We start from the raw sequence: 115,343 nt of genomic DNA on the forward strand, positions 1-115,343 counted from the left end.
GGATGGAATGAACAACCTTATGGAGACAACGTCTGACGGTCTTTCTGAGATTGCGCGGGTTCTGAGTGCCATGTCCAGAGGCGACCTGACTGAACGCATAGAGAAAGACTTTGATGGTATGTTCGGTCAGTTAAAAGATGATGCTAATGCTACAGTGGATCAATTAGCGGTTATCGTCACCCAGATTAAAGAAGCATCTGATGCCATTAATACCGCTGCCAGTGAGATCTCTGCGGGCAATAATGATCTGTCTCAGCGTACGGAAGAGCAAGCATCGAGCCTGGAAGAAACGGCAGCGTCAATGGAAGAGCTAACCTCAACCGTCCAGCAAAATGCTGAGAATGCTTCCCAGGCGAATAATCTGGCACAGGGTGCCAGTCGAATTGCTCAGAAAGGTGGTGATGTTGTCAATCAGGTTGTCACGACGATGCGAACCATCAGTGATAACTCCAAGCAGGTTGAAGAGATCATCAGCGTTATTGACAGTATTGCCTTTCAGACAAATATTCTTGCGCTTAATGCTGCGGTGGAAGCTGCTCGAGCCGGTGAGCAGGGGCGTGGTTTTGCGGTTGTGGCGACAGAAGTCCGTAATTTAGCGAAACGTAGTGCCGGTGCCGCAAAAGAGATTAAAGAGCTTATCGTGACTTCAGTTGATACTGTAGAAGAGGGATCTCAGTTAGTTGATGATGCGGGAGCAACCATGAAAGATATCGTGGATGCGATCGGCCAGGTAACAAGCATTATGACTGAGATCTCAGCTGCGTCAGCTGAGCAGAGATCTGGTATTGAGCAGGTCAATACTGCGATCACACAGATAGATGATGTTACGCAACAGAACGCTGCTCTGGTTGAGGAAGCCGCCGCAGCGGCGGAGTCTACGGAGGAGCAGGCACGATCCCTGGTTGGTTCGGTTAGTTTGTTTAAACTTGATGCTGGCAGCCAGGATATAATGGCCTTACCCTCGTCAGATGCTCCTTTCAGCACTGAACGGAAGGCTCCTGAGGTAGTGACCTCCCGGGTTAAAAGCTCTGATAGACTGATCTCTCAGCCCTCAAGATCTGACACCGATGGCGATTGGGAAGAGTTCTGATAGAGTCGCTTGCCGTAAGAATTATAGGCTGCCGGATGGCAGCCTATTTTTTAGGATTGGAAGATGCAAACATCCCGTTCTGACCGCGAATTTCACTTTACAGACAGTAACTTTGCGACGATTAAGGCGCTCATATACGATCGGGCTGGTATTAATCTGGCCGAAACAAAAAAGGATATGGTTTATAGCCGGTTATCCCGGCGCCTGAGGGCTAATGGCTTAAACAGCTTTCAGCAGTATCTTGAACTGTTGGCCGATCCGGCCTGTGATGAGCAGCAGGAGTTTGTGAACTCACTGACGACGAACCTGACCTCTTTTTTCAGGGAGGCGCACCATTTTGATGCCCTTAAGGCGTATTTCTCCGAGCACCCGGATAAGAAAAAATTCCGAATCTGGTGTTGTGCCGCTTCGACAGGTGAAGAGCCATACTCAATTGCAATGGCTGCTATTGAATACTTTGGTTGTTATAACCCTCCTGTAGAGATTCTGGCATCCGATCTGGATACTAAAGTACTCGAAAAAGCACGACAAGGCGTCTATTCTTTTGAAAGAGTTGAAAGTCTTTCTGATCAAAGGCTTAAAACATTCTTTTTTCGTGGTAAGGGTAATAATTCAGGTTTGGTTAAAGTAAAATCTGAATTACAGGATCTTGTTTTTTTCCTTAATCTGAACTTACTTAATAATAACTGGCCGTTTGATGATCCATTCGACATTATTTTTTGCCGTAATGTCATGATCTACTTTGATAAGCCGACGCAATATAAAGTACTGAAAAATTTTGTTCCATATCTGAAGGAGGATGGTCTGCTATTTGCGGGACACTCAGAGAGCTTCCCTCACGCATCTGATCTGTTCAGGTTACGAAAGCACACTGTCTATGTTAAGGCTACAAAATAAGCTAAATGGTAGGTAAGGCCATGGATATTTTGCATGAAGCTTCGCAGCCGAAGATCTACTTCGACAGGAAGTTTAACTGTCAGGTCGCGAAGATATTACCTGGTGAGTTTTACGTAGCCTCCACTGATATGGCAATCAGTACGGTACTGGGCTCCTGCATATCGGCTTGTATTCGGGATACCAAATTGAATATTGGGGGGATGAATCATTTTATGCTGCCAGGTAACTCAGATGTTTTTAATCCCCTTAGTGCTTCCGCCCGTTATGGCAGCTATGCAATGGAGATGCTGATTAATGAGATTCTTAAACGAGGAGCAAAAAGAGAAAATCTGGAAGCGAAAATATTTGGTGGGGGTAATGTTGTTGCATCGATGACAAGCAGTAATGTCGGGAAACGTAATGCACAGTTCGTTATTGATTACCTGGGTTTTGAATCCATACCGATTACCGCTAAAGATCTGCTCGACACTTGCCCACGTAAAGTTGTGTTCTTCCCCGGAACAGGCAGAGTCCTTATGAAACGTCTTCGCAGCGATGGTGCTGATAGGGAAGTGCTCGAGATTGAGAACCAGTACAGTCAGTCTCTTGGTCAGGCGCCTGTATCGAATGATATTGAACTCTTCGATTAACAATGATGATTAAAGGATATGCGTTGTGATTGAGGTTGTTATTGTCGATGATTCAGCACTGATCCGTAATCTTCTGAAAGAGATCATCAGTGAGCAGGATGATATGACGGTTACTGGCCTGGCTCGAGACCCTTATGAAGCCAGAGAAGTGATCCGGCAGGTAAACCCTGACGTTATTACTCTGGACGTAGAAATGCCCAGAATGCATGGGCTGGATTTTCTTGAAAAGCTAATGCGCCTGCGGCCAACCCCCGTTGTTATGATCTCAACAATGACGACAGTGGGTTCAGATACAACGATTCGTGCGTTGGAGCTGGGTGCCTTAGATTTTATCGCTAAGCCTAAGGTTGGAGTATCCAGCGAGTTGAAGCAATACAGTGACATTATCTGTGACAAGATACGTATAGCGGCCCAGGCTGGCCCGCATCTGAAGAATATCCGTAAGAACAAAAATAATCAGCTGATTGCTGATAAGCCGATCCTTTTCTCGCCGAATGCACTGAGTAAAATTATTGCTATTGGGGCATCAACAGGTGGTACAGAAGCGATTAAAAATCTCTTAATGTCATTGCCTGTTCATTCCCCTGCTATTGTTGTAACTCAACATATGCCCCCAGGGTTTACTCATACATTCGCCGAACGAATGAATAGCCTAACCCGCCTCAATGTTAAGGAAGCCGAGGATGGCGATATACTAGCGTCCGGCCATGTTTTTATAGCCCCTGGTGATCGCCACCTTAAAGTTGAAGAGGAAGAGGGACGTTTTATTGTTAAGCTTGACTCGGGGCCGGCGGTTAATCGTCACAAACCTTCAGTTGATGTCCTGTTTGATTCCTTGGTTCGTCATGGCCGCAATGTGGCCGCTGTGATACTGACGGGTATGGGGGCTGATGGAGCGCAGGGGCTTAAGCGCCTCCGTGATGCAGGTGCCAGAACTTTTGGGCAGGATGAAGCAAGCTGTGTGGTCTATGGCATGCCGAAAGCAGCGGAAAGGCTCGGTGCTGTCGAATTTGTTTACCCTTTGGAATTAATGCCTGTACAGCTTGCCCGAACCATGAATAAATAACTGATATATTTTGAACTGACAACCGTTTTGGGAGCTACCATGAATATTCAAACAACAACTAATGATTCTCAAAGTACCATGCGTCTTAGTGGTCGCTTTGATTTTAACTCACACAAAGTCTTTCGTGAGACGTACCAGCAGCTGCTTGACGCTAAAGCTGAGCTTATTGCGCTTGAGATGAGTCAGGTCGATTATCTGGATAGCTCCGCACTTGGGATGCTGCTTCAGTTCAAGGAAAAAGCAGATATGCAAAGTACCAAAATCACCTTGCAGAACTGTTCTCAGTTGGCAAAAGATGTCCTTGCTATTGCCAATTTCGATAAGTTATTTGAAATCTCCTGAGTGGTATTCTGACTATGCGTATTCTTGCGGTAGATGACACCCGGGCAAACTTAGTATTGCTTCAGGCGATGTTGAAACGGTCCGGTCATGAGGTTGTAACGGCTGAAAATGGTGAGGACGCACTTGAGGTTTTTTCGGAACAACAGCCTGATCTTGTTCTGATGGATGTCATGATGCCGGGAATGGATGGCTTCGAAACAGCTCAAAAACTTCAGGATATGTCAGCGCCGCGTTGGGTGCCTATCATATTTATTTCGGCTGCCGCCACAGAAGAATATTATATTAAAGGTCACCAGTCAGGTGGGGCTGATTATCTGTTTAAACCGATTAACCAGGTGATCCTGAATACTAAAATTGAGTCGATTAAGCGTATTGTGGATATGCAGAATACGCTTCATAGTCAGAATACTGCATTGCAGGAATATGTAGAAAAAGATGAGGCTGAGCGCCGCATATCCCGACATATTATGGAGCATATGGCAGAGAGCAAAGGCCTTGAAGATCCACTTATCAGCTCCATGATTACTCCGGCTGAGCAGTTTAGCGGTGATGTATTGTGTGCCGCACGCTCGCCAAGCAATCGTCTTTACCTGTTAATTGGTGATGCTGTTGGTCATGGCCTTGCGGCTGCAATTAATACGCTGCCTATTTCAGGCACGTTCTATTCCATGGTTTATAAAGGTTTCGAGCTTCAGACCATTGCAAAGGAGTTGAATCGCCGTATTAAAGAAGCGATGCCAACAGGTTGTTTTGTTGCTTGCGGTATCGTTATGATCGACCCCGGAGAGTCTTATGCCGAGGTCTGGAATGCTGGTCTGCCCACTTTTTATTGTGTCGACTCCCATGGACATGTATCCGATACCTTTGAGTCCACGCAGTTACCTTTAGGTGTTCTGACCGCTGATCAGTATGAAGTTACCAGTGAGATTATCCCTTATCGACCGGGGCATCAGCTTATCCTGTTTTCTGACGGCCTTATTGAGGCTGAAAGTGGTGATGGTGATTTTTTTGGCATCGAGAGACTACTTGGTTGCCTGCATAACCCTGAAAATCGGTTGGATGATATCCGTTGTGCCTTGCAAAGCTTCTTAGGTGACCAGCACCCGCACGATGATGTTACATTGGCTTTGGTTGATATGCCTGCGCAGGATGTCAGTGGTTTTGATATTTTTAATGATCAGCAGCAGACAGAAATTTTAACGGCAGTTCCACCTGCAGATAGTGTCGATTGGCGGGTCAGCTTTCATCTTGGTGTGTCAGAAGTTAAGGCACTGGATCTTACCCCTATGATTCTTGGTGCTCTTGGCCAATTTAAAGGCCTTGAAAAGCACAATCAGAAGCTATTTCTGATTATGGCAGAGTTGCTCAATAACGCACTGGATCATGGCTTGCTTGAGTTGGACTCCAGTCTTAAGTCTGGCCCTGATGCTTTCGAAAAATATCTTGCCGAGCGGCAGCAGCAGCTTGAAGATCTTAGCTCAGGCTGTATTGAAATTACGGCCAGTAAACTGTGTCTGCATGACGAGTCTTTTCTGCGCATTACCGTTGAGGATAGCGGGAATGGCTTTAACTACGAGCATTTTAATCAGCCGCTACCTTCCGGGCAGGTGATGATGCATGGCCGAGGTATCAAGCTTGTTAAGCAGCTTTGTCGTGCGGTGGTTTATGAAGATCGTGGCAACAAAGTTACAGTTGATTATGACCTGGGCACGCCGGACAGGCCCTAGCTGTCTCGCGCATTGCAGACTGACTTTAGCAGGGCTGCGCCCAAGCCGTTGAGTATGGCAATGTGTTGGGAGTGAAGCGCATTAACGTTTTGGCTGGCAGCCTAAGTCATGCGGACGATTATGATGCATGCATCGCAATGTATATTGAAAATATCCGTTATGCGGCAGAGTATCAGGTTTCAGGTGACGACAACCTGGATTACGAGTAGCTAAGGGTGCCGGAGTAAGCTTTACAGCCGATCCAGAGCTACAAGAGCTATTTTTGGCTCTCATTCTTATCTGAAAGAAGATTCACCAGCTTAGCTATGATCTTATCTTTGATCTTTTCCCGGGTCATAGGGGGGAGGGAGTTCATCACTTTTTTATCAAAACGGAATAAAATGCAGGTCTCATCAGCAACCACATTACTTGTTCTGGGGGTGTTGGTCAGAAATGAAACCTCACCAAAAAAGTCACCCGGCTCCAGTGCTGCCAGTATTTTCTGGTTCTCCTCGAGCTCTACATGAGCTTTCCCGTGCAGAAGTATATAGAATGCAGAATCCCGTTCACCCTGGACAATAATATTTTCTCCTTCATCTGCAGCAACAAACCGACTTCGGGTGTCAACGATCATATTTTTCTCACCTGGGTTAAAGGCGCTGAAAAAATCAATCTTATTCAGAATATTCAGTATCTTAACCCGATTAAGCAGACGTATACCTTTCATCTTGATAACCTTAGAATCTTTTGATAGTTGTTTAACTTTATCATTTCTTGGCCGTAGTTTAACGCTATCTTAGAAGGGGACACAAACCCCGTAGGAGCATAAATAGCATTAAGGATAATACAATTCTGCACTGCGTCACTTTTCATTGGTGTATTGTTACACGGATTCAAGCTAACATAATGAGATATAATGATTTTTGTCTCAGGAGGAGCGCTGCACATGCAAGGGATATTTCTTGAAAAAGGTTAAACACTATGGCATTGAACGATAAAGGCGATCTGATAAAAGTTTCGGCAGCAGACCTTATGATTGGGGATACATTGCCATGGACTGTTTATGATGCTACCGGACGGTTACTGATGGAGTCGGGTCATGTCATTTCAACCCAGTCGCGACTTAATTCAATTATTTCGTCTGGTTATCGTTTGGATGAATTGCCGACAGAGACTGAAGAAGTTGCCTCTGACCCTGTTACCCCTGATCTCCCGTCACCCATTGTCTATTCTAAAGATACTAACCCTTTCAACGAACTTGAAGAGATGTGTCTTGAGCTGGAGCAGGCTTTTGGCGGTATTATCGGTGATGGCAGCTTTAAAGAGGGGCGCCTGGAGCGTCGTTTGTATGAATCTTCATCTCAGATCCAAGGGCTGATCCAGCTTAATGGTGATGCTCTTCTCGGGTCAATTCATCTGTCTAGCAAGTTTAACTATTCCATTAAGCACCCGCTTCATGTTGCGATTATCTCTTCAATTATCGCGGATGCGCTCGAGCTGCCTCAGGATGTCCAGCTTGCAATGATTGGTGCTGCTATTACGGCTAATATTGCAATGAGCTCCTATCAGGATAGCCTGCAGGAGCATAAGGGTCCACTGACTGATGAACAGGAGGCCCGCGTTAAAGAACATCCCAAAGAAAGTTATAAACTGCTGAAAAAAGCAGGGATTACTAATACGCTTTGGCTCGATATTGTCCTTCAGCATCATGAAAAAATTGATGGCAGTGGCTACCCGGAAGGTCTTAGAGGTGATCAGATCTGCCTTGAGGCGAAAATTGTTGGTTTGGCAGATATTTATTCTGCGATGATTTCCGGTCGTGCATATCGTCCAGCACTGACGCCCCAGAGAAGTCTTAAGCAACTGCTCATGCAGCGTGGCAGTTTCTTTGATGAATCTCTGACAAATATTTTTCTTTCTGAACTGGGTATACATCCTCCCGGATCAACTGTTGAGCTGGCAAATGGTGAGATGGGTGTTGTTATCAAACGAAAAGCAGCAGAGAGCAGTAAACCGCTCGTTTCATCTATCCGGGATCGTTTTGGTACACGCTTCATGCACCCGATTATGCGTGATACCGGGGATAAGCGCTATAGCATCAAAAGCGGTGTAAAAGCCGAGCAGCTTGGGAATATTAATCCTTCAATCTTGTGGGGACTGAAGCTGATGCGTGTCAGCTAACCTGCCTGTACTCTTTTGGGTGATAAGTGGTTTTTTTAGGGGTAGTTGGTTATGAATAGGTTGTTTGCGTTAATTCTCGGCCTTTTTTGGGTGGGGAGTGTCAGTGCTGCAGATTATACAGATCCGAATGTTGCCACACAGGCGCGACAGGATCAGTTTGAAGATATCAAAGCAAGCTTCAAACAGCTTCGTTTTATTCTGATTCAAAAAGAGTTTGATGCCGGTTCTGCTCGTGCTGAGGCGGATAAGTTGGCGGCCCTAAGTCAGCCGTTGCTGGAAATGTTTCGTGTCAGGTCTGATCATGGGGATACAAAAGCACTTGGACGGATTTGGGATAGCTGGCCACGCTTTGAAGCTCAGATGCTGAAATTTATTGAGCTAACGGAAAAAACGGCCGAGAGCCTCGAGTACGCTAATCAAGAGGATGCCCGTATGTATATTGACCAGGCTGCGAAGAGCTGTAAAAGCTGTCACCGTTTCTTTAAGAAGCGTTGAGTCCTGTTTTACCGGGTTTTGTCGCACTTACCCCTCCGGGTTCTCTTATTTTCTCCTTGCCGACAGCAGCCGATGACTCGGCTGCTGTCTTATCTTTTGTGATCACTCACCCTAAATATGAGTATACCCTTCCAGAGCTGTGATCAGTGTTTGCATCTCTTCACGGGTACCTATGCTGATACGTAAGTAACTTTCAAGGCCCGGTTTAGTAAAATGGCGTACTAGAATATTTTGATTACGCAGGTAGGTCATCAGATCGTCCCCGGCAGCACTTTTGTGGCGGGCAAAAACAAAATTAGTACTCGATGGTAGCACTTCGAAACCGAGAGATTTTAGCTGTTCCGTGGTCCAGTTTCTGTCTTTTATGATCTGTTGTACGGTTTGGGCAAAGTAGTCTGTATCTTCAATTGCCGCTGTAGCGGATGCCAGTGCCAACATATCCAGCGGATAAGAGTTGAAGGAGTTTTTGACCCGCTCCAGTCCTGCTATTAAGTCCGGATGACCTAGAGCAAAACCTACACGCATGCCTGCAAGGCTGCGCGATTTTGAAAGCGTTTGTACCACCAGAAGGTTGGGGTATTTGGCTATCAATGAGCAAGCACTTTCTGCGCCGAAATCCACATAAGCCTCGTCAACGAGAACCAGTGTATTTGTATTTCTTTGTAGTAACTCTTCAATCTCACCAAGGCTTACCGCAATGCCGGTAGGGGCATTTGGGTTGGCAAAGATAATGCCTCCATTATCCTGATGGTACTGACTAAGGTCGATACAGAAATCATCTGCCAATGGAATGTGCTCAGCCTCAATGTTGTAGAGGTTGCAGTAAACATCGTAGAAACTGTATGTCATTGTCGGCATTAAAAGCGGCTTTTTCTGGCGGAAAAATGCCATAAATGCATGTGCCAGAACTTCATCAGAACCATTTCCGACAAAGACATGATCTATAGGAAGTTCAAAGTAATTACTTAGAGCTTCTTTAAGGACTGAGCCATCAGGGTCCGGGTAGAGGCGGAGCTTTTCTACTGGGAAATGGTCAAGAGCCTCAGTTACTTTAGGTGATGGCGGGTATGGATTTTCATTGGTATTCAACTTGATGATATTACTGGTTTTAGGCTGCTCACCCGGGACATAGGGTTGAAGGGAGTTTAGCGCGTCACTCCAGAATTTACTCATGTGTTAACTCTTCTGTTTTCTGTAGGGGGTATTTTGCAGTACATCGCTAAATGCGTGATTGGCTGGCAATCTAATAAACTGTAAAACAAAGCGGAACAAGTCTGACGCATCGCAATAAAGACCAGTGTAAGACTAGCATTGCCTATGATAATTCTCACCTGTCATGGTTGCTTTTTTCAGGCATCCGGCATCTCTATTCTTGTGCTGTAAATAAAATGTTACGCACCCTGATTGAGACTTTACACCTGACTGGTGCTGAAAAGTCCCTTTTTTAGGGCCGACAGGTATAATCTTTAGCCTATAACATCTCAGTTTTTCTTTTGTCCACGTCAAAACCCATTTCTCCAACAACAATAAATGTCAGGGTGACGATGGCTTCTGCGTTGGTTGTCCGCGGGCATGTATTGTCTTTGTGCGGATTCCTTTCGTGATGCATCTTGTTTTGGAGAATCTAATGAAAGTTTATGCTACTCAGTGGTTGGCTATTGTCGAGGCCTGCTTGCTGGTTGCACTTGGTGTGCAGCTGATAAATGCATCGGAACTTTTGGTTGGTGGTACAGCCGGTTTAACATTAATTGCGCTTCAATTTTTACCTGATATGACCTTCGGTCAGGTTTTCTTCCTGGTTAATCTGCCCTTTTATCTGATCGCTCTCCGCTATTTGGGGATTGGTTTTACACTGCGGACATTCGGTGCCGTGTCTTTATTGTCTGTATTTTCAGATCTTATCTCACAGTATGTCAGTCTTGAACTGGCACACCCTCTGATTGCGTCTGTTTTGGGTGGTCTTCTGATTGGCTTAGGGCTTACCTTCCTGATCCGGGCGCAGGCTTCATTGGGTGGAATTACGATTCTTGCTGTATTTCTTGAGCGTCGTTTATCCATTAATGCAGCACGAACTACATTGGCAACAGATATGAGTATTCTGATGTTTGGTCTTGTCTTCTTTGACACCTTAACAGTTGTGTATTCTATTGCTGCCTTCATCGCTGTCGGCTCTGTAATGGGGCGTTATCGCAAACCTGCTTTTGTCCCACCTGAACAGCTGGCACCTGAGGTCAAGGTGTCGCTTCAGCAGAGGACTGCTAAAGCTTAATTTTTCGACTCTATTTTGATAGGCTTCCAAAAACGGCAGATGATTCTGCCGTTTTTTTTGTGCGGTATTTAATGTGCTGGCTCTGCTTGGGCGCTGTAGAATTTAGTGCCGATATGATGTGATAGCGTTATAATATGCAGGCATTTGGGGTGAACCAGCCCTAAACATCATGTTAAGCCAGCAGTATTTTTCAGAGAAAAAGGGTCGCCATTGAATAGCCATAAGCATGTTGTAGCAACCACTCAACAAAACCAGTCTGAGGCGTCAGTCAGCTTGTTAAGTCGCAGGAGTTTTCTGCGAATGAGTACTTTTGGGGTGGCGGCAGCGGCGATGCCGCGCTGGAGTTTGGCTCAGGTTGATTCCGGTATCATGTATCACTACCGGCTGACAGCTGAGCCCGCTGAGACTGAATTGGTTCCGGGCTTCCAGAGTAGCGTTCTGGCGTTTAATGGTGATATTCCGGCACCGGTTATCCGGGCAAAGCAGGGACAGCCGGTTCGTATCGAATTTACCAATAAACTGGATGAGCCGACGACAATTCATTGGCACGGCCTTCGTATCCCGATTGCAATGGATGGCGTGCCTTTTCTGAGCCAGAAGCCGATTATGCCGGGTGAAACCTTTGTTTATGAGTTTACACCGCCGGATGCCGGAACATTCTGGTATCATCCGCACATGAATAGTGTCGTGCAATTAGGTAAGGGGCTTGTTGGTGCCCTGATTGTTGAAGAGGCGATAAAACCAGACTTTGACATTGATGAGGTATTGATTCTTAAACACTGGCACTTGGATAAACAGGGCCAATGGAAAGCTCTCACCCGACCTCGTTACGCCGCCCGAATGGGAACCCCCGGAGAATGGGGAACGGCTAATGGCATCAACAACCCGACACTGAGTTATCGGGCAGGAAGCCGGGTTCGGCTGCGGTTAGCTAATGTCGATAATACTATGACGTATAACCTGCGCTTGAAGGGGGTGTCAGCCCAGGTTATCGCTATTGATGGAAATCCGGTATCAGTGCCTTTTATTTTTGAGCAGCATAAAATCGGCCCCGGCATGCGTCTGGACCTGGGATTTATAATGCCAGAAACCACACCCGATAGTGGTGGCGTTGTTTTGGAGTATCTGCGGGGTAAATTTGGCTTTCCTTTGGTAAGCTTTATAGCGTCTTCTGCACCTTTATTAAAGACCCGATCAATCCCACGGCTGGCGATGAATCCGGTTCCTGTGCCGGATCTGCAGGCCGCTGAGACAATTCCTTTTGCTTTTGAGTGGGAAGGAGCAATAAGCCCTGTTGGCAAAGATGGTAAAACCCACGATACATTCTGGTTGATTAACCGTAGGCCCTGGCAGGGTATGGGGCCGGGTAGTATTCCTGAGCCAGTGGCAGATCTGAAGCTAGGTAAAAGCTATATTTTTGATCTGAAAAATAACACCCAATATCATCACCCTATTCATCTTCATGGCCATACTTTTCTGGTTTTCGAAATGGATGGCAAGGCTGTGACACCTTTCTATACAGATACGGTATTACTCGGTAAAAATGGTCGGGCTAAGGCGGCATTTGTTGCCGATAACCCTGGCAGCTGGATGTATCATTGTCATGTTATTGAGCATATGAAAACCGGCCTGATGGGTTATGTCAGAGTGAGTTAATATTTTGTTTTTATAAGGTAAATCAATAATGGATCGTGTTGCCCTTGGGCGCGTTTTTATGAATGGCGGAGGCCTTTTGTTGGTTTCGACCGCTTTAGTTAATTGGGCTGAGATTATTGGTGTCAATAATGGTTATCTGGCCATTGGGGGAACGGTGGCCATGGTGATCGGTTATGGTTTGGGCCGAAATCAGCTATAGTTCCACTGTAAAAACTACTGATGTCAACATCGTTGAATATGATTGCTATCAGCTCTGGTATAGCATGTAGCGGGTTACTACTGCTGTACGCATATCATTAATGCCCTTCAAGTTTCTCCGGGCATCGCTATAATCGAATATTGGAATGTATAGATGTCTGTCCCGGTCTCTCAGCCTATCGTACCTGTTCTTCGTTCTGTTCTGAATCAATATAGAATACTTATATTAGCTTCTGTTTTATTAGCTTTTGTTGCTATTATAGGTGTTTATTATAGTATTAAGGCCACTGAAGAGACTTTCTATCTCTCTTTAGAGCGGGACTCTGAGGTTCTGGAAAAAAGTTTTAATAGCCTGTTAGAACGTACATATAAAAATATGGAAATGATTGCGACGTTTGTCAGTAACAATCATGATGTTCAGCAATTGTTTTATAAAGGGATGTTAGCTGTTCAGGCTGAAGGCGGCGGTGCCGGTGCGGAGTCTGCTGCGTTTTATCGTCATGCCCTTTACGATGCTGTTGCCCCTAGCTGGAAAAAAATTCAGCAACGATTTGATGCCCGTCAGCTTCATTTTCATCTGGCCCCCGGTTCTCTGAGTTTTTTACGTGTTCATCGGCCGGAGAAATATGGCGACCGGATGGATAATATCCGACATACCGTTGTAGACGTGAATGCTTCGCTGGAGCCTGTTCTTGGTTTTGAAACTGGCCGTGTTTACTCCGGTTTGCGTGGCGTTGTGCCTGTGTTTTCAGAAGATAGTGAAACTCAGCAGCAGGTGCATGTGGGCGCTCTGGAGGTAGGGACCTCTTTCAATACCGTGTTGAAAATATTTGATGAAACGCAGAATGTTGGAGCTGGTATTTTATTGCGTCGCGATCATATTACCGCGACGATGTGGCCTGAATATATCGAGGAGCGTTTTGGTGACGTAATTCACTCCTGTGGCTGTTACTTGGAAGCGGAGTCCCGAAAAGGTGAGCTGCGCAGAATGATGGATCTGCAGGCAGAGGATAACGAGAACCATCACCGCGTGGGATTGTATCCGCTTGGTGAGCGCTATTATGGCTTCTCACTGATCCCTTTGTTTGATTATAAAAAGAGCTTATCGAACAAAGACCCCCAGAATCGCATTGGGTATATTGCATTCTGGTTTGACCAGACAGAAAAGTATCAACACCTGCAAAGTACTCAGAAGCGTTATTTGGTGCTGGGCGTTGTCGGCTTTTTGTTTGTTTTGTCCATGATGATTTTGCTGGTTCGTTTTTACATACGTCACCTCAGCATACAGGTTGAACAGAAAACACTGGCACTGCAGGAGAGTACAGACCAGCTGAACCAGGCGCAGAAAATTGCCCATCTGGGGTATTGGCAGCTGCAGGTCGAAGCAAATCAGCTGGTATTTTCTGATGAGGTTTACCGAATTGTAGGGTTGCCTCAGGGTACAGATATAAGCCTTGAGCAGTTTCTCTCCTGTGTTTATGAGGAAGACCAGGAAGAGGTCAGGCAAACGTTTCTAAGCGCGAAAAAAGGGATCTCCGGCGATCTGACCCATAGAGTTGAAAGCAAGAATGGTCATCTGATCTATGTCCGTAACCATATGGAAGTTATTTTCAACGATGCCGGTGCTGTGGATCGCATCTTGGGTACCCTTCAGGATATCTCACACCAGATTGAACTACAAAAAGCGATAGAAGCAAAAGAACAGCTCTATCGACAAATTTTTGAACGTAGTCGAGCCGTCAAGCTGCTTGTGAATCCTGAGCAAGGGCAAATTATTGATGCCAATGAAGCGGCTCAAAGGTACTACGGATACAGCCATAAGCAGCTGACCAGTATGGGGATTGAGGAGATCAATACTTTGTCACTGGAGGCGTTGAGGGCTGAGTTTTATCGGACACAGACTGAAAACTGTGATTATGGTAGCTACAAGCATCGCCTGGCGAATGGTGAAATACGTGATGTTGAAGTATACACCAGTGATGTGGAGTTTGATGGTAAACACTACTATCACTCAATTATCTTTGATGTCACTGAGCGTAATCAGGTTTTGGCTCAGTTGGAAAAAGCGGCCATGCACGATAGCCTGACAGGTTTGTTTAACCGGCGAAGTATCAATTATCGTGCTGAGCCGGAAATTGCCCGTTATCTGAGAACAGAAGAGCCGTTCTCCGTCATCATGATGGATATTGATTACTTTAAACGCTTCAATGACATTTATGGTCATGATGTGGGGGATCTTGTGCTCAAGCATGTTGCTCAATTATTTGAGTCAGAAGTTCGGGCAACAGATCTGGTGGGACGTTTTGGTGGTGAAGAGTTTATTGTTCTGGCGCCGCAAACGAATAAAGAAGATGCTATCGTGCTTGCCGAGCGTATTGTGAGTTCCGTTCGGGCATTTGAAATGGAATATGGTGATGAACGCCTTAAAATAACGCTTTCTGCGGGAGTAGCAACTCTGGGTGAGAGTCTCTGCCTAAACCAGACCTTTGATCTGAAAGATTGCTTTGCGCAGTTGGTGAAACATGCTGATGAACAGCTTTATAATGCCAAGTCCAAGGGGCGTGACCAGGTTTGTAGTTTCTGAATATTTTATCAATACCCGGCGTCAGTTTGGCAGGTGAACCAGCCTCTGGCAGCCTGTTTTTTTGTAAGAGTTTATCTGTAAAAATTGGAGTGAGGTGTGGTTTTAAATGGATTGCCTGCGGGGCTGAGATGGCTGGGTTTATGGCTTGTTTTTCTTCTGGTTAGCGGGTGTAGCGTTACGTCACCACAGCCTCCTGAAACTGGATCAGCTACCCCTGAACAGCCTTTGCCCGATAGCCTGACCTCTGAGAGTGTGCCGGATACAGAGCAGGAACCTGTGCAAAAATCTATGCAGGAGACGCTTCCGGCGGGTGTTGTTTCCGGGCAGGTGTCCTACCGTGAGAGAATCGCACTTTTACCCGGTGCCTTTGTCCGCGTTGTATTGATCCGGGAAGGAGAGAAGGCAGAGCCTCCGGTCGAGATTGCTGAACAGATTTTTCATCCTTTAGGTCAGGTGCCTTTTACCTATCATCTGAAATTTAAACCGGAAGATATTCGTAGCGGTTTCCGTTATGCGATTAAAGGTCAGATTTTCTCCGGAGACGAGCGCCTTTTATTTGCCAGCAAGACTCCTGTTGCTTTGGAGCCTTTAGGGCCCAATCGGGAGATCAACCTGCCGCTGATTCGTGTTCCGGTAACCCAGCAATCCCATATGAAGCCTATGACCGCTGCGGTGAGTCGGGTTTTTCAGTGTGGAGACTTTGCTTTTGGCACTCGGACGGGAATCGGTGAAATTGCCCTGTATCTTCCTGATGGGGTTCTGGTGCTCTCACAGGTTCGCTCAGCCTCAGGGGTTCGCTATGAGGAGGGTGATACCCTGTTCTGGATGAAGGGTGAGCGGGCAATGTTGTCACATAAGAGCACATTATACAGCCAGTGCGTGCATAACACTGCCCGTGATGCCCGTGACCCCCATGAGAGACGTCCGGTGGATTTTCGGGCAGTGGGCCAAGAGCCACCTTGGTTGTTAGAGGTGGTTTCTCAGCACAATCTCAACCTGATTACAGAATACGGACAGAAGCGAGTACAGCTGCCGGAACCAAAGGTCATCTACAAGCCGGGTAGTGTTACATATCGGGCCATGAGTGGCGCTGACAGAGTTTCTGCGACAGTGCGCAGCAGTGCTTGTCAGGATTCCATGGCAGACAAAATATGGCCGCAAAGTGTGAGTGTCTGGTGGAACGGCCGGCGCTATCAAGGCTGCGGAGAATTTCTGCAGCCTTAGTTCCTAACTGTTACCGGGAGAATGAACCCTCTTGCCCCGGCACAGGTCTAGCCTACGTTGGCGTTCAGTATCAGGCTGCCCGATTAAGGCCCAGCTCCATGGCCAGCATTTGTAGTGATAAGTCTGGTATCTCTTCCGGTTCTACGGTGCGGGTGATATTTACTTTCCTTAAACCATCATCAGCAAGATCCAGCTCTTGGTGCTTAGGTAGTGGTTTCCCGTTATGATCAAACAAACAGCGAACCTTCGGCCTTGACCGGGCTGACCGGGTAATATCGGTCACCATGCCGATCTGTTGCCGGTTGAGTTCAACCAGTGTGCCTATAGGGTAGATGCCAACAGACTGAATAAATCGCTCAACCAACTTGCCATCAAAGTTATGATTACGCAGACGGTAGAGATTGCGCAGAGCCTGTGTTGGTGTTCCTTTATTGCTGAAGTGCCGGTTACGGGTCATCGCTTCAAACGTTGTGATAATCGCAAGAATCCGTGCTTCAAGCGGAATTCTTCGACCAGATATACCTGCAGGGTATCCCGTTCCGTCAAAGCGTTCATGGTGATAGGCGACGATGCTGTTTAAGGGTCGTAGGGCCTGTGACTGATGCAAAATGTCACAGCTATGATCAACATGCTTTTGGATACTGATTCGCTGGCCGATACTCAAAACCTCTTTTTGCTTCAGTAGCTCTTCAGGAATCCTGATCATACCGATATCGTGCAATAGAGCGCTCATGCAGAGTCTGTGAAGTTGAGCCTTTGACATACCAAGGCTTCGGCCGAAGCTGAGGCTAAGAACCGCCACATCAAGGGATTTACGTTCCAAAGAGCTGTCTTTTTCTTCCAGTTGGCTTAGCAGCGTTAGTGTGCCGGGGCGTGCCAATGTAGAAACCAGAAGTTTTTTAGACGACACCTCAAGCGCGCTGGCATCCAGGCTCAGCCCACTTCGGGCCCTTTCGAAATTAGTACTTAAAATATCCAGACAGCTGTGAAAGCTATCGATAACAAACTTCTTGGAAACTCTGCTGCTGAGATCTGCCTTTGCCTGGGAGGGGGCTGTAGAGCTCTTGTTTTCTGCTTGTTTGTGGGCCGCTGAGTTTGAGGCCTCTGTGGCCGGAGCCTGCTTCTGATCAGTAGATACCGGCCGGGGATGTTTCTGAGATTCAGAAACAGGTGGTTTTTCTTCTTCGGGTGAGTCTGTTTCAATCGTTACAATATTGCAGTGCTGAAGCAATAGCGCCAGGTCTTCACTGGTGTTTAAAACAAAAGATTGAGTCCACTTAGGACTTTTATCCCAGCCAATGTCCAGTGCAATGATTTTCATGCCAGGAGTTAACTGTTGAACAGGGATATTTTGTCGCATTTAATAATCCTGAAAGCAGAAAGCGCTGGCAGGCTGATCCATCTTTCAGGCCATTGCTCTAAAAAGTAAAAGCACTCTGTGTTTCAGGCACTTTTTTGCATTGTATTTCGGCCTATCTTAGAGGATTGCCCAATGGGGTGAAAGTGATAAAAAAATAATGTTTGAATTGGTAAGATTACTGTTCAGTAATGCATGCGGAACATTCAGGAAGCCGAATTAATATTCGGCTCCTGGTGTTTTGCTATTGGTTAGCCCAGTAGGTTTTTAATCAGTTGAGTCACTTCATCCTGTGAGACATCGTTGGCAAATGAGAAGGACCGGTAAGTATCACCACCAAAATTGCGGTCCAGCTCAAAGAGAATATGAGTCTGATCGGCTGTGCTGACAAAAGAGATCTCCACTTCATTCAGGCCGAATAGTGCGAATTTATTAGGGCGATATTCCAGTTCCTGATAGCAGCCCAGCGAGGACTGGAAGTTCTGGCCACGAATAACACCCTTTTCCACATCGGCTTTCACCAGGTTGTAGCCGCAGCTATCCATAGCCTGAAGAACTTTGTTTTGGGTTGAGGTTGCAATAACTTCAATGGGGTCCTTATCACTGGCATCCAGTGCCATATCGATATTCAAGCCTGTTGCCAGCCAAACTTTACTCTGATTATGTCGGGCACCATTGTTTGTGATGGGCGTTTCATAGGGTAGCTGCGCCTGGAAAGGAATCTCCCGGGTTTCTCCAGGGCCAATGGAGAAGCGATCTGCAACATGCCAGTGGGTCAGCGTTTTATTGACGACCATCTCAGTATCATCACGTTCAACTTTGACGCGGGTGACCAGAGCCAGATCCAGCCCGGATATCTCCTGTTCTGTTTCTCCACCTTTAACCACGATGGTTGCCTTGAAGTTTTCACCAGGGCAAAGCAGCTCTGTATGCAGCAAAGTGTCAACTTTGGTGCCACCGATACCGATACTGGCAAGAATTTTCTTAAACATTGGAGACCCTTTTTCTGAAAATAGAATGGCGTATGTGTTTTTTATGGGTATTACTCTAAGAGATGGGATGCAGAGAAGGTTTTTTCAATGCCAGCCTGATGCCAAATTTTAAGTCAGAAATTGCAGAGCACCAGAGAGGCGTATCGGGAAGCCTTTAGCGATTCAAGGAAGATTTTATGATTTTTGGATGAGAATATTTCATTTACCTAAAGTTCATATCTGCCGATGAAGGTATGGATGTATAACCCGATTTATGTATCGACCTGTTTGTAAATAACCAGCTTCCGGTAATTAGCCGGACTTGAGGTGTTTTATGAAGATTCAACAAGGACAGTTTAATCTGCGATCCAGTCATGAGGCTATTCAGCGACTGACAAAGGAAGAGTCTCTGCAGATTGTGAAGCGTACAGACGGCAAAGATCAGGTTCTGACGTACCAAAATAAAACAGATGCTACCCAGGTTTCACTGAGCTACTACGGATCGGCTAACACGGCTTCTCAGGGGGCTGACGGAGATGATACCTATGGTCGTTTTCCGGTGCCGGGCCGCCAGACTGATGCTCAGGAACAGGTGCCGTCTGACCGTCTGGGAACGGATACGTCCGGTGTGTCAGCGGATCCTCTTGATAATGGGTTGGCACTGGATGCTGACGCGATATCAGATCTTCGTATGTTGGCCTTTGTTCAGCTAATGGAGCAGATGTTTGGCCTCAGAATCTCGCTGGATGACTCTCATTTGTCAGAAGAAGATCTGAAGGATATACAGAAGCTGCGTGGGCTTGGAGAGCAGATGGATGCGATGAAGCCTGCTAATCAACGTGCGGCAGCCGGTGATCAGCCTCCGCCAAGTAATGGCCAGCAGATAACCTATAGCGCGACAACCTTCTACCATGAGGAAGAGCATACGCATATGGAGGCAAAGGGCAAGGTGATTACGGAAGATGGCCGTGAACTTGAACTGTCCCTTGATCTCAATATGAGCCGTAGCTTTCAGTCTGAAAGTTTTGTTCAGTTTTCAGAAGGAAATCTGAAAGATCCGCTGGTCATTAATTTTGACCGACCCAGTGTTGGACTGAGCGATAAGTTGCACTTCCAGTTTGATCTGGATGCCGATGGTGAAGACGAAGCGCTGCCAGAGCTGTTAGCCGGTTCCGGCTATCTGGCGCTGGATCTCAATGATGATGGTGTTATCAATTCTGGTAATGAGTTATTTGGCGCCAAAAGTGGTGATGGTTTTGAAGAGCTGGCGCAATACGACGATGATGGTAACGGTTTTATTGATGAAAATGATGCCGTCTTCAGTCAGCTGAAAATATGGGTGCCCAAAGGTGAGGGCGAGAGTGAGTTATACGCACTGCTGGATAAGGATGTTGGTGCCATCTACCTGAAGTCGGAGCAGACCCCTTTTGCTCTGAAAACTGAAACAGGCAACAGAACTCAGGGCTATGTCAGGGAGTCCGGTGTACTCCTGAAGGAGTCCGGAGGTATCGCCTCAGTTCAGCAGATTGATCTGAAGGTTTAATCTGACCCAGTACAGAGAAAAACACCGCTGGCGGCAGCAGAGCCTCAGCGGTGTTTTTGTTGATACAGCTATATCTGATTGTCCGGTGATCAGTCGATCAGTCCGTATTGATCCCGCAGAATGCTGATGATTTCGCCCTTAGGGTTATCGGAAAGCCGTAGTTTTTCTCCGGTCACTTTCTCTGCGATATCGATGTAAGTTCGGGATACATTCATCAGTGCTTCCAGTGGCAGGGCATTGTCACGGGCCAATGCTTCACGCTCACTCATGCGGTCTTTGTTCAGCAGAATATCCGGTTCCGGGAAGTGGTTCAGCAGCATCTGACGAAAACCCTCTTTGGATTTTTCGACCACCTGGCCTTCACGATAAGCCGGGCCATCCCAGATGCGGGAAGAATCCGGTGTACCCACTTCATCCATGTAGATCAGTTTGTCATTACCCTCGGCATCTGTGACGTAGCCAAATTCAAACTTGGTATCGACAAAGACCTGATCCAACGCTGCCAGTGCATCGCTGATTACGGAAAAACCCTCCTTCAGCAGCTTTTCATACTGAGCAATATCTTCCTGGCCTTGGAAGTTAAAGGCAGCAAAGTTATCGATGATGTTGTCACGGGTAATATTTACATCATCTGCCTCAGGAACCCCCGGAATGCCTTTAAGCACACCCTTGGTAGATGGGGTGATCAGCAGCTCCGGCAGCTTTTGATCCTTCTGTAAGCCTTCCGGCAGCTCTATACCGCAGAAGTTACGTTCGCCCTTACTGTATGCCCGCCACATGGAGCCGGTGATGTATTGGCGGCAGATCGCTTCGATCATGACGGGTCTGGCTTTTTGTACGATCCAGACAAAAGGGTGCGGGATATCCAGAATATGACTGTCTGCCAGACCGTTTTCACGGAATAACTTAAACCAGTGATTTGAGATGGCATTCAGCGCGGCCCCTTTGCCGGGAACACCCTGCATGCCCCCTTCGCCGTGCCAGATACAGTCGAATGCTGAGATACGATCACTGATCACCATAATCGCCAGGGGAGCATCAGGCTGGACGTTATAGCCTTTTTCCTGAATCAGACGGCGGCTGTCCTCTTCCGTTAGCCAGTATACAGAACGGACTTTGCCGCTATGAACCGGCTGATGGGTACGGATTGGCAGATCGTTGTTTACTGCTAATACTTGATTGGCAATGGAAGGGTTTGCAGGGTTCATGGCATCAGTTCCTGTAAGAAACGGTCAAAATTAAGAAGCCTCTCAGCATAGTCGATATCTGGGGATACCGACCCGGCTGAAAGGCTTTAAATCAGATCTGTAGCAAGCGGTTTTAATCAGAGGTTAATCAACATAGAAACCAGAATTACAGGTTTTTAAACGCATCCGGATCATTGGTGATATCAACATCAACACTGGGTGATGGGATGATGTAATCGTACACCCGCTCCCAGCCATCTTCGGCAGCCCCCGGTGGGCGCTCCCAGACAGTACCGGCGTTATAATCCATCAGATCCGTGATGGTCGGGTCCGCTTTACACATGGCTTCAACCGGCGCTGTCATCATATTATTCAGCTCATCTGCCAGATATTCTTCAGACTCATACCCGCTGTACATACGCCACCCGGTGTCATTGAGGTGGTCAGGGACGGTTTTGTACATAAAGCGAATGGGCATACGTTCTTCGATAACCATGCGGGAAACCAGGCATAAAAAACCGTTTTTGGTTTGATTGGTTTCCAGTTCAGGGGTTTTAGGGGCGTCGATATCAGGCGTACGCATAGGCTGCTCGCTTTATTTCGGTGAAAAGGTTGCGGTGTAAAAGGTGTTGTATCCAAATAAGGCGGGTATTCTAATACAGACGGAAGCAGAACGGAATTTCCGGCGGCCCGGAAATCAAAATGCCGCAGGTCAGAAGACCCCGCGGCATTCAAGTAAAGCCAGGTGGTTTGAATTGCCCGACGGAAAGTAGACCACTGCCGGTGACCTCCCGTCAGAGTGACTCAGCGCATTAGTACATCATTGATCGTCAGTTGACCATTTTCCATCTGTGCGTGAATCAGCATATCCTCTTCATCTTCCTGATAGGCTCCCATCTGATTCAATTGCATCGCCATCATAGAAAAGACCGGCATAGAGTTGAACAGAGATTTGTTCACCGATGCGTTACTTTCCAGTTTCACATATTGCGCCAGAATCGGAGGAAAACTCAGAGCCTTGATCAGCTCCTGCTGACTGGTGTCCAAACTGAGGTTCATATCGCCATTGATACGCCCTTCAGTGGTTACCACATTAACATCGTGCAAACTAAACGTTGCAGCGTTTACCACATCGGCGAAAATCGGCAGAATCTCCTGTGCATCCTGTGGCGTCATCTGCTCGCTGTCCATCTCCTGGGCAACTTTCATCAGAGCTTCAGTCTGTTTTACCGTTGGGCCACTCAGCGTGTAGGAGAAACCGCTAGGCTCAAAGTCGTACAGCGTTTGGCCGAATTGGGCGATATGCAGCTTATCCAGCGACCAGTTACCGGAATAATGTATGGTTTCATCCGCAGCTTGCTGTTTCTGGATATTCAGCTTGTCATTCAGGTTTAAAGAGGCGGACTGAATCTCGATCCGGTCATTGCTCAACCCCAGATGGCTGACATTGATATCATTACTATAGGACCAGATAAATTCGGTTTGCTGTTGGCCGGAACCTTTAATACTGGTTTCGCCAACCGTCAGCTGGTTTCCTTCGGCATTTAGCTTAAGGCCATTCCAGATGCCGTTAAGGTCGTAGGTCGCATCACCGGCATCATAGTTCAGACGAATAATTCCGGGCTTCATTTTGATGACGCCGTTGTCCGGTGTCAGAGTGAAGCCTTCAATGTAAGTGTTCAGGACGGACTTGTCAGCCGAGATCTCGCCATCAAAATGCAGAGGTACTTTGTCGTCAAAATCTTTCAGGCTTTCTTTCATCTCCTCGGTGACAACGACCTCGGAAATAAACTCCGCCCCTGTGAATCCGTGACTGATCTGATGTCTGATATCAACGTAGGGAGCAGTGCCGTCAGCCTGAATAACCGATGGTTCGTTAAGCAGGATGCGGGTTATCAGTGAGCTGTCGTAGGCATTTTTCTGGTAATCCATAACCTGAATCTCAAGGCCGGAGGAACCTTGTTGCGCATTGGCTGAGGCTACAGCAAGCGTAATCTGTTGCTGTACCGTGTCCCCAACTTTTACCGGGATATAAGCCGCAGTGGCCGCGCCAACGGCTCCAGCACCGATCAAAATCCCTGCTGTAATTTTGTTCATTCAAGATAATCCTGTTTCTTTTAGGTAGGGCTAATTTTTACTGATAAAGTAGTCAAGGATGGCTTTTAATTGGCAACAATTTTTGTTGTCATACCACGCTTTCCGGTCAGTGCTAGTATTACGATGCTGATCAGTAAAGACAAGCTGGCGCAATGGTCTAACATTTCAAAGTGTTTACCTGATTTTTTCAACTGCTATTTCCAACGAGTTTTGTGAGTAAATGAAATTTCTGCTCTCTGGGTTACGCACCCTGATTATCGCTGTAACTGTTTTTATTCTATTCATTCTGATCGCCCTGAGTCAGGGTTGGCACACCCGGCTGGTCAACCATTTTGCTGAACCGTATAAGATTCAGGTGGGCCATACCCAGATAGACTGGTTCCCACTTTCTCTGATTGTTGAGAAGTTGTCTGTGGGGGAGGGCGCGTCGGCTTTTACCCTGGACTCATTGGAAATCCAGACCCGATATAGCGTACTGGCGGGAGAGCCCCTGCAGCTGTTTGTTAAGCTGGAGGGCGGTCAGGTAGGCTATCGGCAGTTACCGGCAGAAACGGAAGCGGGCTGGCAGGTTGCAGGTTTGAGTATCGGCCAATGGCAGCAGGTGTTTACTTCTGAGGCGCAGGGCCCGGAGAATAACAGCGAAGATCTGGCCGGTAATGATCCTGCTGAGGCCTCTGCATCCGAGTTTGTGGTGCATCTTAATAGCCTTGAAATCAGTGACCTGAACGTTAACAGCGAAAAAAACGGCCTGCCTGATCTGCAGCTGAAGCGTCTTCTTTTCAACCCTTTCTATACAGATCAACCGGAGACACTGTCATCTCTACAGATGGAGCTGGTAACTGCCGGGGGCGAAATCAACATAACCGGCACATTATCGCCTTTATCTGCAGAGCCTTCCGCAGACTTTATGCTGAAGATAACGGATTTTGCACCGGATCAGCAGTGGCTGGCGCAGATACCCGAAGCATTACAGGTTGCTCTTGATACGGAACTTGATATTTCTGTTCGTCAGCTTGTATCGGAAATGCCAAATGAGGCCGGTGTAACAGAGAAGGCCGCCTTATCATCTCTCAAAGCACAGGTGACAGGTGATCTTCAGCTGAATAATCTGATTTGGCAGGCAGCCAACAAGGCTTCCCCTCAAGCTGCTGAAACACAACCTGAGCCGGAAGCTGAAGATGTACCCTCTGATAAATACGCACTGAAGCACTTTGCTCTGAATGGGCTTGATATTCAGGTAGATATTGCCGATCTGCAGCATGCTGACCCTAAGGCTGTTGTAGGGGTAGAGCAGGTGATGCTTGAAACGCTTTCGGTGAACCAGCCGGGGTTGGACTTTCTGCTGCAAAGCATCGACCTGAAGATGCTCAGTATCCATGCTGATACCGAGTCAGCAGAGATTCAGACCGGTGTTCTTGAACTGGCCAACGGCGACCTTAAATTTGAACTGGCGAAGGCAAAAGAGTCCACCACACAAGCCTCTTCTGCAAAAGTGCCGCCTGAAGCTGGTCAGCCCTCTCACTCTGATGATTCAGGTGTTATCGCTGAGGCTCAGCCTGATCAGGCTCCGACAGCCTATGAGGTACGCTACACAGGGCAAGCGATTCAACTGTTAAACCAGAAAATTGACTTTCGTGACCTGAATCTTACGGATGCACCTCTGACTCAGCTTGAACTCACCTCGTTACAGCTGGATCAGCCCCGATACCCGGCAAAAACCCCGTTTCCCTGGGCTGCGGAGCTATGGCTGAATGGCCAGAGTCACTGGCTGATGAATGGCGACCTGCAAACGGCACCGCTTAAAGTAAACCTGAATATTGATCAGTCCGGTCTGAACCTCCCGGATATCAGTCCTTACAGTGAGTACTACGCTGAGATCGTATTTGATGAAGGGGTCATGGATAATAAAATTCAGTTTGAGATCACCCCTGATAGCCTGAAAGGTGAACTGGGCTTTGGTTTTAATAAGCTGGATATGGAGATGAAAGGCGGTCTGGCTAATCTCAACTTACCGGTAAAAACAGCATTTTCAATGCTGGAGGATGCCAGTGACCGGATCGAGCTGGAGCTGAAGCTGGATAAAAAAGGTGAAGAGCTGAACGTGGGAGCTTCTGCCATTGTTAAAGAGCTGCTTCTGGCCGCCAGCCAGAAAGGAACCTTTGCCTATCTTAAGTATACGCTACAGCCCTACGGCGCACTGCTGACGCTGAAAGACGTTGGCACCAGTCTGATGAAAAGTGGTGATATTCCTCTTGAGCCTGTCGTTCTGGAGCCGCTGCAGGCTGAACTGACGGCTAATCAGAAAGGCTATGCACTGAAAATAAGTCAGATTCTGCAGGATAAAAAGGATCTGAGGCTGAATTATTGCTACTTTGCCTCAGAAGAAGAGCGCATGGCTTTGCTTGAGCAACAGGGAGATAGCGTCCTGGCGGCATCCGCATTTAAAAGTTTGAATCAGAATCGGTTAACGGAATGGCGTAAGCTGTTTGCGGCTCAGGGATTGTCAGGTCGTATGAGCCAGTGCTCACCGGAGCAGCAGAAGGCCCGACAGCTTGAAGAGTCATCCAGCCAAAGCCAATTTACGATCTTGTTAACGCCCTGATCCGTTGAAACTCTGACGGGCATAAGTTGAAATTCTGACCGGAATAAAAAGAGATCAAAAAACGCGTTGCTGATTTTTGCTACCTGATATAAAAAAGATGACGAGAATGATTAAGGAGATACTGATGAAACTGCGGGTAGGAAAACGGTTACCCCTGGCTTTGATATTTGCAATTCTTGCAGGTTGTGCCAGCGATAATATTCAGGAGATCGAAGCGGGCTATGATGAGGATGGCGGTGCCGGGCCTGTGGCTATGTCCTATATTGATGATGTGGCAACCGATATACGGGGGCAGCAGGGCTTATTGGCAATTGCACGCTCTGATGCTGAGCTTATTCATACTCATGCCTCCCTTGCCATGCAGCGTGCCCAGGACTCTGACTGGGTCAAAATGCATGCGATACATATCCGCCATACTCTGGCACCGGCAAGTGCAGAGAGTGGAGCCGTTAGCAGTTACGGCCTGCTGAAAGCGGTTAACCATGTTAAGGATCGGGTAGAGCTTGCCATGGAGCAGAATGATGCCTCCGATGCGATTGAGTTTCATGGGGAGCAGATTACCCTGAGCGCCGATTCAGTGCTGGAGCGCGGCCAACAGTTGCTGGCACTGGCAGATCAGATTATTCATACGCCCCGTTACAGCGACCTGTCCGGTGAGGCACCCAAACTGGTTTTACTTGCGGAACAGATCCTGTCAGGTGAAGACCTGAACGGTGATGGTGAGATCAGCTGGGAGGATAATGAGCCTGGGCTTGATCAGGCAATGAAGTATCTGGATTATCTGAAGGAGAAAGAGCGTGCTTATGGTCAGTGATGGCACCAGAGAACGTGTTTGCTGACCAATGTCGTGACATATCAACCATTAATATTGATCAAGGATGATCGGGTAGTTTATTACTTTAGTGCGTATTAATGTATATGTGTGGTAATATTGAGTAACTCCTGTTTTTTCTGTACAGAGTCCTTCCCGGTTTGAGAATTTCTTATGTTTCTAAATACCTTACGTAATAAAGCGCTATTTTTTACTATTATCTCTATTACTTTCCTGATAGCTCAGGTGGTTATGCTACGTAGCGAAGCCCGTCACGTTATTGCACAGGTTGAACACTTAGAGCAGAAACGTATTCCTCAGTTGAATAAAGCACATGATATGCAGGTGGCGGTCATTCAGGTGCAGCAGTGGCTAACGGATATCAGTGCGACACGGGCTCAGGATGGGCTGAATGATGGCTTTGAGGTTGCGGAGGAGAATGCACAGATTTTCCGTCAGCGTCTGAATGAGATGCTGCAACTTGATGAAGAACACGTGACATCCTACCGGGAGTTGCTGCCGGTTTTTGAAGCTTATTATGCTACAGGTAAGAGGATGGCTCAGGGGTATATTGACGGTGGCCCCTCCCAGGGTAACCTGTTAATGGCTGAGTTTGATGAGGCTGCCAGTGCTATTTATGGACGTATCGGCGAACTGATGACCCGTCAGGATGAGGCTACCCAGGCCGCGCTGACGGTAGCGGTGCAGAAAGCAAAACAATCCCAATACACCAGTATGTTGTTTTCACTGCTTCTGGCGTTGCTGATTCTTGTCCTTCTGGGTGGCCTGCGTTCATTTGTGCTCAAGCCGATTAACGCCATGTACCGGCTGGTGGAGGATTTGGGCAACGGAGAGGGTGACCTCTCGCAGCGGCTGCCGGAAAGCCGCAAAGATGAGATCGGTGATCTGGCTCGCTCCTTTAACCATTTTCTGGCTAAAACCGATCAGGCAGTGGCTAATGTGATGAGAACCGTGGTTCGTCTTATCCCTATGGCGAATGAACTCTCCCAGACCAGTGAAGAGGCGAAAGGGCGTACTCTGAAACAGAGCGAGCAGAGTCAGAAGGTTCATAGTGGTATGCTGGCGACCCAGGAGGCTTCGCAATCGGTATCCTGTGCGGTAGAGCGTATCGCTGCTGCCAGTGATCAGGGTTATAATCGGGTTGCTAACGGACTGACAGTGGTGCAGGAGTCCACGGCTCATATGGAGCAGCTGGTGGAACAGGTCTCTGGTGCAGAGGAAACTATCAAGCGGTTGCAGGAGAGCAGTGATCGCATTGAAGGGGTGATCGATGTGATCGGCACCATTGCAGAGCAGACCAACTTGTTGGCTCTGAATGCTGCGATTGAAGCGGCACGTGCCGGTGAGGCGGGGCGGGGTTTTGCAGTGGTGGCTGATGAGGTGCGTTCCCTGGCGGGTAAAACCCATGACTCCACGCTGGAGGTCCAAACAATGGTGGAAGCGATCCGTAATGGAACCGCCAGTGTGGTCAGCGTGATGCGTCAGAGTGTGGAGGCTGCCAAAGACAGTAAAGCATTGGTGGAGGCAAGTAGTACCCGACTGGAGGAGATCAACGAGTCGATTGTCCATATCCGTCACTGCTCGGAAGAGATTCTCTCTGCAGTACAGACCCAGAATACAAACTTTACTGAGGTCAGCGATAATATCGGTGTGATGAATGAACGCTTCAAGGAGGCCCTAGCGAGTGGGCAGCAAACCTTCAGCCTGGCTGATGATCTGAATACGATGAGTAATCAGCTGCAGGAGGTGATGGGTAGCTTTAAAGTAACCGATAACGTCAAAGCCCATTAAGGGTACTCGTAGATCATTGATGGTGCCAGCCCTTGAGGCCGGAACCAACGGAAGTCCGGGAGGGGAAGAGTGTTTTTATCACGCTTCCTCTCCGGGTTCACCCTCGGTTGCCAGCAGCTCCTGAGCTAACTCCCCAAGACAACGCACGGCATTATCCACTTGTTCATCCCAGATAATGGCGCAGTTAACCCGCAGAAAGTTCTGATAATGATCCCGGGCGGAAAACAGCTTGCCCGGCATAATGCCGATACCTTGCTCCAGTGCCCTGTGGTGTAACTGAAAGGTATCAACTTTTCCGGGCAGCCCTACCCAGAGAATATAACCTCCCATGGGGCGGGTCAGTGTGGTGCCTTCCGGGAACCAACGGCTCACCGCTTCACCCATCAATTGTACCTGCCGGGCATAGGCCGCCTGAATACGGCGCAGATGCCGGTCATAACCCCCGTTAGCCATAAACTCCGCTACTGCCATCTGACTCAGTGTTGACGTGCCGACACTGCTGAACGACTTCAGAAACTCAATATGCTGCTGGTAGCGTCCACCGGACACCCAACCCACCCGCAAGCCGGAGGCGATGGATTTTGAAACCGATGAGCAGTACAGCACCAGTCCGTCTTCATCATAGGCTTTAATGGCCGGTGTCCGGTTGCCGGAGTAATCCAGGTCACCAAACAGATCATCTTCTATCACCGGAATGCTCAAAGGCTTTAGTAATGTCAGTAACTTACGGCGGTGCTCAACCGGCATAGTAAAGCCCAGAGGGTTATTATAGGTGGGTACAAGGGCGACGGCTTTAACCGGCCACTGCTGCAGCGCCAGTTGCAGCGCTTCCAGGCTGATCCCTTTTTGTGGGTGTGTTGGAATTTCCAGCGCTTTCATACCCAGGGATTCAATGGTTTGCAGCAAACCGACAAATGCCGGGCTTTCGATGGCAATAACATCACCGGGTTGAGCTACGGCGCGCAGACAGAGGGTCAGAGCCTCCTGACAACCGTTGGTGATCACAATCTCATTTGCCGCCACATGGCAGCCGGATTCTGCCATGCGCTTGGCAATCTGGTTGCGTAACTCCTCGAGCCCTGGCGGGAAAACTGACACCACCACCTCATCCATGCGTTTACGTACCAGACTACCCATAATGCGTTGCAACTGTTTTACCGGCAGAAAGTCGGGGCTGGGAATCGCTGTGCCCAGATTGATCAACTCCGGCTGCTGGCAGCGGCGCAGCACCTCACTGGCGGATTGTTTGATACTCACCGCCGTGGGCAGGCTCAGATCGGTATGCTGATCCGGCGTTGGTAGTTCGCAGGACTGGCCAGCTTCCGAGCCAAAAGGTGGCAGCATACGGCTGATGCCGGACTTCTCCGAAAGTGTACCGCCATAGGTGGGTGTTACGGGCTGGCGCACATAAAAACCGGACTGGGGCCGGGATTCAATCAGGTGTTGTAGCTCCAGCTGCTCGTAGGCGCTTTGTATGGTTGCGATGCTTACGGAGCGCTGCTGGCTAAGCTTACGGATTGAGGGCAGTTTATCACCCGGTTGGAAAATGCCTTCAGTTATCTGGCGAGCCAGTTCATCGGCGATTTGCTGATACAGGGTCTGGTTGTGCGAAGCGGGTTGTGTCATAAGCAGGGCGCAGTCTTCTTTTTTATTGTTTTCCCCGGAAGGGGTAGCTTTACACCGGTCAGATATTTGGACGTCTCTGAACAGGTGTTATGGGTTGCAGAATTATTGCTACTGGGTAACAGCGTTAAAGTGTTACTGATATTTAACCTCATCCTAACGTATTTGTAACACTTTGGATCATTACAGTTTACGTCAGAATGATCGGTACAGTTGGTTTTTTTTGCAACTGTACTGCTTAAATGAGCAGAAACTAGCTCTGCAAGCTCCCGCTGTAATTGACCAGAATAGTCTTATCAAAATTATAAAGGCAGACACACTGCATCAGTCACCGTGATTGTGGGTTTGAAAACACCCCAGACTGAGATCTGCATTTTGACCCTTTCGACTGTGTTATCCGGCTCAGGTCTTTCAATGGCTCAGGTCATAGAAGGGTAGCCCAGTCCAGAACAATGATAAGGCAAGGTCATGACGTATAAAATTCTGAACGGTAACGAACTGATTATTCAGGGTGGTATTGAGGCGGGCTTCTCGCTTTATACCGGTTATCCGGGCTCTCCATTAGCGGACTACTTTAATATTCTGCACGCCCGTAAAAACGAGCTGAAAGAGAAAGGTATCCGTGTCGCGCTGGGTAATACCGAAGCCAATGCTGCTGCTATGGCCGGTGGTGCCAAACAGGCTGGTCGTAATGTGATGGTGGGCATGAAGTCCATGGGATTGCATGTGGCCTCTGATGCCCTTTCTGTCGGTAACTTTGCTAACCCCGGTCAGCCTTATATTGACCCTGAAACCGGTGAATCGATTCACTCCGGTGTTGTCGTGGTTGTGGGTGATGACCCCTGGTCGATGTCCACTGCAACCGCTGCAGATTCCCGTTATCTGTTTAAGCATCTGCATATGCCCTTCCTTGAGCCATCCAGCCCTCAGGAGCTGAAAGACTGGATCGCCCACGCCCTGACACTCTCTCAGCGCTCTTCTCTGTACGCCGGTGTACTGGTCACTACCTTTATTGCAGAAGGCGGTGGTCGTGTGGAGATGGGAGAAGAGTCTGAAGTCCCTAACGCGCTGACCGACTTTGATCCGAGCACCTTTGATCTGGCTGCCAGTGTTATGGTGCCGCCTAACTCCCTGGGTGCTGACCAGCGCCTGATTCGTGAGCGTTTCCCGAGGGCGAAAAAAGTGCTGAAGGATCTGGCACTGGATCGTCAGTACGGTAACAGCGACAGCAAAATCGGCTTTATCTCCTCCGGTGTCGTCTTTGAAACCCTGCGCCAGATTATGCAGGAAGAACACTATCTGGATGATTTTTCACTGTACAAAGTGGCCTGCTCCTATCCGCTGGTGGATGACCTGCTGGTGCCTTGGTTGCAGAAGTTGGACACTCTGGTGGTGGTTGAGGAGAAGCGTGGCTTCCTGGAGAACGAACTGATCCATCTGTGCCAGGAACACGGCGTTAAGGTTCATATTTACGGTAAAGAGTTTGCTGATCGCGTTGTCGGTGGTGAGCTTGGCAGTGAAAAAGTGATTGAAGGCTTCCCGGCGGACGGAGGCATCTCCTACGAGATTTTGCGTAGCAAACTGGACGAACTGATGGGTGTTCTGGGGCTGCGTCCTTGTCAGCAGAAACAGCCAGAGCTTATCAAGCTGGATCAGGCGCTGCCGATGCGTCTGCCAACCTTCTGTCCGGGCTGTCCGCACCGTGAAACCCTGAGCCTGCTGAAAGAGCTGCGCAAGGTGTTTAAAGAGGAAGACGGTATCAACCTGATCTCCCACGGTGATGTAGGCTGTTACTCCCTGTCGTTCCTGGAACCGTTCAAGGAGATGCATGACATCTCCGCCATGGGGCAGGGTGGTGCCTTCGGTGCCGGTATGGATCTGTTCTCCACCAATCCGTCCGTGGTTCTGATGGGCGACTCAACCTTCTTCCACTCTGGATTGAGCGCCATCTCTAACTCGGTACAGCTGGGTCATAATATCACCTATATCGTGCTGGATAATGACTTCACCGCCATGACCGGTCACCAGATGTCACCCAGCACCGGTGAGTCTGTGGAAGGGCGCAAGCGCCCGGAACAGGATATGCTGAATCTGGTACGGGGTATGGGCGTTGATGAAGCGATTGAGGTCAACCCGTCTGACCGTTACTTCTACCGCAATATGCTGAAGCAGCTGGTGAAGAAACAGGGCACCAAAGTAATTGTTTCTGACAAAGAGTGCGGTCTGACCTTTGCCGCACGTAAGAAACGTGAAGACCGTAAAATCTTTGGCGCTGGCGAAACCAAGCCGGTTCAGACCTTCTTCCAGATCAATACGTCTGCCTGTGAAGATTGCCGTGCCTGCGTTGAGATGACCGGTTGTCCGGGGCTGTCTCAGACCGAAGATGCCTACGGGCCGAAAATGTTTATTGACCCTCAGATCTGCGTATCGGACGGTTACTGCTCCAAAATTCTGGCCTGCCCGAGTTTTGAGCAGGTGAATGTGATCAACTATCACCCGACACGCTACGCCCGGGAAAGTGGTGCAAATCAGCCCATAACACGGGCTGCTTCAGACGCACTGCCGGAACCGGATCGTAGTAAAGCCTTCGAAGATATTCTGGAAGGTCAGGACTGGCGTGTCGTGATTACCGGTGTCGGCGGTTCCGGTGTCACCACCATCTCCCGTGTACTGGCAGAAGCTGCTGAAGAGATGAACGGCCTTGATGGACTCGACTTTAAGTTTATGGACCAGAAAGGTTTGGCTCAGCGTAATGGTCGCGTAACCGGTCACCTGAGCATCTTTAACCGCGAGAAATCCGCCAGCGCCATCACTCCTTTAGGCACAGCGGATCTGGTACTGTCACCGGATCTGTTGGATGGTAGCGCCGCGCTGAACTTCCTGGCGCCCTATGGACTAGCGCTACTGGATGAAGAGTTCCAGATTCCCCTGTCAATTCTACTGGATTACGGCGAAGAACAGGATGTGTTAAAAGCCGAAAAACTGCGGGAAGTGATCGACAATAAGCTGAAAGAACGGGCTTTATTCAGTCCCATGAAAGCGGTAGCGCACCGTCAGCTGGGTAAAAGCGTTTATGCATCTGCTGTATTGTTGGGCGTGGCGTACCAGAAAGGTATGTTGCCGTTCACGGAAGAGAATATGCGTGGTGCCTTCCGTCGTGGTGTACCTAAAGCGGAATTTGACAACAACTGGAAAGCCTTTGAACTGGGCCGCCGTGTTGTTGAAATGGGTGTTGAAGCCTTCCGTAATGAATTTCTGCCGCACAGTGGTGACACTGATGGCCAGATGGTTAGCGCCTTCCGTAACAGCGTGGCCGACAGCGCCGGTCTGTTTGAGAACAAAGACCAACTGATCAAACTGTACGATAACGGCCTGACACGTTTACAGGGTCTCTTCCCGGAGATCGAGGGTGATCATCTGGCAAACTACATCCATGATGTTGTGGTCTATGACCGTGCCGCCTCTCTGGATGCTTTTATTGCTGATGCTGAAAAAGTGGCAACGCTTTATTCCGATGTGGCCCTGCAGCGTATCGCCCTGCGTGCTCTGTGTAAGACTTACTGGATCAAAGATGAAGTCTTTACCGCACACCTTATGGTGTCACCGGTTAAGAAAGCCCGTGACGAAGCTGCCTACAGACACCTGGGCACCGGTTTTGAGATTAAGCACCTGAACCGCCCTGAGTTTGACCTGTTCAATCGTCGCATCGCGTTTGAGTTTTCACCGAAAAACTGGATGCTGAAAACCTTCCGTCATCAGCGATGGTTGCGTAAAGCCCAGGCTAAAGTTCATGCCCGCGAGCATGAGATTGCACACCGTGTCCGTCGTGAACTGCTGGAGGTTATTCCCGGAATGACTGGCGACCAGCGCAAAGCACTGGTACGACTGGATAACATCAAAGGATATCGCCAGGTGCGGTATGAGAAGGCAGAGAAGGTGTTCTCTGATCTGTCCTCGTCCAGCAAAGGTCAGGGTGGTAAGAAAGCCCCGGCTGTTGATGGACAACAGATTCCAGCTGTGCAGGTCCATCAGCCATAAACTGGTGGGTCTAACCGGTGGCTTTGCCTTTGGGGCGCGCCACCGGTGGAGTCTGCCTTCCCTGAGCTGGTCGAAGGGAAGGAATCGTTCGTTGTTAGGAACGGCAGTTCTCCTGTTCTGCCGGATACGGGGTTTAGCACACACCGTATCAACTCAGCTCTCTTGCTGAACTCTGCATATTTACCCCGCCATATGGCGGGGTTTTTTTATGGCTGTTGGTTGAGGTTCGTCTTAAACCGAGGGTGTTTCAGATGTATATTTAGACTGGATCGGTTTCTGTGTCTATATACAGTATATTTGCGGTCTTTCATAAAATCGTGCTCGATTTGTCCGACTTAATGCTCGGTTTACCGGTGCGGCGAAATTGGATAAGCTGCAAAATTAATACATTATGGCAATCGTAGCAGCCTATTGTTTTTAATAGCATAGGCGCACGGTTATTAGCGCAGATGCGCATGCGCTTTTGCAGGGAAGCAGTCAGATCAGAAAACGGATTTTTTCTTTCTAATCAAACCCTTTCCTCAATTTTTGACGGTATATTGAAATCGTTAAAACGCGTGTGTTGGCAGCATATAGGTAATATGGAGATATAAGTGGGCAGTTCATTTTTTTTTATAATCGTAACTATCCTGTTGATCGTTGTTCTATGTGTCTTTAAATTTAAGGCGCGCAACTCTCAATCGAGCACCACTCCATGGTCAGAGCAAGAACCTCAACTTGATGTGACCCAACAGATAGTTGCTTCTTCTGCTCAGCGTCTCGTTGAGATAATTAACGAGTCTCTTAATATTGCAAATGACTCAAAAAACGCTGATACAAAGGCTTCACGGCTAGATTTAGCAAAAGAAAAACTGGATGAATTAAAGGCGTTAGCAAAAGAAAATTCGTGGATCAAAATCGACCGTCTTTCGGATGTTGAGGAGTCAATTAGTGTGTTGGAGCGGGAGTGCGAAGAAGTCAACTACCGAGTTGAAGCGAACAAAAATTTTGATGATGACGATGATCTTGCTACTTTCAATATTTTATATGGCTATGATGATAAAGAAAAAAGTTACAACAAGGCTCCGGGAGAATGGATAAAACCTGGTGAGACCATCACCATAAAAGGGCAAAAATTTACTGGCGGCAATTTTTATTTTGGTGGAAAGCTCAGTTCATTCGATGGGTACGGAACAGAAGCGTCACTGGTTGATGATTCGTTAACCGTTGAAAATATGCCATCAAGTTATGAAGATGAAAGTTTAGGATATTGGCCTAAATTTATCTCGCTCACACCTAAAGGGCGTGGTGCTTTCCTTAATTGGCTATCCGGCAATAGAAGTGATCCGGATACACCTTTGGGTTATGTGTTTATTTATTTCTATGGCCTTGAAAGGCGCATTACTGTTGATTCAATTAAACAGGCGGTTGATGACACAGAATTCAAATCGTTGTTTGACGAAATTTTACGATTAAAAGGCATTTACGGCAATAGCCGTTCATTTTCAAATTATTCCACTCGTCTTCTAGAAATAATGTGTCTATTACGACCTCACGTAGTTTCACATCTGGAACTTGAAAAAACACCTCAAAGAGATTCAATGTTATTCAGACATCGCCTTGCCACTACGGTAAATGAAGGAAAGCCGGTTTCAGCTGAATTGGCATTGGCATGGATTCGGTTTTATCCGGATTATAATCTGAAGAAACCAGCGCGGCGTTGCGGCTATGAATTCAGCCAGATGTTTATACGCCTCTATAGCAAAAAATACGGGGATGGGCTTATAGTCAAGCCCAATAAAACACGATTAAAGGTTGAATATCACCCTGCCAGCTCTTCCTTGCGAGGAATATCATTTCCTCAACAGGACCTTCCTGACCCCAGTAAATTGAAAGGCCCTGTAAATAAACTTATTGTTATTGCAGATGAATGTATTACTGAACTAGATGCGTATAGCCGCTATCTTGCTAAACCCAATACGTCCCGCACCGATATTGAAGCTATATTGTTACTGCCGGACGACCTTAGCGATGCGGGCACTACGTTAGGGTTAGGAGAGTTTAAGAAATGGGCGGATGATGCCATTTCAACGAAAAATGGTCTGGTAAGTGTCGAGGAATTCTGGACATATACCAAATCACCTTTACCTGCGAAGATCAACAAAAAAGAAGCTGAATTAATTCAGAATCTTGCACAAAAAGCCGGTTATGGCATAGCACCCGATACACGTTACCACCATGCCAAGACAAGCGCAGATGGAAAATTGGTTCTATTTCCTGAAGGACATGGCAAATACTTTGAACCCTCCAAAGCATTTAGTGAAATGGGAATGGCACTACGCCTAGGTGCTATGGTTGCCACCATTGATTCACATGTGGATCAGGCGGAATTACATTTATTAACTCAGCTCATTGACCACGATACTAATTTATCTCCTACAGAGAAACGATCATTACATGCCTATCTGGTGTGGAGACTTAATACACCTTCAAACGTCACGGGCTTAAAAGCCAGAGTGGAATTACTTGGTAAAACAGAAAAAGCTGCTATCAGTCGCATATTGGTTGGTGTTGCGATGGCCGATGGAAAAATTGATCCGGATGAAATCAAACAGCTTGAAAAACTCTATACCTTGCTAGGTCTGGATAAAGCTTTAGTCACTGGAGACATTCATGGAATGTCATCCAGCAAAGCGGGAGTGCGGCCTGCCAGCACTCAATCAGAAAGTATCACTCCTGCTTCCTCGTCATTCCAGCTCGACGAAAGCATTCTTGCAATACATGAATCGGAAACCAAAGATGTACAAAGCATGTTGGGCGCAATATTTGTGGAGGACGAACCCTTTAGTGACTCCGATGACTCAGCCACAGATAGCACTGTTGTAGAGGAAGAAACCGGAATTGATAAACCGCATTATGCGTTGTATGAAAGCCTTATACGAAAAGATAAATGGACTCGTGAAGAGGTGGAAGCATTGTGCTGTGATTCGGGTTTGATGGTTAGTGGAGCTTTGGAAACTATTAATGACTGGTCATTTGATAAAGTTGATGCTGCTGTACTTGAAGAGGATGGTGACGCAATTTATGTCGATCAGGAAATCGTAGAAGAGATAGAAGGTTAAATTTATGGAAAAACGTATCCGATTAAAAGAACGTGATGCAATCATTCAATCACTGAAATCTGGTGTAACTCCCAAAATTGGGATTCAGCATATTCAGGTAGGACGAAGTAATGAAGTCAAAGCGTTGTATAAGGACATTGAAAGAATCTCTCAAGGCGGCGCAGCATTCAGGCTTATCATTGGTGATTATGGCTCAGGGAAAACTTTTTTTCTGAGCGTGGTACGGTCCATTGCTCTTGAAAAGAAGCTGGTTACGGTCAATGCGGATCTTTCACCGGATCGGCGTGTCCACGCTTCTTCAGGACAGGCACGGAATCTTTATTCCGAGCTCATGAGGAATCTGGCAACCCGCAATAAACCGGATGGAAATGCATTAGCCAGTGTTGTAGAGCGATTTGTAACTCAGGCCCGTAAAGAAGCAGCTGAAAAAAAAACTGATGTTTCGACAGTAATTCATCAAAAATTAGCATCCTTGTCAGAATTGGTTGGCGGATATGATTTTGCAAACGTTATTGATGCCTACTGGAATGGTCACGAGCAGGATAATGAGGAGTTAAAATCAAATGCCATTCGCTGGTTACGTGCTGAATACACTACTAAGACAGATGCAAGAAGAGATCTTGATGTAAGAACGATTATTTCAGATAACTCGTTTTATGATGCGTTAAAACTTATGAGCCTGTTTGTACGTCAGGCGGGCTATGAAGGCTTACTCGTTAACCTGGATGAAATGGTTAATCTTTATAAATTAAGTAGTACACAAGCACGTACATCTAACTATGAGCAGATTCTTCGAATACTCAATGATTGCCTTCAGGGTTCAGCTGAATATCTTGGGTTTTTATTGGGCGGAACGCCAGAGTTTTTATTAGATCCCCGCAGAGGATTATATAGCTATGAAGCATTGCAATCCCGATTAGCTGAAAATAGCTTTGCGCAACGTGCGGGGGTTATTGATTACTCCTCACCTGCACTACATCTGGCGAGCTTAACACCGGAGGAACTTTATATTCTCCTGAAGAATCTTCGTCATGTCTTTGCTGAAGGTGATACGTCTAAATATCTAGTACCTGATGATGCTCTCAAAGCTTTTCTACATCATTGTAGTCAGACTATTGGTGATGCCTATTTCCGCACACCGAGAAATACCATCAAAGCATTTTTAGATATGTTGGCTGTGTTGGAACAAAACCCTTCTATGCAATGGTCGCAGTTAGTTCAATCAATTGCAATTGAGGATGATCGTCCAAGTGATACAGATGAAATTATGGTGTATGAAAAGACAGGCGAAATTTTGAATAGTGATGGGCTAGCTGATTTCAAATTATGATAGAGGAATATCAACGCCTTGATAAGCGTGTACAAAAATGGTTGTTTAATCAGGGATGGCCTGATTTAAGGGAAATACAAAAACGGGCAATTGCACCGATTCTGTCAGGTGATAGAGATGTGCTGATTAGTGCATCGACGGCAGCAGGTAAAACAGAAGCTTTTTTTCTACCCGCATGTAGCGCAATTGCCGACGATGGAAATGGCTTTGGTATTCTCTATATCAGTCCTTTGAAAGCATTGATAAACGATCAGTACCGCAGGCTAGATAGTTTAAGTGAAATGCTGGATATGCAGGTTACACCTTGGCATGGTGATAGCCTTCAATCCAAAAAGAAAAAAGCCAGAAACAATCCTTCAGGTGTTCTGTTAATCACTCCTGAATCTTTGGAATCACTGCTAGTCAGGGAGCCGGGATGGATTAAGCAATCCTTCACCTCACTCAAATTTATTGTCATTGATGAATTTCATGCGTTCATCGGAACCGAGCGAGGACAGCAATTACTTTCTCTGCTTATCCGCCTTGAACATATAACTGGCCGAATCTCTAATCCTATTCCACGGGTTGCGCTAAGTGCGACACTCGGAGAGCTTGAAAAAGTACCACTTTCTCTTAGGCCAAATAAAAGTCTGCCTTGCGAAACCATTACCAGTAGTCAGCACCAAAGCACTATTAGGGTTCAGGTTAAAGGATATTTAGAGCCGGTAGACATCATGATGGATGAAACACGTACTTCTGCTGAACAGCAGATTTGTCAGGAAATATTTAGGCTCTGTAGAGGTGACTCACATCTGGTATTTGCAAATAGCCGCAGCCGGACAGAAAGCATCGCTGCGCAGTTAAGTGATTTATGCGAACAACACGCTGTACCCAATGAGTTTTTCCCTCATCACGGTTCATTAGCTAAAGAACTTCGGGAATATTTAGAATCCAGGTTGCAGAAAGAAACCCTGCCAACAACAGCTATTTGTACCATGACCTTAGAGCTAGGCATTGACATCGGGAAAGTGAGTTCTGTTATACAGGTTACTGCTCCACACTCAGTATCAAGTTTACGTCAGCGGTTAGGCCGGTCTGGCAGAAGGAATTCACCTTCCATATTGCGTACGTTAATCGCAGAAAATGAACTGAATGATAAATCCAATATTGTAGATGGTCTTAGATTGGAGTTGGTTCAATCACTAGCAATGATTCGATTGCTCATTGTAGAGAACTGGTTTGAACCAGCAGATACAGAGCAAATGCATCTTTCTACCTTTTTACACCAGATACTTGCCGTAATTGCGCAATGGGGAAGCATCAGGGCTGACCAGCTTTATTCTTTATTATGTGAGCAAGGATCGTTCAAAGAAATATCAGTTCAGCATTTTAAAAAATTGTTGTCCCATATGGGTAAAGTCCAATTAGTACAGCAAATCAATAGCGGTGAATTGGTTTTGGGAATTGAGGGGGAGCGTCTTACCAATTCCTATACTTTCTATGCTGTGTTTAAAACACCGGAAGAATTCCGTATTGTTGCCGGAAGCAAAACGCTCGGTACGCTACCTGTCGACTCCCTAATTCTTAAAGATCAGCACATTATATTTGGTGGCCGTAGATGGAAGGTCACGGATATTGATGATGAAAAGAAAGTCATCTATGTCACTTCTACAAAGGGTGGTAAACCTCCAAAATTTAACGGCAGTGGCATGTCGATTCATGACAGGGTTCGAAAAGAGATGCTAAGTATCTACCGCAATGGTGACTATCGCATTGAGGTTGGAAATCAAAAAATAGATTTTGTAGATAATCTTGGAAGACGGCTTTTTCAAGAGGGTGCATACCTTTTTAAAGAGGCTTACATTGAAAAAAAACCTGTCTATCAAAGCGGTAAGCATAGTTATATTTTCTCATGGATGGGCGATAAAGTTGTTAACACGCTTACCGTTTTACTAATTAGAAGTGGTTATGTATGTAGTAATTTTTCTGGTGTTATTGAGGTACAAAATTCTAATGCAGATGATATAAAGAACTGTTTAATAGACATAGCAAATGATGTGCTACCAGATGAAACTGAGCTTGCTGAAACACTTTCGATACAGCAAAAGCTTGTTGAAAAATATGATGAGTATCTGCCAGAAGATTTGTTAACCGAAGGGTATGGGAGAAAAGCTTTTAATTCTTCGGCTGCCAAACAGTGGATATTAGGAAACCTTGCTTAAGATGTCTATCCTAATGCCGTATAACAAGTTGCTGCACGCGGATAAATTACTCGCTGTACTCCTAATTTACCGGTAAGCAAAGCGTTATGTTCCTACCTGCAAGCTAACATCCATACTCTTATGAAGAATACGGATAATCCTGATTTGCTGGTAGAAGATCACATGACTTCCCTGCGGGAATTTCCGATATCCCGCTCGGATCTCATCTCAGGTTCTGCCAATATCCGGGTTTTCCGCTACCAACCAAAATGAATCATTAAATTGCTTCAGGTAGTCATTCCGTTGCTCTTTGCCCCAGCGGCGCTGGGTAAAAAGGGCGATTTCCCGTAAGTCCGTTTTCGCTGCGACCGTCAGTGTGAAGGGTTTCATTGAAGCTCTTCGTTATCCAGCTCTTTGATAAAGCTATCTAGGTCATAATCCGCATCGCCGCTTTGTTCGCCCTGTTGCAGCAGCTGTCGCAGGGTTTCCATCTTAGCTTCCTGATTTTCCAGCAGGCGCAGGGCAGAGCGGATCACTTCACTGGCGGAACCATACCGGCCGCTCTGCACCTGTTCAGAGATAAACCCCTCGAAGTGATCCCCCAAGGTAATACTGGTGTTCTTAGCCATGTTGTTTGCTCCGAAATACCTATATATACCCAATTATGGTATCAGTACCAGCTAAGAGCAATGCGCGATCATGGCTTCATCCTGAACTAACCTTTATCATTTCATCGGCCAGTGAAAACTGGCAGGCGGAGCAGCGAATCAATCTTTCCGAGCTGCAACCGCTGAAATTCCTGTCTGCTTAAGCAGCCAAAACCTAAGCAAACTCTATGACCGATATAAAACTCTCCAAGGACGATACCGCCCGTATCGTCGCTAAGATCAAAGATTACTTTGCTGATGAACTGGATCAGGATATTGGCGGTTTTGAAGCCGAGTTCCTGATCGATTTCTTCGCGAAGGAGATCGGGCCGCACTTTTACAATCAGGGGCTGGCTGATGCCCAGACCCTGTTTCATGAAAAAACCGAAGAACTGACTTATCAGATTCAGGAGCTGGAAAAGCCGACAAGCTAATTGAAGTGATCCCCAATAGGTGGTTACACTGTGTAACGCAAAGCAGAAAGGCCGTATCTCTACAACGGTTAAATGGCAAACGATTAACGGCCACAGAGCAATTTTATGAACAGAAACACCGAAGCGGCTGCCGCTTTAGTCGAAACCGGGTACTGGGCCAGCCAATATTTTCTCTGGAGTGTCATTCTGATTGTGGTGGTTCTGTTTCTGTCGGGAGCCTGGTGTTTTTTCTATCACCGCCGCGCCATGGCGGCTCAGCGTCTGTTAGTGCAGAATCTACGTGAGAGCGCAGATACTTTTCGTTACCTTGTAGAGACGGCACATGAAGGTATTGCCGTAGTGCAAAATAAACGGCTGGTTTATCTGAATCCGCGCATGTGTGAAATGAGTGGATATCATGAAACTGAGCTCAAGGCTTTGCCGTCTTTTATCCCCTTGATTCATCCATCGTCACGGGATGAGATGATGGCGAATTATCAGCGCCGTGTGGCTGGAGAGACAGCTCCGCAGCGGTATGAAAGTCTTTTGTTACGCAAGGATGGCTCCAGTTACCCGATTGAGCTTAGCGGTGTTGCCATTGTTTGGGGCGGGCAGCCGGCAACACTTAATATGCTTACGGATATCTCCGATCGTAAAGCGGCAGAAAAAAAGATTCTGCATCTGGCCCATCATGATAGCCTCACCGGTCTTGTTAATCGCACGGTGCTGCATGAGCGTATACAGCAAACCATCGCTTTGGCGAACCGCAGTCATACGCCATTCGCTGTATTATTTGTTGACCTGAATGCTTTCAAGCAGGTGAATGATACCTACGGACATGAGGTGGGCGACGTGTTACTGCAGCAAGTAACCCTGCGTATTAAACAACAGCTAAAGGATACAGACACTCTGGCGCGTGTAGGCGGGGATGAATTTGTCGTTCTGTTGACTGAAATAACCGATAATCGGGATGTAACCCAGGTTATGTCCCGTATTAAAGAGGGGATGGCTGAGGCGTTTCAGATTAAACGTCATCAGCTGCACTGCCAGGTGAGCCAGGGCGCAGCGTTATATCCTGAAGATGGCGCATCGGTACAGGCACTATTAAGTCAGGCAGACAAAAATATGTATGCTGACAAATGCCGCTACTATGCGGACCTCAATGCTAACGACTCAGATCATCACCCTAACGATGCCCGTCATAGCCCCAACCCGCAATAAATCCCCATGTTTCCTTCCCTCTGATAACGAACAACTTTGACCTCTCTGGACACAGACATACCTTACGTTAGGCGCGTCCTAAAGGGTGTGAGTGATAAGAAGCAAACGGGCAAAATATAGCGGCTGCAAAACTCCGAACACCCTTACTCAGACTGTTTAGCTCGCTGCCAGGTGCTGATATTTTCTTACGGAGCTGAAAATAACAGAAAACCGAATCAGAAAACTGCGGTCATAGAGGGTGAGCAACCGGGAGAGGCCGACGGATAATGCATTGTTGGTTGCAATGAGAATTATTGAATATAGAGTCGTAAGATAAAAGATCCCACGGAAGGCAGCATATGTACTAAAAAAACTGATAATAACCTCAGATTAATAGCTTATATCGTTAATTAAGGGTGTTATTTTAAAATATTGACTCAACTTGGATTGACTATGAATCAGATGATGTCAGGTAGTTGTTGCTGTGGCGACGTTGAATTTACACTTAAAGATGATTTCAGAAATTTTTTCTTTTGCCATTGTGAACAGTGCCGAAAACTGACGGGCACGGCGCACGCATCAAATCTGTTTACGGCACCGGATAATATTACCTGGATTAAAGGGGAGAATAAGATAAGGCGCTACGATCACCCTGAGCGTTCTTTTTCCAAAGCCTTTTGCGAGAACTGTGCCTCTGGCCTGCCGTATATATCGCAAAGCGGTAAGTCTTTAATTGTTCCGGCGGGTAGTTTAAATGGAGAGCCATCCATAACACCTGATGCTCAGATATTTTGCTCTGAGCAGCCTGAATGGTATAAAAATGGTCTTCAGGTTACTAAAGTTCCTCATTTTCCGGGTTAGAGCATAGTTATAAGCCAGATCAGAGTCGTCTGCCAACGTGCGGCGATTCTTTGATTTTTTTGATAACGATTTTTATATGCATTTCAGTAAAATAATACAGGAGGTATCGTCATGAAAAAAATAATATCACTTGGAGCTGTTCTTTTATCGGCATCATTTTCAGTGTCTGCATCTGAAGGTTTAGTGAAATATGAAAGCCGCTTTTCTGTTAAAGAGACGGCAGACCGCTTTGAAGAGATTGCAAAAAGTAAAGGGCTGACCTTATTTGCCCGGATCGATCACCGCAAAAATGCCCGCGGTGTGAATTTAGAGCTCCGGCCCACTGAGGTCATTATGTTTGGTAACCCCAAGGTGGGAACCCCTCTGATGCAGTGTGCTCAGAATGTGGCCATTGATCTGCCACAAAAAGTTATGGTTAGCGAAGATGCTAATAACAAAGTCTGGCTCAGTTACAATAGCCCGAATTATTTGATGAAGCGTCACGACATAAAAGGGTGTGATGAGGTCATTAATAAAATTTCACGTGTGCTAAGTACCTTGTCAAAGGCTGCTGTCGCCCAGTAGTTATCACCTGCCACGTAATGCAGTCAGCCATTCATGCCTTATGAGACTCTGGCTGTTTTGCGTGGGTACGTTGTTTTAGGTCGATTGTTGGTGGTTGCCCGCTAAGCTATGAATAGATGTCATAAAAGTGAAATAAATGTATGACCTGGATCAGGTGTTCGCTACTTTGACCTATATTTTTGATTAACTCTGTTAAAGTCTTGGGTGGTTAATTGCAAGGGAGTGTAATTTATTGTCAATTCATTCCGGTGTATCTACCAATAAACCCACTCTTTTTTGCCGTGCCCTAAGTGTTGATACCTATCCTTTAGCCTTGTCGGGTAAGGGGTCTGACCATTGCTGCAGTACAATATTAGTTTGCATAAACATCCCTATAGGTTGGTAGAGCTGCTTTGTAGCTTCTTTAATTCCACTTGATTGTTTTCTTTTGTTAGTGAACTATTCGCTTCTTCGGAATATGTTTATAATTAAAGAATATTAATAATAAAATTCAAGTATCTAACAACAGGTGGCTCGTAGTGGAATCTTTATTTCGGCAATTCAGAATTCAATTCCGTATCTGGTTTATGCAAATTCTCCCCTTCTTAGCGATGGCGGTTCTCTTGCTGTTTATGATGTTGCAGGAAAGGGACAGTTTCAGAGAGCAGAAAAAAGCTGAGCTGTACAATATGCTCCATACGGTGATAGAAGTACTGGAGGGTCTGGACAACGAGGTCCAGAACGGCGTTTTAACCCTTGAGCAGGCCCAAAGCCAGGCGCTGAATATCATCAAAAATATGCGCTATGGTGCAAATGATAAAGATTATTTCTGGGTTATGGATATGAAGGGTGTCTATCTGATGCACCCGGCGGTGTCTTCTTTGACCGGTAAGAATGGATCGTTACTGAAAGACAAGCAGGGCAAACGTATCTTTGATGATCTTCCCGGCGATCTGGAGCGTGATGGTCTTACCTATGCTGAGTTCTTCTGGCCAAAAGCAGGGGGCGATGTGCCGTTAGAGAAAATGGGGATGATTCTTGCCTATAAGAACTGGAACTGGTCGGTAGGTTCTGGTTTTTATATTGATGATATTGAAACTATTTTCTGGAAAAAGGTCACCACGAACCTGAGCATCACCGCCGTTATTATTGTCGTTATGTTGACGATTGCCTGGATGTTGATAAAAAGTATTACCCGGCCTCTGGGGGAAACTTTATCTGCCCTAAAAGATATCAATGAAGGCGATGGCGACCTGACCAAGCGGCTGGCGGTTGCAGGGAATGATGAAATTACCCTTTTGACCCGTTACTTCAACGGATTCGTTGAAAAAGTACACGGTGTTATTGGTCAGGTTAATGTTGCATCGTCTTCGGTTTCAGGTTCGGCAGAAGGTTTATCAGGCATAACCACAGGCGTGCACAGGAATACTGAGCAGCAGGCCAAGGAGATTGACCAGGTGGCAACGGCCGTTCATGAGATGTCGACGACGGTACATGAAGTCGCAAAGAGCGCCGGTCAGGCTGCTGAAGGTGCTAATCGTGCTGATCAGGAGGCCCGCTGTGGTAAAGAACAGGTTGAAAAGACCATTACGGCCATCAACCAACTCAGCGAGCAGGTATCTGGCTCTGCTCAGGTGATCCAGCGCCTGCATGCGGATAGTGAGAATATTGGCTCTGTGCTGGAAGTGATTCGTGGTGTTGCGGAACAGACCAACTTGTTGGCTCTGAATGCGGCTATTGAGGCTGCTCGGGCCGGTGAGCAAGGCCGGGGTTTTGCTGTGGTTGCTGATGAGGTGCGCACGCTAGCTCAGCGAACTCAGGAGAGCACCGATGAAATTGAAGGGATGATCGAGAAGCTACAAAGTGCTGCGCAGGATGCCGTTCTCTCTATGGATGCCAGTATGAAGTCCACAGAAGAGACCATCGCAATTGCAGAACAGGCCGGCGTATCACTCGACTCTATTCTGCAGGCCGTTGAGTTCATAAAAGATATGAATGATATGATCGCCAGTGCAGCCGAAGAGCAGTCCCTGGTTGCAGAAGAGATCAACAAGAATGTGGTTAATATTGTTGATCTGTCGCAAACCTCTGCTGAATCTGTTCAGCAGATAAACCAGTCCAGCGATGAACTGGCAAGTCAGGCGGATAAACTCCACGGAATGGTGGGACAGTTCCGTATCTGAGCCATCTTCAGACGGGTTCTGTCGATGCCGGAGCAGAAGCTCTGCCCATAGGGCAGAGTTTCTTAGCAGCTTTTAAAGCGAAGAACTTCTGTCACTCCTTCGGAGCCGGATAGCTGCTTTTCAATCTTTTGGGCTGTAGGTGTTTGTGACAGTCCTCCCAGGGCGGTGCAACACAGCTCATGGGGAATAGCTTTACCTACCTTAGCCATGGCAATAATAACCTCATCAATAGGCACCACCTGATCAAAGCCCGCCAAAGCCATATTGGCACAGGATAGTGCGTTACTGGCTGCCATCACATTCTTACCTAAACAAGGGGCTTCAACCCGGTTGGCAATAGGATCGCATGTCATTCCGAATGAATTTTGTAATGCCATTGATGCAGCGGTTAAGCACTGCTCTGTATCGCCGTTGTGCAGCGCTACTAATGCCGCTGCAGCCATACTGGAGCCAGATCCGCATTCGGCCATGCACCCTGCTTCTTCTGCTGCAAATGTCGCATCTTTTGTGATCAGTACGCCGATTAGGCCCGCCACAAACAGGGCTTCACAAACCTGTTCGTCACTGCTACCCATGACTTTAGCGGCACCAAGTACCGCCCCAGCCATTGCGCCGCATGAGCCTGCAGTCGGCGCTGCGACAATGGTGTGCATAGCGCTTTTGGCTTCCATGATCGCACTGACGTGCATGACGGTCTCATTCAGAATACTGCTGGGCAGAAGTTCATTGGACAGATGTTTTGCCCTGAAAGCAGGTGACTGAGAGGGTAGGATGCGATCCGCAAACTGAGTTCCCTGAAGCCCGGTATTGACGGCGCTACTCATTACCTGGTGGATCCCGCTCATTTTAGCCATTAACTGCTGGTGGTTAAGGCCGCTGCGCGCTGATTCATACTCCAGTGCAATGAGGGGTAAGGGCTTTGCATTGTGGCTCTGGATATAGTCGAGTAGCTGCCGGGCATCCATAAAGGGTAGGGTCATATCCGGGTTACTGAGAACCGGCATGACAGGGTTCAGAAGACGGTAGTCCTGAGTTTGACACTGCTGACAGATTCGCTGAATCAGGGTATCGCCGAACTCCTGTGCAGACTCAATAAGGATGACGGGTTTAATGCCCTGGCTCAGTTCAGCCTGCAGGTGTTTGTTCTCTGCTTCTAGTTGGCTGTTAAGGCTGTTGGTAAGTGTTTCCAGCGCCAGAGGGTCTGTGAATTGCGGATATACCACAAGCACATAGCTATCGCCCATAAAATGTACCGGGGCCTGGTCAATGGCGATCACTTCGATCATGCCACCACCCGTGGATAGTGCGGTGAACTCATGGCTGATGTTGTTGTTACTCAGACTTAATTTATAAGTATTAGGGTGTGTTGCCCCTATGCTGCGATACTGGATCTCCGTGGTGATACCTGCCTGCTCCAGGTGAGATTCATAGTTCACCAGCTGCTCTTCATCGGCATCCCAGCCAAGGAAACCACCGAATAAGCCCATATCGGAACCCTGGGATTTGTGAGTGGTGACCAGGGAGCCATTGGGGTCATATTCGATCAGGGCCTGTTTTATGTCTCCCTGCATCAGATCCCTCGCCAGACGACCAATGCGAAGTGCTCCTGCACAGTGAGAGCTTGAAGGGCCGCGCATGACAGGGCCAAGAACATCATTGAAAATACTGGGTGCACTCATAGCTGGGGCTCTCACTGTTATGAATTATATTTTTGTATATTGGATACAATATCTCAATATTCTGGGTTTGAATAGAGGGAGAGAGGACGTGACGCTGAAATCAGGCGGGGAAACGTGAGAAAGAAAAGATGGGTATAAAAAAAATCCCTGACGACTATAAATTGTGATCAGGGACTTCAAATTGTGATCAGGGACTTCTGAGGCCGCAGCGGTTTATTATGCTTTTAACTTCCAGTGAACCGACTCACCGGCAAAAAATGGCACGATAGGTTTGCCACTGGGTAGTTCAATTTCTCCGGGAATTGTCCATTCTTCACGTACCAGGGTAATGGTGCCCTCGTTTCGCGGCAGTCCATAGAAGTCCGGGCCGTGATGACTGGCAAAGCCTTCAAGCTTGTCCAGTGCTCCCAAATCCTCAAAAACGTGGGCGTATAATTCAATAGCGCTCCAGGCGCTGTAGCAACCGGCACAACCACAGGCGTTTTCTTTCGCTTCTTTGGCGTGTGGTGCAGAGTCAGTACCCAGGAAAAATTTAGGTGAACCGGTTTTCACGGCGGCACGCAGAGCCTGCTGATGGGTATTGCGCTTCAGAACCGGCAGGCAGAAGTTATGCGGACGTACACCACCGACCAGAAGGTCGTTGCGGTTCAGCAGCAGGTGCTGGGGGGTAATGGTGGCGGCGATATTGTCACCGGCTTCCTGTACAAACTGAGCGGCATCCCCTGTGGTAATGTGTTCAAATACCACCTTAAGATTCGGGAAGTTGTTAACGATATGCACCATTTTCTGATCGATAAACTCTTTTTCGCGATCAAAGATATCAATATGATGGTCCGTCACCTCACCGTGTACCAGCAGTAGCATGCCCTGTTGCTGCATGACGTCAAAGATTGGATACATCGCCTCCAGCTGCTTAACCGCAGCAGAGGAGTTTGTAGTTGCTCCCGCCGGATAAAGCTTGGCGGCAACAATACCGGCTGCTTTCGCATCCATAATATCCTGGGCTGATGTGCTGTTGGTGAGGAACAGTGTCATCAAGGGTTCAAATTTACTACCGGCAGGCCGGGCATCCAGAATACGCTGACGATAAGCCATTGCCATTTCGGCGGTTGTCACCGGTGGTACCAGATTGGGCATCACAATAGCGCGTTTAAAGCAGCGGGCGGTAGCTGGGACCGTTTCCGGTAGCATATCAGCATCACGCAGGTGCAGGTGCCAGTCGTCCGGGGTTTGAATCGTCAGAGTTGTCATAGGTGTCTGTCAGCTCGATCTTTAGAGGATGAATAAGGTTTGCCTTATGATAAAACATATGACTTATGATTGATATTTTCCGGCGGCTGAACCTCCCTGGAAATCATGGTTTCAGAATTCAACATGCTTAGGCTCAGGGCTTTTGGTCGAAGTTATTTCATTAAACGAAGAGGGTAGGCTTCATGCGTCTGATCGGCAATATTATCTGGTTTGTTATGGGGGGCTTTATTATGGGGCTGGCCTGGTGGGCCTATGGTGTGCTGGCTTTTATCACACTGGTGGGGATTCCCTGGGGGCGCTCCTGCTTTGTGCTGGGGCAGTTCTCTTTTTGGCCGTTTGGCAAGCAGACGGTCAGCCGTCGGCAACTGACCGGTCATGGGGACATCGGGACTGGGACTTTTGGTCTGATGGGTAATATTATCTGGATTCTGTTCGCCGGTATCTGGCTGGCACTTGGGCACCTGATGTCTGCTGTGGCCTGTGCTATCACTATTATCGGAATCCCTTTTGCAATTCAGCACTTAAAACTGGCGGTGGTATCTTTTGCACCGGTTGGTCAGACCGTTGTGAGCAATCAGGTAGCCGAAGCAGCTTTTCGGCGCTGATTGGGGATGAGTCAGCCTGTCAGGGATGATTAGTGGAATATCCGGTCACCTTGTTGGTCAATCATCTGTTTGGCTTTGCGGATCATCTCTTTGGCGCATTCATCGGCGGAGGGCAAAGTATCCGCGCGGATAAATATGTGCACTTGTTCACCTTTCGTGATTGTACCGTTGATGCGGAAACCCTGCTCCTCTTTGATCGAGGCGGGTGTGATCAGATAATCACCGTAGCTTTCAGAAGCTTGGTTCTGAGGCGCTTTAGGGGCCTTTTCACCGGTGGCAAATAGTGATTTAAATGAAGAGATCAGACTCATAACGGGCCTTTTAAAATAGTTTATTTATATAGTGTAGCTAAGCTGAACAAGAGATAATTCTAAAGTCTGTAGTGTACCTCAGATTCTGCCTATGGGTGAACTAACAGCTTGAATGCATGGAGGTTTGTCTTAACAAACACTGATTCAGCTGACAAAATGCCCCTATACCACTTTTAAAGAACGAGATTCATTCGATGAAAATAACGTCTGTTGTCTGCCGGTTGCTCTGTCTGATGGGTACTGTTTCCCTGTTATCTGCCTGCCAAAGTACTTATTACTCTGCCATGGAGCAGGTGGGTGTCCATAAACGCGATATTTTGGTTGATCGGGTGGATAATGCGAAAGAATCTCAGGAGGAGGCTCAGGAGCAGTTTAAATCTGCCCTGGATCAGTATCGGGCTGTTGTCAGTTTTAATGGTGGCGAGATTGAAACGCTGTATGAGCGCCTCAATGCTGAATATGAAGATAGTGAAGCGGCAGCTGAAGAGGTCCGTGAGCGAATCGAGAAAGTTGAGCACGTCGCTGAGGCTTTGTTTGATGAGTGGGAAGAGGAGCTGAATCTTTATACCAGCAGTCGCCTGCGCCGTCAGAGTGAACGCCAATTGAATGAAACACAGAGCCGCTACAAAAGCCTGATTCGTGCGATGAAACGTGCTGAAGGACGTATGCAGCCTGTTCTGTCTGCGCTTCAGGACAATGTACTGTTTCTGAAGCATAACCTTAATGCCCGGGCCATTGGGGCATTAAAAGATGAATTGGCGGGTATTCGTCAGGATGTTGATGTGATGATCCGGGAGATGAGTGTCGCGATTCAGGAATCAGACCAGTTTATTGCGGATATGAAGCAGGAGTGATCAGATCATTTCTGTTATCCGCCTCCATGGCTTTCGGGTAACACCGGGTCAGTGGGGCAAGCAGGACTCAGAAAATAAAACGGGCTGCTTTTCAGGCAGCCCGTTTTTGTACTCTGGCGGCAGGCAGAAATATTCTGGCTTCTGACAGGCACGGTCTCTTGCTTACTTTCGGAACTTTGCCCATGGATCAGCCGCTTTGCTGTTACCCGACGTCCTGTTGCCGTCATCACGGCTACGGCGCTGGGGAGCCTGTCCTCGCTTACTGTCGCCGTTTTTTTTCGGACCTGGTTTGCGGTAACTGCCGGTCGGCGCGGGTTTGCCATCCTCTGGGGCTTTACGCTTAAAGCTTGGACGCTCTGCTTCATCCGCTCCTGCAACAACTTTGCCGCTTTTGGGGACAAAGTTCAGCTTGGTTACCGGAACTTCTTTACGGGGCTCAAAGCCTGCTTCGACACGGCGCTCTAAAAGATGGTTCAGACGGCTTTCAATAGCGATCAGATGTTTAAAATCATCTTTGGACACGAAGGAGATCGCCTCACCGGAGGCTCCGGCACGACCCGTGCGGCCAATTCGGTGTACATAGTCCTGGGATTCCTGCGGCAGGTCGTAATTCACCACACGGCTTAACTGGTCGATATCGATGCCGCGGGCAGTGACATCTGTGGTCACCAGGTATTTTAACTCACCGGACTTAAACGCCTCCAGCACCCGTGTTCGCTCTTTCTGACTCCGGCCACTGTGAATGGTGTCGGAAGGTATGCCACGCTTTTCTAACTGGCTGGCTAATTTGGCGGCGCCATGCTTGGTGCGGATAAAGATCAGTGCCTGATCCCAGTTGTTTTCTGTAATCAGGTGGCTTAACAACGCGGACTTGGTGTCTTTGTCAACGGTAATAATCCACTGTTCAATTTTTGGCTCAGCATCTGCGGTATCCGCAATTTTGATCTCTAGCGGGTGCTGCAGTGCTGTTCGGGCCAGTTGGCGAACCGCCTCCGGTAAGGTGGCGGAGAACAGCAGGTTCTGACGTTGTTCCGGCAGGCGCTCAATGACTTTGTTGATATCCGCGATAAAGCCCATGTCCAGCATCCGGTCCGCTTCATCAAGCACAAAATACTCCAGCTCATCCAGCTGTAGCGCACGCTGATACAGCATATCGATCAGTCGGCCTGGTGTGGCCACCAGAATATCAACGCCCTCGATCAGCGCCTGCTTTTGGTCCGCAATTTTACTGCCACCAAACATCGCCATTGAACGGATATCAAGATGTTTGGCATAGCTTTGAACACTGTTTTCAACCTGTACTGCAAGCTCCCGGGTTGGCACGAGAATCAACGCCTGAACCCGCTTGGCTCGTACGGTCTTGTCCGGGTCGATCTGTTGCAGGATGGGTAGAACGAAAGCGGCGGTTTTACCGGTGCCGGTTTGAGCTGCGGCGATGAGATCCCGGCCAGCCAGAATTTCAGGGATAGCCCGCTGCTGTATCGGAGTTGGTGTGGTGTAGCCCTGTTCAGTAAGCGCTTTTACAAGAGAGGCGTTAAGCTTGAGTGTAGCAAATGACATGGTGTTTCCCGGCATGGTGGCACTGAAAAATAATAAGGCACGGGACACGGGCCGGAGTGTGCTCGCCGCCACCGGTGTTTCGTACGCAAAAAGAGGTGCGCCACTATAGCAGACAGGCGGATGTTTTTGGAGTCATGAAAGGCTCAATCAAAAGGAATTAAGCGTGCCCGTGTTGCCTGTTATGAATCTCTGGGCGGCAGGCGGGCAGAAAATCGGCCTCTCAGATAAAAAAGCGATAAAACGTTTTTTTTATCGGGTGGCTGGGCTACTCTGCGGCGCTTAGTATTTGTATTCTTGATTCAGGATCAGGTAGATATTACGCGTGCAGATTACCTTTTTAGGCACTTCATCCGGTGTGCCATCCCGTCAACGAAATGTCAGTGCCACGGCGATACAGCCGGAAAAAAGTCGCCATTGGGCGCTGGTTGATTGTGGCGAAGCAACGCAGCACCAATTGCTGCATACGCCTTTGTCACCTCAGAAACTGTCGATAGTGCTGATCACTCACAGGCATGGCGACCACTGTTATGGCCTGCCGGGCTTGCTGGCCTCCTGTCAGCTGAATGGCCGAACGGAACCTCTGACCCTTGTTGCCCCTGAGGCGGTCTGGCGGTATCTGCAGGCTGTGATTGAACTCACCGACCTGCATATTACCTATCCTCTGCAGTTTGTTGCCGTTAATTCGGCACTTAGCCTGAATATTGCCGGGTTCAGAATAACGGCTCATCCTCTGAGTCATAGGGTGCCCAGTTGGGCTTATCGGTTTGAAGAAACAGGGATACCCAAAAAACTGAATCTGGCGCGCCTGAAGGAGGACGGTATTCCCTCGGGGCATCATTACGCCTGTCTTCAGGCGGGGGAAGATGTTGAGTTGCCTGATGGTCGGGTGCTAAACAGTGCGGAATATACTTTTGATTCCTGGTCTGCACGGACTGTGGTTATTGCCGGAGATAATGATACACCGGAGCTGTTGTCAGAGGCTTGCAGAGGCGTTGATCTTCTCGTGCATGAATCGACATATACCCAGGAAGTACTGGAACACGTAGGGCCGGAACCGCAGCATTCATCGGCAGAGCGTGTGGCCCGTTTTGCCGCCAGTGCCGGACTCAGGAATCTGATGCTGACCCATTTCAGCCCCCGCTACCTGAAAAAAGCACGAAAAAAACGTGACCGGAGTATCGAAGAGATCCGGCACGAGGCGAGGTTGCATTATTCAGGGCGTCTGTTTTTGGCGGAGGACTTTGAGGCGTATGCTCTGGATCGAAACGGCCACTGTCACTATGTTCAGAACCTGAAGCGCGATCATCATCGCCAGCCCGGTAAACAGAGTAGCACCAGAGGTGCGCCCGTGAAAAAAGAGGAATGACGTTGGAGGTTCTGTTTCTTTTTTTCTCGGCCTTTATGGCTGCCACAATCTTTCCGTTTTACTCTGAAGCATGGCTATTTATCTTACTGCAGCAGGGATATGATCCTGTTCCTCTGGTGATTGTCGCTTCGTTTGGTAATACGCTGGGGGCGGTGGTGAACTGGTATCTTGGGCGCTATTTGCTGAAATACCAGCACAAGCGCTGGTTTTATTTTAAACCGGAACAGATAGGGCGTATGCAGATCAGATTCCAGCGTTATGGTATCTGGAGTTTGCTGATGGCCTGGTTGCCTGTTGTGGGAGATGTTCTGACATTGATTGCAGGAATAATGCGTGTGCACTTGCTGCCGTTTTTAGCGCTGGTGGCTACAGGTAAAACACTGCGATATCTGGCAGTGGTTTATTTTGCCGGCTGGTTTGCGCAGTAGTTGTAATAAGATGATGCTCCATCTTATGGGACGGCTTAAGAAAACCGTAGATGGGAGCGAAGTTTTTGTGGAAGCAACGTTTTCTGGTGTGGCCCCCGTTAGGGGAAAAGCTTATGATTTTCCGCCTTGCTTTTGCAGTGTAAGATACTGAAGCACTGCCACTTCAGTCGTCACCACTTAGTTAGTGGGCGTGACGGCCAAAATGCAGGCTGATTTTAGGCAGTTTTACACTCAGTTTGGATGCGATAGATACTTTCAGATTAGTGAAAAATTCTGAAATGTATGCATCACGCTCTTCTTTAGCTTTAGCAACGTAGAATTCAATATCGATGTTGCCGTATGCGTCTTTTTTGATGTCGTTGTTCATAATAGTCGTCCTGTAAGTCATATATATTGGGGGCTTCAGCAATACCGTAGAGTTTCTGGGTCCTGATGGTTATCCCGATCACTTTCGGTGTTTAACTAAAGTACGTGTATCTTAAGACTTTGGTATAAACTCCACAAACGACCTTTTTTAACCTAAATGATGAGAAAAACTAATCAATTGGCTATGTTTCTGTCTGCTGGAAAATAGAGGTGCCTTATCAGACGTTTACCCCCTATGAATGCGCTGCGGGTTTTTGAAGCTGCAGCCCGTAATGAAAGTTTTGCCAAAGCGGCAGAGGAGTTGTTTATTACTGCTTCCGCCGTTAGCCATCAGATCAAAAGTCTTGAGCATTATCTCGGCCTTAGCCTGTTTCTTCGCAATAAACGCAAGGTAGAGCTGACAGAAGCAGGGGCTCAGTATTTACGCTCTGTGCGGGGGGCTCTGGATGAGATCGAAGCCGCCACCTACCGACTGACATCTAATCCGGAGCGGGATGTGGTGACCATCAGCGTTGCACCGAACTTTCTGATACGCTGGTTGATGCCCCGTATGAACCGCTTTCAGGCGCTGTTCCCCGATGTGGAGCTGCAGATTAGTGCTTCATCGGGTTTGATCGATTTTAATAAGCAAAATACGGATATGGCTGTTTATTATGGTTATGGTGACTGGCCTGATATTGAAGTACATTTTTTGCGTAATGTACTGCTGGTGCCGGTGTGTAGCCCTTCATTGCTGGAGGGGCGGCATGCCTTGAACAAACCTGCAGATCTGCGTCATCACACATTGATTCATGTGAGTAAGCGGGTGCATGAATGGCCGGAGTGGTTGCAGTTAGCCGGCGTTGATTATCGGGGCTTCAGCCACGGTTTGCAGCTTTCCAGTAGTCAGCTGGCAACAGGAGCTGCCCAGGAAGGATTGGGTGTGGCTCTGGCGGACAGTACGTTGACTTCCCGTGAAATCAAAGAGGGTAAGTTGATCCGGCCTTTTGATATTAAGCTGGACACTCATAAATCTTTTTACCTGGTTTACCAGAAGCAGCGGCCTCTCTCCTACGGTATGAAGGTATTTAAAGACTGGATGATTGAAGAGATGCAGGATGGTCTCACAAGGGTGTGAGCTTTACTATCTACCGGGCAGGGGAGTCGGGCTTAGAAAATGACGGCTCTTTGCTGCTGTACCCCCGTCAAGGAGGTATGGCCAGAGCCGCCACTCGTATTTTCAGCAAGCAGTTTGCGTTGAGCTACTTAAACGCTGAACACGTAATATTCCGCATCCGGGTTCAGTGTCCCTTCACCCAGAATATCTTCCAAGGGGGTGGCACGACTTTTTTGTTTGTACAGCTCATAGGTAATGACCTGAACGGCAAGATCACCGTTGTCATCAACGATCAAAACGCTTTCATCTTTAATCGACTTCTGAATCTTTTTTTTCTGGCTGTTAGAAACAGCAATTTCCTGAATGCTCATAGCACTCCTGATTTAATTCTGATGGTTTAATGGGCGGCCTGATGCTAATCGGGCCCCGCCAGCTGGCAGGGCACTCTAACGTAAAATATCAGGATAGCAAAGCAGGATCTGTTTTCTGCCGCTAGCTAAGTTTAAAGCGTCCCGCTAATTGGCTAAGGTGATCGCTTTCCTGACTGAGAGCATCGCAGGCTGTCTGGGTTTCCAGTGCGCCATCGGCTATACGATCCGAAGCCATATGGATAGCGCTGACACTTTCGCTCAGATCCCGGGCAACAGCTGTTTGTTCCTCTGTCGCAGTGGCGATCTGGGTGCTCATTCCGGCAATCTGCTCTGAGGCGCTCAGAATATGACCGAAGGAGTTACCCGCATCACGGATGCGCTCAAGCCCGGTCTGCATCTGCTGTTCGCTGTTCCCCATCATTTCTGCAGCCTGACCGGCATGCTTTTGCAGTGATTCGATAATGTCGCTGATTTCACTCAGCGAGGCCTGGGTTTTCTGGGCGAGCTGGCGTACCTCATCGGCGACGACGGCAAAACCTCTGCCTGCTTCACCGGCCCGGGCGGCTTCGATGGCAGCATTTAGCGCCAGAAGGTTTGTCTGTTCGGTAATGTTACCGATGACCTCTGAGATAACACTAATACTGTGGCTGTCTTCCTGCAGTCTTAAGACGACTTCGGCGGTTTGGCTCAAAGCACCTGCTAAAGCTTCACTCTGATCCACGGATTTTTGAATATTACTCTGACTTTCCTGAGCTTCATTTTTCGCCTGGTTGCTCTGCTCAGATGCATCAAGGGTACGTTGAACAACTTCACTGAAGCCTGCCTGCATCTGCTCGGTGGCTGCTGCAATCTGAGAAATTTCACTGCGCTGGGTGTCCAGGCTGCCGGTTGTCTCGCTTACTTTATTACGCAGCGAGCTACTGGTGTCCTCCAGTGTTTTAACACTTTCGTTGATCTCTTTGGCCAGGGTGCTGAGGCCAGCCTGCATTCTGTCAAAGTAGTGTGCGGCACTACCTAACTCATCTTTAGCGAAGTCTTGCAGGTTAAGGCGTTTACTCAGGTCGCCCTGTTCAACGGCTTGCATCTGGTTAACCAGCCGCTCCAGTGGGCGGGTGACCTTGCGCGAAATCATAATGCTCATCATCACTAAGAAAGCAGTGATAACAGCCACCACAACGGATGTTAACCGGATCAGTCCGGAGATGCGTTCCGCTTCAGCTTCTTTGATGGCGATGGCTTCCTGTTCCAGATCCTCCTGCAGTCGGCTTAGCAGGGATACGATCTGATTAAAAGGAGCCAGCATAGGTCCCAGCATCTCTTTACGGGCCATAATGATGCGACCACTGTTGATCAGGTTGATGTAGTTTTCCTGCATTTTACGGTAGTCGTCAATTCGCTGCTGATACTCCCGTATATCTGCTTTAATTTTGCCTGTATCAGCCAGTTGCTCCATGGTATTCATTGCGGCAGCGACTTTTTCATCATTGAAGCGAATAGTTTCCAGTATTTTTTTGTGCTCAGAGGCATCATTTGTTAGGCCGTAATCCAGCGCAAACCGACGGTAAGTAACCGTGTAGTAACGCAGGTCAGATACAGTGGTAAGCAGGCTGACATTACGGTCAACAACCATGACAAACTGATTCTGAATACCATTAATGGAAACCAATAAATGAATACTCAGAGCAATAATGGCCGTAATGGCAGCTCCGAAGACAAACTGGAGCGCCCGGGGTATCGAAATATTTTTAAACATATCAAGCTTCCAATTAAGCCTGAATCTCCCAAGGGATATTCAGTTTTATGTGGGGACGACGGGATTTGAGATTATATGGAATTCATCATCAGATGGGGATACTTCTGATGTAAATCAAGAAAATAATAGATGTTAAAACCAATAATAGCAGGTTTTGAAGCCCAGAATAGCAGGCGTGTGCCAGCTGATGTGCTGCAGGTTATATTCCAAAGGTATCAGCTGACAGCCTGAACCCTCAGGTTCCCTCAGGTTTTAAGGACTGGTCAGGGTTTGGTTATTTCGGGTAATCAGCACATTGCAGCCTTTTAATTTGCCCGTTTCTATCCGCTCTTCTGCCACATGCAGCAGCTGTTTGCTGCTTAGGTCTGTTGAAGAAAATTCCTGTGTTTCCACAATGCCTATGGTCACTGTAGCAAAAAAGTTATGGCTGCTGGTGTCGAACCTGTAGTGAGCGATATGCTTTCGCATACGGTCACAGGCGGACTGAGTCTCTTCTGCCGTCGTACCAGGAAGGAGAACAGCAAAACTCGTATCGGTATAGCGGGCAATCAGGTCCATCGGCCTAGCTTGTTGCTGGATAATATCGGAAAGGGTTTCAATAACATAATCTGCAGTATAACTACCGTATTCGTTTCTGATCATATCCATACGATCAATATCAACTAAGGCAACAGAGAAGTAACCTTCGCCAAATTTTACCCGCTGCATAAAGGCTTCTAACCGGCCCATAAAGTAACGCAGATTCAATAACCCTGTCATTGCATCTGTAATGGTGAGTTGCTCAACCTGTTGTCGGGCCCTGTGCAGCTCCGTATTGTCCAGAAGTATGCCATGACTGGTTTTAATACTCCCGTCAGGCATAAGGTCCAGTACTTCACCCCGACAGGTGAGCCAGCACGTCTGTCCTTCATCATCAAGCCGTTCTCGTTCCAGCTCAAAGCGGCCCCTCCTTTTACGAATATCTTCGCTGAACCAGGAGAAAAAGTGACGCACAGAAATCAGAGATTCATTTACCTGAATTTCCTGCAGGGTGAAGAGCCCTGCCTCATGTTGACCACCGAGGGCCGCTGCAGCCTTCTCATTGAGGTAAAGTACATTTTTGCTGCGATTCCAGTGCCAGTAACCAAAGTCGCCGCTCCAGAATATCATGTCGATCTTTTTCTCCAGTTCCTCTTTTTCTTTGGTGAGCAGCTGGTTTTGTGTCGCCTGGTATTGCAGTCGGCGGTTAAACGTTAGCAGTGAAAGCCCCATTAGGAAGACACAAATGGTGACGACGCCAAGAATCTGAAGATTAAGGCGTTGGAAATAAGGTTTAGGCGTTTCTGGTGACCAGAGAAAACCTTCCAGACTGTAGTCCGGCTGAAGCAGGCCCAGTGAGACGAATGTGTTGGCCATATGATGCCAGCGACCAATATTCATATGGCCCAGTTCCACCAGATTTGGCAGAACCAGTTTTTCCATTTCCCTGTGCTCATACTCAAGATGCTTGCGACTATGGGAAAAAGGGAAGTCGCTGTATTTTTCCAGGATAATATCGATCACTTCACCAGGTCGATCAAAAGCATATCGCCAACCTTTGAATGCCGCCCGGTGAAAGGCTTCTACCAGCTGAGGGTTATCTTCGGCCAGTTTTTCCCGGGTAAAAAGCGTGTCACCATAGAAATCAATGCCGTAAGAACGAGGCAGAATCAGACGGTAGGGGATTTGCTGCTCTTTCAGATAAAAAGGCTGATTGGTAACAAAAACAGAAACTGCGCTGACATCACCGTTGATTAACCTATGCAGAGAAAAGCTTGAAGGGATCTGTTCATATTGACGTGGTGTTATCCCTTCGGCCTGCAGCATGGCATAGGTTTCAGCACCGCTGGAAAGATCTCCCATCTCCAGGCGCTGTCCAATAAAATCCTGGGGGGTATAAATACCGTTATCGGTAAGCGTGGCCATGGCGGATGCTGAATGCTGGAAAATAACGCCCATTGCTATAACAGGCTGCCCTTTGGCGCGAGCCAGAAGCAGCTCTGAGGCAGCCACACCAAAATCCGCATTACCATTGAGCACTTCATTCAGGGGGGTACGGTTTTGCTTGCCTGGCCGAATTTCCACATCAAGCCCTTCCTGGGCAAAAAAACCATTTTCCTGTGCAGCATAGAACCCGGCAAACTCAAACTGATGGGTCCAGGGAAGCTGTAAAATCACTTTCTGAACAGTTTGTGCTTCTGATGGCGGACTTATCATAAGGTTCGACAGGAGCACCAAGGCGAGAAACAGAGCAAAAATCAATGGTCGTGAAACGCTGCGCATAGGTGGCATCCTCAAACTTTCCCTGTGGCCCGGAGCTTGCCGCTAATCAAAACTCTATTCTATACGAAATGTGGCGGTAATATCGTTAGTTCAGATCTATCTGGAGCCTGAATCAACGGATGATCCGGGGGTTGGTGCCTGACGCTCGCTTAATGAATGGCTGACGGCACCGGAGCCACCGGCTAGGGCTGATGGATCAAATGCTGGGTCTTCGGGATTATTTTGCGATAAATAGACGGTTGATGTCGGAAAAGCGCACTCCGCACCTTTTTGCAGAATGATATCCATGACTTTAAGCAGTACATCTTCTTTGATCTGGTGGTATGTGACCCAGTCTGTTGTCTTGGTAAAACAGTAAATAAAGAAATCAAGAGAGGAGCTGGCAAACTGATTAAAATTTACAATCAGCGTCTGATTCGTATCAATCTCGGGGTGAGATCTCAGCATGTAGCGAACCTCTTCAGTGATCTCCCGCATTTTATCCGCGTCGTCATAGCGGATGCCCAGTGTTTCATAGATCCGGCGATTGTGCATCCGGGACGGGTTTTCCACCGCAATGGAAGAAAAACTCGCATTGGGTACATACAACGGACGTTTATCAAAGGTTCGTATCACGGTTTGACGCCATCCAATACGCTCTACCACGCCTTCTATATTGCGATCCGGAGAACGAATCCAGTCACCCTCGGTAAAGGGACGGTCAAGGTAGATTGTCAGTCCACCAAAGAAGTTTGCCAGCATATCCTTTGCCGCAAAACCTACAGCCATACCTCCGATACCGCCAAAGGCCAGTACACCGGATACGCTAAAGCCCAGCGTTTGTAAGGCAACTAAACCGGATGTAATAAAAACAGTCAGTCGCAGCAGTTTGGTCACTGCTTCCAGTGTTGTTTTGTCGAAGGACTTGCCCTGAGCCTGTTTTGACTGAATCAGGTTGTATTCCGCCCGCTTGATCAGACGGGTTAACGTCATGGCTATCAGGGCGATAATAAGTACATCCCGAATGGCCGGAACCGCCTGAAATAGGGTCGTTCCGGTTTCTTCTCCAATAATCCGACAGCTAAAGCTTATGCCAAGCACCCAGAGAATAAGCGTTAGCGGGCGCTGAACCGAATAGATGAGAGCCTCGTCCCATGGTGTCTTCGTGCGGTTGGCAACATCGTGTAATCTTCTGAGAATCCGGGCCTGGATTATATTAATAATTCCGGTTGCCAGTAACACGACAAAAACCTGAATGACCCAGGTTTCCGCATTGAGTGCCTGGCTGGCCTGGCTGATTAACTCGGCATCAAGGAAATCTTGCTTTGGATCTGCATTCTGACTCATGTGTTACCCTGAAAAAAGTTCGTATCGACAGCAAAGTGTTCTCAGGTGCTAATGAGAACACAGGCGGGTAAGCGGGGTAAAGGCTGAGATTTCAGGGCATTTCCTGCCGGAATAATGAGCGGTAATAAAAGCCCTGCACATAATCGACGCCGAGTTGTTGTGCGAACATAAGGTCTTCTTCGTTTTCGACACCTTCCAGAACCAGTTTTTTACCTGAAGCTCTGGCAAAGGTGCAAAGTGTGTTGAGCAGGTGCCCGTAATGGGGTTTTTTCTGATTTTTGATCCAGGAACGATCCAGCTTCAGATAATCAACACTCAGCAGAACGTCAAAGGACAGCATGCTGTTGGGTGCTCCGATATCATCCAGTGCGATCTGCAGACCTTGCTCACGATAGGCTCGGCCCATATCGCTGCTATAAACCGCATCACTGGCATCGGTGTTTTCAATAATTTCTACGACTAAATGGTTTTTCCCCTTCAGCAGTTCAAGCAGGGGGTTGCGCTCATCATTGCCAAAGAAGGCGAATGCGTGCGGGTCGATATTCAGAAATAACTTATCTCCCTGGGGTGCCGAGGTAAGCTGGAGCCACTTCATCTGATATTCAACATTGAACAGGCTGAGCTCATCGGCATGGAGGGCTTCAAAGACCAGGTCGGGTCTTAATAACTTACCATCCTGATTTATAAAGCGAGCTAACCCTTCCCAAGCCATAATCTCGCCACTTTTTGGTTCGACAATAGGTTGGTATTCCACACCAAAGCGACGATTCTGAATTACGTCGTAAAGGGTGAAGTTGTCAATGTCGGAAAAAACTTCCTTAAACATTAGCCGGTTACCTTGCTTATGATAATTTTATCAATTATCTGCACCCCTTGTGGGCTTGTCAATTAGTGAGAATGTTTCTCATAAATATTTTTGTAAACTTGATTTGTTTTTGTTGGTTGACAGTGAGGAGTTGGGTAGAATGCGCAGCAGTGCTCAAAAGGGCTGATATATTACTCATATAACAATACAGAAGGATAAAGCGGTGCGTTATCTTGTCTTTGTAACCTTGCTCTGGGCTGTTTCATTCAGCCTGATCGGCGTCTATCTGGCAGGACAGGTGGACAGTTATTTTGCGGTACTGACCCGAATTGTTTTGGCAGGACTCATCTTTCTGCCCTTTACTCGCTGGAAAGGGCTGCCGGGGTCTCTTAAAGGGGGCACTATCCTTGTGGGGGCACTGCAGTTTGGTGTGACCTATGTTTGCCTCTATCAGGCGTTTCTCTATCTGACGGTACCTGAGGTGTTACTGTTTACCATTTTCACACCTCTCTATGTCACCCTGATCGACGATCTTCTGAATAAACGCTTTACTCTGGCGCCTTTGGTTGCCACATCCATTGCGGTGGTAGGGGCGGGTGTTATCCGTTATCAGAATCTGAGTGATGATTTTATTACCGGCTTTCTACTGCTGCAGGTGGCGAACCTTGCTTTTGCTGCCGGGCAGGTGGGCTATGCTAATCTGATTAAAGCGCAACCGGTGACTCTGCCAGCATGGCGTTTTTTCGGTTACTTTTTTCTGGGTGCTTTACTGGTGGTTCTGCCCGCTTTTCTTCTGCTGGGTAATCCGGATAAGCTGCCTTCGACATCGTTGCAGTGGGGGGTTCTGGTCTGGTTGGGATTGGTGGCTTCGGGGCTGGGCTTCTATTTGTGGAATAAAGGTGCCTGCTTAGTGGATGCTGGTACGCTGGGGATTATGAATAACGCTCTGGTGCCTGCGGGCCTGGTGGTGAACCTTCTGATCTGGAATCGGGATGTGGATCTGACACGTTTGTTACTCGGTGGTGCCATTATTGGGCTATCACTCTGGGTTAATGCCCGGTGGAACAAGTGGTTTCATTTGGATGATAAGACCGTGCAGGCATAGCCTGGGGAGTGCCCTGACGTAGGGTCAGGGCTCTCCGGGTTAAGCTGTTACTGAAAATGGCCTTTAGACGAGGTCATTTTTTTGCTTTTATATTAGATGTTTTCATATTTTGTCCTTTTAAATTAGTGGGTTACCTGCGTCTATTTGCCTCGCCACTATGATGGAAAATGCGACATTTGACCGCGCATGGCCAGCATTGCTCTCTGATATATTTCCTGCACTTGTCTAACTGACCGTGGAAAACCAGATGAATACCTCGTTTAAAGTTCCGGAAGTGGATCATAAAGCCGGAGTGGCCCAGTCAAAGTCCGGCTATAACCGGCTATGGCGCTGGCACCTGCTGGCAGGACTGTATGTTGTACCTTTTATGCTGATGTTGAGTGTGACCGGTATCATTATGATGACCTATAAGCCGCTGATTGAGCCGCTAATCTACCCAGAGTTTATCTCGGTTGTCCCGACGGATGGGCAATCGAGCATAAGCTGGCAGCAACAGGTAGATCTGGTAAAGAGCGCTTATCCTGAAGGGGTTGTGCGCCAGTTGTTATTGCCACAGGATGAACAGGACCCAGTACGCATCCTTGTGAAGGAAGCCGGTGTTAATCTTCAGGTTTTTGTTGACCCTTATCGGGGAGAAATTATAGGGGCGCTTAATAACGATGCGACCCTTTATGCGCTCGCCGATGAGATCCATGGGACACTTTTACTGGGTGCATTTGGTGATGGTCTGATTGAGCTGGCGGCAGCGTTAACTCTGATATTACTGGTAACCGGCCTGCTGCTTTGGTGGGCACGACGTAAACGCCAACCCGGATATCTGCTGCGGCCTGAGACCGGGTTGAAGGGGCGTTTATCCTGGCGTGAATGGCATACCTTTTCCGGCTTCTATCTGTCGGTTGTGCTGATGCTGTTTGTACTTTCCGGGCTCTCCTGGACTGGCATTTGGGGGGCTAAAATGGTTCAGGCCTGGAGTAGTTTCCCGGCTGGAGTGTTTTCAGGTATTCCGTTGTCGGATCAGACCCATGCTTCTCTTAACCCTGGAGTTACTGAGCAGGTGCCCTGGAATCTTGAGCAGACACCTTTGCCTGCTTCCGGTTCTCTGTCTGGTCAGCCGGGTATTCCTGCTGATACGCCGGTCAATGCTGACAGTGTAATCCGCTATGCTCAGGATAACGGTATGACACGCTTTCGTCTGAATTTGCCCACCGCTCCGGATGGAGTCTACACCGCAATGGCAGCAGCTATGAATGGAGATATTACAGATCCTTTCGCTGACCGGACGCTTCATATTGATCGCTATACCGGCAAGGTGCTGGCTGATGTCGGGTACGATGACTATAACCTGTTGGCTAAGGCGATGGCGGTCGGTATTCCGCTGCATATGGGGCTGTGGGGAAGGACCAACCTGGTGATCAATATTGTGCTTTGTCTTGGGGTTATCTTTGTCTGTATTGCGGGTATTGTTATGTGGTGGCAACGTAAGCCAGCCAATCGCTCTTTTCATTTGGGGGCACCTTCATCCCGTAGCAAAAAGCGTGGCGCTTTGGTTCTGATTCCTGTGCTTTGCGGGCTTTTTGTACCCTTGCTGGGGCTTACACTGCTAATGTTCTGGCTGGCGACGCGCACTTTCACAAGAGTCATCGACAGAGGCCGTGTCTAGAAGAAGGTGAGGGCATTTCGAATGCTTCTGACCGCCGGCATCTGCACAGAGCTATGCCGGCGATCAGGCTACTGCAGATCAGTCGTAAATCGTAGGAATGGGCTGGCGTTTATGTTGTGTTGATCTGTAGATACGGATCAGGTGATCTTTCACCTCCGGTGCCACAGGTTTACCCTCAAGAAAATCGTCGATCTGCTCATAGCTTAACGCCAGAGCATCTTCGTCTGCCTTTTGTGGGGCAAGCTCTTCCAGATCAGCGGTTGGTACTTTCTTAACCAGTAGCTCAGGTGCACCTAAGGTTGCGGCGATCTGGCGTACCTGGCGTTTGCTAAGACCAAAGAGAGGAGCCAGATCACAGGCCCCGTCACCGTATTTGGTGTAGAAGCCGGTGATATTTTCGGCTGAATGATCTGTTCCGATAACCAGACCGCCGGTAAGGCCTGCGATCTCATACTGAGCCACCATACGGGCGCGGGCTTTGACATTACCTTTGACAAAATCCAGCTTAGCGGGGTCTTGCGGGATAAGGCCTGTGTCTTTAAGGGCCTCCAGGGTACTGCTATGAATGCCCTCAACACCGCTCTGGATATTGACACTAACGGATTGGCTTGGCTTGATAAAAGAAAGCGCTAACTGAGCCTCATCTTCATCTTTCTGTGTACCGAAAGGCAGGCGAACAGCTATAAACTGATAGTCTGACTGCGGGGCCGCCTGGTTGAGTTCATCCACTGCCAGCTGAGCCAGGCGACCACAGGTGGTGGAGTCCACGCCGCCGCTGATACCGAGTACCAGTGTTTTACAGCCAGCGCCTGTCAGGCTGTTTTTAATAAAATCTGTCCGGCGACGGATTTCAAATTCCGGATCAATTTCGGGCAGTACCCGCATCTCTTTACGGATAATATCTTCCATTCATGACACCACTTTGTTGTGCGAGTTTCTTGCTCTGTGTATTTGCGCACCGGTTTAGCGCCTGGCCTTTGGCCATTTGTCTGCTTTTGGTGCAAAACCTGCGCCATTTCTGACGCCAATGATATAAATTATACGATGTTTATTTAAGAATAACCTGTGCCTAAGCGCCACGGCAGCACCTTTTCAGGCTTAAGCCAGAGCTTTTTGGATAAGCGCCAGATGTTCGGGCTGATAGCTGATTTTCAGCGCTGCCTGGTGTCCTTTTTCTGACATTTTGCTCCAGGTTTTCTGGATAATCGTAATCAGCTTCGGTTCACTGTGCTTCTCAGCAAAGGGAGCAAGGTAGTGCTCCAGAAAAACCAGGCAGATCACATCTTCCAATGTTTGAACTTCCGTATCCTGTTTTAGCCCCTTTTTCTGCAGCAGGGCTTTGACTCGTTCGGCATCCTGTTCGCTGTAACCTGCCTGAAGCATGAGTTCAGCGGTTTTTTCGCCGTGGAATTTTCCCAGATCTGTACGCCAGTGTTTATAGCCGACGCGGCCTTCAGGGTAATCGGAGCGAGGAATACTCCAGCGCTGGATATGCTGGCCACGGGCTGCTATCTGTAGAAGCTCAGAGGCATCAGGTTCAAACTGAGTCAGGCGCTCGCTCATGCGCTGGCCATAGAGCCACTCTTTGGCGACCTGTTTCCCCTGGTCTATATCCTGATTGGGGTCCTGATGATTACTCTGGTCGATCTTTTGCAGAACAGTCTCTAGTTTTGCATTCATTATGTTTTCCTTAATGGCTGTATAGCGGCTGTCCAAGAAGCTGGTCACTATTGTCTGTTGTATGTGGGTTTGCGTCCATCAGAATCCTGCACCGTTGCGGGCAGCGGCTTTTAACCGTCAGATTTTTCTGGATTTTCGTGACAAGCCTTGTCTTTAACGTATAGTCGTATTTTAAAATAATCTGCTAAAGGTGTATTCAATGATCAGGCCAGTTTTACTGACACTGCTTTCTCTTATGGCTCTGGCAGCAAATTCTGTGCTCTGTCGGTTGGCTTTGGCTCCTGAGCAAACACCTTTGGCAGAGAGCCTGATTGATGGCGCTACTGAGCGTGTGCTGGCTTCCGGTGCGATCGATCCGGTAAGCTTTACCTTGCTGCGACTTGTTGCCGGTGTCGGGATGCTTTGGCTGGTCATTTTTCTGCTCAGCTGGAAAAAGTCAGAGCCGCAGAAGCCTGTCGCCGGTGGCAGCTACCGGGCAGGCTTTATGCTGTTTATTTATGCCCTTGCGTTCTCGGTTGCATATCTGGATCTCGATACCGGAGCAGGAGCACTGGTTCTGTTTGGTGCTGTGCAATTGACGATGATTCTTGCGGGGTGGCTGCAAGGCCAACGGTTACACTTTATTGAATGGGCGGGAGTGCTGCTGGCCTTTTCCGGGTTTGTTTATCTGGTTTTACCGGGTTTTAGTACGCCAAGTTTTTCCGGATTTATCCTGATGACATTGGCGGGTATCGCCTGGGGGTTTTATACCCTGAAAGGCAGAGGATCGAGAACCCCGGCTCTGGATACAGCCCGTAACTTTCTCTTTACCTGGCCCTGGTTACTGTTATTAATTCTCTGGCTTCTGATTGAAGGAGGGGAGTGGACATCCCGGGGCGTTATTCTGGCACTGATATCCGGTGCAATTACCTCGGGTTTGGGCTATGTTATCTGGTATGCAACTTTGCCGTTTTATACGGGGACGCAAGCGGCCGTTTTACAGCTCTCAGTACCTGTTATTGCCGCTGTAGGTGGCGTCGTATTTGTCTCGGAACCTGTTACTATGACGCTGATTATCGCTTCGTTAATGATTTTAGGTGGGATCTTTCTGGTCATCACCGGTCGTTGGTATCTGCAGCGTACGGCCTCAAAGGCGGGATAAAGCAAGCAGAGAGCAGATCTTAGCAGAACAACCCTGAATTAGCAGAACAACCCTGAATATGTAGAGCGGTTTTCGGGTCACTTTATTTGGTCTCTGCGGTATAATATATTTTAAATCAAACACCTGATGCCTTTGGCGTCAGGTGTTTTTTATTGGCTTGGTTTTTTACTTATGACTCTCCTGTTACCTGCTCCGTAGTGCTTAGTTATTACAGCGGGGAGTGGTAGCAATTAACTGAATAGGTGTAATTGTCTTGTGGGCTTTCCCATAGACGTTAAGGATGAACACAATGGAAAATATACAGCCTGAGATTATTATCTCTGAATCTGATGCCGAGAAGTTAGATGAGCTACTGGCGGTCGTTTCTCAAAAAGAGTTTCCGGGCAGCGTTAATCTGGAGCAGGAACTGGATCGGGCATCTATCGTGCCTTCCTCTCAGATACCGGAGAATGTTGTGACCATGAACTCCAGGGTGCGCTTTAAGGATATTCATTCGGCAAAGAGCTTTATTCTGACTCTGGTGTATCCGAAAGATGCAGGCCAGCAGGAAACGGTTTCTGTTCTGGCTCCAATCGGTTCGGCATTACTGGGGCTGTCCGTTGGCCAGCAGATCAGCTGGCCAAAACCGGCTGGCGGGATGATGCTGGTTGAGATTGAAGAGATTCTCTATCAGCCTGAGAGAGACGGCGCACTTGCCTGATCGTTGAAACGATACAGGCTCCGGATATCTTTATCAGACGGAGCTGCTAAACAAAAACGGCGCTATCATCAGATACCGCCGTTTTTTTATACTTACTGGTCAGGATCACCTGTAAACCGATGATCAGTAGAACTGAGCGCCTACAAGCAGAGCGCCAAAGGCGAGTGTTGTAATCAGTGTTATTTGGCCACCGGGGGTAACATAAGCGACTTCACCCTGTTGGCGACTGCGCCATACCATTGCCACCGGAATGAAAATCGCCAGTACCGTCAGAGCCAGACCGGCATAACTCAGCGCTTTGAGAAACTGCCCCGGAGCGCTGGAAGCCATAATCAGGGCTGGAACCAGAGTCAGAACAATTGCCGGAATCTTGCCGTCAATAACAGGCTTTTTATCACACATTTCCCGAATAAAGCCAAACAGAGATAAGGCCACGCCCAGGAATGAGGTCAGTAAGGCCATCGCAGCAAAAAGTTTCAGTACCGATCCCAGGCTGGCACCACTTTTATCCAGCGCCGAAACCAGCTGTTCTACACCGCTCAGACCCGCCAGTTGCTCTGGGTTGACCGCGTTCATACAAGCCCAGAACCATGCGATATAGCACACCAGAGGGATAAGACTGCCCACAATGACAACCTTGCTGAAGTGTTTTCCCTCGCCATCCTCGGTGTAGCTCACCAGCGGGGGAATCACCACCATAAAACCAAAGGAAGTGAACAGAACAGGCAATGCCGACATGATTTGAGCCTGAGTCCCTGGGGCTGATGCGGAAGCCAGATGGGTTTCGTGGGATATATCCGGTGCCATGGAGGCCAGAGAGTAAAGTGCGATAACCATAGCGACCAGCATAATGGCGAAGAACAGGCGATTCAGGCGATCAACAGCTCCGGTACCCAAAACAATCGTGATACCCGCCAGCAGGGTAAACAGAGTACGGCTGAAAGCCAGAGTGACATCCAGTCCCATATACTTCAGAGCAACCTGAAGCAGTTCGCTGGCACCAAGAATATAGGCCATCAGCAGGAAGACTAACAAAAAAATCATACTGGAGTTTGTGATTAGCTGACCGAGAGGCCCTAACCATTTCCCGGACATGGCATGCATGTTTTCACCAGGGTGATAATTAACATTTACTTCCAGTAAAAGAAGGGCAGCAAGTGTTGTAAAAGCCCAAACAAAAAACAGTAAACCTAAGCCGAGACCAAACCCCAGCGGAGCCAGAACCATAGGAATAGCGAGCATGCCTGCCCCCAGCGCTGTTCCCGCCACCAGCAGCGTACTTCCTAAAAACCGAGTGGATACCACGATGTTCTCCCAATGTTGTCTTTATTATGAAGTGATGAAGAGCGGGTGATACTACCCAAAAGCATTTTATCAGGCTAGTGCTTTGTTATAGGTCAATTTTACAGATGATTGTTCTGGTTAATTGATTTTTGTAGGTTTTTTATCATGCTTTATAGCTGAGGGTTGTAGCGGGAATCCGACATGTTGAATGCTGAAACCCTTACAACATAAGGGTTTCAGCTGATCAATTGATAGGTAAATCAGGTGTGGTTTACTGATGCTTTAAGCGATACTCAACTGCCATTTTAAATGCTGTTTTCGTATCGTAAATAAAAGTTTACAGAATGGATTTATATCGATAAGTACCCTTGCAGTGCTTAGAGTTCGACAATGAGTTTGCCCTGATTCCCACCGGTAAACAGCAGATTCAGGCCACCAATAGCAGAGGTCAGCCCTTTCAGGGTATGGCTGCGGTACTGAATCTGCCCTTTCTGAACATAAGGCACCAGCAGTTCCAGTAATTGAGGGACTTCATGGAAGTGGTCCGGCATGGTGAAACCCTGAATCGTCAGGCGCTTACGGATAATATTCATCCAGTTCGGCCCCGGAGCCGGAGTTGCTGCGGTGTAATCAGCAATCATGCCGCAAACCACAATACGACCGTGGGCATTCATGCGCTGATAGATATGCTGCTGAATGGGCCCGCCGGTGTTTTCAAAGAAAAGATCGATACCTTCAGGTGTTAATTCTGCCAACTGTTGCGCGAGATTGTCGGTTTTGTAGTTGATTGCAGCATCAAAGCCCAGGGTGTTAACAATCCAGTCCGCCTTGTCTTCGCTGCCAACAACACCGATCACCCGTAAACCTTCTGCTTTTGCCAGCTGACCCACAATGGAGCCGACGGAACCTGCTGCTCCGGTAACGACCAGGGTCTCTCCCGATTTTGGTTGCCCGATACGTAATAGGCCCTGTGTCGCCGTCAGGCCGGGGAGGGCTAATACCGATAAAACCATCTCCGCCGGAAGGTTGGGATCAACTTTGTTGATGCCCTGACCGTTACTGAGAGCATATTCCTGCCAGCCAAACATGCCGGTGACCTTATCTCCCACAGCAAAATCCGGATGCTGAGACTCAACCACCTCTGCATAACCGCTGGAGCGCATTACATCGCCCAGCTCAACAGGAGGAATATAGCTTTCACGGTCATCTGACATCCAGCCCAACATAGCCGGGTCCAGTGACATGTGGCTTTGTTTCACCAGAATCTGACCGTCGCCAGCCTGGGGGATGGTGCTATGCTCAACCTGAAAGAGTTCAGCTGTTGGCGCACCCTGTGGACGGGCTATCAGTTTGATCTGTGTATTTTGTGTTGCTTGAGTCATGTGTTATTCACTCTGGTCATTTCTTTATTGGATGACGGCAATTTGGCTACCGTTTTAAGTAATGACACTATTATATTCACTGAAAAAGTGAGATATAGGCGGTAAAATAGGAATCATCTTTGTTATTAAGACAATAGTAGGGCCTGGGAATCAGGCGAATGCCGGTTAAGCGCCTGTAAATGCTGGCCACAGGTTGTAAATGAGTACTGTATTCGCCGTGAAGGCTTAAAAGGAGAGGTCTTGGATCAACTGAAAGCGATGCGTTATTTCGTGAAAGTAGCAGAGGCCGGAAGTTTTACTAAAGCGGCGCAACATTTTGATGTTCCGGCTTCCTCGTTATCGCGCAGGGTTGCCGACCTTGAAAATCATCTGGGGGCGGTTCTGCTGAAGCGTTCGACCCGGGTGGTACGGTTAACGGAGATTGGCCGGCTTTATCTGCAACAGGTGCGGGATATTCTCTCCCGACTGGAAGCCACGGATGAGTTAGTGGGCAGCTACCAGAGTAAACCCATGGGGCATCTTAAAATCAGTGCGACTGTGGGTTTTGGTGAAACGTTGTTGTTACCGCTGATGGATGAGTTTTCGGACCGTTACCCTGAGATTGTACTGGATATTGAGTTGAGTGATGCGTTATCGACCCTGGGGCGTGATGATGTGGATATCGCCATTCGGGGTGGGTATGTACCGGATGAGCGGGTTGTTGCAGTGAAACTCCGGGATAACCGTTTTATTCTGGCGGGCTCACCTGCTTATCTTGAGCGGGAGGGAATGCCTGCGCATGCGCAGGATCTTAAAGAGCATAAAGGCCTGTTTTATCGGGCACCCATTGGCATCCTGCCCTGGATCAGCATGATCAACGATGAATGGCAGGATGTTTCACCCCATAAAGTTGCGGTCAGTAATGCTGGCCGCTGGCTGGTTGACAAGGCAAGTAAGGGTGACGGGCTGTTGATGCTGCCCCGTTGGGCATTGCAAAGTGCTCTGGATCGTGGCGCACTGCTGGAAATACCGCTTAACCCCGCCGTAGCCGTGACCCGAAGTGAGAAGTTAGGTATCTATCTCTTGTATGCCCAAAACCGTTATCAGGTGCCTAAGGTTAAAGCAGCGGTGGATTTTCTTGTGACGCGACTGTCTGACCACCCTGGTTGAGAGCTGCGTCAGATATCACTGACAATATGCAGCAGAGCTGATGTTTTGTATTAGATGTCAGGTGTGGTTTAGATAACGAGTACGGGTTAGGCATGATAAAAAAAGGCTGCGATCCTCAAGGAGGCAGCCTTTTTGTCTGACTTTGCCTGAAGCGACACTAAGCACCAGGCATTAAAGCGTGAACTCCTCTACTGCGTAGTCTGGTAGCTGGTTTTTCTCCGGGACGGGTGTCGAGTTGCCATCATCGTCCAGAGCAACAAACTTAAAGATCGCCTCGGTGACTTTCTCCCGCAAGCCGATCTGACCACGACGTACCCAAGCCTCAACGTGAATTTTCATCGAAGTTTTGCCCACTTCAGCAACATCGGTATAAACCCCCAGAATATCGCCTACTTTAACCGGACGGATAAAACTCATTCCCTCTACCGCAACGGTAACAACACGCTGCTGAGCACGCTGACTGGCACAGATACCGGCTGCAATATCCATCTGAGCCAAAACCCAACCACCAAAAATATCACCGGAGGGGTTGGTATCCGCCGGCATCGCCATGGTACGGGTCGTTAAGCGACCTTTAGTTTCTTGTGTCATAAACGTTCCCTAACCTAAATCACTGCGTTATTACGCATCATATCTGTAATGATCCGATTGTAACCTAGGAAAATATGAAAAACCGGATGGCTGTAGTGTTTATTACTGAAAAAGTCCGGGTAAGGCAGTGCCAGTTGCAAGCATCTTGACTTAAGGTTTCTTTAAGCTTTGCGGGTGATACTGCTTCGCAATAACGCAAACCTTGGAACTCATAAAGTGGGGCGAACTATTATGATACGGAAACGACTGAGTTGGATTTCAGTGAGCTTTGTTGCTCTGATCGTTTTATTTGTTGCTTGGCCGGAACTTGACCTGATAATAAGTGATGTTTTTTTTGATGAGACCTCCCGTAGTTTTCCTGCCAACCGTGAAAGCTGGGTCAGGTTTGTCTATGTTGCTTTCAAAGATATGCCGCTGTTTCTTGTGCCTGCCCTGATAATAGCAACTGCGCTTTCCTGGCTGCGTTTTGCGCCGGTAAAGTTACGCGCCAGACGCCATAAACTACTTTTTTTAATGCTCTTCCTTCTGATTGGCCCCGGTCTGTTAGTTCATGCTGGTTTTAAAAATAATTGGGACAGAGCAAGGCCCCGGGATATTGTAGTGTTTGGGGGCGAGCAGCACTTTACGCCGGCCTGGGTCATCAGTGATCAATGCGAGAAAAATTGTTCATTTACCAGTGGCCATGCAGCAATGGGGTTTGCCTTTATTGCGCTGGCCTGGGTCTGGGAGTGGCAACTCGGGCTACTTTTGGGGGTGGTATTAGGTTTGTTTGTGGGAGAAGTACGGGTAATGCAAGGAGGGCATTTTTTGAGTGATGTTATCTTCTCCGGCTATATCTGTTATTTCACAGCCTGGCTGCTGGCGAGAATCATTTTGCCGGTGGATCAGAACCGGCAGCTTTCAACGCAAAGCCACTGACTCTGGTCAGTGACTTATCTGTGTCGGTTTAAAGCATCAGGCTGATCACGGCGGTCAGTTTTTCCAGCCAGTGTTGGTCGGTCTCATCAAAACTATTCAGCTGATCACTGTCGATATCCAGTACCCAGGCCACGCCGCCGCGATGAAAAATCGGCAGAACAATCTCTGATTTAGACTCACTGGCACAGGCAATATGACCGGGAAACTCATCCACATTAGGGACAATCAGTGTTTTTCGCTGCTCAAGAACAGCCCCGCAGACACCTTTGCCTTTAGGGATGCGTGTACAGGCAACAGGGCCTTGGAAAGGGCCTAATACCAGCATATCCGGGGTCTTTGCCCGATAAAAACCAACCCAGAAAAATCCCATCGCCTGCTTGAGCGCCGCACTGATATTCGCAAGATTTGCGATGACATCGTCTTCGGCACTGACCAGAGCTTCAATTTGTGGTAACAGGCTTTGGTACTTTTGGGCTTTATTTCCTTCGATTATGGAGATCTGTTCTGACATATACGGTTGAATCCTTACTTGCGGTGGTATCTTAAGCCCTTAATTACGTGCTGCCTGGTAAAGAAATTCAGATGTCTAATCTAAGGTCTTAAGATTAAAGTCGTAGAAAAAACTGAATACAGAATAGTGTTTGCTGCGTATATCGACAAGTAGGTATCTGAGAATCAAAGGTTGAATGAGGCTGTTATATGCGACTGATAAGTCACTGTTTTGTAAACCGGGCACCCGGTTTTTCCGGTGTTTTCCCAAGGGTGTTCACTTTTATTGTAAGTCTGCTGATGGCAGCTATGGTGGCTGAACGTGCTCAGGCTGAGTCTTCATTACGCTTTACACCGGATCAGATTATAGGCTGGCAGGCAAAAGAGTTTGAAGGTCACACCGCATATCAGCTGAAACAGGTATCGGAAAATAACGTTGTACAGGCCCTGAGTCAGGGGACGGCTTCGGGTTTGTTTTATGAAACAGAGATTGATCTGAATAAAACGCCCTATCTGAGCTGGCGCTGGAAGGTCACTCAGTTGCCGGAGCTGGGAGATGAAAAGATCAAGTCCGGCGATGACTTTGCCGCCCGGGTTTATATTGTCGTCAATGACGGCTGGACATTTCTCAGTACCAAAGCGATCAGTTATGTCTGGTCTGCGAAATCCCCGGAGGGTGATGAGTGGGCGAACCCTTTTACCGGAAGTAGTGCGATGATGGTTTCAGTCAGGCAGCAGGAAGCCGGTGAGGGCTGGTACACTGAAAAACGCAACCTGAAAGCAGACCTGAAACGTCTGTTTGGTAAAGAGATTGAAACCGTTAAAGCTGTGGCGATTATGACGGATACCGACAACTCTCAAAGCTCAGCAGAAGCCTGGTACGGTGATCTGGTGTTTTCTGCTCAATGATCTGACCTTGCTGTTTTGGTTGACCGGCAATATCGGGAGCAGTAGCGTACCTGCTCCCAATCTTTTGCCCATTTCTTGCGCCACTTAAAGTTGCGGTTACAAGTCAGGCAGGTCTTCTCCGGCAGAAAATTTTTCCTATGGCCTTTCATCTACACCTCCTGAAAAAAGCCGATTCAGACGGCCTCGCCCTTGTCCAGCTTGCCGAGAAAGCTGTCGGCCTGCATACGGATCGCTCCGATCTGGTTCTCGCTCATGCGCTCCAGATTTTTGTAAACCAGTGCCATGCGGGGGTTGCCTTTTAATGCCTGACGGTTACGGTCGAGAAAACGCCAGTACAGATAGTTAAACGGACAGGCGTTACTACCGGTTTTCTCCTTCACTTTATAATGGCAATGTTTGCAATAATCCGACATGCGATTGATATAGGCTCCGCCTGCAGCATAGGGCTTACTGGCCAGATAACCCGCGTCGGCAAACAGAATCATGCCGGAAACATTGGGCAGCTCGACCCATTCAATCGCATCGGCGTATACCAGTAGATACCAGTCGTTCACTTCTTTGGGGGACAGGCCGGAGAGCAGGGCAAAATTACCCAGTACCATTAAGCGCTGAATATGATGGGCGTAGGCGTGTTCTTTGGTTTGCTGCACGCACTGGCTGATACAGTTCATGCGGGTTTTCCCGCTCCAGTAAAACTCTGGCAGGGCACGATCTGCCTGCAGAAAGTTCTCATGCTTGTAATTGGGCATCTTCAGCCAGTAAAGGCCGCGCACAAACTCCCGCCAGCCCAGAATCTGTCGGATAAAGCCTTCAACGGCACTCAACGGTGCTTTGTCCTCCTGCCAGGCTTTTTCAGCTGCCCGAATCGCTTCCATCGGGCTTAATAATCCAATATTCAGGTAGAGGCCGATGTGACTGTGAAACAGCCAGGGCTGATCCTGCTTCATGGCGTCCTGGTAGTCGCCAAACAGAGGCAGGCGCTGCTCAATAAAGTGACTCAGTACCTGCAGTGCCTGCGTCCGGGTGACCGCATAATGGAAGTCTGCCAGTGCCCCAAAGTTTGAAGGAAATCTCTCGCCAACCATTTTGATGACCTGGCGGGTAATGGCATCGGGCTTGAAGCCCAGTGGCATGGGTGGTGTCAGATTCGCAGGCAGTGCCTTCCTGTTGTCCTTATCATAATTCCATTGGCCACCGACCGGTGCCCCATCTTGCATCAGAATATTGAGGTTTTTGCGTATTTGACGATAGAAAAGCTCCATACGCAGCTGTTTGCGCCCTTTTGCCCAGTCCGAAAACTGCTTTTGGGTGGTCAGAAAGCGGTGATCCGGGCGTATCTCCAGAGGTATTTTCAGTACAGCTTTAAGTTGTTTTAACTGTTGAAGTACGCGGTATTCTCCGGGATGTGTCACCACAATCTTTTTAAAAGAGGGCATACCGGCAGAGGGTGTGTTGAGTACTCTTTCTATGGCATCTGAAAAGCTGTCTAACGCCTCATCTAGATTGAAGTAATGGACGTTGACACCCTTTCTTTGCAATTGCTGAGCAAAGTGGCGCATGGCTGACAGGAAAAATACGAGTTTCTTTTTGTGGTGCGGAACATAAGTCGTTTCTTCAACCAGTTCGCACATCAGCACACAGTCGTCAGTAGGGTTGAGATCCTGCAGGCTGGTGATGTTTTCGCTGAGTTGGTCACCGAGTATCAGTCTTAGTGTTGCCACGGCATACCTCCTGGGCTGTTTCGACGTGTTATTTCTACGCAATCGATGCCTGTATGGTTCTTTGGCTGGGCTTTCAGGCATAATAGCAACAATTTTAAGCGTTTGATTTTTAACGGGGATGATCTTGGAACTACTCAATATTGATTGCCTGGGACAGCCGTTGCGGCTGGAGGCCTCTATGGCGGGTTGGCAGGTGCTTTACTGGGGCGGCCAGCCTGTTGCAGGTAAAAATGCCGACGGTAACGCAGAAGGGGATTTTAACCTGAGTTTTCAGCTGACGGATGGCCGTACTGGTGAAACAATTCCCTGTGAGCTTCGTTTTTCACTGGGTTGGCAGCCGTTTCATTTTGATTATCAACTGAAAATTGCCGATGAGCTTCTGACCGATGGTGAGCGCACGGTAAAAGATATTGAGCGCCAGCAGCCGGTGGTTGAGCCTAAAGTACCCCGCCAGTTCAGCATGGTAGGGCTGTTATCTCTGGGCATGAAGCTGCTGAAAAGCGCTAAGGTGATTAAGGTTGTGTTGGCGGGTGCCAGTCTGGCGGCCTATTCCTGGCTGTTTTCGCTGGAGTTTGCCCTGAGCCTGATCGCCTGTCTTGTGGTGCATGAATACGGCCATATCCGGGCGATGCAGCACTTTGGTATGAAAACCAAAGGGATCTATCTGATTCCGTTTATGGGTGGTCTGGCCCTGGGGGATGCCAAAATCAATACCCGCTGGCAGGATGTGGTGATCTCGCTGATGGGGCCATTCTTTGGCTTGGGTATGTCGCTGCTGGCACTGATCGCCTATTGGATCACCGGTAATATTTTCTTTGCCGGTATCGCCGCCTTTAACAGCTTGCTGAACCTGTTTAACCTACTGCCGATTCTGCCACTGGATGGCGGCCATGTGCTGAAAAGTATCAGTTTCTCCATGAACTCCATTGCCGGGTTGCTGCTGTGTGGTGCCGGAGCGGGTCTGGGGGTTCTGATCAGTTACAGCTTTGGCCTGGCCCTGCTGGGTTTTCTGCTATTGATCGGCACCGGTGAAATCTTTTTTGAATGGAAGCAGCGTCACCAAAGCCATCTGCTGCCGCTGGATCGTTACGGTCAGATCTTCTCTGCCATCTGGTATGTGGTGACCGTGGCGGGCTTCTGCGCGGTGATGATCTATTTGGCGGGTACAGGGGATGATCTGCTGGCGCTGCCGCTCAAAATTCTGAATTCATAGACTGTTACGGTTCCAGCTAGGGCAGTGTCGCTATTTTCTCTTCCGACAGGAAGTGACGCTGTCTGATCCATTACGTAAACTGTTTATATGACCCCGTTTTGAGTAAAACAGATGGCCTACGAACCACCTTTTTCGATCTCAGCAACTACGCTCAATCTGATCGCTTCAATCAGTGAGCAGTTAGGGCGTCTGTCTGCTTTGACTGAACAGGCACAGGCATTGCGATTACGCCGTGCAAATCAGATCCGCACAATTCAGGGTTCATTGGCCATTGAAGGTAACACCCTTACGGTTGAACAGATAACAGCAGTGTTAGAAGGTAAGCCGGTTATAGCGCCTCAGAAAGAAGTGCAGGAAGTTAAGAATGCATTGGCGGTCTATGAGCGGTTTGAGCATTGGCTACCTGGTCGGGAAGCGGACATGCTGGAAGCCCATCGTATTCTGATGATGGGGTTGGTCGATGGCGAGGGGAACTACCGAAGCGGCGGTGTTGGCGTGATGAGTGGCTCAGAGGTGGTGCATATGGCACCTCCGGCTAATCAGGTGCCAAGATTGATGTCAGATCTGTTTGATTGGCTTGGCTGTACGGAACATCATCCACTGATCGCCAGTGTTGTTTTTCACTACGAGTTTGAGTTTATTCACCCCTTTGCAGATGGTAACGGGCGTATGGGGCGCTTGTGGCAAAGTCTGATTCTGGCTTGTTGGAATCCACTGTTTGCTAACCTGCCAATTGAGAGCCTTGTGCATCAGCATCAGGCTGAATACTATCAGGCGATTGGCCGAAGTACTCAGCTAACGGACGGCGCTCCGTTTATTGAGTTTATGCTGCAGGTGATCGATGAAACCCTGAAAGAGCAGCTGAACCCGCAAGTTACCCCGCAAGTTACCCCGCAAGTTACCCCGCAAGTTGTACTTGATATTCTGTCGCGTTACTCAGGGCTTGATAATTACTGCCTGAAGCCACGTTCTCGGCAGGAACTGCAGGATTTCTGCGGTTTAAAAGACAGGGAGAACTTCCGGAAAAGTGTGCTTAAACCCTTGTTAGATGCGGGTTGGCTGTATTTGGAGATCCCTGATAAGCCAAGAAGCTCCAAGCAACGGTATTATTGCCTGTAGTCGAGCAGGAGGATAGTTATGCAGCAACCCATCACCGGCTACCATACCGACGACGAAGGCCATTGGGTGGCTCAGCTGGCCTGCGGCCATAATCAACATGTACGCCACAATCCGCCCTGGCAGGAACGTCCCTGGGTGATAACACCGGAAGGGCGCAAAGATATGTTAGGCTCACGACTTGAGTGTAAAAAATGTGATCAGGGCGCGCCTATGGATGAGCGCCCCTGAATCTTCTTGATTTTCCAGCCCTACGGGCTCTCCATTCATATTAATAACAGGGAGTGTTTATGTCTGAACCTCTTCAAACGGCATCCATTCAGGAGCTGGACAGCAAACTCCAGCAAACCTTTGGTTTTCCCGATTTTCGCGGTGGTCAGCAGCAGACCGTTGAGCAGTTGTTAGCCGGACATTCGTCGCTGGCGATCTTTCCCACCGGTTCCGGTAAGTCCCTCTGTTATCAGTTTACGGCGCTGCAGCTGCCCCATCTGACCCTGGTGGTGTCGCCGCTGCTGGCGTTGATGAAGGATCAGCTGGAATTTCTGCACAGCAAAGGCATTGCTGCGGCCAGTATTGATTCCACCCTGACTAACGAAGAGCATCAGCAGGTGGTGCAGGATGCCCGTTCCGGTCGGCTGAAAATTCTGATGGTGTCGGTGGAGCGTTTTAAGAATGAGCGCTTCCGGCAGTTTATCGAATCCGTGCCCATCTCTATGCTGGTGGTGGATGAAGCACACTGTATCTCCGAGTGGGGGCACAATTTCCGGCCCGATTATCTGAAACTGCCGGAGTACCGCAATCAGCTGAATATTCCTTTGGTGCTGCTGTTGACCGCCACCGCCACCCGTCGGGTGAAAAAGGATATGGCGCTCAAATTCGGTATCGCACCGGAACATGTGGTGCAGACCGGCTTCTACCGCCCCAATCTGGATCTTAGTGTGCTGCCGTTGCAATCCGGCCAGCAGCCGAAAGCGGCGCTGAAGCAGGTGATCGACCAGCAGCAGGGCGATGGCATCGTCTACGTCACCCTGCAACACACCGCCGAGGATGTGGCTACTTATCTAAGCCAGCAGGGCATCAACGCCACCGCCTATCATGCCGGACTGCCCAATGAGCAGCGGGAACAGATTCAGGCCGACTTTATGGCGGGTAAGATTCGGGTTGTGGTGGCCACCATCGCCTTTGGTATGGGCATCGACAAGTCCGATATCCGCTTTGTGGTGCACTATGATCTGCCGAAATCGATCGAGAACTACAGTCAGGAGATCGGCCGTGCCGGGCGGGACGGTCAGCCGTCAAACTGCATCACCCTGGCCAGCCTTGATGGCGTACCCGTGCTGGAAAACTTTGTTTATGGTGATACACCGCTGCGCTCCGATATTCAGCGCCTGATTCAGGCGATCGAGGAGGAGAGCTTTGTCGCCGGCAGCTCGGCCTCCCACTGGGAGGTGCAGCTTTATAGCCTTGCCAATCAGACCAATATTCGCCAGCTGCCGTTGAAAACCCTGCTGGTACAGCTGGAACTGATGGGCATCCTGGAGCCGTTACGCAGCTATTTTGCCGAGTACAAATATAAGTTTTTGGCTGATCAGGATACGATTCTGGCGAAGTTCTCCGGCGAACGTGTACCTTTTCTGCAGGCGGTATTTGCGCATACGGCATTTAAAAAGACCTGGGGTGTGCCGGACTTTGATCGTCTTTATCAGGCCTATGGTGCAGGTGCCGAGCGCCACAGAGTCATTGCCGCTTTGGACTATCTCCATGAGCAGGGCTTGATTGAGCTGTCCGCTTCTAAGATGACCGAGGTGTTTCGGGTGGATATGACCCGCCTGAAAAACGATGACCCCGCCGCCAAGCTCCATGCCTACGTGACGGAGAAAGAGCAGAAGGAGATTGAACGGATCGGTGCACTGATCCGCTTCTTCCAGCTGGATCGCTGCCTGACCCATAATCTGTCCCGCTACTTTGATGAGAACTCCAGCCCCAACGCCTGCGGCCACTGCTCTGTCTGTCGCGGGCAGGTGGCTCAGCTGACCTATGTTCAGGAGCCACACTTTCCGGATCAGGGGCAACTTAAAGCCCATGTTGCCGCCTTCCTGCAGAAGTTAGAGGCAGACAGCCCGTTGGAACTGACCGAGGAAGAAAAGCGCACCTTAAGTGCCCGCTTCTTAGCAGGTTTAACTCAGCCTGTGTTTACCAAAATCAAAGCCCGGCAGATTAACGGTTTTGGCAGCTGTGAGTTGCTCCGGTATCGGGATATTGAAACGCTGGTTAACAACTATTAGGTCAAGGCCCGTTTGGTTTTATGGGTGGCCTCTGCGGTTAACGGGTCTTCCGGCCAGGGATGCTTAGGGTATCGGCCTCGCATCTCTTTGCGTACTTCCGGGTACACCTCCCGCCAGAAGGTCGCCAGGTTCGAGGTCACTGCCAATGGCCGACCTGCCGGTGAGAGAAGGTGTATGCTCACCGGTACGCCTGCAATCGCCGGGACATTTTCGGTACCGAACATCTCCTGTAGTTTGGTGCTTACGGTGGGTGGGTTCTGGTTGTAATCAATCGTTACCCAACGGCCAGAGGCGACTTGCAGTGCGGGCGGCACCAGCGTGTCCAGCGCCTGCTGTTGTGGCCAGCTGAGCAGGCTTTTCAGCATGTCACTGACCGGCAGCTGCTGCCACTGGCGCTGATGATTGACGCCGCTCAGAAACGGCACCAGCCAATCCTCTGTAGAATCCAACAGCCCCTGATCGGACAGGTCCGGCCAGGATTCATCCTTCTGATCCCCACCGTTCAGGCGCAGAAACTCAATGCGCTGGCGCAGTCGGATATCCGCTTCCTGCCAGGGTAGGGCATCGATGCCTTGCTGCTGAAGACGCAGAATGCCCGCCTGATTCAGGGCGGCCTGATCCGGTTTATCACCCGGTTTCTCATCCAGCACCAGCTGACCCAGGCGGGTTTGTACGCTGTTAATCAGCCGATCCCCCTGCCAGTGACAAAACGGCTGCTGCACGATCTGATCGGATAAGTGAGTAGTTACTGTTTTTTTATCCAGTATTAGCCATAGCGTTAGGGTTTCCCGGCTGTCCTGACTGAAAGAGCGGGCGTGCAGGGCGATCACAAACTCCGGTTGCTGATGGCTGTTCAGCAGCGCCTGACGGCCATTGCTCAGTTTGTAGATTCCGGCATCACCTTTGCCTTGTGCAGGGCTATTAGTGGCGTTTTGCTTTAAACCCACCTGTTTTTTACCCACCCTATCCGGATAAGCATGACACAGTCCTTCAATCATCAGATCGGTAAAGTCGGCGTTCTGCAGCTGGGCTATCAGGCTGGCGGCGGGCTTCCGGGCGGTGCTTAACAGGGGGAGTAAGTCTTCACTGTTTTTATATACAGTATTCGTGTTTGTGTCAGAACGTGGATGCTGGGTGACCAGCTGCTGGCTCTCTTTCAACAGACGAGCCGCCCCCTGTTCGATCCGTTTACACAGGGCTTTATTGGCCGGATCGCGGGACTGGATCAGCTGCTCGCAGGCGGCTAGCAGCTCGTTCTCCGGCAGGTGTGCGCCCTCCTGCAGCAGGCTGAAGATAAAGGCACTGGCCGCCAGCTGATCGGCGTTAAGGTTGTTGGCGCTCTGATCCGCCGCTTTTAACAGGCTGAGCCAGCCGCGCCCCAAGTGTGCAGACAGCACCAGTTCACGGGAGGCTTGACCGAATTCCGTCAGCTGCAGACTGCCGCCACCCTGAGCCGCTTCCACCAGTTTCAGCTGTTGCAGGCGGGTCAGGGCGCTTTGCCAGCGCGCCTTGGGTGGCGGTGTTACCCAATCAAACTCCTGGGGATCATCCGACCCCCACTGAATCAGCTGCAGAGCCAGCTCCGACAGATCCTGCCGGTTGATCTCAGGTTCTGGCTGGGCAGACAGGGCCCCCTGCTGATCTTCACTCCAGCAGCGGAACGCCGTACCCTCCTGAGTACGACCGGCACGACCGGCCCGCTGTTTGGCTTCGGCACGGGTGACAGATCGGGTGTGCAGACGCACCACACCGGCTTCTTTATCAAAACGCGCCTCACGGGCAAGGCCGGAATCGATGACTAAGGTGATGCCGTCGATGGTGAGACTGGTTTCAGCGATGGCGGTGGCGAGAATACAGCGGCGCATACCCTTTTGCGCCGGAGCGATGGCCGCCTGCTGTTCCGCCAGTTTCTGCTGACCGTGCAGCTGGCGCAGGTCGATACCGGCCTGCTGACAGGGGGCAGAGAGGGCTTCGGTCACCCGGTTGATCTCGCCGACACCGGGCAGAAAGCAGAGGATATCGCCGGCGTGTTCTCTGTCCCCAGAACCGATGATCTCCAGGCAAGTATCAATCGTCGATTGCACCCGCTCGGAGACCGGCACGCTGGTGCGGTTATAGCGGTATTCCAGCGGAAAGGTGCGACCCTCACAGAAGAGAATCGGCACCTGTAACGCGGCTTCCAGCGCCTCCTGAGCCAGGGTAGCCGACATCACCAGCAGCCCCGCCGGATTATCATCCCGATAGAGCTGGTTCATCTGACGGCAGAGCGCCAGAATCAGATCGCTGTCCACGGTGCGCTCGTGAAACTCATCCAGAATCACCAGGCTTACGCCCTCTAAGGTCGGGTCGTGCTGCAACATGCGCAGCAGCACACCGGAGGTCACCAGCTCCAGCCGGGTATGGCGGCTCACCTTATGGTCGCCCTTGACCCGATAACCGATACTGTCACCCACCGATTCCCCGATCAGCCCCGCCATATAAGAGGCCGCCGCCTGCGCCGCCACCCGACGGGGCGCGGTCATAATGATCTTTCCGTTCCGGAATGCCGGGTGCTGCATCAGCGCGATAGGCAGGCGGGTGGTCTTACCGGCACCGGGTTCCGCCGACAGCAATGCCAGCTCCTGTGAGTGCAGCTGAGCGACCAACTCCGGCACCTGCGCCAGAATCGGCAGGTCGGTTTCAGTGGATGATGGATGGTTAGCGGATGAAGCAGGGGATCTCATGGGTAAAGCACCGGTAGCAAAGCGTTAAAAACAGGGGGCTAAGGATACCGGTTTGGCAGTTAGAGGGAAATTAACCGATACTTTTCAGGCACGGGAAAAACATAATCCAGGAAGGATGACTTATGCCTATTATCAGTCGGTTTTACGGAATCTTGATCGCGATGTACTTTAACGATCACAATCCGCCTCATTTTCATGCGAAGTATTCAGGTCAAGAGGCGTTATTCGCTTTCGATGGAACCATTCTTGAGGGACAATTGCCTAAAAGGGCGACCAGTTTTGTTCAGGAATGGCTTGTTATCCATAAAGATGAGCTGGAAGAGAATTGGCGGAGAGCCAGAGATGGTGAGCCCTTGATGAATATTGAACCCTTGGAGTAGATTATGCTGCACGTTACATCGGCCAAGTATTTATCCGGTTATAAGATTTGGGTTGCCTTTGATGATCACACCTCCGGTGAGGTTGATCTGGAAGGCGTGCTCAAAGGTTCGGTGTTTGAACCCCTCAAAGATATCGGCACGTTTCAGCAGTTGGCGGTTGATCCTGAGCTGGAAACCGTTGTCTGGCCGAATGGGGCAGATTTAGCGCCGGAGTTTCTGAAAGAGCTTCAGTTAAAGCAGAGCCAAGCGGTTCAGTAATCTAGGTAGTACCAGCTAGCTCCGTTCGGTTATAAGGAAATCAATATGTCTATATGCAAACTTTGTCTGAAAGAATCTAAGCTTAGGAAGTCACATATTATTCCAGAGTTTGCATATAGATCCTTGTACTCCTCGTCAGAAAAATACTCAAACGATGGTCGTTTTTTTAAGATATCGATGGATAGAGATATTGATCGTAAAGATAGTAAGCAAAAAGGATATAGTGAATATCTTTTGTGCCAGCGTTGCGAGTCGCTATTTTCTTCCTGGGAAAGAGAGCTAAGAAATTTTTTCGCGTGTGTTCAAAAAAGAAAAGGTAACACAAAGATTTCGATTGAAACTCAATGCGATCTAGGAAAAAGAAAGCTCCACAAGATTTCAGGATTAAATTATCGTTTTGTTAAATTAGGGCTTTTATCCATCTTATGGAGGCTAAGTCTGAGTAAGGTAGAGCATTTTTTAGATTATGATCTTGGCCCTGTCCATCAGGAAAAAGTTAGAAGGATACTGGATAACTCAGAATACCTCCTAGAAAATGAATACTGGACGGCTATTACAGTCGGAACAATGGAGCATGACGCTCATTTAGGATTTCAAAGTTTTCATAAGAAAAAAAGGATTTTAGGTCAGCGATTTCAACTTTATACGATATGTGCGACAACGATTTATATTAGGGTTGCCAGCAATTCGGATAAATTACCTGATGGATTAAAAAACTTCGGCCTAAGAGAGGATGGAACGGTTTTAGTCTTGGAAACAGATTTAGCAGACTCTATCGTTAAAAATAAAAGCACACTTGATCGCCTTAATAGGCCTGATGTTGTTAAAATGTTCGGTGACGTTTATAAATACTTTAAGAAATAATGCTCTTGGGGAGGGTGTTCATAGTTCTGTGTCACCTATTTACTTACAGATCTACCTCGCTGCCGAGGTGAGCGGCAATCCTCATTCGGTATGTTGTTTCCCGCCATAAATTTAGCCTCCTGCTGATATTCCTGTAAAATACCGCACCTTGCTTTAACAGCTCTGAAGGTACTATGGAAACTCACGCGCTCGTTACTTTAGAAAATATCCTGCACGCTGCTTTGTCAGCTCCACCCACCGAAGTTCGTCGTTTATTTCACGGGCGTGGTCGCTGTTATGAGGGGCTGGAACAGATGACCGTTGACTGGCTGCAGGGGCAGGTGTTGGTGTGTCTGTTTAAGGAGCCTTCCGAGGAGTTTCTGACAGAGCTTCAGGCGCTGCTGGCCCGCTGGACAGAAAGTGATCTCTGGCAAAAAAGCGGTGCAACGTCACTGCTGCTACAGCACCGGGCGCGGGAAGGTGTGCCTATGGAGCTGCTGTGGGGCACCCACAACGAACAGCAGGATGTCACCGAAAGCAGCCTTAAATACCGGCTGGATCTGGGCGGTAAGCAGAACAACGGTCTGTTTTTTGATATGCGTTTGGGGCGTGACTGGGTACGGGCGCAGGCCGGTCAAAAACGGGTGTTAAATCTGTTTTCCTATACCTGTGGTTTCTCTGTGGCGGCGATAGCAGGCGGTGCGGACCATGTGGTGAATCTTGATATGGCCAAAGCGGCGTTAAACCGGGGGCGGGAAAATCACCGTTTAAACGGCCATGATCTGAAAAACGTCACCTTTATGGGGCACGACCTGTTTAAGTCCTGGGGCAAGGTGCGTAAGTACGGCCCTTATGATCTGGTGATTATTGATCCGCCCAGCTTTCAGAAGGGGAGTTTTGCTCTGACGAAAGATTATCGCAAAATTCTCCGCCGTTTGCCGGAGCTGCTTACTGAGTCCGGTCAGGTGCTGGCCTGTGTTAATGATCCGGCGGTTACTTCACAATTTCTGATTGAGGGGATGGCGGAAGAGTCCCCTGAGGTGACCTTTGATTACCGGTTGGATAATCCGCCGGAGTTTCAGGATATTGACCCTGAAGGGGGCTTAAAAGCCCTGGTGTTTAGCCGCAAACCCTGAGCGTTATATCGCTGCCTCCCACCATCCTTGAATAGCCATCCGGCCGGTTTCGGCTGACTATTCAGGAGGCTGTTTCTGGGTTGGCTTGGTTTACAGGCTTTGGTTGTTGGCCGGTGTTACTGGCTTCTGGCCAGAACTCTCCGAGCCAGAGGTTCCACCACGTCGCGGCCGTGGACACGTATGCCATCATGTTGCCATTCTGGGTGTAGCCACACATTTGCGCCGTTAATCGCGGCAGCGGTTTTCAGGGATTCACCCATATCAACATAATAATCCTGTTGGTAGACGATACACTCCACCGGTACAGTGTTCTTCGCCAGTTGCTCAAGGTCGTACAGTTTCGGCCAGTCACCTTTGGCGGCCAGTAACTCGGCCACGGCTTTAAAGCCCTGCAGCTGGCCGTAATCCTCTAACATATCCGGGCGCACGGTTTCGCCATAAAAACTCACGCCCAGCTGAGCTTCACCGGTCGGGGATTCCGATTCATTCAACAGTCGAGCCGGATTAAACCCACCGTGGCGCTGCATTGCGCCTTCTGCCGCCCAGTTGCTGGCGGCTTGCTCGCAATAGATCGCTTCGTGCAGTAGCACATAAAGCGGATTGGTCTCATAACTGGCCTGCTGACGGATCTGCTCAATAAAGCCATAGCGCAGCTGAGACTCACCGGAACCCACTACAAACGGGTTATCCAGCAGGGCGTGAACCTGAGAGAAACCCGAGGTGGTGCCCAGCAACATGCCCAGATCAAGGAAACGGCGGGCGGTCATCACGCCATCACGACCCAGTGGGTAAGGGGAAGCCTCTAACAGCTCAACAATACGCTGCACCTTGGCGATATCTTCCGGATAGGCTCGGTAATACGCCTGACTGCGCTGATAGACAGTCTTCACCAACAGATCATAGATGGCGGGGGCATCCGCCAGCAGTATCGGCGGCAGGCCACCGCAGATCATCACACCTGCCAGCGCATCCGGCTGTACGCTCAGGTAGTGGCAGCTGATAAAACCACCAAAACTTTGTCCCAGCAGATACCACTGAGCACTGCCAAATTCACGGCAGCGCAGCTGTTCCAGATCCCGCACGATATTGTCGGCCCGAAACTGGCTGATATAGGTCAGCTGATCTTCGGGATCGGGCAGAGACTCGTACAGTTCCGGGCCGATACTGTGACTGCGACCTGTACCGCGCTGATCCATCAGCACCACTCGGAAATGATCCAGCATAAAATCCAGCCATGGGATGCTGAAGGGATCTTTCGGTGCTTCAAAACCGGGACCGCCCTGTAAAAATACACAGACCGGTGCGTCGGTGTGGCGGGTGATTTCACGGGCAAACAGGTTGATCGGTTGACCTTCCGGCTGGCTGTAATCCAGCGGAACGCTCAGATGAATATCCCGGATGATAAAAAGATTAGGCATGAAATGTCCTTGCTGTCGGTGGTCTGACGGTTTCGGAAAAAGTTATGACTGACGATTACCGGGTAGCTTAAACGAAATACGCCCGTCAGGAGAGTCGCTGGTCGGGGCAATACGAATTTTTTTAAGTAAAAGAAGTCCTTGGGTGTTATGTAAGGTCTGTCCACCATCTATACCGATAACCCTTTTCGCTTTTACTGGACGGGTCAGGCAGGGAAGGTTTAGTCTCAGGGGAGGCTTGCTTACTTTTTCCGGGAGATTTAATGGTTATGAACGATGTTGCTACGGCTTTGTCCTTGGAGTCGCAGAAAGACCATGCTGAGTTATCAGATGTTTTGACTCAGCAACGTATGGCGTTCAGGCAGTCCGGGCAGGAGGATTATCGTCAGCGTTGTCAGCACCTGAAGAGCCTGAAGCGCCTGCTGCTGGAGAATCAGTCGGATATTATAGCGGCGATCAACCGGGATTACGGTAACCGCTCGTACCACGAAACCCTGATTGCAGAAGTGATTACTGTGGTGAGTGATATCGATCATACCCTGAAACATCTGAAAAAATGGATGCGGGTACAACGGCGCGGCATCGATATGATGCTTTATCCGGGGGCGAAGAATCGTGTTATTCCTCAGGCAGTGGGTGTTGTGGGCTTAATTATCCCCTGGAATTTTCCTCTGAATCTGGGGTTTTCAGGCCTGACGGCGGCTTTTGCGGCGGGCAACCGCGCTATGGTCAAGATGTCGGAGAACTCTGTACATTTCAGTGAGCTATTGATTCAGTTGGCACCGGATTATTTTTCTGCGGATAAACTCCGGTTTTTCACAGAAACCGGAAATGTCGGTGTGGCATTTTCCAGGCTCCCATTTGATCACCTGATGTTCACCGGTTCCGGACAGACAGGCCGTAAAGTGATGGCGGCTGCGGCTGAAAACCTGACACCGGTAACGTTAGAGCTGGGAGGGAAGTCCCCGGCGGTGATCGATCCTGAATACCCTCTGGCGAAGGCGGTAGAGCGCCTGATGTTTGTGAAACAGTTTAACGCCGGACAGATCTGCACCACGGTGGATTATGTTTTTGTCCATGGGGGCCAGCTAAACGCTTTTGTCGCCGAGGTGAAACGCTGGGTCGGTCAACATTGCCCTGATATTCACAGCATAGATTACACCTCAGTGATTGATGACCGAGCTTTTCAGCGTTTGCTGGATATGCTGGCGGATGCCCGGGATAAGGGGGCTGAGGTGATCAATCTGACTGGGCAGGAGCCTGATGCCGCCAGTCGTAAGCTGCCGCTGACCCTGGTACTGAACTCAACGGATGAGATGGTCATCGAGCAGCGGGAAACCTTCGGTCCGATTCTGATGGTGAAGACCTATACCGATCCGCAGGACGTGATCGATTATGTGAATGACAGGGATCGACCATTGGCGCTGTATCCTTTCAGTAATAATAAGCCACTGGTGAATCGTTATATTGGCAATATTCTGTCTGGTGGTGTTTCTGTGAATGATGCCTTGTTCCATGTGGGGCAGCATGATTTGCCTTTCGGAGGTATTGGCGGCAGTGGCATGGGGCATTATCACGGTTATGAAGGCTTTCTGACCTTCTCGAAACTACGACCTGTTTTCTATCAGTCTGCGTTTTCACCCATGAAATATCTGATGCCGCCTTACGGAAAAACCGCTGATCGTATGCTGGGGCTGATCGCTAAGCTCAAACTTTAGACCCTGTTCGAGGTATGGGATGAGTCGCCGAGTCATCGGATGACTCCGCAATGACAGTAAAATACGACGGGTACAGTAAAACCCTGCTGGGCCTAACGCTCGCTGGCAGCTGTGAGTGCTCAGCAAGTTCTGCTTACTATCAACAACCTCTAACTGCTATCAACAGGCTCAGGCTGTAATCAACAGGTTCTGATTAGGGGTTGCTATGGCAGCGTTTTAATTCACTGATCAACTCTTTGATGAGTGGTGTTAAAACTGCATTCTTCAGCGTTATCAGCATCACAGGGATCTCATAATGGTACTGCTCTGGCAAAATCGCTTTTAGCTGACCCTTTTCGACCCATTGATTCGCATAGTGCTCTGGCAGATAGCCGATAAACCGGCCAGACAGCACCATATGTGCAATGCCCTGATCATGGTAAGCCGTGGCGGTATTCTGATAATTTAGCCCGTCATTTCTGGTTTCTTTATCTCTCTGATAGTGGCTGGAGACAATTTCAGCTTCTTGCAGCAAGGCTTCACGGGCATCATCATCGCAATTAAACAACGGATGCCCTTTAGAGCAATACAAGTAGTTCACTTCGTCCTGTAACGGGTAGTAGTCCAGCCCACGAATAGGATGACGACTCACACCCAGCCCCACCATAGAACGCCCGCTGATAACCGATGTTTCGACCTCTCTTGCTTCACACACGTTGATTTCAAACTGAATGGAATCGCTTTTATCTCTGAGTGCTGCGATCGCTTTTGAGATTCCACAACGCGGATCGTTAACCAGGTTATCAATCGAGGCGATGGTGACACGGCCTGTCAGCTCATTTTTGGAACTGGCAACGGTCGCCGCAAAAGCTTCGCACTGCCTGAGCAGTTCCAGACTGGCCTGATAGGTGACACGTCCGGGTTCTGTTATCTCAAAACCACTACGTCCACGTTTGCATAACGTCAGGCCCAGCCGGATCTCCAGGTCAGACAGATGGGAGCTGATGGTTGATCGCCCGATGTTTAACCTTGATTCAGCTGCCGATAAACCGCCGGATTCAACAATTGCGACAAAGATTCTTAAGAGTTTTAAGTCGACATCATGGATCTGCATATAAGAATTTCTCCGGCTGCGATGCAGCGCTCATTCTTTGTTTGATAACTTTTGTTCGATAAAACAGGAATAATGATCAGATATTCTTTATCTATAAAACATAAGTTGCAAGATATAGTTCTGCCAGAAGCTAGATTTTCACCGGAGAACTATAAAAATGACGTTTAAATACGGGATAGATACACTTACTGTTGAATTGGTCAACGATATCGCCAATGGCTCTGTTGAAGCTGAGCTCTGCACGCAAGCAAAAGACAAAATCAACGCCAGCCGGAAAAATGTTGAGCATATGGCCAGCTCAGATTCTGCGGTATATGGCATTAATACCGGTTTTGGCCCTCTGTGTGATACCCAGATCTCTCCTGCTGAGACCAATCTGTTACAAAAAAACCTGCTGATCACCCATGCGGTTGGCTTGGGTAACCCCATCAACAAGTCAATCTCTAAGCTGATGCTGATTACCAAAGTTCAGGCACTAAGCCAGGGGTTTTCGGGTATTCGTCTTGAAGTCGTTGAGAGAATGCTCAAATTTTTAGAGCTGGATCTGATTCCTGTCGTACCAGAGCAAGGTTCAGTGGGGGCTTCGGGGGATTTAGCGCCACTTTCACATCTGTTTTTACCGTTAATCGGTGAAGGTGAGTTCTGGCAGGGTTCAGAAACGGTACCGGCGATCTCTCTGTTAAATGCTCATAACTTAGCACCTATGGAACTTGAAGCTAAAGAAGGGTTGGCGCTGATTAACGGCACGCAATTTATCCTGTCTCATGCCATTACAGCGCTGGTCAAAATGCGCTACCTGCTGGATTTAGCGGACTTAGCAGGTGCTATGAGCATTGAAGGTATGCAGGGCAGTTCGTCACCTTTCAGAGCAGAATTGCACCAGACCCGGCCATTTCCGGGCTGCGTGGAAGTGGCCGCCAGAATGCGAGCCTTTTTTGACGGTTCGCAGAATATGGCATCGCATACCAACTGTGATCGTGTACAGGACCCTTACTCACTGCGTTGTATTCCTCAGGTGCATGGTGCATCCCGAAACGCCTATAAACATCTGAAAGAGTTAGCTGAGATTGAAATGAACTCAGTGACGGATAACCCCATTGTGATCAGTCAGGAAGAAGCCATTTCCGGCGGCAGCTTCCACGGTCAACCTTTGGCGATGGCATTGGATTATGCATCTATCGCGGCGGCTGAGCTGGGTAATATTGCCGATCGTCGTTGCTATTTGCTACTTGAGGGGATGCACGGCCTGCCAAGAATGTTAACCGAGTCCGGTGGTTTAAACTCCGGCCTGATGATTCCTCAATATGCCACCGCAGCTTTAGTAACAGAAAACAAATCACTGTGTTTCCCGCCATCAGCAGACAGTGTGCCGACATCAATGGGGCAGGAAGATCATGTCTCTATGGGCAGTATTTCGGGTCGTAAGCTCAATCAGATCCTTGGCAATCTAGATAAAATTCTGGCCATTGAGCTGATGTATGCCGCCCAGGCGATCGATTTCAGACGTCCGAATACCTGTTCAGAAACGATCGAGCAGAACCATCAGATTATCCGTAGCAAAGTCGCCAAGTTAGAAGAAGACAGACTGTTAAAACCTGACATTGACGCCATTATCGAGCTGGTTCAGACACAGGCGTTCTGTGTTGGTTCGCCAGAAAAACACGCTTAAACCGGGAAAACATAACGGAGACGCTTAGAATGAATGATATCAATCTTTTTCAACAAACGATTAAGCAAGGCATCCCTGCTAGTTTACCTGCTGCAAGGCCGTACCCGGAGAACGCTAACCGAGCACCGAAACGAAAAGATATTTTAAGGACGGATGAAAAACAGCTGGCAGTACGCAATGCGCTGCGTTACTTCCCGAAAGAGTGGCATGCAGAACTGGCCCCTGAGTTCGCCAAAGAGCTGAACGAATCGGGCCGGATCTATATGTACCGTTTTAAGCCTGAGCACTCATTGAGCGCGCGTTCTATTGAGGATTATCCGGCGAAGTGCCAGCAGGCTGCTGCGATCATGCTGATGATCGACAACAACTTAGATCCGGCGGTGGCTCAGCATCCGGAAGAACTGATCACCTATGGTGGCAATGGCGCAGTATTCCAGAACTGGGCACAGTATCTTCTGACGATGAAGTATCTGAGTGAGATGGAATCGGATCAGACACTGCATATGTATTCCGGCCACCCGATGGGCTTGTTCCCTTCTTCTGAAGAGGCACCAAGGGTTGTTGTGACTAACGGTATGATGATCCCGAACTACTCCAAACCGGATGATTGGGAAAAATTTAATGCTCTGGGTGTGACCCAATACGGCCAGATGACTGCCGGATCATTTATGTACATTGGTCCGCAGGGTATTGTTCACGGTACAACCATTACGGTGATGAATGCCTTCCGTAAGGTACTGAATAAAGGTGAAAGCCCGAAAGGTAAGATCTTCTTAACCGCAGGGCTGGGCGGTATGAGTGGTGCCCAGCCTAAAGCGGGCAACATTGCTGACTGTATTACGGTCTGTGCTGAAGTGAACCCTAAAGCGGCCATCAAACGCCATGAGCAGGGCTGGGTAGACGAACTGGTTGATAATATGCCGGATCTGGTTGCCCGTGTTCGCAAAGCACAGAAAAATGAAGAAGTTGTCTCCATTGCCTTTATCGGTAATGTGGTCGATGTCTGGGAAAGCTTTCTGGCTGAGGATATTTTCATTCATTTAGGTTCTGACCAGACCTCACTGCATAATCCCTGGTCCGGTGGTTACTACCCGACAGACATTAGCTACGAAGAGTCAAACCGTTTGATTCGTGAAGAGCCGGAAGTCTTTAAAGAAAAAGTACAGGCCACACTGAAGCGCCACGCCGATGCGATCAATAAGCATACGGCAAAGGGCACCTATTTCTTCGATTACGGTAATGCCTTCTTGCTTGAAGCGTCACGGGCGGGCGGTGATGTGATGGCTGAAAACGGTATCGACTTCAAATATCCCTCTTATGTTCAGGATATCCTGGGGCCGATGTGTTTTGACTATGGTTTTGGCCCCTTCCGCTGGGTTTGTACTTCAGGGAATCCGGATGACCTGGATAAAACGGATGAGATTGCAGCGAAGGTGCTGGAACGCATTATGCGGGACTCTCCGGAGGAGATTCAGCAGCAGATGCAGGACAACATCACCTGGATCAATGACGCGAAACAGAACAAACTCGTGGTCGGCTCACAGGCTCGTATCCTGTATGCCGATGCACAGGGCCGGGCAGAAATTGCGAAAGCCTTTAATGATGCCATTAACGCCGGTGAGATTGGGCCTGTGGTTTTAGGCCGTGATCATCACGATGTCAGTGGTACTGACTCCCCTTACCGTGAAACGTCAAATATCTATGATGGCAGCCGTTTTACAGCGGATATGGCGATTCATAACGTGATTGGTGACGGCTTCCGGGGTGCAACCTGGGTGTCGATTCACAATGGCGGCGGTGTCGGCTGGGGTGAAGTAATCAACGGTGGTTTTGGTATGCTGCTGGATGGTTCTGAAGCCTGTGAGCGTCGCCTTAAAAATATGCTGTTCTTCGATGTCAATAACGGCATTGCACGACGCAGCTGGGCCAGAAATACAGAAGCCAATTTTGCCATCAAGCGCGAAATGGAACGCACGCCGAAACTTAAAGTGACCCTGGCAAATCAGGTCGATGATGGCTTGCTGGAAGGTTTGGATTTTTAAACTTCTGATAGCTGGTATCAGAATGCCATCCATTTTTCGGATGGCATTCAAAACCCGTCTCACCTGCAATTTAAAGCCCCAAGCTTGGGGGCGAACCTCAATATCCCCACTTTAAAGCTATAAGAAAGTAGCGATAAGAAAGAGAGTGCCTCATGACAATATCGGATACCGTGATGAATCAGAACAATACTGGTGCTCATCACTGTGACCTCTTAATACACAACGTGTCTTTAGCGACAATGGATTACGAAACGTCAGGCCCGGTATCCCACTATGGCCAGCTAGAGGATGGTTTGTTGGCTGTCACCGCAGGGCGTATCAGCTGGGTTGGGGCAGCATCAGAAGCTCCAGAGTTTGAAGCTATTGAACGGATAGATGGACAGAAAGGCTGGCTAACACCGGGACTGATCGATTGCCATACTCATCTGGTATATGGCGGCAGTCGTGCCCGTGAATTTGAGTGGCGTTTACAGGGTGTGTCTTATGAAGAGATTGCCCGTAAAGGCGGCGGCATTGTCAGTACCGTGACCGCCACCAGAGCGGCTTCTGATGAAGAGTTATTTGCTTCAGGTTTAAAGCGCTTACAGCGTCTGATGGCTGAAGGGGTGACAACGGTTGAGATCAAATCAGGGTATGGCCTTGATACCGAAACTGAGCTGAGAATGCTGAAAGTGGCCGGTCGACTGGCAGAACATACCGGGCTGACGGTGAAGCGAACATTCCTAGGGGCTCATGCGATTCCAGCAGAGTACAAACATGACCCGGATGCCTATCTGGATATTGTGATCAATGAAATGCTACCCATAGTGGCAGAGCAGAAACTGGCAGATGCTGTGGATGTGTTCTGTGAAGGTATTGGTTTTTCACCAGAGCAGACCCGACGTTTGTTTGAAGCAGCGGTAAAACACGGCTTGCCAGTAAAAGGGCATGTTGAGCAACTTAGTGATCTCAAAGGGGCGGTACTGGCGGCAGAGTTTAATGCTCTGTCAGTGGATCACCTAGAGTATCTTGCTGAAGAAGATTTACCGATATTAAAGCAGGCCGGAACCGTTGCAGTGATGCTGCCGGGAGCCTTCTATTGTCTGAAAGAGACTCAACTGCCACCAATAAAAGCTTTGTTCGAACACAATATTCCGGTGGCAGTCTCAACCGACCTGAATCCGGGAACATCCCCTGTGGCATCTCTGCTACTCGCGATGAATCAGAGCTGTGTGTTATTTGGTATGACCCCGGAGCAAGCACTGGCGGGCACCACCTGTCATGGCGCAAAGGCGCTGGGGTTAGAAAATAGCAAAGGTGTGCTTAAAACGGGTTATGACGCCGATCTGGTGTTGTGGCCAGTGGAGCACCCCAGTGAACTCAGCTACGGCATTAATATGCACCGTCCGGCAAAAATCTGGCTGGCGGGGCAAGAAGCAAAATGAAACGGAGTGAATCAATGACCTATAACCCCGTAGATATGACGGTATGGGCTGGTCGGGTTGATAGTGAAGAGGCCGGTGCCAGCACGCGCTGGCATCAGGAAATTAGCCCATTACCCGCGGATGGTTTTGAGCCAGATGGTATTGCCATTCTGGGTTTTGCCTGTGATGAAGGTGTGCGCAGGAATAAAGGACGCCAGGGGGCCAAAGAAGGCCCAGCGGCAATTCGTCGGGCCTTGTCCAATGCCGCTTGGCACCTGCCGGTTAACGCTTGGGATGCGGGTGATGTCAGTTGTGATGATGCTTCAATGGAAGTCGCGCAAAATCAGTTGGCGGCTAAAATCACCTTTCTGCTGGATAATGGGCTTAAGCCTGTTGTACTGGGAGGTGGCCATGAGATCGCCTGGGGTAGTTACCAGGGATTGGCACAACATATTTACGCTGAAGAGAAGAGTGCCCGTATTGGTATTGTCAATCTGGATGCTCATCTGGATCTGCGTAATCCCGACATTCAGCCCAGTTCAGGCACGCCGTTTCGCCAGATTGCTCAATGGTGCAATGCCAATAACAAAGCGTTTAATTACTACTGCATTGGTGTTAACGAAACGGCTAATACTCAGGCGTTGTTTGAATTTGCCCGTGAGCGGGGTGTTAAATGGCGGCTGGACCGTGATTGTAAAGCCACCGACCTGGAAGCCATTCAGCAGGACATCAAGAACTATCTGACAGAGCTGGATTACCTCTATCTGACGATCTGCCTGGATGCCTTCAGTGTGGCCGTAGCCCCGGGTGTCAGCGCGCCGTCCATTATGGGGCTGGATGCGGTGACCGGATGTGAAATCATCCGCCTGATCCTGAAAGAAGCCGCTACAGCTAATGTCCCAGTTGTACTGACTGATATCGCTGAGTGCAACCCATTGCTGGATGAAGATCATCGCACCGCTAAACTGGCGGCTAGGCTCGTGGCGGAGGTTAGTCAGGAACTGACCCGGGCAACAGATTAGAAGCAGCTTTATAGCTGTTTCAGATTTATTTTTAGTGAGTGATGTCCTCCTGCCGTGCTTTTTTGTAGACTCTTTTAAAGCCTGTGTTTGAGCTATTGTTATATTTCTCTTACATTATTATTTTGAATGCTAGGTTTTCAGACTGATTTACATAAGCTGAACGTCCGTTATCGCGTGTGATGTGTCTCTTTCAGTGAGTATTAAGATCCGTTCAGCGAATGGGAATACTCAGGGAAGATATTAGGATGGCGGCTGATCCCGAAAGAGATCAGGTTTCAGCGAGCGCTAAGGAGAGATCCATGCAACAGCAAGCACAGGGTTGGTTATCCACCTGTTTCGAGCAAGCCCATAGGCGGAATTTTATTCCCCGCCTGATCCGTTTTGGACGTGTAAAGCTTTTAGGTACGACAGCAGCGATTATTCTTGTGGCCAACCCGGCTTCGGCATCTGTACAAAGTCATCAATTGGCGGAACAGCGGCAGCTGTTTGAGCAGCTTTATGATCAGGTCGGCAAAGGGCGATTATCCCAGGCTCGTAAGAATCTCGGTGCACTGGATGATTATCCGCTAAAGCCTTATCTGGAAGCACGGATGATCTCCCGGCAGCTGGAATCACTAAGCGCCCGTGAGGTGAACCGCTTTGTTGAGCAAAATATGCATCTGCCGGTAACTGAAACGTTACAGCAAAAGTGGTTGAATACACTGGCAGCGCGTAATGACTGGGCCGGGTACCGCCAGTCTTATCAGTTATTCCCGCCGAGGGGAAGTCACTACAAATGCCTGATGCTCAAGGCTGAGATGAAGCAAGGTTCCATTGCCAAGCATCTTGATAAGGTGACTGAGCTTTGGATTCGGGGCAGATCACAGCCTAAAAGCTGTGACCCTGTTTTTGCTTATTGGCAGAAGCATGGCGGATTGACATCATCAGTTGCTGAAACCCGTTTCTGGAATGCGGTTAAGGAGCGTAATTTTTCCCTTGCCCGCTATGCTGAGAGAAAAATCAGTCAATCTGCAGGCAGAAAAAACACGGCTCTTTTATGGCAGGTGCGCAGTCATCCGGAACGCTGGCTGACACGGAAGTCATTCTCTTCTTCTGATCAGGCTCATCCTATTATTGTGGATTACGCGATACGACGACTGGCTCAGAAAGATATGCGCCTGGCGGCACGCCGCTGGCTTTCTCTGAGGGATCATCTGAACTTCTCTGAAGAGCAGAGGGCAAAGCTGAACCATTATCTGGGGATTCGTTTGGCTTTGCGTTTCTATGATGATGCGCCTGAGTTAGTCGCTAAGATCGATCCTGACTTTCAGGATACAGAGATCACCGAATGGCGTATTCGTCTGGCATTGAGTCAACAGGACTGGCCGCAGGTTCGGCTGCTAATTGATAACTTATCGGAAGAGCCGCAGCAGTCCAGTCGCTGGCAGTACTGGCAAGCTGTGGCAGAGCAGAATATAACCGGTCAGCCCCAGAATGAACGTTTTTCCAGAATCGCCGTGGATCGCAGCTATTATGGCTTTCTGGCTTCGGAGCAGCTGGGCCAACCTTTCACTTTGAATTATGAACCGGCATCTTTTCCCGCCAGTTTGCAGCAAAATCTTCTGCTACTGCCTTCAGTCCGGCGCATGTATGAGCTTATTCAGCTGGAGCACTTTAGTTATGCTCGTCAGGAGTGGAACTTACTGTTTTCAACCTTAAATGCAGAGCAGAAGTATGCACTTTCCCATTTGGCGGGTAGTTGGGAGTGGCACTCGCAAGCCATAGCCGGTGCTGCCCAGGTACGTAAATGGAATGATCTGCAGCTGCGTTTCCCCCTGGAATACGCTGAGCTGTATCAGCAATCGACCCGTCAGCAGAATATCCCTCTGAACTGGGCTCTGTCTATTACCCGTCAAGAAAGCGCCTTTAATCCTCTGGCCCGCTCTGGTGTCGGTGCTATAGGGCTGATGCAACTGATGCCTAAAACGGCGAGGCAGACGGCTAAAAAAATCCGTCAGAACCTGCCAGCGATTAAAGAGCTTTATAACCCGGCAACCAATATTGCATTAGGAACAGCCTACTTAGCGCAAATGTTGGATCGCTTTGATGGTAGCCGGATTTATGCGACTGCAGCGTATAATGCAGGCCCGTACCGGGTTAAGGGATGGTTAAAGAAACGGGGGCACTTGCCGCTGGATATCTGGGTAGAGGTTATACCCTATAAAGAAACCCGAACCTATGTTCAGCGTGTACTGGAGTATGGTGTGGTGTATGACATGATGGCGAACCGGCCAACTCGCCTGCTGGATGATAATGAACGCCAGCTATTAGCACTGAACTTAGTAAATGATGAGGCTTCCGTGGTGGCTGACTAGTTGTTGCTTTAGCGAGGCGGTTTAGAGGTACGTTAGAAGAACCCCTGTGCTACCTCAGGTCATGCTAGGGAAGGTTCGCAAAAATAAATTTTGGAAGAAAGGATGGCCCTGTGATGTTTACAGGGCCATTTTTTTGGAAACTACTAATTTTTCAGGGTGTTACGGCACTTTCTAGAGCGTTATGACACTAGGGCAGTACATCTGATGCAGAGTTCGAATAACTGTACTCGCACGATCACCGTTAAGGGAATAGTAGATGGTTTGAGATTCACGACGGGTTTTGACCAGATCGTCGCGGCGGAGAACTGCCAGATGCTGTGAAAGTGCAGACTGACTCAGGTCTAATGATTCATTAAGCTCACTGACGGATAACTCTTTGCCATCCAGGTAGCACAAAATCATGAGACGGTTTTCGTTGGCCAGTGCTTTTAACAGTGCGGTAGCTTCCTTGGCATTATCACGCATTGCCACTAGATCAACGTTTTCTTGGACTGATTCCTCGAAAATTGCCATCGTTTATAACTCGCTAGAACTAATTTAGTTGTAATTAATATTAGTATATTTTACGGAGGTCAACAAAAAAACAGTTTCATTACCGTAATAAGAATGATTATAAAGGGAGTTACTTCAGCATGAAAGCAAACTGGTAATTATATATTCGATTGTCAACACTCTGTGGTTTCGTCTTTAGTATTAGGGATGGCTTATGATTGTTTTGTCGACAGTCAACAAATATCAGGCGCAATGCCTTTAGCCAGAGCGCTATGTTTTATAGGGAGTTCAGAGGGATGCACCTTTTGTCTTAGTTTCAAGAGGGACTTTATCCATTAAAGTTGTCGACGATTTAAAGGAGTTTTGTCGACAATTGCCAAATCCCTCAAGTGTCGATGACTAAACTCATACAACTCACCTATAACAACTAAAAAGAGGTCTTGCCACATGACCTATCAGGCACAATACGAAAAATCGATACAACAACCTGAACTGTTCTGGGCGGAAAAAGCCGCTGATATCCCTTGGTACACCAAGCCTAGCCAAATTCTTGGTAAAGATGAGTTCGGCACGGACCGCTGGTTCGTTGATGGTGAACTCAATACTTGCTATGCCGCCGTTGACTACCATGTTGAGAATGGTCGTGGTGATCAGATTGCAGTTTATTATGATTCACCTGTGACCGGTGTTAAAAAGTCGATCACCTATAAAGAGCTGCAGACAGAGATTGCAACGTTTGCGGGTGGCCTGGCAGCCAAAGGCGTTGGTAAGGGTGATCGGGTGATTGTTTACATGCCGATGGTTACGGAAGCATTGGTCGCAATGCTGGCTTGTGCTCGCTTGGGTGCTGTCCATTCTGTTGTATTTGGTGGCTTTGCACCTCACGAACTGGCCGTTCGCATTGATGACGCTAAGCCCAAAGCGATTATCTCAGCCTCATGCGGTATCGAGATCCAGAAAGTTATCCCTTATAAAGCGATGCTGGATAAGGCCATAGAACTGGCTGAGCATAAACCTGATTTCTGTGTCTTGCTGCAGCGTCCGCAGGAGAAAGCAGAGCTGATTGAGGGGCGAGATTACGACTGGCAGTCTCTGGTTGCCGGTGCTGAGCCCGTGGACTGTGTTTCGGTGAAGGCCACGGATCCTCTCTATATTCTGTACACATCCGGCACAACGGGTAAGCCAAAAGGGGTTGTTCGTGATAATGGTGGTCATGCTGTTGCGCTGAAATACAGTATGAAAGCGATTTACGATATGAACCCAGGTGAAGTCTTTATGGCTGCGTCCGATGTGGGCTGGGTTGTGGGTCACTCCTACATTGTTTACGCGCCGTTACTGGCAGGCTGCACCACGGTTGTTTATGAGGGTAAACCGGTTCGTACGCCTGATTGCGGTGCTTTCTGGCGGCTGATTGAAGAGTATAAAATTAAGGCATTTTTCACAGCCCCAACAGCTTTCCGTGCTGTTAAGAAAGAAGACCCGGATGGGTTGCTGCTGAAAAACTACGATATCTCATCGATGAAAAATCTTTTCCTGGCCGGAGAGCGTCTCGATCCGCCTACGTTCCACTGGTTGCAGGAGTTGGTTGGTGTGCCTGTGGTTGATCATTGGTGGCAGACAGAAACCGGTTGGGCTATCGCCTCTAATCAAATGGGTATTGAGCCCCGCCAGGCTAAAGCCGGATCGGCCACTGTGCCTACCCCAGGTTTCGATGTTCAGATTCTGGACAACAAAGGCAATCAGATGCCGGCAGGAGAGCAGGGTAGTGTCTGTATTAAACTGCCAATGCCGCCGGGTTGCTTAGCAACGGTTTATGGAGATCCTCAGCGCTTCCAGAGTTCATACCTGAGCACTTTTGATGGCTATTATCTGACCGGTGATGGCGGTTATATTGATGAAGACGGCTATGTCTTTATTATGGGGCGCACGGATGATGTAATTAATGTTGCAGGCCACCGCCTCTCCACAGGGGAGATGGAAGAAATTATTGCTTCCCATGATGGTGTCGCTGAATGTACTGTCATCGGCATCAATGATGAGCTTAAAGGCCAGTTACCAGTCGGCCTGGTGATCACTAAAGATGGTTATGAAGGTGATGATGCTACTCTGGAAGCAGAGCTGGCGGCTCTGGTGCGCAAGGAGATTGGTGCTATTGCCTGCTACAAGCAGACTATCGTTGTTGACCGCTTGCCTAAGACACGTTCCGGTAAAATTCTGCGGGGTATTTTGCGCTCGATTGCAGATGGTAAGAGCTATCAGGTGCCTTCAACGATAGATGATCCGGCAAGTCTGCCGGAGATTGAATCTGTTATGGCAGATCACAATATTGGCGTTGCCGGGAAAGCTGTCTGACTCTGCTAAGCCTGTGTTGATGTCTAATCAGAAAAGCCGATCTTAGTGATCGGCTTTTCTGTTTCTGGAGGCAGGGGAGTGCTGTGATACACTTGCTACAAATCCAAACAATTAGGGATAGTTAATATGAGTGAGTTTGATTTCGATCTTTTTGTGATCGGTGCCGGTTCTGGTGGTGTACGTGCAGCGCGAACCGCAGCCGCTTTGGGCAAGAAGGTAGCGGTAGCAGAAGGCCGTTTTCTGGGTGGCACCTGCGTCAACATCGGTTGTGTGCCTAAAAAGCTGTTTTCCTATGGTTCTCATTTTCATGAAGAGTTTGCTCAGGCTGCAGGTTTTGGCTGGAGTGTGAGTCATTCAGATTTTGACTGGCCAACATTGCGTGATAACAAAACAAAAGAGATTGAGCGCCTCAATGGTGTTTATCATAACCTGCTGGTAAATTCCGGTGTTCGCCTGATTGAAGGTTACGCCCGTTTTGAAAGTGCCCATGAGGTTAGTGTTAACGGTACAACGTATTCAGCAGAAAAGATCTTAATCGCCACTGGCAGCGAGCCGTTTATGCCTGAGTTCCCCGGCAATGAATATGCGGTTAGTTCTGATGCCGTTTTCTATCTGGACGAGTTCCCTAAACGGGCACTGGTACTGGGTGGTGGTTATATTGCTGTTGAGTTTGCAGGAATTTTCCACGGACTTGGTGCAGAAAGCCATCTGGTCTACCGGGGAGACCAGCCCCTGAAAGGTTTTGATGAAGAGGTTCGTCAGTTTGCATCGGAAGAGATGCAGAAGAAGGGGGTTCAGTTCCACCTAAATGCCAATATTGCGTCTGTTGAGAAGCGGGCATCTGGCTTATTGGTTACCCTGACCGACGGTGAGACGCTTGAGGTCGATCTTGTACTCTGCGCTACGGGTCGGGTGCCTAAAACAGAAGGCCTGAATCTGGATGCAGCCGGTATTAAACAAGGTAAAGGTGGCAAGGTTTTAGTGAATGATGAATTTCAGACTTCGGCACCTTCTGTCTTTGCATTAGGTGATGTTATCAACCGCATGCAGTTGACGCCTGTGGCTTTGGCGGAAGCGATGGTTTTTGTCAATAATCAGTTCCAGCCGGAACTCCCGGCAAAGCAGATGGATTACACCAATATCCCGACGGCGGTGTTCTGTCACCCGAATATTGCTACGGTAGGTATGTCGGAAGAGGAAGCACGAGAAGTGTTTGACACGATTGAGGTCTACAGCGCAGGTTTCCGCCCTATGAAACATACCTTGTCCGGCTCAGATGAACGCCATCTGATGAAGCTGGTCGTGGATGCAGATTCCCGCAAAGTCGTTGGGGCCCATATGGTAGGTACAGATGCCGGTGAGGTGATGCAGGGTATTGCAGTGGCGATCAAAGCCGGTGCAACTAAAGAGATATTTGACAGTACCGTAGGGATTCACCCAACAGGTGCTGAAGAGTTTGTAACCATGCGGAGCGTTAGTCGAAACTAGTCCCGGCATTGTCTCGGGCCACCCTGACGAAAAAGGCTCCCACTGCTATGTATTATAAAGCAGAGGGAGCCTTTTCAGATTAGCACCTGTGTAGGGTTAACCCGTATGCTGGATTCAGCGATCAGATCGCGAACAGCGAGTTGAGCTTTGTTGCCAACATCATATTACCCTGAGCCTTAATTTTGCCGGTCATGAAAGCGGTCATACCGTTTACACTGCCACTGAGAACACCCTTCAGTGTCTCTTGGTCCATGATCAGGGTTACTGATGGGTCATCGTGTTCGCCGGTGCCAACATTGCACTCACCATCTTTTATTTCGATGAAATACTCACCACCATCTTTAATATCAAACTGAAATACTTCATCCATACCCTGAGCAGCTTCAGGTTTAAAGCCTTGTTTCAGATTCTCGATCACTTTGCCAACATCAGTCATAGCGCTTACCTTATATGATTTCTTATCGTTTTGGTCGGCCTGCGACCATCTGTAAGAAGAGCATATTTCAAACGTGTGTTTGAATCAACCCTGTTAACTGGAATATTGGCAGGAAAGAATACACAGTCAGAAACGCATCCTGTATGCTTGCCGGCGTATTAAAAGAGATGGGGTAATCCGTGTACGAATTTTTTTCCGAGTATGGTTTGTTCTTCGCTAAGACAGTGACATTAGCGATTATTTTTATCGGTTCTATTCTCCTTGTGGTTGTTGCCGCTGCTCAGGGTAAGCGGAAGCCGGGGGAGGGTGAATTTGAGATTGAGCACCTGAACGAGAAGCTTTCTGAAACAACAAAAGCTGTTAAAGAAGCTGTTTATGATAAACACGCTTTTGAACACGAGCTGAAAGCTGAAAAAAAGGCGGAGAAAGCAAGAAAGAAAGCGGCTAAGACCAAGAAAGATGAGCCGGAATCTGAAGATGCCCGCAAGCGGGTTTTTGTTCTGGATTTTGACGGTGATATCCGGGCTTCTGACGTGGACTCATTACGGGAAACGATCAGTGCCGTACTGACCATTGCCAGACCTGATGTTGATGAGGTTGTTGTCAAGCTGGAAAGCGGCGGTGGTATGGTTCACAGCTATGGGTTTGCAGCTTCACAGCTAAAGCGCATTACCAATAAGAATATTGATCTGACGGTTTGTGTTGATGCCGTAGCGGCCAGCGGTGGCTATATGATGGCCTGCACAGCGAAAAAGATTCTGGCGGCACCGTTTTCCATTATCGGATCTATTGGGGTTGTTGCGCAAATTCCTAATTTTAATAAATTGCTGAAAAAGCATGATATTGATTATGAAGTACTGACGGCCGGTGAATATAAGCGCACCATGACGGTATTTGGTGAAAATACTGAAGAAGGTCGGCAGAAGTTTGTTCAGGACCTTGAAGAGACTCACGTATTGTTCAAGGACTTTATCCATGATCAGCGCCCTGGCCTGGATCTTAGTAAAGTTGCGAATGGTGATGTTTGGTATGGTAAGCAGGCTCTGGAATTGGGGCTGATTGATGGTCTGAAAACCAGCGATGAGTATCTGCTGGAAAGTTGTGACGATGCCGATGTTTATGAGGTAAGTTACGAAATTAAAACCGGACTGGTAGATCGTTTGGGTGAGATGGTCTCTCTTAGTCTGAGTAAAACCGCAGATCGTTTTCTGACCCGTGCGCGTAAGACAGAGATCGAACGTTAATCCAAACCAGAGTTAGTGGGCTATCATCGCAGCGGCGGTAAAGCATAGCTTACCGCCGTTTTTTGTTTTATAAGTCTGTCTATTCGTTCCATTCTGCCGGGTCTTTGGTTTGTTCAAAGCCTGCTTCAGACCAGGCAGCAAAGCCTCCAAGCATATTAGTCACCCGAGTAAAACCCATATCCTGCAGGGTTTTGGTTGCTAGTGCACCCCGGCCTCCTGCCTGACAATAAACAAGGATCTCCTGATCTTTATCCTGTAGTTTAGGATGGGCATCAACCCTGAACTCCAGAACCCCACGGGGTACATCGACAGCTGAGGGCAGGTGAGCTTGCATAAACTCCTGTGGTTCGCGCACATCCAAGGCTAGCGCACCCTGCTGCAGTTTTTCAGAAGCCTCCTGAATGGAGCATTCGTTAATCTCCGCTTTGGCAGCTGTTACAAAATCCTGTGTGGTTAATGCCATGATGACCTCTTGTATTTACGGGTGACAAAACGTTGCGTCTCAGGCTTTAGCAAAAGCTGAGGTTAAAATTGCCTGCTTAGTATGCCTTTTGTTGTTAAGTTTTGTCTAATTTAATGGATTGCTAACGTTTTATATCCTCCAGGAAGGTCTGCCAGAGACCCTGGAATCCGGTATTAAGATCCGTACACTGCAAGTAGCGGCGGAAATGCTGTTCGATTTCTGGGAAGCTCATGTCAAGGTTTTCAATGCCTTCCAGGGAGTTTAGCGGTGACATTCTGAGCTGCTGCTGTAGCTGAAGCTGAAGCTGCTGATTAAGAGGGCTATCCGGTTCTGCTGCTGTTTTTTTTGCGGTCGTGGCCACACCCTGTGGCATTTCGGTGTTTTCGAAAGCACGGTTTTCTTCGATGCCTGAGACGGCGGATTCCTGTGAGGCTGAGGTGGCGGGTTCCTGCAGCTGTTGTCGCTTTTGCTCAATTCGACTGCGAAGACCGCCTTCAACACCAGATTTTGTGACATCTGACATCAGCTGTTGCGCTTCGTCCGGTGCTGTCTGATAGAGCTTTGATAAGCTATTTAAGGTATTGATATCCTTGACCGCATGCTGGTCAGCAAACACCTGAACGACATCCGGTGTTTTTAAGAGCGAAAGGCGTTTGGATAACCAGCTAGGAGAGCGCCCTAAAGCCTGGGCGACCGCCTTTTTATTTCCGGAAACATCAACCAGTCGTTGTAAGGCCCGTGCTTCCTCCAGAGGTGCAATATCTTCGCGTTGGTTGTTCTCTATAATCTGTAAAGCCAATACGGTACTGTCCGATTCCGGCCGGATGATTGCGGGAATGGACTCTTTACCGGCGTAGTCATGGGCCCGCCATCGACGCTCACCCATAATGATTCGGTGGTTGCCGTTAGCATCTTCTGGCTGAACGACAATCGGTTGCAGCAGCCCATTTTCTTCAATGCTTTGCGCAAGATCCAGCAGAGACTCGTCATCGAAGCTTTTACGGGGTTGGTCGGGGTCTGGTATAACTTTATCAACGGGAAGGTGAGTCAGGGGTTGTTGTTTTAACTGGTCCTGTAATGAAGTTCCCCACTCCTGTGATGGTTGCTCTTCACTGGAATTCCGTTTCGAACCTTTTTCATCCAACAGATTAAAAAGCATCTTGACCCTCTGGCTTTTGATTGTTTGCTGTATAGGGCATTTTTTAACGAAAGCCTTTAGATGTAAAGCGCTTACTTTAACTACACCAAAAACCTTCACTGGGTTAGAATGCGCGGGTTTTGTCATCTGTTTTCGAGGTTCTTAATGTCCACAGAAAATCCTAAAGTTGGTTTTGTCAGTCTGGGTTGCCCAAAAGCACTGGTTGACTCTGAGCGTATCCTGACACAGCTGCGTACTGAAGGTTATGAAATCTCTCCATCCTATGAGGGTGCAGGCCTTGTAGTGGTGAATACCTGTGGTTTTATTGATGCTGCGAAAGCTGAATCATTGGCTGCTATCGGTGAAGCGCTGGAAGAAAATGGCAAGGTAATCGTTACCGGTTGTATGGGCGCAGATGGTGACCAGATTCTGGATGCCTATCCTCAGGTATTGAGTGTTTCCGGGCCTCAGCAATATGAGCAGGTTGTTGGTGCTGTTCATGAATACCTGCCACCAAAGAAAGACCACGACCCTTTTGTTGATCTGGTTCCGCCTCAGGGTGTAAAGCTGACACCTCGTCATTATTCTTATCTGAAGATCTCTGAAGGCTGCAATCATCGCTGTACGTTTTGCATTATTCCGGCGTTACGGGGTGATCTGGATAGTCGCCCTGTAGGTTCGGTGATGGATGAGGCGCAGCGCCTGGTTGATGCAGGTGTTAAGGAGTTACTGGTTGTTTCTCAGGATACCAGTGCCTACGGCGTTGATCAGAAGTATAAGCTGGGTTTCTGGCAAGGACGCCCGATGAAGACTCGTCTGAAAGAGCTGTGTGAGGCACTCGGTTCTCTCGGGGTTTGGGTGCGCCTGCATTATGTTTATCCTTATCCGAGTGTGGATGCGGTGATCCCTCTGATGGCGGAAGGTGCCATTGTGCCGTATCTGGATATTCCGCTACAGCATGCTCATCCTGAAGTACTTAAGATGATGAAACGGCCTGCGGCATCAGAGAAAACTATGGAGCGCATCAGGAAGTGGCGGGAAATCTGCCCTGAAATAGTCATTCGCAGTACCTTTATTGTTGGCTTTCCTGGTGAGACGGAAGAACACTTTGAGTATTTGTTGGATTTCCTGCGTGAGGCCCGCCTTGATCGCGTAGGCTGCTTTACCTATTCTCCGGTTGATGGTGCACCGGCCAATGAGCTGGCTGACCCTGTTCCAGAAGAGGTTAAAGAAGACCGTCTGGCGCGTTTTATGGAAGTTCAGGCAGAGATTAGTGCTGAAAAGCTACAGGAAAAGATCGGGCAGGAGATGGATATTCTTATCGACCATGCTGGCCCTGATGGTGCAATTGGCCGGACTAAGGGTGATGCACCGGAAATTGATGGTGAAGTGCATCTTCTGGATGTTCGTGGTCTGGAGCCGGGGCAAGTGGTACGGGGTCGTATCATTGAAGCGGATGATCATGACCTGTGGGCTGAACTGGTCTGAATCTGATGTCCGGTCTTCCGGTATAAAAAAGGCTTCATCCTTTGCAGGGATGAAGCCTTTTTTTATCTGTTTATTCTCGAATGGAGCTAGGCTGTAGGACGTTCAACCGCAGCTTGCCACAAAGCAAAAACCAGAGCCAGTGCAGGAGCCATTGCTACAGCGGGCAGGATGACATCAGGAGCAATAGAAGCTACCGCCGCGATGATAGCGACACCTGCGGTCATTGCCAGATTAACGAACAGATTTGAAAAGCCACCCATGGTTTGATCCTCAAAATGTAAGTGTTACTTAATTGCACAATGGTAACACTTTTTTCGTTGTTCTCAATATGAATGCTCACCGGAAAGTCGGTTTTTAGAGTGTCAGGAGTTTACAGGTGTCACTTTATTTTTACGCTGTATATGGTACAAATCGTAGCAAAATGCAATAACGGCAAGCCAGATCAGAGAGAAAGCGATGAGCTGCATCCCCGAGAAAGGCTCTTTGAAGATGTAAATTGCTGTAATAAATTGCATGGTTGGGTTGATATACATAATAAAGCCGATCACAGTCAGAGGAAGTTGTCTGGCTGCTGCGGAGAAAAGCAATAAAGGAACTGCGGTAACAATACCTGAGAGCATCAGATAGGTTCCGGATAAGTCGATAGTGGAGCCTGTGTTCACAGGGGACGGGTTAAGCCCGGCACTGCCAATAGCGACCAAAAAGAGTAAGGCTGGAATGACCAGCCAGCCGGTTTCCAGAAATAAACCGTTAAGGGTTTCAAAGGGAGCTTGTTTACGCACCAGTCCATAGAGACCAAAACTGGATGCCAGCATCAATGATATCCAAGGTAGACTGCCGACACGATAAATTTCAAAGGCAACGGCGAAGCAGGCAAGGATAATAGAGAGGCTCTGCAAAGGTCGAATCTGCTCTTTCAGAATAAAGCGGGCAAGAAATACACTGACCAGAGGTGTAAGGAAGTATCCCAAGCTTGATTGAATCACTTGGCCGATACTGACAGCGTAAACGAAAATCAGCCAGTTTGTTGATATCAATATGGCAGCCAGACCGGACCAAACCATTGCTTTTACTGACAGTGCAGACTTGAGTGCCTTCATTTTTCCGAGGCCGATGACAAGCAAAAGACAAAGCAGAAAAGACCATATTATGCGTGCGGAAATTACTTCAAAAGGAGGGATATGGGAAACAAGGGAGAAAAAAAGTGGAAAACAACCCCATATAAGGTACGCAAGCACTCCAGTACCAAGCATTTTTAAATTCATAATGAGCTCCTTGAGTGTATTGGTAGGTCTTATGGTTTTCTGAGTGTATCTCTTGGATACGCAAGGTTTTTTCAGCGGCAAAATTATGGCGTCTGGGGAGTGGATATCGTCAGCGCACAGGAAGTCCATTTTTATGAGTGAGGGGCAAAAAAGACTGATAAATGAATTAGTTAATCAGCTTGTCTGGCTAAGTGATTTTCATGAAAAAGTGTATTATAAGAGATTATCGGGTTACCTGAACAGGTGAGCGATGCGGAATAATTATTCAGATATTATGGTCTTCTAATGGGGTTTTTGTGCAATTGATACCAAATTATTTTGATTTGTCTGTACAGGATATGATCGCTTTCGTCTGGTTTATTTTTTGGTGGACGCTATATTACTTTTTCTCCAAAAAAGCGATGAATAAAGAGGTGTGTCTGGCAAAAGTGATGCACGCTTATCGAGTTGACTGGATGACCAAGCTGCTTGACCGTGAGGTGAGAATTGCAGATACGACGATTATGACCCATCTGGAGCGAAACGGCTCTTTCTTCGCGTCCAGTTGTCTCTTGATTCTTGCGGCGCTGTTTACAATGCTGGGGGCTACAGATAAAGCGATGGGGGTATTGTCTGAGCTACCTTTTGCGGCTTCTGATTCAAGAATTGAGTGGGAACTGAAGGTTTTACTTTTGATTGTTATTTTTGTCTATGCGTTTTTCACATTTACATGGTCTATGCGGCAGTATAATTTCTGCGCAATTCTGATTGGGTCTGCACCTCACCCGAATGATCAGGATGTGACCCCTCAAGGGCGTAAGGCTTATGCCCGTCATGCTGCGGATCTGATTGATTTGGCCGCAAACCAGTTTAACTATGGTTTGAGGTCATATTATTTTGCACTATCCGTGCTCTGCTGGTTCTGGCATCCCTATATTTTTATGTTGGCGACAATTTTGGTTGTTCTTGTGCTCTACCGGCGTGAGTTTCATTCTAAGTCGCTAAAGGCTTTATTAGCGGCCCGGGACGCCAGCATCGAATTTAAAGGGATCTTCCGCTAGACACTAATGACAGGTGTTTTGTGACCTGTGTAGCAAAAATTACAAATCGTGATTTGCCTGTTACTGGTTCCCGGCTTAGCGAATACATCGAATTTTAACTTTAATTGTAGTTTATTTAACTAGTTATGACTGGTTTTCTGACAGAAAAATGTAATAAGTCTGCTTTATAGTCTGGTGTTGCTGGTAATGTATTGTCCCTATATTGATATGGGTCATTCAAAAAAATCCACTTGAGCGCATTATTAGCCAGGCCCTTAGTGGGCTTGGCCGTAGCAACAGCGTTAAATTTAACAACAACTATAAAGAGGCAGGGACATGCTCGCTAAATCACTTTCCGGTTCGACTGAGGTATTCCTTAATACGGATGATCTTATTATCTCTAAAACAGACCTTAAGGGTCGAATTACCTACGCTAACCGAACATTCATGCGGATTGCAGGCTTTGATGAAGAAGATCTGTTGCACCAGCCTCACAATATGATTCGGCACCCGGATATGCCCAAGGGTATTTTTAAATTCCTCTGGCAGGAGTTACGACAAGGGCACGAGTTCTTTGGTTTTGTGAAAAACTATACTGCTGATCACGGTTTTTACTGGGTGTTTGCTAATATTACACCGGACTTTGATTCTGCGGGCCATGTTCAGGGGTATTTCTCTGTCAGGAGACGTCCGAGTTTAGATGCGATTAAAACCATTGAGTCCATTTACCAGAAAATGATTGGGATTGAGCGTCGCTGCAGCAAAGCGAATGCTTGCACCCACTCCTTAGCCTTCCTTGATCAGATTTTAGAGAGTAAACAGGTTTCCTATGAGCGTTTTGTTATGCAGTTACAGGCTCTATAACAACATAGGAGTAAATTAATATGGCGCATCTGGTTTTTATTCTCTGTTCATTGATCCCTTGTCTGTTGTTAGTAATATCGCTTATTTGGGGTGATTTTACTGTTGAATTAGGTGCCCTGGTTGCCTTCTTTTACGCCACGCTCACTTGGTACCTGAGGCGAAATAAGCGTCATCGTAAAACATTGGAGTCACTTTCTCAGGTTCTGAATTATGCTGCTTCAGGAGAGCTGCATCATCGGGCAACTCATACCCAGGGTTACGGTGTTGCCACTGAATTGGCTTGGGCCGTTAATGAGCTGTTAGATGTTGTCGAAACATATTTCAAGGAAGTTAAACTCTGCTTTGTACGGGTTAACAGGCAGGACTTTTCCCGGGAGGCAAAGTCCACTGGATTACCCGGTGATTTTTCTGAATCACTTAAGTCAATTAACCAGGCTATTCTTGCGATCAAAGAGAATCTGGACTTTACCCAGCAAAACGCACTGACCTCGCAGATTCATGATATTAATCTGCAGTCTTTGCGTAAGGATTTGCTGCAGAGTGAGTCCGATATTCGTTCTGTTCAGGGTGATATAACAGATGTTGATTGTATCGCTAAAGAGAACAGTAAGGTTGCTAAAAGCAGTAGTGGTGCTATCAGAAAAATGAGTGAGAACCTGCACCAGTCAACAGAGCAGATTAAGCAGCTTCAGAAACAGGCGGAGTCACTCATCGATGTAAGTGATGAGGTAGCACGAGCTCTTAACCTTATTAGTGATATCGCAGATCAGACGAACCTGCTGGCTCTGAATGCATCTGTGGAAGCAGCCAGGGCCGGGCAGTCTGGTAGAGGGTTTGCTGTTGTTGCTGATGAGGTTAAGAATTTATCTAATCGAACAAAAGACACAGCGACGGAAGTCTATTCTGCCCTGAGAGCGCTTAACGAGCAGGTTGCGGCCATTAGTGATGCCACACTAAGCAGCAATGCTTTGAGTCTGGAAGTGACTGACCAGCTTGATGATTTCCTGCAGCTGTTCCATGCCTTAGAAACCAGCTCTGCCCAAACATCCGAAAAAGTAATTTTTGTTGCTGGACACGCTGAATCAGCAGTTGAACGCATCGCTCAGGTTATTCTTAAGCAAAATATTTATGCTTGCCTCGAGGAAATTATTACTTCTGGTGATGGCAGCGAGCAACCTGTTGACGTGAGGTTGGCGGATATCCAGGGTCAAGCAGCAAAACCTGATGATCCCTGTTTTGAACTCGTCAGGTTGGTCGATATGTATAGGAGAGGAGAGTGCACTGGAGATCAGCTGATATTAAGTCTGAAGGCTACGGAGCAAAACTCAGTATGCTAATGGATATGGCTATGACTTAAAAATCAAAGCCCTGTCCCTTCCGTTTTTCTTTGCCTGATACATTGCTTTATCTGCAGCGCCCATTAAGTGTTCAGCAGAAGAAAACTCATACTGGCCTGGTATGTAGGTTGCAATACCGACAGAAGCCGAGATTGGCACTTTAATGCCCTGGTCAATCTGAACAGGGTTTTTCTGCAGAATTTCCCTGATTTTTTTCGCAATAATCATGGCTTGGTCTGAAGTTATGGATGGCATGAGAATAACGAATTCTTCACCACCGTAGCGTCCCACGTAGCAGTCTTTTCCTGAAGCTGTTACTAATGTTTTAGCAAATTGTTTCAGTGCTATATCACCAGCCTGGTGCCCATATCTGTCGTTAACCCGTTTGAAGTGATCAATATCAAGGAACATCACTGACAGTGGACAGCTATTGTCAGATGAGTATCTGAAGGCACGATCTGAAACAACCCTCATATAAGCACGGTTAAAGACATTGGTGAGAATATCTTTCTTGAGCTGTTCTTGAAGTTGTTCTTGGCTGGCTTTGGCTTCGGAGGCATCTTTCCGGGCCTGGTCAAGCTCATCCATGAGCTTCATATTGCGGGCAACCAGTAATTGTTTAGCATCTTCAATAAGGCGGCTGATTGAGAAGGGCGTTTTAACATTGGTTGCAAAAATTTCATTGAGCACGGGAAGCTGGTTTGATACTTCGTCTACGATGGCACTGATTTCTTTGGTAGAAAAGAGTCCGCATTTATCGTTCTTCTTAATCAGGTAGCTCATGACAAGTGAAGGCTCTTTCTGAACCCAAAGCTCAGCGAAGTTACCGGAGAAAATAACGATTTGCTCATCAATGTGCGTGTCTCTGTTGATGGTGTTGTGGCTATTTTTCACTAAATCAACATAAAAATCGGACATACCCCAGTTAGCCAGTAGCCAGCCTCCCAGCTCTGCGTGATCGGTAGAAAACTCTTTTTGCTCAAACTTAACCAGCTCTGAGTGTTCCTTTGCACTACGAAAAAGAACGCCATAGCGCTCTGCTTCAATCTCATTGAAAGCCAGCATACCAATATCCTGGATCAGCCCTGCAAGGAAGAAGCGCTCCGGCTTTACCTGCCCCATTTTAGAAGCCAGGACACGCCCCAGAATCCCGGAAACCAGTGCCCGGCGCCAAAAAAGCTGATGATCCATGGTATTGATCTGTTTGTCGTGCATTGCTTGAGCAAAGGAGAAGCTAAGTGCCAGTGTCATTGTCATATCGAGACCGATACGTGTGATAGCATCTTGGACGGAGTTAATTGTCATGGCACCCATATTGGCTGCAGAATTTGAGAGGGCAACTACCTTGGCGACCAAGGCTGGGTCTTTTTCAAGAATACTGGCTATTAATGCAGAATCACTGTCATTGCACTTAGCATGTTCAATAACCTGATATGCAACAGCGGGCAAA

97 protein-coding genes and 1 pseudogene (2 of these 98 cut by a window edge) are annotated in these 115,343 nt (G+C 48.4%); 60 read left to right on the plus strand and 38 right to left on the minus strand.

Going from position 1 to position 115,343, the window contains the following annotated elements:
- From ACN0R8_RS00495 to ACN0R8_RS00525, 7 genes are all read left to right on the plus strand, one after another.
- Window positions 1–1,090: the final stretch of a methyl-accepting chemotaxis protein gene (locus ACN0R8_RS00495; protein ID WP_417594002.1), read on the plus strand. It extends 1,643 nt beyond the left edge of the window; only the last 1,090 of its 2,733 coding nucleotides appear in the window; its start codon lies off the left edge, out of view; it ends in the stop codon at window positions 1,088–1,090.
- Window positions 1,091–1,153: 63 nt separating this feature from the next.
- Window positions 1,154–1,987 carry a CheR family methyltransferase gene (locus tag ACN0R8_RS00500; protein WP_417594004.1) on the plus strand — a complete coding sequence of 278 codons (834 nt, stop codon included), beginning with the start codon at window positions 1,154–1,156 and terminating at the stop codon, window positions 1,985–1,987.
- A gap of 20 nt (window positions 1,988–2,007) precedes the next feature.
- Window positions 2,008–2,616, plus strand: coding sequence for a chemoreceptor glutamine deamidase CheD (gene cheD / locus ACN0R8_RS00505; protein ID WP_417594006.1), 609 nt, complete (start codon window positions 2,008–2,010; stop codon window positions 2,614–2,616).
- Between the two features lie 25 nt (window positions 2,617–2,641).
- Window positions 2,642–3,682, plus strand: a complete 1,041-nt coding sequence (locus tag ACN0R8_RS00510; protein ID WP_417594008.1) for a protein-glutamate methylesterase/protein-glutamine glutaminase — start codon at window positions 2,642–2,644, stop codon at window positions 3,680–3,682.
- A gap of 39 nt (window positions 3,683–3,721) precedes the next feature.
- Window positions 3,722–4,024: an STAS domain-containing protein gene (locus ACN0R8_RS00515; RefSeq protein WP_417594010.1), complete on the plus strand. Its 303-nt coding sequence runs from the start codon at window positions 3,722–3,724 to the stop codon at window positions 4,022–4,024.
- Between the two features lie 14 nt (window positions 4,025–4,038).
- Complete coding sequence (locus ACN0R8_RS00520) at window positions 4,039–5,751, plus strand: ATP-binding SpoIIE family protein phosphatase (protein WP_417594012.1); 1,713 nt, start codon at window positions 4,039–4,041, stop codon at window positions 5,749–5,751.
- Between the two features lie 71 nt (window positions 5,752–5,822).
- Window positions 5,823–5,960: a hypothetical protein gene (locus ACN0R8_RS00525; protein ID WP_417594014.1), complete on the plus strand. Its 138-nt coding sequence runs from the start codon at window positions 5,823–5,825 to the stop codon at window positions 5,958–5,960.
- A 47-nt stretch (window positions 5,961–6,007) separates the two neighbouring features.
- Here ACN0R8_RS00525 and ACN0R8_RS00530 read toward each other — a convergent pair whose 3' ends face one another.
- Window positions 6,008–6,457 carry a cyclic nucleotide-binding domain-containing protein gene (locus ACN0R8_RS00530; protein ID WP_417594016.1) on the minus strand — a complete coding sequence of 150 codons (450 nt, stop codon included), beginning with the start codon at window positions 6,455–6,457 and terminating at the stop codon, window positions 6,008–6,010.
- A gap of 254 nt (window positions 6,458–6,711) precedes the next feature.
- Here ACN0R8_RS00530 and ACN0R8_RS00535 point away from each other — a divergent pair, with 254 nt between their 5' ends.
- Both ACN0R8_RS00535 and ACN0R8_RS00540 read left to right on the plus strand, forming a co-directional pair.
- Complete coding sequence (locus tag ACN0R8_RS00535; protein ID WP_417594018.1) at window positions 6,712–7,911, plus strand: HD-GYP domain-containing protein; 1,200 nt, start codon at window positions 6,712–6,714, stop codon at window positions 7,909–7,911.
- A gap of 51 nt (window positions 7,912–7,962) precedes the next feature.
- Window positions 7,963–8,406 carry a c-type cytochrome gene (locus ACN0R8_RS00540; protein WP_417594020.1) on the plus strand — a complete coding sequence of 148 codons (444 nt, stop codon included), beginning with the start codon at window positions 7,963–7,965 and terminating at the stop codon, window positions 8,404–8,406.
- Window positions 8,407–8,517: 111 nt separating this feature from the next.
- Here the strand turns inward: ACN0R8_RS00540 and hisC are convergent, their stop codons facing one another.
- Window positions 8,518–9,579: a histidinol-phosphate transaminase gene (gene hisC, locus ACN0R8_RS00545; protein ID WP_417594022.1), complete on the minus strand. Its 1,062-nt coding sequence runs from the start codon at window positions 9,577–9,579 to the stop codon at window positions 8,518–8,520.
- A gap of 454 nt (window positions 9,580–10,033) precedes the next feature.
- On the opposite strand from hisC, the gene ACN0R8_RS00550 reads away from it, so the two are divergent.
- The 5 genes from ACN0R8_RS00550 (at window position 10,034) to ACN0R8_RS00570 (ending at window position 16,337) form a co-directional block, all read left to right on the plus strand.
- Complete coding sequence (locus ACN0R8_RS00550) at window positions 10,034–10,675, plus strand: YitT family protein (protein ID WP_417594024.1); 642 nt, start codon at window positions 10,034–10,036, stop codon at window positions 10,673–10,675.
- Window positions 10,676–10,975: 300 nt separating this feature from the next.
- Window positions 10,976–12,331 (plus strand): multicopper oxidase family protein, encoded by a 1,356-nt coding sequence (locus ACN0R8_RS00555; RefSeq protein ID WP_417594026.1) that lies wholly within the window; start codon window positions 10,976–10,978, stop codon window positions 12,329–12,331.
- 28 nt (window positions 12,332–12,359) lie between these two features.
- Window positions 12,360–12,530: a hypothetical protein gene (locus tag ACN0R8_RS00560; protein WP_417594028.1), complete on the plus strand. Its 171-nt coding sequence runs from the start codon at window positions 12,360–12,362 to the stop codon at window positions 12,528–12,530.
- A gap of 153 nt (window positions 12,531–12,683) precedes the next feature.
- A complete protein-coding gene (locus ACN0R8_RS00565; protein ID WP_417594030.1) occupies window positions 12,684–15,113 on the plus strand; it encodes a diguanylate cyclase in 2,430 nt (809 codons plus the stop codon).
- Between the two features lie 225 nt (window positions 15,114–15,338).
- Window positions 15,339–16,337, plus strand: coding sequence for a YbaY family lipoprotein (locus ACN0R8_RS00570; protein WP_417594032.1), 999 nt, complete (start codon window positions 15,339–15,341; stop codon window positions 16,335–16,337).
- Window positions 16,338–16,407: 70 nt separating this feature from the next.
- Here ACN0R8_RS00570 and ACN0R8_RS00575 read toward each other — a convergent pair whose 3' ends face one another.
- Together ACN0R8_RS00575 and ACN0R8_RS00580 are read right to left on the minus strand one after the other, a co-directional pair.
- Complete coding sequence (locus ACN0R8_RS00575; protein ID WP_417594034.1) at window positions 16,408–17,697, minus strand: HD-GYP domain-containing protein; 1,290 nt, start codon at window positions 17,695–17,697, stop codon at window positions 16,408–16,410.
- Between the two features lie 248 nt (window positions 17,698–17,945).
- On the minus strand, window positions 17,946–18,686 hold the full coding sequence (locus ACN0R8_RS00580) for a sporulation protein (protein ID WP_417594036.1): 741 nt from the start codon (window positions 18,684–18,686) through the stop codon (window positions 17,946–17,948).
- Window positions 18,687–18,999: 313 nt separating this feature from the next.
- Between ACN0R8_RS00580 and ACN0R8_RS00585 the strand changes: the two genes are divergently transcribed.
- Window positions 19,000–20,208, plus strand: coding sequence for a hypothetical protein (locus tag ACN0R8_RS00585; protein ID WP_417594038.1), 1,209 nt, complete (start codon window positions 19,000–19,002; stop codon window positions 20,206–20,208).
- A gap of 89 nt (window positions 20,209–20,297) precedes the next feature.
- On the opposite strand, the gene ACN0R8_RS00590 is transcribed toward ACN0R8_RS00585, so the two are convergent.
- The 3 genes from ACN0R8_RS00590 to ACN0R8_RS00600 form a co-directional block, all read right to left on the minus strand.
- Window positions 20,298–21,416, minus strand: coding sequence for a phosphoribosylaminoimidazolesuccinocarboxamide synthase (locus tag ACN0R8_RS00590; protein WP_417594040.1), 1,119 nt, complete (start codon window positions 21,414–21,416; stop codon window positions 20,298–20,300).
- Window positions 21,417–21,561: 145 nt separating this feature from the next.
- Window positions 21,562–21,978: a DUF2185 domain-containing protein gene (locus ACN0R8_RS00595; RefSeq protein ID WP_417594042.1), complete on the minus strand. Its 417-nt coding sequence runs from the start codon at window positions 21,976–21,978 to the stop codon at window positions 21,562–21,564.
- 221 nt (window positions 21,979–22,199) lie between these two features.
- Window positions 22,200–23,492, minus strand: coding sequence for a DUF945 family protein (locus ACN0R8_RS00600; protein ID WP_417594044.1), 1,293 nt, complete (start codon window positions 23,490–23,492; stop codon window positions 22,200–22,202).
- A 220-nt stretch (window positions 23,493–23,712) separates the two neighbouring features.
- Here ACN0R8_RS00600 and ACN0R8_RS00605 point away from each other — a divergent pair, with 220 nt between their 5' ends.
- From ACN0R8_RS00605 to ACN0R8_RS00615, 3 genes are all read left to right on the plus strand, one after another.
- Entirely contained in the window at window positions 23,713–26,094 is a 2,382-nt protein-coding gene (locus ACN0R8_RS00605) for a DUF748 domain-containing protein (RefSeq protein WP_417594046.1), read from the plus strand.
- 124 nt (window positions 26,095–26,218) lie between these two features.
- Window positions 26,219–26,908: a hypothetical protein gene (locus ACN0R8_RS00610; protein WP_417594048.1), complete on the plus strand. Its 690-nt coding sequence runs from the start codon at window positions 26,219–26,221 to the stop codon at window positions 26,906–26,908.
- A gap of 171 nt (window positions 26,909–27,079) precedes the next feature.
- Window positions 27,080–28,717 carry a methyl-accepting chemotaxis protein gene (locus ACN0R8_RS00615; protein ID WP_417594050.1) on the plus strand — a complete coding sequence of 546 codons (1,638 nt, stop codon included), beginning with the start codon at window positions 27,080–27,082 and terminating at the stop codon, window positions 28,715–28,717.
- A 78-nt stretch (window positions 28,718–28,795) separates the two neighbouring features.
- Here the strand turns inward: ACN0R8_RS00615 and ACN0R8_RS00620 are convergent, their stop codons facing one another.
- Window positions 28,796–30,343 (minus strand): PLP-dependent aminotransferase family protein, encoded by a 1,548-nt coding sequence (locus tag ACN0R8_RS00620; RefSeq protein WP_417594052.1) that lies wholly within the window; start codon window positions 30,341–30,343, stop codon window positions 28,796–28,798.
- Between the two features lie 465 nt (window positions 30,344–30,808).
- Here ACN0R8_RS00620 and ACN0R8_RS00625 point away from each other — a divergent pair, with 465 nt between their 5' ends.
- The 4 genes from ACN0R8_RS00625 to ACN0R8_RS00640 all read left to right on the plus strand — a co-directional run bounded on the left by ACN0R8_RS00625 (window position 30,809) and on the right by ACN0R8_RS00640 (window position 41,010).
- Entirely contained in the window at window positions 30,809–34,378 is a 3,570-nt protein-coding gene (locus ACN0R8_RS00625) for a thiamine pyrophosphate-dependent enzyme (protein ID WP_417594054.1), read from the plus strand.
- 593 nt (window positions 34,379–34,971) lie between these two features.
- Complete coding sequence (locus tag ACN0R8_RS00630; protein ID WP_417594056.1) at window positions 34,972–37,479, plus strand: TerB N-terminal domain-containing protein; 2,508 nt, start codon at window positions 34,972–34,974, stop codon at window positions 37,477–37,479.
- 4 nt (window positions 37,480–37,483) lie between these two features.
- Window positions 37,484–38,809, plus strand: a complete 1,326-nt coding sequence (locus ACN0R8_RS00635) for an ATP-binding protein (protein WP_417594058.1) — start codon at window positions 37,484–37,486, stop codon at window positions 38,807–38,809.
- A complete protein-coding gene (locus ACN0R8_RS00640) occupies window positions 38,806–41,010 on the plus strand; it encodes a DEAD/DEAH box helicase (RefSeq protein WP_417594060.1) in 2,205 nt (734 codons plus the stop codon). Before ACN0R8_RS00635 ends, ACN0R8_RS00640 begins: the two co-directional genes overlap by 4 nt.
- A gap of 84 nt (window positions 41,011–41,094) precedes the next feature.
- On the opposite strand, the pseudogene ACN0R8_RS00645 reads toward ACN0R8_RS00640, so the two are convergent.
- Window positions 41,095–41,379: pseudogene (locus tag ACN0R8_RS00645) on the minus strand (type II toxin-antitoxin system RelE/ParE family toxin).
- Entirely contained in the window at window positions 41,376–41,618 is a 243-nt protein-coding gene (locus ACN0R8_RS00650; protein WP_417594062.1) for a type II toxin-antitoxin system ParD family antitoxin, read from the minus strand. The pseudogene ACN0R8_RS00645 and the gene ACN0R8_RS00650 overlap by 4 nt, the downstream one beginning before the upstream one ends.
- A gap of 206 nt (window positions 41,619–41,824) precedes the next feature.
- Here ACN0R8_RS00650 and ACN0R8_RS00655 point away from each other — a divergent pair, with 206 nt between their 5' ends.
- From ACN0R8_RS00655 to ACN0R8_RS00675, 5 genes are all read left to right on the plus strand, one after another.
- Window positions 41,825–42,070, plus strand: a complete 246-nt coding sequence (locus ACN0R8_RS00655) for a DUF2164 domain-containing protein (RefSeq protein WP_417594064.1) — start codon at window positions 41,825–41,827, stop codon at window positions 42,068–42,070.
- Window positions 42,071–42,175: 105 nt separating this feature from the next.
- The gene (locus ACN0R8_RS00660) at window positions 42,176–43,270 is read left to right on the plus strand and encodes a diguanylate cyclase domain-containing protein (protein ID WP_417594066.1); all 1,095 of its coding nucleotides are present in this window, start codon (window positions 42,176–42,178) and stop codon (window positions 43,268–43,270) included.
- A 432-nt stretch (window positions 43,271–43,702) separates the two neighbouring features.
- A complete protein-coding gene (locus ACN0R8_RS00665; RefSeq protein ID WP_417594068.1) occupies window positions 43,703–44,110 on the plus strand; it encodes a GFA family protein in 408 nt (135 codons plus the stop codon).
- A 111-nt stretch (window positions 44,111–44,221) separates the two neighbouring features.
- Window positions 44,222–44,674: a DUF302 domain-containing protein gene (locus ACN0R8_RS00670; RefSeq protein WP_078319892.1), complete on the plus strand. Its 453-nt coding sequence runs from the start codon at window positions 44,222–44,224 to the stop codon at window positions 44,672–44,674.
- Window positions 44,675–45,192: 518 nt separating this feature from the next.
- Window positions 45,193–46,836, plus strand: a complete 1,644-nt coding sequence (locus ACN0R8_RS00675; RefSeq protein WP_417594071.1) for a methyl-accepting chemotaxis protein — start codon at window positions 45,193–45,195, stop codon at window positions 46,834–46,836.
- Window positions 46,837–46,898: 62 nt separating this feature from the next.
- On the opposite strand, the gene ACN0R8_RS00680 is transcribed toward ACN0R8_RS00675, so the two are convergent.
- Window positions 46,899–48,515, minus strand: a complete 1,617-nt coding sequence (locus tag ACN0R8_RS00680; protein ID WP_417594073.1) for an L-serine ammonia-lyase, iron-sulfur-dependent, subunit alpha — start codon at window positions 48,513–48,515, stop codon at window positions 46,899–46,901.
- 216 nt (window positions 48,516–48,731) lie between these two features.
- Entirely contained in the window at window positions 48,732–49,766 is a 1,035-nt protein-coding gene (gene pyrC / locus ACN0R8_RS00685; RefSeq protein ID WP_417594075.1) for a dihydroorotase, read from the minus strand.
- A 182-nt stretch (window positions 49,767–49,948) separates the two neighbouring features.
- On the opposite strand from pyrC, the gene ACN0R8_RS00690 reads away from it, so the two are divergent.
- Entirely contained in the window at window positions 49,949–50,371 is a 423-nt protein-coding gene (locus ACN0R8_RS00690) for a YccF domain-containing protein (RefSeq protein WP_078319896.1), read from the plus strand.
- A 29-nt stretch (window positions 50,372–50,400) separates the two neighbouring features.
- Here the strand turns inward: ACN0R8_RS00690 and ACN0R8_RS00695 are convergent, their stop codons facing one another.
- On the minus strand, window positions 50,401–50,682 hold the full coding sequence (locus tag ACN0R8_RS00695) for an HlyU family transcriptional regulator (protein ID WP_078319897.1): 282 nt from the start codon (window positions 50,680–50,682) through the stop codon (window positions 50,401–50,403).
- A gap of 194 nt (window positions 50,683–50,876) precedes the next feature.
- On the opposite strand from ACN0R8_RS00695, the gene ACN0R8_RS00700 reads away from it, so the two are divergent.
- Entirely contained in the window at window positions 50,877–51,536 is a 660-nt protein-coding gene (locus ACN0R8_RS00700; RefSeq protein WP_078319898.1) for a DUF2959 domain-containing protein, read from the plus strand.
- A 162-nt stretch (window positions 51,537–51,698) separates the two neighbouring features.
- Here ACN0R8_RS00700 and ACN0R8_RS00705 read toward each other — a convergent pair whose 3' ends face one another.
- On the minus strand, window positions 51,699–53,096 hold the full coding sequence (locus ACN0R8_RS00705; RefSeq protein ID WP_417594078.1) for a DEAD/DEAH box helicase: 1,398 nt from the start codon (window positions 53,094–53,096) through the stop codon (window positions 51,699–51,701).
- A gap of 322 nt (window positions 53,097–53,418) precedes the next feature.
- Between ACN0R8_RS00705 and ACN0R8_RS00710 the strand changes: the two genes are divergently transcribed.
- Together ACN0R8_RS00710 and ACN0R8_RS00715 are read left to right on the plus strand one after the other, a co-directional pair.
- The gene (locus ACN0R8_RS00710; protein ID WP_417594080.1) at window positions 53,419–54,462 is read left to right on the plus strand and encodes a ribonuclease Z; all 1,044 of its coding nucleotides are present in this window, start codon (window positions 53,419–53,421) and stop codon (window positions 54,460–54,462) included.
- A complete protein-coding gene (locus ACN0R8_RS00715; protein ID WP_417594082.1) occupies window positions 54,459–54,890 on the plus strand; it encodes a YqaA family protein in 432 nt (143 codons plus the stop codon). Before ACN0R8_RS00710 ends, ACN0R8_RS00715 begins: the two co-directional genes overlap by 4 nt.
- Before the next feature lie 181 nt (window positions 54,891–55,071).
- Here ACN0R8_RS00715 and ACN0R8_RS00720 read toward each other — a convergent pair whose 3' ends face one another.
- Entirely contained in the window at window positions 55,072–55,257 is a 186-nt protein-coding gene (locus ACN0R8_RS00720; protein WP_078319902.1) for a hypothetical protein, read from the minus strand.
- A gap of 216 nt (window positions 55,258–55,473) precedes the next feature.
- On the opposite strand from ACN0R8_RS00720, the gene gcvA reads away from it, so the two are divergent.
- Window positions 55,474–56,373 (plus strand): transcriptional regulator GcvA, encoded by a 900-nt coding sequence (gene gcvA / locus ACN0R8_RS00725; RefSeq protein WP_078319903.1) that lies wholly within the window; start codon window positions 55,474–55,476, stop codon window positions 56,371–56,373.
- A gap of 128 nt (window positions 56,374–56,501) precedes the next feature.
- Here the strand turns inward: gcvA and ACN0R8_RS00730 are convergent, their stop codons facing one another.
- From ACN0R8_RS00730 to ACN0R8_RS00750, 5 genes are all read right to left on the minus strand, one after another.
- Window positions 56,502–56,723 carry a hypothetical protein gene (locus ACN0R8_RS00730; RefSeq protein WP_078319904.1) on the minus strand — a complete coding sequence of 74 codons (222 nt, stop codon included), beginning with the start codon at window positions 56,721–56,723 and terminating at the stop codon, window positions 56,502–56,504.
- 121 nt (window positions 56,724–56,844) lie between these two features.
- Window positions 56,845–58,476: a methyl-accepting chemotaxis protein gene (locus ACN0R8_RS00735; protein ID WP_417594084.1), complete on the minus strand. Its 1,632-nt coding sequence runs from the start codon at window positions 58,474–58,476 to the stop codon at window positions 56,845–56,847.
- 252 nt (window positions 58,477–58,728) lie between these two features.
- On the minus strand, window positions 58,729–60,777 hold the full coding sequence (locus ACN0R8_RS00740; RefSeq protein ID WP_417594086.1) for an ABC transporter substrate-binding protein: 2,049 nt from the start codon (window positions 60,775–60,777) through the stop codon (window positions 58,729–58,731).
- Window positions 60,778–60,873: 96 nt separating this feature from the next.
- Window positions 60,874–62,103: a mechanosensitive ion channel family protein gene (locus ACN0R8_RS00745; protein WP_417594088.1), complete on the minus strand. Its 1,230-nt coding sequence runs from the start codon at window positions 62,101–62,103 to the stop codon at window positions 60,874–60,876.
- A 91-nt stretch (window positions 62,104–62,194) separates the two neighbouring features.
- On the minus strand, window positions 62,195–62,929 hold the full coding sequence (locus ACN0R8_RS00750; RefSeq protein WP_417594090.1) for an EAL domain-containing protein: 735 nt from the start codon (window positions 62,927–62,929) through the stop codon (window positions 62,195–62,197).
- A 202-nt stretch (window positions 62,930–63,131) separates the two neighbouring features.
- On the opposite strand from ACN0R8_RS00750, the gene ACN0R8_RS00755 reads away from it, so the two are divergent.
- Both ACN0R8_RS00755 and ACN0R8_RS00760 read left to right on the plus strand, forming a co-directional pair.
- A complete protein-coding gene (locus ACN0R8_RS00755; protein WP_417594092.1) occupies window positions 63,132–64,013 on the plus strand; it encodes a carboxylate/amino acid/amine transporter in 882 nt (293 codons plus the stop codon).
- Window positions 64,014–64,260: 247 nt separating this feature from the next.
- Window positions 64,261–65,673, plus strand: a complete 1,413-nt coding sequence (locus tag ACN0R8_RS00760; protein ID WP_078319910.1) for a PepSY-associated TM helix domain-containing protein — start codon at window positions 64,261–64,263, stop codon at window positions 65,671–65,673.
- 78 nt (window positions 65,674–65,751) lie between these two features.
- On the opposite strand, the gene nadE is transcribed toward ACN0R8_RS00760, so the two are convergent.
- Entirely contained in the window at window positions 65,752–66,582 is an 831-nt protein-coding gene (gene nadE / locus ACN0R8_RS00765; RefSeq protein WP_417594094.1) for an ammonia-dependent NAD(+) synthetase, read from the minus strand.
- 189 nt (window positions 66,583–66,771) lie between these two features.
- Window positions 66,772–67,353 (minus strand): DUF4202 domain-containing protein, encoded by a 582-nt coding sequence (locus tag ACN0R8_RS00770; protein ID WP_417594096.1) that lies wholly within the window; start codon window positions 67,351–67,353, stop codon window positions 66,772–66,774.
- 199 nt (window positions 67,354–67,552) lie between these two features.
- Here ACN0R8_RS00770 and ACN0R8_RS00775 point away from each other — a divergent pair, with 199 nt between their 5' ends.
- Both ACN0R8_RS00775 and rnk read left to right on the plus strand, forming a co-directional pair.
- Entirely contained in the window at window positions 67,553–68,494 is a 942-nt protein-coding gene (locus ACN0R8_RS00775; protein ID WP_417594098.1) for a DMT family transporter, read from the plus strand.
- 289 nt (window positions 68,495–68,783) lie between these two features.
- Window positions 68,784–69,194, plus strand: a complete 411-nt coding sequence (rnk, locus tag ACN0R8_RS00780; RefSeq protein WP_202931244.1) for a nucleoside diphosphate kinase regulator — start codon at window positions 68,784–68,786, stop codon at window positions 69,192–69,194.
- A gap of 123 nt (window positions 69,195–69,317) precedes the next feature.
- Here rnk and ACN0R8_RS00785 read toward each other — a convergent pair whose 3' ends face one another.
- Window positions 69,318–70,499, minus strand: coding sequence for an amino acid permease (locus ACN0R8_RS00785; RefSeq protein ID WP_160055153.1), 1,182 nt, complete (start codon window positions 70,497–70,499; stop codon window positions 69,318–69,320).
- Between the two features lie 356 nt (window positions 70,500–70,855).
- Window positions 70,856–71,860, minus strand: a complete 1,005-nt coding sequence (locus ACN0R8_RS00790) for an NADP-dependent oxidoreductase (RefSeq protein WP_417594101.1) — start codon at window positions 71,858–71,860, stop codon at window positions 70,856–70,858.
- Window positions 71,861–72,100: 240 nt separating this feature from the next.
- Here ACN0R8_RS00790 and ACN0R8_RS00795 point away from each other — a divergent pair, with 240 nt between their 5' ends.
- Window positions 72,101–73,009 (plus strand): LysR family transcriptional regulator, encoded by a 909-nt coding sequence (locus tag ACN0R8_RS00795; RefSeq protein ID WP_417594103.1) that lies wholly within the window; start codon window positions 72,101–72,103, stop codon window positions 73,007–73,009.
- A 171-nt stretch (window positions 73,010–73,180) separates the two neighbouring features.
- Here ACN0R8_RS00795 and ACN0R8_RS00800 read toward each other — a convergent pair whose 3' ends face one another.
- Window positions 73,181–73,600 (minus strand): acyl-CoA thioesterase, encoded by a 420-nt coding sequence (locus ACN0R8_RS00800; protein WP_078319918.1) that lies wholly within the window; start codon window positions 73,598–73,600, stop codon window positions 73,181–73,183.
- A gap of 231 nt (window positions 73,601–73,831) precedes the next feature.
- Here ACN0R8_RS00800 and ACN0R8_RS00805 point away from each other — a divergent pair, with 231 nt between their 5' ends.
- The gene (locus ACN0R8_RS00805; protein ID WP_417594105.1) at window positions 73,832–74,518 is read left to right on the plus strand and encodes a phosphatase PAP2 family protein; all 687 of its coding nucleotides are present in this window, start codon (window positions 73,832–73,834) and stop codon (window positions 74,516–74,518) included.
- 28 nt (window positions 74,519–74,546) lie between these two features.
- Here ACN0R8_RS00805 and ACN0R8_RS00810 read toward each other — a convergent pair whose 3' ends face one another.
- Window positions 74,547–75,029, minus strand: coding sequence for a GAF domain-containing protein (locus tag ACN0R8_RS00810; RefSeq protein WP_078319920.1), 483 nt, complete (start codon window positions 75,027–75,029; stop codon window positions 74,547–74,549).
- A 188-nt stretch (window positions 75,030–75,217) separates the two neighbouring features.
- Here ACN0R8_RS00810 and ACN0R8_RS00815 point away from each other — a divergent pair, with 188 nt between their 5' ends.
- The gene (locus tag ACN0R8_RS00815; RefSeq protein WP_417594107.1) at window positions 75,218–75,916 is read left to right on the plus strand and encodes a DUF3047 domain-containing protein; all 699 of its coding nucleotides are present in this window, start codon (window positions 75,218–75,220) and stop codon (window positions 75,914–75,916) included.
- Here ACN0R8_RS00815 and ACN0R8_RS00820 read toward each other — a convergent pair.
- Window positions 75,910–76,065 (minus strand): DUF2256 domain-containing protein, encoded by a 156-nt coding sequence (locus ACN0R8_RS00820; RefSeq protein ID WP_417594109.1) that lies wholly within the window; start codon window positions 76,063–76,065, stop codon window positions 75,910–75,912. The two genes, ACN0R8_RS00815 and ACN0R8_RS00820, sit on opposite strands and share 7 nt — an antisense overlap.
- 24 nt (window positions 76,066–76,089) lie before the next feature.
- Window positions 76,090–77,637, minus strand: a complete 1,548-nt coding sequence (locus tag ACN0R8_RS00825) for a cryptochrome/photolyase family protein (protein ID WP_417594111.1) — start codon at window positions 77,635–77,637, stop codon at window positions 76,090–76,092.
- Window positions 77,638–77,755: 118 nt separating this feature from the next.
- On the opposite strand from ACN0R8_RS00825, the gene ACN0R8_RS00830 reads away from it, so the two are divergent.
- From ACN0R8_RS00830 to ACN0R8_RS00845, 4 genes are all read left to right on the plus strand, one after another.
- Window positions 77,756–78,850, plus strand: a complete 1,095-nt coding sequence (locus ACN0R8_RS00830) for a site-2 protease family protein (protein WP_417594113.1) — start codon at window positions 77,756–77,758, stop codon at window positions 78,848–78,850.
- Between the two features lie 111 nt (window positions 78,851–78,961).
- Window positions 78,962–79,969, plus strand: coding sequence for a Fic family protein (locus ACN0R8_RS00835; protein ID WP_417594115.1), 1,008 nt, complete (start codon window positions 78,962–78,964; stop codon window positions 79,967–79,969).
- Window positions 79,970–79,987: 18 nt separating this feature from the next.
- Window positions 79,988–80,197, plus strand: a complete 210-nt coding sequence (locus ACN0R8_RS00840) for a DUF3565 domain-containing protein (protein WP_078319925.1) — start codon at window positions 79,988–79,990, stop codon at window positions 80,195–80,197.
- Window positions 80,198–80,256: 59 nt separating this feature from the next.
- The gene (locus ACN0R8_RS00845; protein WP_417594118.1) at window positions 80,257–82,251 is read left to right on the plus strand and encodes a RecQ family ATP-dependent DNA helicase; all 1,995 of its coding nucleotides are present in this window, start codon (window positions 80,257–80,259) and stop codon (window positions 82,249–82,251) included.
- On the opposite strand, the gene hrpB is transcribed toward ACN0R8_RS00845, so the two are convergent.
- Window positions 82,248–84,974, minus strand: a complete 2,727-nt coding sequence (gene hrpB / locus ACN0R8_RS00850; protein WP_417594120.1) for an ATP-dependent helicase HrpB — start codon at window positions 84,972–84,974, stop codon at window positions 82,248–82,250. The genes ACN0R8_RS00845 and hrpB overlap by 4 nt on opposite strands.
- A 122-nt stretch (window positions 84,975–85,096) precedes the next feature.
- Between hrpB and ACN0R8_RS00855 the strand changes: the two genes are divergently transcribed.
- The 4 genes from ACN0R8_RS00855 to ACN0R8_RS00870 all read left to right on the plus strand — a co-directional run bounded on the left by ACN0R8_RS00855 (window position 85,097) and on the right by ACN0R8_RS00870 (window position 87,591).
- Window positions 85,097–85,354 (plus strand): DUF4160 domain-containing protein, encoded by a 258-nt coding sequence (locus tag ACN0R8_RS00855; RefSeq protein ID WP_417594122.1) that lies wholly within the window; start codon window positions 85,097–85,099, stop codon window positions 85,352–85,354.
- 3 nt (window positions 85,355–85,357) lie between these two features.
- Window positions 85,358–85,612: a DUF2442 domain-containing protein gene (locus ACN0R8_RS00860; RefSeq protein ID WP_417594124.1), complete on the plus strand. Its 255-nt coding sequence runs from the start codon at window positions 85,358–85,360 to the stop codon at window positions 85,610–85,612.
- Between the two features lie 177 nt (window positions 85,613–85,789).
- Window positions 85,790–86,476, plus strand: a complete 687-nt coding sequence (locus ACN0R8_RS00865) for a hypothetical protein (RefSeq protein ID WP_417594126.1) — start codon at window positions 85,790–85,792, stop codon at window positions 86,474–86,476.
- Window positions 86,477–86,649: 173 nt separating this feature from the next.
- On the plus strand, window positions 86,650–87,591 hold the full coding sequence (locus tag ACN0R8_RS00870; protein WP_417594128.1) for a class I SAM-dependent methyltransferase: 942 nt from the start codon (window positions 86,650–86,652) through the stop codon (window positions 87,589–87,591).
- A 116-nt stretch (window positions 87,592–87,707) separates the two neighbouring features.
- Here the strand turns inward: ACN0R8_RS00870 and ACN0R8_RS00875 are convergent, their stop codons facing one another.
- Entirely contained in the window at window positions 87,708–89,009 is a 1,302-nt protein-coding gene (locus ACN0R8_RS00875) for an alpha/beta fold hydrolase (RefSeq protein ID WP_417594130.1), read from the minus strand.
- Window positions 89,010–89,269: 260 nt separating this feature from the next.
- On the opposite strand from ACN0R8_RS00875, the gene ACN0R8_RS00880 reads away from it, so the two are divergent.
- Complete coding sequence (locus ACN0R8_RS00880; protein ID WP_417594132.1) at window positions 89,270–90,724, plus strand: coniferyl aldehyde dehydrogenase; 1,455 nt, start codon at window positions 89,270–89,272, stop codon at window positions 90,722–90,724.
- Window positions 90,725–90,917: 193 nt separating this feature from the next.
- Here the strand turns inward: ACN0R8_RS00880 and ACN0R8_RS00885 are convergent, their stop codons facing one another.
- Window positions 90,918–91,817 (minus strand): LysR family transcriptional regulator, encoded by a 900-nt coding sequence (locus ACN0R8_RS00885; RefSeq protein ID WP_417594134.1) that lies wholly within the window; start codon window positions 91,815–91,817, stop codon window positions 90,918–90,920.
- 157 nt (window positions 91,818–91,974) lie between these two features.
- Here ACN0R8_RS00885 and hutH point away from each other — a divergent pair, with 157 nt between their 5' ends.
- The 5 genes from hutH (at window position 91,975) to ACN0R8_RS00910 (ending at window position 100,307) form a co-directional block, all read left to right on the plus strand.
- On the plus strand, window positions 91,975–93,486 hold the full coding sequence (hutH, locus tag ACN0R8_RS00890; RefSeq protein ID WP_417594136.1) for a histidine ammonia-lyase: 1,512 nt from the start codon (window positions 91,975–91,977) through the stop codon (window positions 93,484–93,486).
- Between the two features lie 29 nt (window positions 93,487–93,515).
- Window positions 93,516–95,528 (plus strand): urocanate hydratase, encoded by a 2,013-nt coding sequence (locus ACN0R8_RS00895; RefSeq protein ID WP_417594138.1) that lies wholly within the window; start codon window positions 93,516–93,518, stop codon window positions 95,526–95,528.
- A 152-nt stretch (window positions 95,529–95,680) separates the two neighbouring features.
- Window positions 95,681–96,952, plus strand: a complete 1,272-nt coding sequence (gene hutI, locus ACN0R8_RS00900; protein ID WP_417594140.1) for an imidazolonepropionase — start codon at window positions 95,681–95,683, stop codon at window positions 96,950–96,952.
- A 14-nt stretch (window positions 96,953–96,966) separates the two neighbouring features.
- Window positions 96,967–97,953, plus strand: a complete 987-nt coding sequence (gene hutG / locus ACN0R8_RS00905) for a formimidoylglutamase (protein ID WP_417594142.1) — start codon at window positions 96,967–96,969, stop codon at window positions 97,951–97,953.
- 299 nt (window positions 97,954–98,252) lie between these two features.
- On the plus strand, window positions 98,253–100,307 hold the full coding sequence (locus ACN0R8_RS00910) for a transglycosylase SLT domain-containing protein (protein ID WP_417594144.1): 2,055 nt from the start codon (window positions 98,253–98,255) through the stop codon (window positions 100,305–100,307).
- A gap of 171 nt (window positions 100,308–100,478) precedes the next feature.
- Here the strand turns inward: ACN0R8_RS00910 and ACN0R8_RS00915 are convergent, their stop codons facing one another.
- Window positions 100,479–100,772 (minus strand): ArsR/SmtB family transcription factor, encoded by a 294-nt coding sequence (locus tag ACN0R8_RS00915; protein WP_417595170.1) that lies wholly within the window; start codon window positions 100,770–100,772, stop codon window positions 100,479–100,481.
- Window positions 100,773–101,219: 447 nt separating this feature from the next.
- Between ACN0R8_RS00915 and ACN0R8_RS00920 the strand changes: the two genes are divergently transcribed.
- Both ACN0R8_RS00920 and gorA read left to right on the plus strand, forming a co-directional pair.
- A complete protein-coding gene (locus tag ACN0R8_RS00920) occupies window positions 101,220–103,151 on the plus strand; it encodes a propionyl-CoA synthetase (RefSeq protein ID WP_417595172.1) in 1,932 nt (643 codons plus the stop codon).
- Between the two features lie 126 nt (window positions 103,152–103,277).
- On the plus strand, window positions 103,278–104,639 hold the full coding sequence (gorA, locus tag ACN0R8_RS00925; protein ID WP_417594146.1) for a glutathione-disulfide reductase: 1,362 nt from the start codon (window positions 103,278–103,280) through the stop codon (window positions 104,637–104,639).
- A gap of 121 nt (window positions 104,640–104,760) precedes the next feature.
- Here the strand turns inward: gorA and ACN0R8_RS00930 are convergent, their stop codons facing one another.
- Window positions 104,761–105,075, minus strand: a complete 315-nt coding sequence (locus ACN0R8_RS00930; RefSeq protein ID WP_417594148.1) for an SCP2 sterol-binding domain-containing protein — start codon at window positions 105,073–105,075, stop codon at window positions 104,761–104,763.
- A 179-nt stretch (window positions 105,076–105,254) separates the two neighbouring features.
- On the opposite strand from ACN0R8_RS00930, the gene sohB reads away from it, so the two are divergent.
- Complete coding sequence (sohB, locus tag ACN0R8_RS00935) at window positions 105,255–106,319, plus strand: protease SohB (RefSeq protein WP_417594150.1); 1,065 nt, start codon at window positions 105,255–105,257, stop codon at window positions 106,317–106,319.
- A gap of 79 nt (window positions 106,320–106,398) precedes the next feature.
- On the opposite strand, the gene ACN0R8_RS00940 is transcribed toward sohB, so the two are convergent.
- Window positions 106,399–106,782: a rhodanese-like domain-containing protein gene (locus ACN0R8_RS00940; RefSeq protein WP_417594152.1), complete on the minus strand. Its 384-nt coding sequence runs from the start codon at window positions 106,780–106,782 to the stop codon at window positions 106,399–106,401.
- A 121-nt stretch (window positions 106,783–106,903) separates the two neighbouring features.
- The gene (locus tag ACN0R8_RS00945; RefSeq protein WP_417594154.1) at window positions 106,904–107,941 is read right to left on the minus strand and encodes a ParB/RepB/Spo0J family partition protein; all 1,038 of its coding nucleotides are present in this window, start codon (window positions 107,939–107,941) and stop codon (window positions 106,904–106,906) included.
- Between the two features lie 144 nt (window positions 107,942–108,085).
- Here ACN0R8_RS00945 and rimO point away from each other — a divergent pair, with 144 nt between their 5' ends.
- Window positions 108,086–109,408 carry a 30S ribosomal protein S12 methylthiotransferase RimO gene (gene rimO / locus ACN0R8_RS00950; RefSeq protein WP_417594156.1) on the plus strand — a complete coding sequence of 441 codons (1,323 nt, stop codon included), beginning with the start codon at window positions 108,086–108,088 and terminating at the stop codon, window positions 109,406–109,408.
- A gap of 86 nt (window positions 109,409–109,494) precedes the next feature.
- Here the strand turns inward: rimO and ACN0R8_RS00955 are convergent, their stop codons facing one another.
- Window positions 109,495–109,668 (minus strand): hypothetical protein, encoded by a 174-nt coding sequence (locus tag ACN0R8_RS00955; protein ID WP_417594158.1) that lies wholly within the window; start codon window positions 109,666–109,668, stop codon window positions 109,495–109,497.
- 102 nt (window positions 109,669–109,770) lie between these two features.
- On the minus strand, window positions 109,771–110,802 hold the full coding sequence (rarD, locus tag ACN0R8_RS00960) for an EamA family transporter RarD (RefSeq protein WP_417594160.1): 1,032 nt from the start codon (window positions 110,800–110,802) through the stop codon (window positions 109,771–109,773).
- A gap of 167 nt (window positions 110,803–110,969) precedes the next feature.
- Here rarD and ACN0R8_RS00965 point away from each other — a divergent pair, with 167 nt between their 5' ends.
- The 3 genes from ACN0R8_RS00965 to ACN0R8_RS00975 all read left to right on the plus strand — a co-directional run bounded on the left by ACN0R8_RS00965 (window position 110,970) and on the right by ACN0R8_RS00975 (window position 113,893).
- Window positions 110,970–111,713, plus strand: a complete 744-nt coding sequence (locus ACN0R8_RS00965) for a DUF599 domain-containing protein (protein WP_417594162.1) — start codon at window positions 110,970–110,972, stop codon at window positions 111,711–111,713.
- Between the two features lie 315 nt (window positions 111,714–112,028).
- Entirely contained in the window at window positions 112,029–112,556 is a 528-nt protein-coding gene (locus ACN0R8_RS00970) for a PAS domain-containing protein (RefSeq protein WP_417594164.1), read from the plus strand.
- A gap of 20 nt (window positions 112,557–112,576) precedes the next feature.
- Window positions 112,577–113,893, plus strand: coding sequence for a methyl-accepting chemotaxis protein (locus ACN0R8_RS00975; protein WP_417594166.1), 1,317 nt, complete (start codon window positions 112,577–112,579; stop codon window positions 113,891–113,893).
- Window positions 113,894–113,902: 9 nt separating this feature from the next.
- On the opposite strand, the gene ACN0R8_RS00980 is transcribed toward ACN0R8_RS00975, so the two are convergent.
- Window positions 113,903–115,343 carry the 3' portion of an HDOD domain-containing protein gene (locus ACN0R8_RS00980; RefSeq protein WP_417594168.1) on the minus strand. Its footprint extends 50 nt past the window's final position, so the window shows 1,441 of its 1,491 coding nt (coding positions 51–1,491); its start codon lies off the right edge, out of view; the stop codon is at window positions 113,903–113,905.

The organism is Oceanospirillum sp., from assembly GCF_048265165.1.
Taxonomy (GTDB): Bacteria; Pseudomonadota; Gammaproteobacteria; order Pseudomonadales; family Halomonadaceae; genus Oceanospirillum.

Excerpts from the sequence above, each read along its gene's own strand:
- ACN0R8_RS00915 (WP_417595170.1), bottom strand. The coding sequence starts at position 100,772 with ATGCGTGATAATGCCAAGGAAGCTACCGCACTGTTAAAAGCACTGGCC.
- ACN0R8_RS00590 (WP_417594040.1), bottom strand. The coding sequence starts at position 21,416 with ATGAACCCTGCAAACCCTTCCATTGCCAATCAAGTATTAGCAGTAAAC.
- ACN0R8_RS00895 (WP_417594138.1), top strand. The coding sequence starts at position 93,516 with ATGAATGATATCAATCTTTTTCAACAAACGATTAAGCAAGGCATCCCT.
- ACN0R8_RS00805 (WP_417594105.1), top strand. The coding sequence starts at position 73,832 with ATGATACGGAAACGACTGAGTTGGATTTCAGTGAGCTTTGTTGCTCTG.
- ACN0R8_RS00730 (WP_078319904.1), bottom strand. The coding sequence starts at position 56,723 with ATGAGCATTCAGGAAATTGCTGTTTCTAACAGCCAGAAAAAAAAGATT.
- ACN0R8_RS00860 (WP_417594124.1), top strand. The coding sequence starts at position 85,358 with ATGCTGCACGTTACATCGGCCAAGTATTTATCCGGTTATAAGATTTGG.
- ACN0R8_RS00875 (WP_417594130.1), bottom strand. The coding sequence starts at position 89,009 with ATGCCTAATCTTTTTATCATCCGGGATATTCATCTGAGCGTTCCGCTG.
- ACN0R8_RS00810 (WP_078319920.1), bottom strand. The coding sequence starts at position 75,029 with ATGTCAGAACAGATCTCCATAATCGAAGGAAATAAAGCCCAAAAGTAC.
- ACN0R8_RS00615 (WP_417594050.1), top strand. The coding sequence starts at position 27,080 with ATGTTTCTAAATACCTTACGTAATAAAGCGCTATTTTTTACTATTATC.
- ACN0R8_RS00790 (WP_417594101.1), bottom strand. The coding sequence starts at position 71,860 with ATGACTCAAGCAACACAAAATACACAGATCAAACTGATAGCCCGTCCA.
- ACN0R8_RS00715 (WP_417594082.1), top strand. The coding sequence starts at position 54,459 with ATGACGTTGGAGGTTCTGTTTCTTTTTTTCTCGGCCTTTATGGCTGCC.
- ACN0R8_RS00670 (WP_078319892.1), top strand. The coding sequence starts at position 44,222 with ATGAAAAAAATAATATCACTTGGAGCTGTTCTTTTATCGGCATCATTT.
- hrpB (WP_417594120.1), bottom strand. The coding sequence starts at position 84,974 with ATGAGATCCCCTGCTTCATCCGCTAACCATCCATCATCCACTGAAACC.
- rimO (WP_417594156.1), top strand. The coding sequence starts at position 108,086 with ATGTCCACAGAAAATCCTAAAGTTGGTTTTGTCAGTCTGGGTTGCCCA.
- ACN0R8_RS00735 (WP_417594084.1), bottom strand. The coding sequence starts at position 58,476 with ATGTTTAAAAATATTTCGATACCCCGGGCGCTCCAGTTTGTCTTCGGA.
- ACN0R8_RS00665 (WP_417594068.1), top strand. The coding sequence starts at position 43,703 with ATGAATCAGATGATGTCAGGTAGTTGTTGCTGTGGCGACGTTGAATTT.
- ACN0R8_RS00800 (WP_078319918.1), bottom strand. The coding sequence starts at position 73,600 with ATGACACAAGAAACTAAAGGTCGCTTAACGACCCGTACCATGGCGATG.
- ACN0R8_RS00830 (WP_417594113.1), top strand. The coding sequence starts at position 77,756 with ATGATCTTGGAACTACTCAATATTGATTGCCTGGGACAGCCGTTGCGG.
- ACN0R8_RS00930 (WP_417594148.1), bottom strand. The coding sequence starts at position 105,075 with ATGACTGATGTTGGCAAAGTGATCGAGAATCTGAAACAAGGCTTTAAA.
- ACN0R8_RS00625 (WP_417594054.1), top strand. The coding sequence starts at position 30,809 with ATGACGTATAAAATTCTGAACGGTAACGAACTGATTATTCAGGGTGGT.
- ACN0R8_RS00660 (WP_417594066.1), top strand. The coding sequence starts at position 42,176 with ATGAACAGAAACACCGAAGCGGCTGCCGCTTTAGTCGAAACCGGGTAC.
- ACN0R8_RS00595 (WP_417594042.1), bottom strand. The coding sequence starts at position 21,978 with ATGCGTACGCCTGATATCGACGCCCCTAAAACCCCTGAACTGGAAACC.
- ACN0R8_RS00885 (WP_417594134.1), bottom strand. The coding sequence starts at position 91,817 with ATGCAGATCCATGATGTCGACTTAAAACTCTTAAGAATCTTTGTCGCA.
- ACN0R8_RS00535 (WP_417594018.1), top strand. The coding sequence starts at position 6,712 with ATGGCATTGAACGATAAAGGCGATCTGATAAAAGTTTCGGCAGCAGAC.
- ACN0R8_RS00585 (WP_417594038.1), top strand. The coding sequence starts at position 19,000 with ATGAAGATTCAACAAGGACAGTTTAATCTGCGATCCAGTCATGAGGCT.
- cheD (WP_417594006.1), top strand. The coding sequence starts at position 2,008 with ATGGATATTTTGCATGAAGCTTCGCAGCCGAAGATCTACTTCGACAGG.
- hutG (WP_417594142.1), top strand. The coding sequence starts at position 96,967 with ATGACCTATAACCCCGTAGATATGACGGTATGGGCTGGTCGGGTTGAT.
- ACN0R8_RS00690 (WP_078319896.1), top strand. The coding sequence starts at position 49,949 with ATGCGTCTGATCGGCAATATTATCTGGTTTGTTATGGGGGGCTTTATT.
- ACN0R8_RS00520 (WP_417594012.1), top strand. The coding sequence starts at position 4,039 with ATGCGTATTCTTGCGGTAGATGACACCCGGGCAAACTTAGTATTGCTT.
- ACN0R8_RS00695 (WP_078319897.1), bottom strand. The coding sequence starts at position 50,682 with ATGAGTCTGATCTCTTCATTTAAATCACTATTTGCCACCGGTGAAAAG.
- ACN0R8_RS00940 (WP_417594152.1), bottom strand. The coding sequence starts at position 106,782 with ATGGCATTAACCACACAGGATTTTGTAACAGCTGCCAAAGCGGAGATT.
- ACN0R8_RS00975 (WP_417594166.1), top strand. The coding sequence starts at position 112,577 with ATGGCGCATCTGGTTTTTATTCTCTGTTCATTGATCCCTTGTCTGTTG.
- ACN0R8_RS00865 (WP_417594126.1), top strand. The coding sequence starts at position 85,790 with ATGGATAGAGATATTGATCGTAAAGATAGTAAGCAAAAAGGATATAGT.
- nadE (WP_417594094.1), bottom strand. The coding sequence starts at position 66,582 with ATGGAAGATATTATCCGTAAAGAGATGCGGGTACTGCCCGAAATTGAT.
- ACN0R8_RS00530 (WP_417594016.1), bottom strand. The coding sequence starts at position 6,457 with ATGAAAGGTATACGTCTGCTTAATCGGGTTAAGATACTGAATATTCTG.
- ACN0R8_RS00815 (WP_417594107.1), top strand. The coding sequence starts at position 75,218 with ATGCGACTGATAAGTCACTGTTTTGTAAACCGGGCACCCGGTTTTTCC.
- ACN0R8_RS00740 (WP_417594086.1), bottom strand. The coding sequence starts at position 60,777 with ATGCGCAGCGTTTCACGACCATTGATTTTTGCTCTGTTTCTCGCCTTG.
- ACN0R8_RS00650 (WP_417594062.1), bottom strand. The coding sequence starts at position 41,618 with ATGGCTAAGAACACCAGTATTACCTTGGGGGATCACTTCGAGGGGTTT.
- ACN0R8_RS00970 (WP_417594164.1), top strand. The coding sequence starts at position 112,029 with ATGCTCGCTAAATCACTTTCCGGTTCGACTGAGGTATTCCTTAATACG.
- ACN0R8_RS00945 (WP_417594154.1), bottom strand. The coding sequence starts at position 107,941 with ATGCTTTTTAATCTGTTGGATGAAAAAGGTTCGAAACGGAATTCCAGT.
- ACN0R8_RS00760 (WP_078319910.1), top strand. The coding sequence starts at position 64,261 with ATGAATACCTCGTTTAAAGTTCCGGAAGTGGATCATAAAGCCGGAGTG.
- ACN0R8_RS00655 (WP_417594064.1), top strand. The coding sequence starts at position 41,825 with ATGACCGATATAAAACTCTCCAAGGACGATACCGCCCGTATCGTCGCT.
- ACN0R8_RS00515 (WP_417594010.1), top strand. The coding sequence starts at position 3,722 with ATGAATATTCAAACAACAACTAATGATTCTCAAAGTACCATGCGTCTT.
- ACN0R8_RS00720 (WP_078319902.1), bottom strand. The coding sequence starts at position 55,257 with ATGAACAACGACATCAAAAAAGACGCATACGGCAACATCGATATTGAA.
- pyrC (WP_417594075.1), bottom strand. The coding sequence starts at position 49,766 with ATGACAACTCTGACGATTCAAACCCCGGACGACTGGCACCTGCACCTG.
- rnk (WP_202931244.1), top strand. The coding sequence starts at position 68,784 with ATGGAAAATATACAGCCTGAGATTATTATCTCTGAATCTGATGCCGAG.
- ACN0R8_RS00680 (WP_417594073.1), bottom strand. The coding sequence starts at position 48,515 with ATGAGTGCACCCAGTATTTTCAATGATGTTCTTGGCCCTGTCATGCGC.
- gorA (WP_417594146.1), top strand. The coding sequence starts at position 103,278 with ATGAGTGAGTTTGATTTCGATCTTTTTGTGATCGGTGCCGGTTCTGGT.
- ACN0R8_RS00560 (WP_417594028.1), top strand. The coding sequence starts at position 12,360 with ATGGATCGTGTTGCCCTTGGGCGCGTTTTTATGAATGGCGGAGGCCTT.
- ACN0R8_RS00835 (WP_417594115.1), top strand. The coding sequence starts at position 78,962 with ATGGCCTACGAACCACCTTTTTCGATCTCAGCAACTACGCTCAATCTG.
- ACN0R8_RS00635 (WP_417594058.1), top strand. The coding sequence starts at position 37,484 with ATGGAAAAACGTATCCGATTAAAAGAACGTGATGCAATCATTCAATCA.
- rarD (WP_417594160.1), bottom strand. The coding sequence starts at position 110,802 with ATGGACTTCCTGTGCGCTGACGATATCCACTCCCCAGACGCCATAATT.
- ACN0R8_RS00605 (WP_417594046.1), top strand. The coding sequence starts at position 23,713 with ATGAAATTTCTGCTCTCTGGGTTACGCACCCTGATTATCGCTGTAACT.
- ACN0R8_RS00775 (WP_417594098.1), top strand. The coding sequence starts at position 67,553 with ATGATCAGGCCAGTTTTACTGACACTGCTTTCTCTTATGGCTCTGGCA.
- ACN0R8_RS00910 (WP_417594144.1), top strand. The coding sequence starts at position 98,253 with ATGCAACAGCAAGCACAGGGTTGGTTATCCACCTGTTTCGAGCAAGCC.
- ACN0R8_RS00580 (WP_417594036.1), bottom strand. The coding sequence starts at position 18,686 with ATGTTTAAGAAAATTCTTGCCAGTATCGGTATCGGTGGCACCAAAGTT.
- ACN0R8_RS00870 (WP_417594128.1), top strand. The coding sequence starts at position 86,650 with ATGGAAACTCACGCGCTCGTTACTTTAGAAAATATCCTGCACGCTGCT.
- ACN0R8_RS00745 (WP_417594088.1), bottom strand. The coding sequence starts at position 62,103 with ATGAGTCAGAATGCAGATCCAAAGCAAGATTTCCTTGATGCCGAGTTA.
- ACN0R8_RS00610 (WP_417594048.1), top strand. The coding sequence starts at position 26,219 with ATGAAACTGCGGGTAGGAAAACGGTTACCCCTGGCTTTGATATTTGCA.
- ACN0R8_RS00700 (WP_078319898.1), top strand. The coding sequence starts at position 50,877 with ATGAAAATAACGTCTGTTGTCTGCCGGTTGCTCTGTCTGATGGGTACT.
- ACN0R8_RS00540 (WP_417594020.1), top strand. The coding sequence starts at position 7,963 with ATGAATAGGTTGTTTGCGTTAATTCTCGGCCTTTTTTGGGTGGGGAGT.
- hutI (WP_417594140.1), top strand. The coding sequence starts at position 95,681 with ATGACAATATCGGATACCGTGATGAATCAGAACAATACTGGTGCTCAT.
- ACN0R8_RS00840 (WP_078319925.1), top strand. The coding sequence starts at position 79,988 with ATGCAGCAACCCATCACCGGCTACCATACCGACGACGAAGGCCATTGG.
- ACN0R8_RS00880 (WP_417594132.1), top strand. The coding sequence starts at position 89,270 with ATGGTTATGAACGATGTTGCTACGGCTTTGTCCTTGGAGTCGCAGAAA.
- ACN0R8_RS00550 (WP_417594024.1), top strand. The coding sequence starts at position 10,034 with ATGAAAGTTTATGCTACTCAGTGGTTGGCTATTGTCGAGGCCTGCTTG.
- ACN0R8_RS00820 (WP_417594109.1), bottom strand. The coding sequence starts at position 76,065 with ATGAAAGGCCATAGGAAAAATTTTCTGCCGGAGAAGACCTGCCTGACT.
- ACN0R8_RS00565 (WP_417594030.1), top strand. The coding sequence starts at position 12,684 with ATGTCTGTCCCGGTCTCTCAGCCTATCGTACCTGTTCTTCGTTCTGTT.
- ACN0R8_RS00500 (WP_417594004.1), top strand. The coding sequence starts at position 1,154 with ATGCAAACATCCCGTTCTGACCGCGAATTTCACTTTACAGACAGTAAC.
- ACN0R8_RS00855 (WP_417594122.1), top strand. The coding sequence starts at position 85,097 with ATGCCTATTATCAGTCGGTTTTACGGAATCTTGATCGCGATGTACTTT.
- ACN0R8_RS00955 (WP_417594158.1), bottom strand. The coding sequence starts at position 109,668 with ATGGGTGGCTTTTCAAATCTGTTCGTTAATCTGGCAATGACCGCAGGT.
- ACN0R8_RS00600 (WP_417594044.1), bottom strand. The coding sequence starts at position 23,492 with ATGAACAAAATTACAGCAGGGATTTTGATCGGTGCTGGAGCCGTTGGC.
- ACN0R8_RS00640 (WP_417594060.1), top strand. The coding sequence starts at position 38,806 with ATGATAGAGGAATATCAACGCCTTGATAAGCGTGTACAAAAATGGTTG.
- hutH (WP_417594136.1), top strand. The coding sequence starts at position 91,975 with ATGACGTTTAAATACGGGATAGATACACTTACTGTTGAATTGGTCAAC.
- ACN0R8_RS00575 (WP_417594034.1), bottom strand. The coding sequence starts at position 17,697 with ATGCGACAAAATATCCCTGTTCAACAGTTAACTCCTGGCATGAAAATC.
- hisC (WP_417594022.1), bottom strand. The coding sequence starts at position 9,579 with ATGAGTAAATTCTGGAGTGACGCGCTAAACTCCCTTCAACCCTATGTC.
- ACN0R8_RS00750 (WP_417594090.1), bottom strand. The coding sequence starts at position 62,929 with ATGTTTAAGGAAGTTTTTTCCGACATTGACAACTTCACCCTTTACGAC.
- ACN0R8_RS00770 (WP_417594096.1), bottom strand. The coding sequence starts at position 67,353 with ATGAATGCAAAACTAGAGACTGTTCTGCAAAAGATCGACCAGAGTAAT.
- ACN0R8_RS00845 (WP_417594118.1), top strand. The coding sequence starts at position 80,257 with ATGTCTGAACCTCTTCAAACGGCATCCATTCAGGAGCTGGACAGCAAA.
- ACN0R8_RS00555 (WP_417594026.1), top strand. The coding sequence starts at position 10,976 with ATGAGTACTTTTGGGGTGGCGGCAGCGGCGATGCCGCGCTGGAGTTTG.
- ACN0R8_RS00705 (WP_417594078.1), bottom strand. The coding sequence starts at position 53,096 with ATGTCATTTGCTACACTCAAGCTTAACGCCTCTCTTGTAAAAGCGCTT.
- ACN0R8_RS00620 (WP_417594052.1), bottom strand. The coding sequence starts at position 30,343 with ATGACACAACCCGCTTCGCACAACCAGACCCTGTATCAGCAAATCGCC.